92 protein-coding genes, 1 tRNA gene and 1 pseudogene are annotated in these 103,123 nt (G+C 73.2%); 34 read left to right on the top strand and 60 right to left on the bottom strand.

Features of this window, described 5'->3' with window-relative positions; translation table 11 throughout:
* The first annotated feature begins 225 nt into the window (after positions 1-225).
* Together AB0G13_RS04475 and mug are read left to right on the top strand one after the other, a co-directional pair.
* Positions 226-993 (top strand): SDR family oxidoreductase, encoded by a 768-nt coding sequence (locus tag AB0G13_RS04475; RefSeq protein WP_357868766.1) that lies wholly within the window; start codon positions 226-228, stop codon positions 991-993.
* Positions 993-1,619, top strand: coding sequence for a G/U mismatch-specific DNA glycosylase (gene mug / locus AB0G13_RS04470; RefSeq protein ID WP_357868764.1), 627 nt, complete (start codon positions 993-995; stop codon positions 1,617-1,619). The genes AB0G13_RS04475 and mug overlap by 1 nt, the downstream gene beginning before the upstream one ends.
* A 113-nt stretch (positions 1,620-1,732) precedes the next feature.
* Here the strand turns inward: mug and AB0G13_RS04465 are convergent, their stop codons facing one another.
* The 3 genes from AB0G13_RS04465 to AB0G13_RS04455 form a co-directional block, all read right to left on the bottom strand.
* Positions 1,733-3,712, bottom strand: coding sequence for an ABC transporter ATP-binding protein (locus AB0G13_RS04465; protein ID WP_357868780.1), 1,980 nt, complete (start codon positions 3,710-3,712; stop codon positions 1,733-1,735).
* 112 nt (positions 3,713-3,824) lie between these two features.
* A complete protein-coding gene (locus tag AB0G13_RS04460) occupies positions 3,825-4,592 on the bottom strand; it encodes an enoyl-CoA hydratase/isomerase family protein (RefSeq protein WP_357868762.1) in 768 nt (255 codons plus the stop codon).
* A gap of 46 nt (positions 4,593-4,638) precedes the next feature.
* Positions 4,639-4,866 (bottom strand): helix-turn-helix domain-containing protein, encoded by a 228-nt coding sequence (locus AB0G13_RS04455; RefSeq protein ID WP_007462679.1) that lies wholly within the window; start codon positions 4,864-4,866, stop codon positions 4,639-4,641.
* 209 nt (positions 4,867-5,075) lie between these two features.
* Between AB0G13_RS04455 and AB0G13_RS04450 the strand changes: the two genes are divergently transcribed.
* On the top strand, positions 5,076-5,675 hold the full coding sequence (locus tag AB0G13_RS04450; protein WP_357868759.1) for a cadmium resistance transporter: 600 nt from the start codon (positions 5,076-5,078) through the stop codon (positions 5,673-5,675).
* A gap of 45 nt (positions 5,676-5,720) precedes the next feature.
* Here AB0G13_RS04450 and AB0G13_RS04445 read toward each other — a convergent pair whose 3' ends face one another.
* Complete coding sequence (locus tag AB0G13_RS04445) at positions 5,721-7,325, bottom strand: ABC-F family ATP-binding cassette domain-containing protein (protein ID WP_121400702.1); 1,605 nt, start codon at positions 7,323-7,325, stop codon at positions 5,721-5,723.
* 245 nt (positions 7,326-7,570) lie between these two features.
* Between AB0G13_RS04445 and AB0G13_RS04440 the strand changes: the two genes are divergently transcribed.
* On the top strand, positions 7,571-8,488 hold the full coding sequence (locus tag AB0G13_RS04440; RefSeq protein WP_357868778.1) for a neutral zinc metallopeptidase: 918 nt from the start codon (positions 7,571-7,573) through the stop codon (positions 8,486-8,488).
* Positions 8,489-8,687: 199 nt separating this feature from the next.
* On the opposite strand, the gene AB0G13_RS04435 is transcribed toward AB0G13_RS04440, so the two are convergent.
* From AB0G13_RS04435 to AB0G13_RS04390, 10 genes are all read right to left on the bottom strand, one after another.
* Positions 8,688-9,335: an acVLRF1 family peptidyl-tRNA hydrolase gene (locus AB0G13_RS04435; RefSeq protein WP_357868757.1), complete on the bottom strand. Its 648-nt coding sequence runs from the start codon at positions 9,333-9,335 to the stop codon at positions 8,688-8,690.
* A 34-nt stretch (positions 9,336-9,369) separates the two neighbouring features.
* Positions 9,370-9,996: a LysE family transporter gene (locus AB0G13_RS04430; protein ID WP_357868754.1), complete on the bottom strand. Its 627-nt coding sequence runs from the start codon at positions 9,994-9,996 to the stop codon at positions 9,370-9,372.
* Between the two features lie 217 nt (positions 9,997-10,213).
* Positions 10,214-10,651 (bottom strand): metal-sulfur cluster assembly factor, encoded by a 438-nt coding sequence (locus AB0G13_RS04425; RefSeq protein WP_357868752.1) that lies wholly within the window; start codon positions 10,649-10,651, stop codon positions 10,214-10,216.
* Positions 10,648-11,124, bottom strand: coding sequence for a Fe-S cluster assembly sulfur transfer protein SufU (gene sufU, locus AB0G13_RS04420; protein ID WP_357868749.1), 477 nt, complete (start codon positions 11,122-11,124; stop codon positions 10,648-10,650). Before sufU ends, AB0G13_RS04425 begins: the two co-directional genes overlap by 4 nt.
* A 42-nt stretch (positions 11,125-11,166) precedes the next feature.
* Positions 11,167-12,471, bottom strand: a complete 1,305-nt coding sequence (locus AB0G13_RS04415) for a cysteine desulfurase (RefSeq protein WP_357868747.1) — start codon at positions 12,469-12,471, stop codon at positions 11,167-11,169.
* Between the two features lie 32 nt (positions 12,472-12,503).
* The gene (sufC, locus tag AB0G13_RS04410; RefSeq protein WP_121400692.1) at positions 12,504-13,277 is read right to left on the bottom strand and encodes a Fe-S cluster assembly ATPase SufC; all 774 of its coding nucleotides are present in this window, start codon (positions 13,275-13,277) and stop codon (positions 12,504-12,506) included.
* Positions 13,277-13,603, bottom strand: a complete 327-nt coding sequence (locus tag AB0G13_RS04405) for a non-heme iron oxygenase ferredoxin subunit (RefSeq protein WP_121400691.1) — start codon at positions 13,601-13,603, stop codon at positions 13,277-13,279. The genes sufC and AB0G13_RS04405 overlap by 1 nt, the downstream gene beginning before the upstream one ends.
* Complete coding sequence (gene sufD / locus AB0G13_RS04400; protein WP_357868744.1) at positions 13,603-14,745, bottom strand: Fe-S cluster assembly protein SufD; 1,143 nt, start codon at positions 14,743-14,745, stop codon at positions 13,603-13,605. The genes AB0G13_RS04405 and sufD overlap by 1 nt, the downstream gene beginning before the upstream one ends.
* A gap of 122 nt (positions 14,746-14,867) precedes the next feature.
* Positions 14,868-16,298 carry a Fe-S cluster assembly protein SufB gene (sufB, locus tag AB0G13_RS04395; RefSeq protein ID WP_357868742.1) on the bottom strand — a complete coding sequence of 477 codons (1,431 nt, stop codon included), beginning with the start codon at positions 16,296-16,298 and terminating at the stop codon, positions 14,868-14,870.
* Positions 16,295-17,053: an HTH domain-containing protein gene (locus AB0G13_RS04390; RefSeq protein WP_357868739.1), complete on the bottom strand. Its 759-nt coding sequence runs from the start codon at positions 17,051-17,053 to the stop codon at positions 16,295-16,297. The genes sufB and AB0G13_RS04390 overlap by 4 nt, the downstream gene beginning before the upstream one ends.
* A gap of 98 nt (positions 17,054-17,151) precedes the next feature.
* On the opposite strand from AB0G13_RS04390, the gene AB0G13_RS04385 reads away from it, so the two are divergent.
* Positions 17,152-18,114, top strand: coding sequence for a COX15/CtaA family protein (locus AB0G13_RS04385; RefSeq protein WP_357868737.1), 963 nt, complete (start codon positions 17,152-17,154; stop codon positions 18,112-18,114).
* A gap of 135 nt (positions 18,115-18,249) precedes the next feature.
* Here the strand turns inward: AB0G13_RS04385 and AB0G13_RS04380 are convergent, their stop codons facing one another.
* The 3 genes from AB0G13_RS04380 to AB0G13_RS04370 form a co-directional block, all read right to left on the bottom strand.
* Positions 18,250-19,173 carry a hypothetical protein gene (locus tag AB0G13_RS04380; protein WP_357868735.1) on the bottom strand — a complete coding sequence of 308 codons (924 nt, stop codon included), beginning with the start codon at positions 19,171-19,173 and terminating at the stop codon, positions 18,250-18,252.
* A 6-nt stretch (positions 19,174-19,179) separates the two neighbouring features.
* The gene (locus tag AB0G13_RS04375; protein WP_132240329.1) at positions 19,180-19,512 is read right to left on the bottom strand and encodes a hypothetical protein; all 333 of its coding nucleotides are present in this window, start codon (positions 19,510-19,512) and stop codon (positions 19,180-19,182) included.
* 395 nt (positions 19,513-19,907) lie between these two features.
* Complete coding sequence (locus AB0G13_RS04370) at positions 19,908-20,867, bottom strand: heme o synthase (RefSeq protein WP_357868732.1); 960 nt, start codon at positions 20,865-20,867, stop codon at positions 19,908-19,910.
* Between the two features lie 265 nt (positions 20,868-21,132).
* On the opposite strand from AB0G13_RS04370, the gene tkt reads away from it, so the two are divergent.
* The 6 genes from tkt (at position 21,133) to pgl (ending at position 29,685) form a co-directional block, all read left to right on the top strand.
* Complete coding sequence (gene tkt / locus AB0G13_RS04365; protein WP_357868729.1) at positions 21,133-23,271, top strand: transketolase; 2,139 nt, start codon at positions 21,133-21,135, stop codon at positions 23,269-23,271.
* Positions 23,272-23,287: 16 nt separating this feature from the next.
* On the top strand, positions 23,288-24,466 hold the full coding sequence (gene tal / locus AB0G13_RS04360) for a transaldolase (protein ID WP_357868727.1): 1,179 nt from the start codon (positions 23,288-23,290) through the stop codon (positions 24,464-24,466).
* 70 nt (positions 24,467-24,536) lie between these two features.
* On the top strand, positions 24,537-26,186 hold the full coding sequence (locus AB0G13_RS04355; RefSeq protein ID WP_357868724.1) for a glucose-6-phosphate isomerase: 1,650 nt from the start codon (positions 24,537-24,539) through the stop codon (positions 26,184-26,186).
* A 2-nt stretch (positions 26,187-26,188) separates the two neighbouring features.
* Entirely contained in the window at positions 26,189-27,739 is a 1,551-nt protein-coding gene (gene zwf, locus AB0G13_RS04350; protein ID WP_357868775.1) for a glucose-6-phosphate dehydrogenase, read from the top strand.
* Between the two features lie 91 nt (positions 27,740-27,830).
* On the top strand, positions 27,831-28,847 hold the full coding sequence (locus AB0G13_RS04345) for a glucose-6-phosphate dehydrogenase assembly protein OpcA (protein WP_357868721.1): 1,017 nt from the start codon (positions 27,831-27,833) through the stop codon (positions 28,845-28,847).
* Between the two features lie 67 nt (positions 28,848-28,914).
* A complete protein-coding gene (gene pgl, locus AB0G13_RS04340; RefSeq protein ID WP_357868719.1) occupies positions 28,915-29,685 on the top strand; it encodes a 6-phosphogluconolactonase in 771 nt (256 codons plus the stop codon).
* Positions 29,686-29,759: 74 nt separating this feature from the next.
* Here the strand turns inward: pgl and AB0G13_RS04335 are convergent, their stop codons facing one another.
* From AB0G13_RS04335 to rapZ, 8 genes are all read right to left on the bottom strand, one after another.
* Positions 29,760-30,110: an RNA polymerase-binding protein RbpA gene (locus AB0G13_RS04335; RefSeq protein ID WP_357868716.1), complete on the bottom strand. Its 351-nt coding sequence runs from the start codon at positions 30,108-30,110 to the stop codon at positions 29,760-29,762.
* A 128-nt stretch (positions 30,111-30,238) separates the two neighbouring features.
* Positions 30,239-30,502 carry a preprotein translocase subunit SecG gene (secG, locus tag AB0G13_RS04330; RefSeq protein ID WP_121400676.1) on the bottom strand — a complete coding sequence of 88 codons (264 nt, stop codon included), beginning with the start codon at positions 30,500-30,502 and terminating at the stop codon, positions 30,239-30,241.
* Positions 30,503-30,597: 95 nt separating this feature from the next.
* Positions 30,598-31,389, bottom strand: a complete 792-nt coding sequence (gene tpiA, locus AB0G13_RS04325; RefSeq protein ID WP_357868713.1) for a triose-phosphate isomerase — start codon at positions 31,387-31,389, stop codon at positions 30,598-30,600.
* The gene (locus AB0G13_RS04320) at positions 31,389-32,588 is read right to left on the bottom strand and encodes a phosphoglycerate kinase (protein WP_357868710.1); all 1,200 of its coding nucleotides are present in this window, start codon (positions 32,586-32,588) and stop codon (positions 31,389-31,391) included. Before AB0G13_RS04320 ends, tpiA begins: the two co-directional genes overlap by 1 nt.
* Positions 32,585-33,589 carry a type I glyceraldehyde-3-phosphate dehydrogenase gene (gap, locus tag AB0G13_RS04315; protein WP_357868707.1) on the bottom strand — a complete coding sequence of 335 codons (1,005 nt, stop codon included), beginning with the start codon at positions 33,587-33,589 and terminating at the stop codon, positions 32,585-32,587. The genes AB0G13_RS04320 and gap overlap by 4 nt, the downstream gene beginning before the upstream one ends.
* 263 nt (positions 33,590-33,852) lie before the next feature.
* Positions 33,853-34,833 (bottom strand): DNA-binding protein WhiA, encoded by a 981-nt coding sequence (whiA, locus tag AB0G13_RS04310; protein WP_076467662.1) that lies wholly within the window; start codon positions 34,831-34,833, stop codon positions 33,853-33,855.
* A 54-nt stretch (positions 34,834-34,887) separates the two neighbouring features.
* Positions 34,888-36,006: a 2-phospho-L-lactate transferase CofD family protein gene (locus AB0G13_RS04305; RefSeq protein WP_357868703.1), complete on the bottom strand. Its 1,119-nt coding sequence runs from the start codon at positions 36,004-36,006 to the stop codon at positions 34,888-34,890.
* A complete protein-coding gene (gene rapZ, locus AB0G13_RS04300; protein WP_357868700.1) occupies positions 36,003-36,920 on the bottom strand; it encodes an RNase adapter RapZ in 918 nt (305 codons plus the stop codon). The genes AB0G13_RS04305 and rapZ overlap by 4 nt, the downstream gene beginning before the upstream one ends.
* 318 nt (positions 36,921-37,238) lie before the next feature.
* On the opposite strand from rapZ, the gene recQ reads away from it, so the two are divergent.
* Positions 37,239-39,077, top strand: coding sequence for a DNA helicase RecQ (recQ, locus tag AB0G13_RS04295; RefSeq protein ID WP_357868697.1), 1,839 nt, complete (start codon positions 37,239-37,241; stop codon positions 39,075-39,077).
* A gap of 50 nt (positions 39,078-39,127) precedes the next feature.
* Here the strand turns inward: recQ and uvrC are convergent, their stop codons facing one another.
* Positions 39,128-41,107 (bottom strand): excinuclease ABC subunit UvrC, encoded by a 1,980-nt coding sequence (gene uvrC, locus AB0G13_RS04290; protein ID WP_357868694.1) that lies wholly within the window; start codon positions 41,105-41,107, stop codon positions 39,128-39,130.
* Between the two features lie 162 nt (positions 41,108-41,269).
* On the opposite strand from uvrC, the gene AB0G13_RS04285 reads away from it, so the two are divergent.
* A complete protein-coding gene (locus AB0G13_RS04285; RefSeq protein WP_357868691.1) occupies positions 41,270-42,547 on the top strand; it encodes an MFS transporter in 1,278 nt (425 codons plus the stop codon).
* A 76-nt stretch (positions 42,548-42,623) separates the two neighbouring features.
* Here the strand turns inward: AB0G13_RS04285 and AB0G13_RS04280 are convergent, their stop codons facing one another.
* The 3 genes from AB0G13_RS04280 to rsgA form a co-directional block, all read right to left on the bottom strand.
* A complete protein-coding gene (locus tag AB0G13_RS04280; RefSeq protein ID WP_357868688.1) occupies positions 42,624-43,106 on the bottom strand; it encodes a Rieske (2Fe-2S) protein in 483 nt (160 codons plus the stop codon).
* Positions 43,107-43,290: 184 nt separating this feature from the next.
* Positions 43,291-46,230, bottom strand: a complete 2,940-nt coding sequence (gene uvrA / locus AB0G13_RS04275) for an excinuclease ABC subunit UvrA (protein ID WP_357868685.1) — start codon at positions 46,228-46,230, stop codon at positions 43,291-43,293.
* 228 nt (positions 46,231-46,458) lie between these two features.
* Positions 46,459-47,511 carry a ribosome small subunit-dependent GTPase A gene (rsgA, locus tag AB0G13_RS04270; RefSeq protein ID WP_357868682.1) on the bottom strand — a complete coding sequence of 351 codons (1,053 nt, stop codon included), beginning with the start codon at positions 47,509-47,511 and terminating at the stop codon, positions 46,459-46,461.
* Between the two features lie 172 nt (positions 47,512-47,683).
* Here rsgA and AB0G13_RS04265 point away from each other — a divergent pair, with 172 nt between their 5' ends.
* Together AB0G13_RS04265 and AB0G13_RS04260 are read left to right on the top strand one after the other, a co-directional pair.
* Positions 47,684-48,400 carry a maleylpyruvate isomerase family mycothiol-dependent enzyme gene (locus AB0G13_RS04265; protein ID WP_357868677.1) on the top strand — a complete coding sequence of 239 codons (717 nt, stop codon included), beginning with the start codon at positions 47,684-47,686 and terminating at the stop codon, positions 48,398-48,400.
* A gap of 8 nt (positions 48,401-48,408) precedes the next feature.
* Complete coding sequence (locus tag AB0G13_RS04260; RefSeq protein WP_357868674.1) at positions 48,409-49,062, top strand: MBL fold metallo-hydrolase; 654 nt, start codon at positions 48,409-48,411, stop codon at positions 49,060-49,062.
* 135 nt (positions 49,063-49,197) lie between these two features.
* On the opposite strand, the gene AB0G13_RS04255 is transcribed toward AB0G13_RS04260, so the two are convergent.
* Together AB0G13_RS04255 and AB0G13_RS04250 are read right to left on the bottom strand one after the other, a co-directional pair.
* Complete coding sequence (locus tag AB0G13_RS04255) at positions 49,198-49,809, bottom strand: VTT domain-containing protein (RefSeq protein ID WP_357868671.1); 612 nt, start codon at positions 49,807-49,809, stop codon at positions 49,198-49,200.
* Between the two features lie 98 nt (positions 49,810-49,907).
* A complete protein-coding gene (locus AB0G13_RS04250) occupies positions 49,908-50,591 on the bottom strand; it encodes a 50S ribosomal protein L11 methyltransferase (RefSeq protein WP_357868668.1) in 684 nt (227 codons plus the stop codon).
* Between the two features lie 163 nt (positions 50,592-50,754).
* Here AB0G13_RS04250 and AB0G13_RS04245 point away from each other — a divergent pair, with 163 nt between their 5' ends.
* On the top strand, positions 50,755-50,958 hold the full coding sequence (locus tag AB0G13_RS04245) for a cold-shock protein (protein WP_088961229.1): 204 nt from the start codon (positions 50,755-50,757) through the stop codon (positions 50,956-50,958).
* A gap of 52 nt (positions 50,959-51,010) precedes the next feature.
* Here AB0G13_RS04245 and AB0G13_RS04240 read toward each other — a convergent pair whose 3' ends face one another.
* The 5 genes from AB0G13_RS04240 to AB0G13_RS04220 all read right to left on the bottom strand — a co-directional run bounded on the left by AB0G13_RS04240 (position 51,011) and on the right by AB0G13_RS04220 (position 56,363).
* Positions 51,011-52,390 (bottom strand): MFS transporter, encoded by a 1,380-nt coding sequence (locus tag AB0G13_RS04240; protein WP_357868665.1) that lies wholly within the window; start codon positions 52,388-52,390, stop codon positions 51,011-51,013.
* Positions 52,387-52,962 (bottom strand): metalloregulator ArsR/SmtB family transcription factor, encoded by a 576-nt coding sequence (locus AB0G13_RS04235; RefSeq protein WP_357868662.1) that lies wholly within the window; start codon positions 52,960-52,962, stop codon positions 52,387-52,389. Before AB0G13_RS04235 ends, AB0G13_RS04240 begins: the two co-directional genes overlap by 4 nt.
* Before the next feature lie 130 nt (positions 52,963-53,092).
* Positions 53,093-54,001 (bottom strand): hypothetical protein, encoded by a 909-nt coding sequence (locus tag AB0G13_RS04230; RefSeq protein ID WP_357868659.1) that lies wholly within the window; start codon positions 53,999-54,001, stop codon positions 53,093-53,095.
* A 147-nt stretch (positions 54,002-54,148) separates the two neighbouring features.
* Positions 54,149-55,843, bottom strand: a complete 1,695-nt coding sequence (locus AB0G13_RS04225; protein ID WP_357868655.1) for a CocE/NonD family hydrolase — start codon at positions 55,841-55,843, stop codon at positions 54,149-54,151.
* A 4-nt stretch (positions 55,844-55,847) separates the two neighbouring features.
* Positions 55,848-56,363 carry a MarR family transcriptional regulator gene (locus AB0G13_RS04220; RefSeq protein ID WP_357868772.1) on the bottom strand — a complete coding sequence of 172 codons (516 nt, stop codon included), beginning with the start codon at positions 56,361-56,363 and terminating at the stop codon, positions 55,848-55,850.
* 170 nt (positions 56,364-56,533) lie between these two features.
* Here AB0G13_RS04220 and AB0G13_RS04215 point away from each other — a divergent pair, with 170 nt between their 5' ends.
* Positions 56,534-58,669 carry an efflux RND transporter permease subunit gene (locus tag AB0G13_RS04215; protein ID WP_357868651.1) on the top strand — a complete coding sequence of 712 codons (2,136 nt, stop codon included), beginning with the start codon at positions 56,534-56,536 and terminating at the stop codon, positions 58,667-58,669.
* A gap of 159 nt (positions 58,670-58,828) precedes the next feature.
* Here AB0G13_RS04215 and AB0G13_RS04210 read toward each other — a convergent pair whose 3' ends face one another.
* Positions 58,829-60,226, bottom strand: a complete 1,398-nt coding sequence (locus AB0G13_RS04210; RefSeq protein WP_357868648.1) for a DedA family protein — start codon at positions 60,224-60,226, stop codon at positions 58,829-58,831.
* A gap of 136 nt (positions 60,227-60,362) precedes the next feature.
* Between AB0G13_RS04210 and typA the strand changes: the two genes are divergently transcribed.
* The gene (typA, locus tag AB0G13_RS04205; protein ID WP_357868645.1) at positions 60,363-62,231 is read left to right on the top strand and encodes a translational GTPase TypA; all 1,869 of its coding nucleotides are present in this window, start codon (positions 60,363-60,365) and stop codon (positions 62,229-62,231) included.
* A 74-nt stretch (positions 62,232-62,305) separates the two neighbouring features.
* Here the strand turns inward: typA and AB0G13_RS04200 are convergent, their stop codons facing one another.
* On the bottom strand, positions 62,306-62,971 hold the full coding sequence (locus AB0G13_RS04200) for a methyltransferase domain-containing protein (protein ID WP_357868642.1): 666 nt from the start codon (positions 62,969-62,971) through the stop codon (positions 62,306-62,308).
* Positions 62,972-63,036: 65 nt separating this feature from the next.
* Here AB0G13_RS04200 and AB0G13_RS04195 point away from each other — a divergent pair, with 65 nt between their 5' ends.
* Positions 63,037-63,894, top strand: coding sequence for a serine hydrolase (locus AB0G13_RS04195; protein WP_357868639.1), 858 nt, complete (start codon positions 63,037-63,039; stop codon positions 63,892-63,894).
* Positions 63,895-63,903: 9 nt separating this feature from the next.
* Here AB0G13_RS04195 and AB0G13_RS04190 read toward each other — a convergent pair whose 3' ends face one another.
* Positions 63,904-64,701 carry a tyrosine-protein phosphatase gene (locus AB0G13_RS04190; protein WP_357868636.1) on the bottom strand — a complete coding sequence of 266 codons (798 nt, stop codon included), beginning with the start codon at positions 64,699-64,701 and terminating at the stop codon, positions 63,904-63,906.
* Positions 64,702-64,907: 206 nt separating this feature from the next.
* Between AB0G13_RS04190 and AB0G13_RS04185 the strand changes: the two genes are divergently transcribed.
* Complete coding sequence (locus AB0G13_RS04185) at positions 64,908-66,005, top strand: dipeptide epimerase (protein ID WP_357868633.1); 1,098 nt, start codon at positions 64,908-64,910, stop codon at positions 66,003-66,005.
* Positions 66,006-66,057: 52 nt separating this feature from the next.
* Entirely contained in the window at positions 66,058-66,981 is a 924-nt protein-coding gene (locus AB0G13_RS04180; protein WP_357868630.1) for an NlpC/P60 family protein, read from the top strand.
* Positions 66,982-67,048: 67 nt separating this feature from the next.
* Here the strand turns inward: AB0G13_RS04180 and AB0G13_RS04175 are convergent, their stop codons facing one another.
* From AB0G13_RS04175 to pnuC, 3 genes are all read right to left on the bottom strand, one after another.
* Positions 67,049-68,050 (bottom strand): TerC family protein, encoded by a 1,002-nt coding sequence (locus tag AB0G13_RS04175; protein WP_357868627.1) that lies wholly within the window; start codon positions 68,048-68,050, stop codon positions 67,049-67,051.
* Positions 68,051-68,388: 338 nt separating this feature from the next.
* Positions 68,389-69,552, bottom strand: a complete 1,164-nt coding sequence (locus AB0G13_RS04170) for an AAA family ATPase (protein WP_357868624.1) — start codon at positions 69,550-69,552, stop codon at positions 68,389-68,391.
* Positions 69,549-70,202 carry a nicotinamide riboside transporter PnuC gene (gene pnuC / locus AB0G13_RS04165; protein WP_357868620.1) on the bottom strand — a complete coding sequence of 218 codons (654 nt, stop codon included), beginning with the start codon at positions 70,200-70,202 and terminating at the stop codon, positions 69,549-69,551. Before pnuC ends, AB0G13_RS04170 begins: the two co-directional genes overlap by 4 nt.
* Positions 70,203-70,301: 99 nt before the next feature.
* On the opposite strand from pnuC, the gene AB0G13_RS04160 reads away from it, so the two are divergent.
* Both AB0G13_RS04160 and AB0G13_RS04155 read left to right on the top strand, forming a co-directional pair.
* The gene (locus tag AB0G13_RS04160) at positions 70,302-70,595 is read left to right on the top strand and encodes an antibiotic biosynthesis monooxygenase (RefSeq protein ID WP_121400645.1); all 294 of its coding nucleotides are present in this window, start codon (positions 70,302-70,304) and stop codon (positions 70,593-70,595) included.
* 136 nt (positions 70,596-70,731) lie between these two features.
* Complete coding sequence (locus AB0G13_RS04155) at positions 70,732-71,490, top strand: SDR family oxidoreductase (RefSeq protein ID WP_357868616.1); 759 nt, start codon at positions 70,732-70,734, stop codon at positions 71,488-71,490.
* A gap of 7 nt (positions 71,491-71,497) precedes the next feature.
* On the opposite strand, the gene AB0G13_RS04150 is transcribed toward AB0G13_RS04155, so the two are convergent.
* Together AB0G13_RS04150 and uvrB are read right to left on the bottom strand one after the other, a co-directional pair.
* Entirely contained in the window at positions 71,498-72,358 is an 861-nt protein-coding gene (locus AB0G13_RS04150; protein ID WP_357868613.1) for a helix-turn-helix transcriptional regulator, read from the bottom strand.
* A gap of 139 nt (positions 72,359-72,497) precedes the next feature.
* Positions 72,498-74,606, bottom strand: a complete 2,109-nt coding sequence (gene uvrB / locus AB0G13_RS04145) for an excinuclease ABC subunit UvrB (RefSeq protein WP_357868610.1) — start codon at positions 74,604-74,606, stop codon at positions 72,498-72,500.
* Positions 74,607-74,905: 299 nt separating this feature from the next.
* Here uvrB and AB0G13_RS04140 point away from each other — a divergent pair, with 299 nt between their 5' ends.
* A complete protein-coding gene (locus AB0G13_RS04140; RefSeq protein WP_357868607.1) occupies positions 74,906-76,369 on the top strand; it encodes a hypothetical protein in 1,464 nt (487 codons plus the stop codon).
* A 4-nt stretch (positions 76,370-76,373) separates the two neighbouring features.
* On the opposite strand, the gene coaE is transcribed toward AB0G13_RS04140, so the two are convergent.
* A complete protein-coding gene (gene coaE / locus AB0G13_RS04135; protein ID WP_357868604.1) occupies positions 76,374-77,555 on the bottom strand; it encodes a dephospho-CoA kinase in 1,182 nt (393 codons plus the stop codon).
* Positions 77,556-77,686: 131 nt separating this feature from the next.
* Here coaE and AB0G13_RS04130 point away from each other — a divergent pair, with 131 nt between their 5' ends.
* Together AB0G13_RS04130 and AB0G13_RS04125 are read left to right on the top strand one after the other, a co-directional pair.
* Entirely contained in the window at positions 77,687-78,220 is a 534-nt protein-coding gene (locus tag AB0G13_RS04130; protein ID WP_357868601.1) for a PadR family transcriptional regulator, read from the top strand.
* A complete protein-coding gene (locus AB0G13_RS04125; protein ID WP_357868598.1) occupies positions 78,204-78,836 on the top strand; it encodes a GyrI-like domain-containing protein in 633 nt (210 codons plus the stop codon). Before AB0G13_RS04130 ends, AB0G13_RS04125 begins: the two co-directional genes overlap by 17 nt.
* 193 nt (positions 78,837-79,029) lie before the next feature.
* Here AB0G13_RS04125 and rpsA read toward each other — a convergent pair whose 3' ends face one another.
* Positions 79,030-80,625: a 30S ribosomal protein S1 gene (rpsA, locus tag AB0G13_RS04120; protein ID WP_088999324.1), complete on the bottom strand. Its 1,596-nt coding sequence runs from the start codon at positions 80,623-80,625 to the stop codon at positions 79,030-79,032.
* A 297-nt stretch (positions 80,626-80,922) separates the two neighbouring features.
* Here rpsA and AB0G13_RS04115 point away from each other — a divergent pair, with 297 nt between their 5' ends.
* From AB0G13_RS04115 to AB0G13_RS04105, 3 genes are all read left to right on the top strand, one after another.
* Positions 80,923-81,729, top strand: a complete 807-nt coding sequence (locus tag AB0G13_RS04115; protein WP_357868595.1) for a class I SAM-dependent methyltransferase — start codon at positions 80,923-80,925, stop codon at positions 81,727-81,729.
* Positions 81,730-81,801: 72 nt separating this feature from the next.
* Entirely contained in the window at positions 81,802-82,023 is a 222-nt protein-coding gene (locus tag AB0G13_RS04110; protein ID WP_357868591.1) for a DUF2945 domain-containing protein, read from the top strand.
* A complete protein-coding gene (locus AB0G13_RS04105) occupies positions 82,010-82,438 on the top strand; it encodes a DUF3140 domain-containing protein (RefSeq protein ID WP_357868589.1) in 429 nt (142 codons plus the stop codon). Before AB0G13_RS04110 ends, AB0G13_RS04105 begins: the two co-directional genes overlap by 14 nt.
* A 99-nt stretch (positions 82,439-82,537) precedes the next feature.
* On the opposite strand, the gene polA is transcribed toward AB0G13_RS04105, so the two are convergent.
* From polA to AB0G13_RS04050, 11 genes are all read right to left on the bottom strand, one after another.
* On the bottom strand, positions 82,538-85,237 hold the full coding sequence (gene polA, locus AB0G13_RS04100) for a DNA polymerase I (protein ID WP_357868586.1): 2,700 nt from the start codon (positions 85,235-85,237) through the stop codon (positions 82,538-82,540).
* An 86-nt stretch (positions 85,238-85,323) separates the two neighbouring features.
* On the bottom strand, positions 85,324-86,133 hold the full coding sequence (locus tag AB0G13_RS04095; RefSeq protein ID WP_357868583.1) for an amino acid ABC transporter ATP-binding protein: 810 nt from the start codon (positions 86,131-86,133) through the stop codon (positions 85,324-85,326).
* On the bottom strand, positions 86,130-87,110 hold the full coding sequence (locus tag AB0G13_RS04090; RefSeq protein WP_357868580.1) for an amino acid ABC transporter permease: 981 nt from the start codon (positions 87,108-87,110) through the stop codon (positions 86,130-86,132). The genes AB0G13_RS04095 and AB0G13_RS04090 overlap by 4 nt, the downstream gene beginning before the upstream one ends.
* A gap of 2 nt (positions 87,111-87,112) precedes the next feature.
* Positions 87,113-88,027 (bottom strand): ABC transporter substrate-binding protein, encoded by a 915-nt coding sequence (locus AB0G13_RS04085; protein ID WP_357868577.1) that lies wholly within the window; start codon positions 88,025-88,027, stop codon positions 87,113-87,115.
* Between the two features lie 33 nt (positions 88,028-88,060).
* Positions 88,061-88,771 (bottom strand): ABC transporter ATP-binding protein, encoded by a 711-nt coding sequence (locus AB0G13_RS04080; protein WP_357868574.1) that lies wholly within the window; start codon positions 88,769-88,771, stop codon positions 88,061-88,063.
* Positions 88,761-89,552, bottom strand: a complete 792-nt coding sequence (locus AB0G13_RS04075) for an ABC transporter ATP-binding protein (protein ID WP_357868769.1) — start codon at positions 89,550-89,552, stop codon at positions 88,761-88,763. The genes AB0G13_RS04080 and AB0G13_RS04075 overlap by 11 nt, the downstream gene beginning before the upstream one ends.
* A gap of 46 nt (positions 89,553-89,598) precedes the next feature.
* Positions 89,599-90,708, bottom strand: a complete 1,110-nt coding sequence (locus tag AB0G13_RS04070) for a branched-chain amino acid ABC transporter permease (RefSeq protein WP_357868571.1) — start codon at positions 90,706-90,708, stop codon at positions 89,599-89,601.
* A complete protein-coding gene (locus AB0G13_RS04065; RefSeq protein ID WP_357868568.1) occupies positions 90,705-91,655 on the bottom strand; it encodes a branched-chain amino acid ABC transporter permease in 951 nt (316 codons plus the stop codon). Before AB0G13_RS04065 ends, AB0G13_RS04070 begins: the two co-directional genes overlap by 4 nt.
* 107 nt (positions 91,656-91,762) lie before the next feature.
* Positions 91,763-92,923: a branched-chain amino acid ABC transporter substrate-binding protein gene (locus AB0G13_RS04060; RefSeq protein ID WP_357868565.1), complete on the bottom strand. Its 1,161-nt coding sequence runs from the start codon at positions 92,921-92,923 to the stop codon at positions 91,763-91,765.
* A gap of 260 nt (positions 92,924-93,183) precedes the next feature.
* Positions 93,184-94,350, bottom strand: a complete 1,167-nt coding sequence (locus AB0G13_RS04055) for a hypothetical protein (protein ID WP_357868563.1) — start codon at positions 94,348-94,350, stop codon at positions 93,184-93,186.
* A 70-nt stretch (positions 94,351-94,420) separates the two neighbouring features.
* A complete protein-coding gene (locus tag AB0G13_RS04050) occupies positions 94,421-95,041 on the bottom strand; it encodes a response regulator (RefSeq protein ID WP_357868559.1) in 621 nt (206 codons plus the stop codon).
* Positions 95,042-95,136: 95 nt separating this feature from the next.
* Between AB0G13_RS04050 and AB0G13_RS04045 the strand changes: the two genes are divergently transcribed.
* Together AB0G13_RS04045 and AB0G13_RS04040 are read left to right on the top strand one after the other, a co-directional pair.
* Positions 95,137-95,220 (top strand) — tRNA-Leu (locus tag AB0G13_RS04045).
* Positions 95,221-95,271: 51 nt separating this feature from the next.
* A complete protein-coding gene (locus tag AB0G13_RS04040; protein WP_357868556.1) occupies positions 95,272-95,574 on the top strand; it encodes a hypothetical protein in 303 nt (100 codons plus the stop codon).
* A gap of 178 nt (positions 95,575-95,752) precedes the next feature.
* Here AB0G13_RS04040 and AB0G13_RS04035 read toward each other — a convergent pair whose 3' ends face one another.
* On the bottom strand, positions 95,753-96,931 hold the full coding sequence (locus AB0G13_RS04035; protein ID WP_357868553.1) for a PLP-dependent transferase: 1,179 nt from the start codon (positions 96,929-96,931) through the stop codon (positions 95,753-95,755).
* Positions 96,932-97,014: 83 nt separating this feature from the next.
* On the opposite strand from AB0G13_RS04035, the gene AB0G13_RS04030 reads away from it, so the two are divergent.
* Entirely contained in the window at positions 97,015-97,494 is a 480-nt protein-coding gene (locus AB0G13_RS04030; RefSeq protein ID WP_357868549.1) for an Lrp/AsnC family transcriptional regulator, read from the top strand.
* A gap of 70 nt (positions 97,495-97,564) precedes the next feature.
* Entirely contained in the window at positions 97,565-98,587 is a 1,023-nt protein-coding gene (locus AB0G13_RS04025; RefSeq protein ID WP_357868546.1) for an LLM class flavin-dependent oxidoreductase, read from the top strand.
* 224 nt (positions 98,588-98,811) lie between these two features.
* Here AB0G13_RS04025 and AB0G13_RS04020 read toward each other — a convergent pair whose 3' ends face one another.
* Positions 98,812-101,055, bottom strand: a complete 2,244-nt coding sequence (locus tag AB0G13_RS04020) for a cellulose binding domain-containing protein (RefSeq protein ID WP_357868543.1) — start codon at positions 101,053-101,055, stop codon at positions 98,812-98,814.
* 334 nt (positions 101,056-101,389) lie between these two features.
* On the opposite strand from AB0G13_RS04020, the gene AB0G13_RS04015 reads away from it, so the two are divergent.
* Entirely contained in the window at positions 101,390-102,823 is a 1,434-nt protein-coding gene (locus tag AB0G13_RS04015) for a pyridoxal-dependent decarboxylase (protein WP_357868540.1), read from the top strand.
* Between the two features lie 87 nt (positions 102,824-102,910).
* Here the strand turns inward: AB0G13_RS04015 and AB0G13_RS04010 are convergent.
* Positions 102,911-103,123: pseudogene (locus tag AB0G13_RS04010) on the bottom strand (hypothetical protein); the annotation flags it as partial.

Here is a 103,123-nt window from a genome sequence, read left to right as displayed (position 1 = left end):
CGCCGCTGGGCGCGGAGGAGCTGGCCGCGCGCGAGGCCGCCGACCGCTACGACGGGCACGGGCCGCCGCGCCCGCGCCGGCTGCCGGCATGGGGGCGCGCCGGCGGGGCCGTCGCCGTCCAGGTCGCCGGTCGGGTACGCCTGCTGCGTCCCGCCCACCGCTGACCGCCCACCGCCCACGAGGGCCCCGCTGGCGGATCCGGCCGGGTGCGGCAGGATCGACGGCATGGATCTCGGACTGACCGATCGGGTGTACGTACTCACCGGCGCCTCCCGGGGGCTGGGCTACGCCACCGCGGAGTGCCTCGTCGCCGACGGTGCCCGCGTCCTGCTCTCCGCCCGCGACGCCGACGCGGTGGCCGCCGCCGCGCAGCGCCTCGGCGGGCCGGAGCGGGCGGTCGGGCTGACCGCCGACCTGGCCGACGTCGACACGCCGGAGCGCCTCGTGGCGGCAGCCCGGGAGCACTTCGGACGGCTGGACGGGGCGCTGGTCTCGGTCGGCGGGCCACCGCCGGGCAGCGCCGCCTCGGTCACCGACGAGCAGTGGCGCCGGTCCTTCGAGACGGTCTTCCTCGGCACCGTCCGCATGGTCCGTACCGTCGCGGAGGAGCTGGCCGGGGGCGCAGGCGGCGCGGTCGGGCTGGTCCTGTCGACCTCGGCGCGCGGGCCGGTGCCCGGCCTGGGCATCTCCAACGGCCTGCGGCCCGGCCTGGCGGGCATGGCCAAGGACGTCGCCGACGAGTACGGGCCCCGGGGCGTGCGGGTGGTCGGTCTGCTGCCCGGACGGATCATGACCGACCGCAACGTGGAGCTCTTCGCCGCCACCGGCGACCCCGAGCGGGCACGCGCGGAGGCCGAGGCCGCCATTCCGCTGCGCCGCATCGGCGCGCCGGCCGAGTTCGGCCGGGTGGCCGCGTTCGTGCTCTCCCCCGCCGCGAGCTACCTGACCGGCGTCACCGTGCCGGTCGACGGCGGCGTGCTGCGGGGCCTGTAATGGTCACGCCCGCCGACCGGCCGGGCCGCGGCTCCCCCGCCCGACGGCGGGCACGGGCGGCGGATGCGGCCGGACGGTACCCGCGGCCCACGCGGGAGGAACTCGCGGCGGCGGCGGAGCGGACCATCCCCGACGTCATCGCCCCCGGCCTGGGCGTGCTCTTCGTGGGGATCAACCCGGGCCTGTGGTCGGCCGCGACCGGGTGGCACTTCGCCCGGCCGGGCAACCGGTTCTGGCCGGCGCTGCACCGGGGCGGGTTCACGCCCCGGCTGCTGCATCCCAGCGAGCAGAACGAGCTGCCGGCGTACGGCCTGGGCATCAGCAACATGGTCGCGCGGGCCAGTGCCCGCGCCGACGAGCTGACCCCGGCCGAGCTGGTCGAGGGGGCGGGGATCCTCACCGGCAAGGTCGAGCGCCATCGCCCCCGGTGGGTGGCCGTGGTCGGGGTGACCGCGTACCGGATCGGGTTCGCCCGGCCGAAGGCCGCCTTCGGGCCGCAGCCGGAGCGGCTGGCCGGCGCCCGGCTCTGGGTGCTGCCCAACCCCAGCGGCCTGAACGCGCACTTCACCCCAGAGACGCTGGGCGCCGCGTTCGGGGAGTTGCGGGTGGCGGTCACCGCCGGCTGAGGCGTCGGCGGGCCGTGGCCCGCTGAATCGCGCCGGTCACGGCCGGCCGAGTCGCGCGCCGGGCGCAAGCTGGGCACCGGTGCGCCGGTGTTCGCTGGAGCGTCGGCCGGGCGTCAGTTGGCCGCGGCCGGCGGCAGCGCCTCGTCGGCGAGGTAGGGCCGCAGCGGCGGCACGGCCACCGGCTCGGGCCCGGTCGCGTCGGCGTACGGGGTGGGCGAGTCGGCGACCGCGAACTGGGTGCGGTAGAGCTCGGCGTAGAGCCCGCCCACGGCCACCAGTTCCTCGTGCCGGCCCCGCTCGACGATCCGCCCGTCGTCGAGCACCAGGATCTGGTCGGCGTCGCGGACGGTCGAGAGCCGGTGTGCGATCACCAGCGCGGTACGCCCGGTCAGCGCCACCGACAGCGCCCGCTGCACGGCGGCCTCGCTCTCCGAGTCGAGGTGCGCGGTCGCCTCGTCGAGGATCACGATCGACGGGGCCTTGAGCAGCAGCCGGGCGATGGCGATGCGCTGCTTCTCGCCGCCGGAGAAGCGGTAGCCGCGCTCGCCGACGAGGGTCTCCAGCCCCTCCGGCAGCGACCGGACCAGGTCGGCGACCTGCGCCCCGGCCAGGGCCGCCCAGATCTCGTCGTCGGTGGCGTCCGGCTTGGCGTAGCGCAGGTTCTCGGCGATGGTCTCGTGGAACAGGTGCGAATCCTGGGTGACCACGCCGATCTCGTCGCGCAGCGAGTCGAGGGTCGCGTCGCGGACGTCGACCCCGCCGACCAGCACCTGCCCGTCGGTGACGTCGTAGATGCGGGAGATCAGCATCGACAGCGTCGACTTGCCGGCGCCGGAGGGGCCGACCAGCGCCACCATCTGCCCCGGCTCGACCGCGAACGAGACGCCCTTGAGCACGGGCTCGTTGACCGTACGGTCGAGGGCGGCGACCTCCTCCAGGGAGGCGAGCGAGATCTCGGCGGCGCTGGGGTAGCGGAACCGGACGTCGCGGAACTCGACCCGGCCGCTGGCCCGGGGCACCGGCACCGCGTCGGGCTTCTCCTCGATCGTCGGCTTCAGGTCGAGCACCTCGAAGACCCGGTCGAAGGAGACGAGCGCGCTCATCACGTCGACCCGGACGTTGGACAGCGCGGTCAGCGGGCCATAGAGGCGGGTGAGCAGCAGGGCGAGGGTCACCACGGTGCCGGCGCTGACGTTGCCGGTGACCGCCAGCCAGCCGCCGAGACCGTAGGTGAGCGCCTGGGCCAGCGAGGCGACCAGCAGCATCGCCACGAAGAACGTCCGCGAGTACATCGCGGACTGGATGCCGATGTCGCGGACCCGCTCGGCCCGCCCGGCGAACCGGCGGGCCTCCACCTCGGGCCGGCCGAAGAGCTTCACCAGCAACGCGCCCGAGACGCCGAACCGCTCGGTCATCGTCGCGTTCATCTTCGCGTCGAGGTTGTAGGACTCCCGGGTGATCTCGGCGAGCCGCTTGCCGACCCGGCGGGCCGGGATGATGAAGACCGGCAGCAGCACCAGCGAGAGCGCGGTGATCTGCCAGGAGAGGGTGAACATCACCGCGGCGGTGAGCACGAGCTGGATGACGTTGCTGACCACCCCGGACAGCGTCGAGGTGAACGCCCGCTGCGCGCCGAGCACGTCGTTGTTGAGCCGGCTGACCAGCGCGCCGGTCTGGGTGCGGGTGAAGAACTGCAGCGGCATCCGCTGGACGTGGTCGTAGACCCGGGTGCGCAGGTCGAGGATGATGCCCTCGCCGATGCGGGCCGAATACCACCGCTGGGCGAGGGAGAGCAGCGCGTCGGCCACCGCGAGCCCGGCGATGACGAACGCCAGCCGGACCACCGCGCTGCCGGCGTCGGCGCCGCCCCGGGTGATCGTGTCGATCACGTCGCCGGCGAGCACCGGGGTGGCGACCCCGATGACCGCGGCCAGCACCACGGTGACCAGGAAGACGACGATGTCCCGGCGGTAGGGCCCGGCGAAGGCCACGATCCGGCGGGCCACGCCGCGCTTGAGCCGGTGGGTGGAGATCTCGTCGCGGTTTCGCATCGACCGGAGCATGCTCCAACCGGCCATGCCGCCGCCGGACATCGAGTTGGACACGTTCACCTCCGGGTCGTCGGGCTGACCGCACCGTCAGGTCAATTCTCCCGACGACTCTGACAACCTCGGCCGTAACCCTGATCTTCCCGAACGGTCCTTACTATTCTCCCCGCCCGGCGAGATCGCGCAGCCGGCGGGTCTGCGCCTCCCGCTCGGCCCGCTGCTGGTCGGCGGCGGACCGGCCGGTCGCGCCGGCCAGCAGGGCCTTGATCTCCACCACCGCGTTGCGGTCGTTGGTCAGCAGCCCGGCGGTCAGGTCACGCACCGCGGCGTCCAGCTCGGCGTTCGGCACGACCAGGGTGGCCAGGCCGATCCGGTCCGCCTCGGCGGCGTCCATCCGCCGGCCGGTCGCGCAGATCTCCAGCGCGCGGCTGTAGCCGACCAGGTCGACCAGGCGCCCGGTGCCGGCGAGGTCCGGGACCAGGCCGAGCGTCACCTCGGCCATGGAGAGCTTCGCGTCCTCGGCGAGCACGCGCAGGTCGCAGGCGAGCGCCAGTTGGAAGCCGGCGCCGATCGCGTGCCCCTGCACGGCGGCGACGGAGACGACGTCGGGGCGGTGCAGCCAGGTGAAGCCGCCCTGGTATTCCGCGATCCGGTCGGCGCACTCCTGCTCGGGCAGGGTGGCCAGCTCGGCGAACGACCCCGGGCCGGAGGCACCGGCCACCGACAGGTCGAGGCCGGCGGAGAACGCCCGCCCCTCGCCGCGCACGACGACGACGCGTACGTCGCCGGGGAGATCCCGGGAGAAGTCGCTCATCGCGCGCCACATCGCCGGGGTCTGCGCGTTGAGCACGTCGGGCCGGCACAACGTGACCGTCGCGACCGGCCCGTCGCATTCCAGCCGGACCCCGGTCGCCTCGGCGGTCACCGAGCGACCTGGGGAGCGGCGCTGACGGACGACGCTGGTGGGCGGGTCACGCCTTCTTACGGCGACGGGCGCCGCCACGCTGCCGCAGCTGAACCCCGGACTCGGTGAGCACCCGGTGGATGAACCCGTAGGAACGGCCGGTCGAGGCCGCGAGCGCGCGGATGCTCTCACCCGAGGTGTACCGCTTTACCAGGTCCTTGGCGAGCGTCTGACGCTCGGCTCCGACGATCCGGCGACCCTTCTCAGTGCTGGTGGCTGTGCCAGTGGCTGCCATGCTGTGTCCTCACGTCCCAGACTGTGCGGTTCGGATACGGTCCCACCTATTAGACCGCCTCGAACGATCATGCGCCAGATATCAACTCTTCGCCAACCGACACGCTATGCAATGTCAGCTTCCCGATAGAGTGATCCTCCCGACGCGAGCGGGGGCCACCCGACCCTCCGCGCCGGGCGGGGTGGGCGGTCACGCCGTACCCTGCTGGCGTGATCGACCTGTTGGGCACCGCGGCCGGCGCCGCCGTGGTGTTCGCCGCCACCGACATCGACGACATCGTCGTCCTGACGCTGTTCTTCGTCGCCGCCCGCACCACCGGCCGGCCCCGCACCTGGCAGATCGTCGCCGGGCAGTACCTGGGCATCGGCGCGCTCGCGCTGGCCAGCGCGGTGGTCGCGGCCGGGCTGCTGGTGGTGCCCGAGCCGTGGACCGGGCTGCTCGGCCTGCTGCCGGTCGCCCTCGGCGTACGCGCGCTGCTCCGCCACGACGCCGACGACGCCCCGGCGGTGGTCGGCACGGCGCTCGGGGTGGCCGGGGTGACGATCGCCAACGGCGCCGACAACATCGCCGTCTACGTGCCGGTGTTCCGGGCGCTCGGCCCGGCCGACAGCGCGGTGTTCCTGCTGGTCTTCGTGGTGCTCATCGCGCTGTGGTGCGCCGCGGGGGCCTGGCTGGGCGGCCACCCCCGGGTGGTCCGGCTGGTCGGACGCGTCGGTCACCGGCTCGTCCCGGCCGTCTTCATCGCCATCGGCGTGGTCATCCTGGCCACCTCGGGCGTCCTCCCCCACGCGCTCGGCCTGCTGCGCTGACTACGCCGACGCGCGCCGCCACGCCGGGGTGGCGCCGCGGTCCGCTCAGGCCAGCTCGACCAGTTCGAGCAGGTCGTCGCTCCAGGCGTCCTCGTCGCCGTCGGGCAGCAGGATGGCGCGGTCCGGCTTCAGCGCCATGACCGCGCCGGGGTCGTGGGTGACCAGCACGATCGCACCCGGGTAGCGGGCGATGGCGTCGAGCACCTGCTCCCGGCTGACCGGGTCGAGGTTGTTCGTCGGCTCGTCGAGCAGCAGCACGTTCGCCCCGGAGCAGACCAGGGTGGCCAGCGCGAGCCGGGTCTTCTCGCCGCCGGAGAGCACCCCGGCCGGCTTGTCCACGTCGTCGCCGGAGAACAGGAACGCCCCGAGGATCTTGCGCAGGTCGGTGTCGGTCTGCTCGATGGCGGCGCTGCGCATGTGCTCCAGCACCGTCCGGTCCACGTCGAGCGTCTCGTGCTCCTGCGCGTAGTAGCCGAGGCGCAGGCCGTGCCCGGCGTGCACCTCGCCGGTGTCCGGCTCCAGCAGGCCGCCGAGCATCCGCAGCAGGGTGGTCTTGCCGGCGCCGTTGAGCCCCAGGATGGCCACCCGGGAGCCCCGGTCGACCGCCACGTTCACGTCGGTGAAGATCTCCAGCGAGCCGTACGACTTCGACAGGCCGGTCGCGGTGAGCGGGGTCTTGCCGCACGGGGCCGGGCTCGGGAAGCGCACCTTCGCCACCTTGTCGGCGACGCGCACCTCCTCCAGGCCGGAGATCAGCTTCTCGGCCCGCCGGGCCATGTTCTGCGCGGCGACGGTCTTGGTGGCCTTGGCCCGCATCTTGTCGGCCTGCGCCATCAGCGCGCCGGCCTTCTTCTCGGCGTTGGCCCGCTCCCGGCGGCGGCGCCGCTCGTCGGTCTCGCGGGCCTCCAGGTACGCCTTCCAGCCCAGGTTGTAGACGTCGACCACGGAGCGGGTGGCGTCGAGGAACCACACCTTGTTGACCACCGACTCCAGCAGCGAGCCGTCGTGGGAGATCACGATCAGGCCGCCCTTGTGGTTGGCGAGGAAGCTGCGCAGCCAGGTGATCGAGTCGGCGTCGAGGTGGTTGGTCGGCTCGTCGAGCAGCAGGATGCCGCCGCCGTTCTCGCCCGCGTCGCGGAACAGGATCCGGGCCAGCTCGATGCGGCGGCGCTGGCCGCCGGAGAGCGTGCCGATGGTCTGGGCCAGCGCCCGGTCCGGCAGGCCGAGGTTGGCGCAGATCCGGGCGGCCTCGGCCTCGGCCGCGTACCCGCCGAGGGAGGCGAACTGGTCCTCCAGCGCGCCGTAGCGACGGACCAGCTTGTCGTCGGCGCCGTCGGCGAGCCTGGTCTCGATCTCCTTCATCTGGGCCATCAGCACGTCCAGGCCGCGGGCGGAGAGCACCCGGTCGCGGCCGGTGACCTCCAGGTCGCCGGTCCGGGGGTCCTGCGGGAGGTAGCCGATGGCGCTGCGCCGGTCGATCTGGCCGGCGTACGGCTGACCCTCGCCGGCGAGCACCTTCAGCGTGGTGGTCTTGCCGGCGCCGTTGCGGCCGACCAGACCGATCCGGTCACCCGGCTGCACCCGCAGCGTGGTGTCGGACAGCAGGATGCGGGCGCCGGCGCGCAGCTCCAGGCCGGTGGCAGTGATCATGTCGGAGGACTCGCTCTCGGGGTCTGGAAGGGCTGACTCAGGGCACGCGAAAGCGCCGGCGAGCACGAGGCCCGTCGGCGCGGGGCGGTTCAGCCTTCGCAGAGCAGCACGGGACCAAGTGTACCGGGCGCCGCGCGGCCGGCCCGCCGGATTACCAACCAAGATCATCGGGTACCGAAACGCCGTCCGGACCCGGTCCGGTACCGCAACCACCAAAACGGATCAAATCGGTGATCGGGGTAGACATGGAGCTGAACGAGAACGCGCGGATCGACACCAGCCAGGTGGACGACCGGCGAGGATCCGGCGGGGGCGGCGGGCTGGGCGGCATCCCCATCCCGATCGGCGGCGGCCGGGGCGGCATCGTCGGCCTCGTCATCGCCGTGCTCGTCGCGCTCGTCGGCGGCGGCTTCGGCCTGAACGCGGCCACCAACGGCGGCGACGAGCCGCAGGGCGACAACGCGTCGCTGGAGCAGAAGTGCTCGGCCGAGGACGCGCTCCAGCAGTTGGACTGCCGCAACGCGCTCTACGTCAACTCGATCCAGGCGTACTGGCAGAAGGCCCTGCCCGAGGCGTTCGGCGAGCAGTACCGCCCGTCCCGGACGGTGTTCTTCAGCCAGGGCGTCAACACCGCCTGTGGGCAGGCCGACTCCGGCGTCGGCCCGTTCTACTGCCCCGCCGACGACCTCGTCTACATCGACCTCACCTTCTACCAGGTGCTCGCCCAGCAGCTCGGCGCCTCCGGCGAGTTCGCCCAGCCCTACGTGCTCGCCCACGAGTACGGCCACCACGTGCAGGACCTCCTCGGCACCGAGGCCCAGATGCGCCGCCAGCAGCAGCGCGACCCGGACAGCGCCAACGAGCTCTCGGTCAAGCTGGAGTTGCAGGCCGACTGCTACGCCGGCGCGTGGGCGAAGAACGCCACCGGCACCGCCGACGCGAGCGGCCAGAAGATCTTCACGAGCATCAGCGAGCAGGACATCCAGCAGGCCATCGACGCCGCCGAGAAGATCGGTGACGACGCCATCTCCGAGCGGGCCAACCGGCCCGTGAACCCGGACGAGTTCACCCACGGCTCCTCCGCCCAGCGCAAGGAGTGGTTCACCCGGGGCTACTCCACCGGCGACCCGAAGTCCTGCGACACCTTCCGCGGCAGCCTCTGACCAGCACGGGAACCGTCCCTCGGCGACCGGTGGGCGAGGGCCCGCCGGCCGCCGTCGTGTCCCCGGGGCACGGGCCACGACCCGCCGCGGGCACGGAGGCCACGGGCCACGCCCCGACGGGCAGGATCGCCGAGCAGAGCGTGACGGGTCCGCGGAGGTCGCGGAGGTCGCGGGCCAGGATCCGGACCGCCCGGTAGGGTCAGGCCGGGTCGCGGACCAGGATCCGGACCGCCCGGGCCGCCGCGATCGCGCCGACGAGCACGGCGTGCCGGGGCTCGGGCACGTCCAGCAGCCTCTCGGCGCGCAGCGCCACCAGCGGGGCGAGCCGCCGGTCGGCCAGCACGCTGTCCACCGCCCGCCGGTCCCCGCCGCAGACCAGCGCGCCCAACGACGACGCCTCCGGCAGCAGCAGCCGTACGGCCAGCTCGGCCGCGTCGCCCAGCGCCGCCTTCGCCTGGTTGTCGCGCCGCCGGGCGAAGCGCTGCTGGGACCAGCCACCGGCGGCGGTGCGGCCCTGCACGTAGCGGGTGTCCACCTTGGAGACCACCAGCTCCTCCCCCGCCGCGACGCCCACCGCCACCGCGCCCTTGCGGGCGAGCAGCAGGCCGAGCCGGCGGGGTGTGGTCGCCGCGGCCACGAAGCCGGGCACGTCCGAAGCGGCCGGCGCGCCGGGCGGGGTGTGCAGCTCGGCGGTGGCGCCGTCCGCGGCGGCGAGCAGCAGCCCGTACGCCTGGACGGTGGTGGCGGGCGGGCCGTGCCGGTCGGCGAAGCCCTCGACCCAGCGGGCGACCCGGGCCGGGTCCACCTCGACCCAACGGCCGCCTCCGGCTGCGGGTCGGCTGCTCATACGCCCGAACCTACGGCACCGGCCCGCCGGCGGGTCAGTCGGGCAGCAGCATCGCCACGGCCAGGGCGGCGATGATCGCGCTGGAGAGCAGCGCGGTCACGAGCCGACCGCGCGGGCCGGTCAGCACCCGGCCGACCAGGGTCCCCCCGCCGGCGATCAACAGCTGCCAGCTCGCCGAGGCGACGAACGCGCCGAGCACGAAGAGGCCGGCGGCGAGCGGACCCGGCTCGGCGCGGTCCGTGCGGCCCAGCACGAGCGCGGCGAAGTAGACCACGGTCGCGGGGTTCAGCAGGGTCAGCGCGAGCACGCCGGTGAAGGCGCGGACCGGGGTGTCCAGCCCCCGGCGGACGCCGGCGGCCCCGGTCGCGGCGCGGGGGCGCAGCGCGCGCCAGGTGCCGTGGGCGGCGAGGACGAGCAGCACCAGTGCGGCGGCCAGCCGCAGCGGCCCGGCGACCGGGGCGATCAGCCCGGCGACGGCGGCGCCGCCGAGGGCCGCCACGGCGGCGTAGAGCCCGTCGGCGGTGGCCACCCCGAACGCGGCGGCGGCGCCGACGCGGAACGACGTGCGGGCGCTGAGCCCGAGGATGAGGATCGCGATCGCGCCGACCGGGATGGCGACGCCGTAGCCGGCGACCAGACCGGCCAGGAACGCGCCGGTCACGACGGTCGGCGGCGGGTCGGGACGCGACCGGGTTCCGCCCGCTGTCGCCACGCGGCGGCGGCCGCGGCGACGGGGGCGGTCTTCGTCGGGTACGTCTCGATCACCCGCTCATCCTCGGCTCCACCGCGCCGCCCCGCCACCGGATTTCTCCACCAACGCCGCGAGCGCGCCGCCCCGGCAGGGGCGACGCGCTCGACGGGTACCGGCGGCGGGCCGGTCAGACGTTGAAGCCGAGGGAGCGGAGCTGGTCGCGCCCCTCGTCGGTGATCTTGTCCGGCCCCCACGGCGGGAGCCACACCCAGTTGATCCGGATGTCGTCGACCAGGCCGCCGCCCGGGCCGGTGGTCAGCGCCTGCCGGGCCTGGTCCTCGATCACGTCGGTCAGCGGGCACGCCGCCGAGGTCAGCGTCATGTCCAGGGTGGCGACGTTGTCGTCGCCGACGTGCACGCCGTACACCAGGCCGAGGTCGACCACGTTGATGCCCAGCTCGGGGTCGACGACGTCCTTCATCGCCTCCTCGATGTCGGCGACGGCGGCCCTCTTCCCCCCGGCGGCTGGCGCACTCTCCGTGGCCGGCGCGGCGGTGTCCGCGCCCGGGGCGGTCCCGCCCTCGGTCGCCGGGTTCGCCGCGGTGGCGGTGTCCTCGCTGCTCATGCCTCAACCTCCGTCGGGCTCACGCCCACGCCGGCGCGTGCCGCGGCGTCCTTGAACGCCATCCACGGCAACAGCGCGCACTTGACCCGGGCGGGGTAGCGGGCGACGCCCGCGAACGCGACCCCGTCACCGAGCACGTCCTCGTCCGGCGTGACCTGGCCACGGCCGGACATCAACTCGACGAACGCCTCGTGCACCCGGAACGCGTCGCCCGCGCCCCGGCCCACCAGCAGTTCGTGCAGCACGCTCGCCGACGCCTGGCTGATCGAACAGCCCATGCCGTCGTACGAGACGTCGTGCAGCACGTCGCCGTCGGTCGCCACCCGGACGGTCACCTCGTCACCGCAGGTCGGGTTGACGTGGTGCGCCTCGGCGATCCGGGCGCCCGTGGCGTCCGCGTCGCGCAGGCCGCGGCCGTGCGGGTGCTTGTAGTGGTCCAGGATGATCTCCTGGTATAGAGATTCAAGCTGCATCAGGCTGAACTCCCGTCGATCCGCGGGCTCCTGCGTCGCCGCTCACTCGAACACCTTCCGCACCTGCTCCAGGCCCGCCACCAGGGCGTCGATCTCCCCGGTGGTGGTGTAGAGGTAGAACGAGGCCCGCGTCATGGCCGGCACGCCGAACCGGGTGCACACCGGCTTGGCGCAGTGGTGGCCGACGCGCACCTGCACGCCGAGCGAGTCGAGCACCTGCCCGACGTCGTGCGGGTGGATGTCGCCGAGGGCGAACGAGACGGTGCCGCCCCGGCCCACCGGCACGGCCGGCCCGAAGATCCGCAGGCCGGGCACCGTGGCGAGGGCGTCCAGCGCGTACGCCGTCAGCTCCTTCTCGTGCCACTGGATGGCCCGCATCCCGATGCCGGTGAGGTAGTCGACGGCCGCGCCGAGCGCGACCGCCTCGGCGATCGGCGGGGTGCCCGCCTCGAACCGGGCCGGCGGCGCGGCGAACGTCGACCGGGCCATGCTGACCGTCTCGATCATCGACCCGCCGCCCAGCACCGGCGGCATCGCCGCCAGCAGCTCGGACCGGCCCCAGAGCACGCCGATGCCGGTCGGGCCGCACATCTTGTGCCCGGTGAAGACGATGAAGTCGGCGTCGTAGTCGACCACGTCCATCGGCATGTGCGGCACCGACTGGGAGCAGTCGAGCAGCAGCAGCGCGCCCACCTCGCGGACCCGCGCGGTGATCCGCGAGGTGGCGTTGACCGTGCCGAGGATGTTGGACATGTGTACCAGCGAGACGATCTTCGTCCGCTCGGTGACCAGGTCCGCCAGCCCCGACTCGTCCAGGCGCCCCTGGTCGGTGACCGGGAACCAGCGCAGGGTCGCGCCGGTGCGCTCGCAGAGCAGCTGCCACGGGACGATGTTCGAGTGGTGCTCCATCTCGGAGATGACCACCTCGTCACCGGGGCCGAGCCGGAACCGGGGGTCGGCGTCGGGCCGCAGCGAGGCGTTGGAGAACGCGTACGCCACGATGTTGATCGCCTCGGTGGAGTTCTTGGTGAACACCACCTCGTCCACGCTCGGCGCGTTGATGAACGCGGCGATCTTCGCCCGCGCGCCCTCGTACGCCTCGGTGGCCTCGGTGCCCAGGGTGTGCACCGAGCGGGAGACGTTCGCGTTGTGCATCGCGTAGTGCTCGCCGAGCACGTCGAGCACCTGCCGCGGCTTGTGCGAGGTGTTGGCGCTGTCGAGGTAGACCAGCCGGTGCCCGTTGACCTCCCGGTCGAGGATCGGGAAGTCGGCGCGCACCTTCGCCACGTCGTAACGCGGCACGTCGTCGTACTGCGGCATCCCCGACGGGATCGCGATGGAAGTCATGTCGACCGGCCCACCCATTCTTCAGAGAGGACTCAGGCCCGCGCCGCGCCGGCCCCGGCGGCGTACCGCTCGTAGCCCTCTTCCTCGAGCTTGTCGGCGAGCTCCGGGCCGCCCTGCTCGACGATCCGGCCGGCGACGAAGACGTGCACGAAGTCCGGCTTGATGTAGCGCAGGATCCGGGTGTAGTGGGTGATCAGCAGCATCCCGGTGTCGCCGGTGTCGCGGACCCGGTTCACGCCCTCGCTGACCACGCGCAGCGCGTCCACGTCGAGGCCGGAGTCGGTCTCGTCGAGGATGGCGATCTTCGGCTTGAGCAGCTCCAGCTGCACGATCTCGTGCCGCTTCTTCTCGCCGCCGGAGAAGCCCTCGTTGACGTTGCGCTGGGCGAACGCCGGGTCCATCTGGAGGCGCTCCATGGCCCCGCGCAGTTCGCCGCCCCAGGTGCGCAGCTTGGGCGCCTGGCCGTCGATGGCGGTCTTGGCGGTACGCAGGAAGTTCGCCACCGAGACGCCGGGGACCTCGACCGGGTACTGCATGGCCAGGAAGAGGCCGGCGCGGGCCCGCTCGTCCACGGACAGGGCCAGCACGTCCTCGCCGTCGAGGGTCACCGAGCCGCCGGTGATCTCGTACTTGGGGTGGCCGGCGATCGAGTAGGCCAGGGTGGACTTGCCGGAGCCGTTCGGGCCCATGATCGCGTGGGTCTCGCCCGAGCGGACGGTCAGGTCGACACCGGCCAGGATCGGCTTGAGCTCACCCTCGGGCAGCTTGACCGACACCTTCAGGTCGCGGATCTCCAGGGTGCTCATTATCGGGTCACTCCATTGCTCGGCGTGAGACTGACGTAGATGTCGCCGTCTCGGACTTCGACGGGATAGACGGGAACGGGTTCGGTGGCGGGCAGCCCGGTCGGCTCGCCGGTCCTCAGGTCGAAACGGGATCCGTGCAGCCAGCATTCCAGCGTGCAGCCGGAGACCTCCCCCTCGGAGAGGGCGACCGCGGCGTGCGAGCACTCGTCGTAGGCGGCGTAGAAGGCGCCGTCCTCGCCGTGCACCAGCGCGATCGGGGTGCCGTCGACGTCCGCGCTGACCACGGTGCCCTTCGGCACGTCCTCGGTGGAGCAGAGGCGGATCATCAGGCGCTGGCCTTGGTGAGCCGGGCCTCGATGGCGTCCCCCAGGCGCTCGCGCAGCGACTCGACCGGGATCTTGTTGATCAGCTCGGCGAAGAAGCCGCGGACCACCAGGCGCCGCGCCTCGGACTCCGGGATGCCCCGGGCCATCAGGTAGAACAGCTGCTCGTCGTCGAAGCGGCCGGTCGCGCTCGCGTGCCCGGCGCCGGCGATCTCGCCGGTCTCGATCTCCAGGTTGGGTACGGAGTCCGCCCGCGCGCCGTCGGTCAGCAGCAGGTTCCGGTTGATCTCGTACGTGTCGGTGCCGGTCGCCTCGGCGCGGATCAGCACGTCGCCCACCCAGACGGTGCGCGCGCTCTCGCCCTGCAGGGCGCCCCGGTAGCCGACGTAGCTGCGGCAGTCCGGCACGGTGTGGTCGACCAGCTGGCGGTGCTCCAGGTGCTGCCCGGAGTCGGCGAAGTAGAGGCCGTACAGCTCGGCCTCGCCGCCCCGGTCGGTGTACTCCACCGAGGTGTGCTGCCGGACCAGGTCGCCGCCGAGGGAGACCTGGACGTGCACCACCTTGGCGTCGCGGCCCAGCCTGACCCTCAGGTGCTGGGCCTGGACGGCGTCGTCGGCCCAGTCGGCGACGGTGACCAGGGTCAGCTTCGCCCCGTCGGCCACCGCCACCTCGACGTTGTCGGCCAGCGTGGCCGAACCGACGTGCTCCAGCACCAGGGTCACCTCGGCGAACCGGCCCACCTCGACGAAGGTGTGCCCGAAGGCCACGCCCTCGGCGCCCTCGCCGACCACCCGCAGGCTCACCGGCTCGGCCACCACCGCGTCGCGGGCGACCTGGACCAGCAGTGCCTGCCCGGCCCCGCCGTAGGCGAGCGCGCTGACCCGGTCGACCGGGGTGAGCACGCTGCCCACCCGCGGGTCGTCAAAGCCGATCCGCCCGACGGTGACGCCCTCGGGCAGGTCGCCGTGCTCGTGGCGGACCGTGCCGGTGGCGGCCTGCGCCCCGGCGGTGAGCCCGCGCAGCCGCTTGAGCGGGGTGAAGCGCCACTCCTCCTCCAGGCCGGTCAGGGCCGGGAAGTCGGCGACGTCGTACGAGCGGAGCGCCTGCGACTTGGTGCTGGGTGGCGCGGAAGCCTGGGTAGTCATCTCTTCCTTGGTCTGTTCTACGACGACGGTGTCATCAACTGGAGGGCCGGTCGGTGTTCGCGCGGCCCGGCCCGGCGGGTCGGCGTTCGTGCGGGCCCGCGGTGGGTCCGGGCCGGGCGGGGTCAGCCGACCGCGCCCTCCATCTGGAGCTCGATCAGGCGGTTGAGTTCCAGGGCGTACTCCATCGGGAGCTCCTTGGCGATCGGCTCGATGAAGCCGCGCACGATCATCGCCATCGCCTCGTCCTCGCTCAGGCCCCGGCTCATCAGGTAGAAGAGCTGGTCGTCGCTGATCTTGGAGACGGTCGCCTCGTGCCCCATCGACACGTCGTCCTCGCGGATGTCGACGTACGGGTAGGTGTCCGAGCGGGAGATGGTGTCGACCAGCAGCGCGTCGCACTTGACCGTGCTGCGGCTGCTGTGCGAGCCCTCCAGCACCTGGACCAGGCCGCGGTACGACGTACGGCCGCCGCCCCGGGCGATCGACTTGGAGACGATGGTCGAGGAGGTGTGCGGCGCGGCGTGCACCATCTTGGCGCCCGCGTCCTGGTGCTGCCCCTCGCCTGCCATGGCCACCGAGAGCACCTCGCCCTTGGCGTGCTCGCCGGTCATGTAGACCGCCGGGTACTTCATGGTGACCTTGGAGCCGATGTTGCCGTCGACCCACTCCATGGTCGCGCCCTCGTGGCAGACGGCGCGCTTGGTGACCAGGTTGTAGACGTTGTTCGACCAGTTCTGGATGGTCGTGTAGCGGCACCGGGCGTTCTTCTTGACGATGATCTCCACGACCGCGCTGTGCAGCGAGTCGGAGGAGTACAGCGGCGCGGTGCAGCCCTCGACGTAGTGCACGTACGCGCCCTCGTCGACGATGATCAGCGTCCGCTCGAACTGGCCCATGTTCTCCGTGTTGATCCGGAAGTAGGCCTGCAGCGGGATCTCCACGTGCACGCCCTTCGGCACGTAGATGAACGAGCCACCGGACCACACGGAGGTGTTCAGCGCGGCGAACTTGTTGTCGCCGACCGGGATCACCGTGCCGAAGTACTCCTTGAAGACGTCCTCGTGCTCGCGCAGCGCGGTGTCGGTGTCCAGGAAGATGACACCCTGCTCCTCGAGGTCCTCGCGGATCTTGTGGTAGACGACCTCGGACTCGTACTGCGCCGCGACGCCGGCGACCAGCCGCTGCTTCTCCGCCTCGGGGATGCCCAGCCGGTCGTAGGTGTTCTTGATGTCCTCGGGCAGGTCCTCCCAGCTGGTGGCCTGCTTCTCGGTGGACCGGACGAAGTACTTGATGTTGTCGAAGTCGATCCCGGTGAGGTCGGCGCCCCAGGCCGGCATCGGCTTGCGACCGAACAGCCGCAGGCCCTTCAGCCGCAGGTCGAGCATCCAGGCCGGCTCGTTCTTCTTGGCCGAGATGTCCCGCACCACCGCCTCGTTGAGGCCACGCTGGGCGACCGCCCCGGCGACGTCGGGGTCGGCCCAGCCGTACTCGTAGCGACCCAGCGCGGCGAGCTGCTCTTCCTGGGTCAGGGGCTGGACGATCTGCTCGGTCATCTATCTGTCCTCACAGTGGTGACGGTCTTACCGGACTGGGCACGCCCCGGCTGGGTGGGAATGTGCGTGGTGCACACCCCGTCGCCGTGCGCGATGGTGGCCAGGCGCTGCACGTGGGTGCCGACCAGGCGGGAGATCACCGCGGTCTCGGCCTCGCACAGCTGGGGGAACTCGGCGGCCACGTGCGCCACCGGGCAGTGGTGCTGACAGAGCTGGCCGCCGGAGGCGATCGTGGACGCGTTCGCAGCGTAACCCTCGGCGGTGAGCGCTCCGGCGAGTGCCTCGGCCCGCGCGATCGGGTCGTCGCCGGCGTCCTCCATGGCGGCCCGGCAGCGGGCCTCCAGCGCGGCGACCTGGTCGGTGGCGAACGCCTCGACCGCCTCGGCGCCGCCGTTGCGCGAGATCCAGCGCAGCGCTGCGGTGGCCATGTTGTCGTAGTGGTGGGTGCCGCAGCGGACCCGGGCCGCGTCGGTCAGCACGAACACCTTCGCCGGCCGGCCCCGGCCGCGGTGGCCCCGGACGGTCTGGTCGCGGGCGACCACGTCACCGTCGGCGAGCATCGCGTCGAGGTGCCGGCGGATCGCGGCCGGGCTGAGCCCGAGGGCCGAGCCGAGCTGCGCGGCGGTGGTCGCGCCCCGCTCCAGCAGCAGCTGGGTGACCCGGTCACGGGTGGAGAGATCCGCGACGGACGCGGACTGACCGGCGGCCGGGGCGGCCGCCGGCTGGTGCTCGGAGAGCGCCGCCACGTTTTTCACAACGCCAACGTTACGTAATTCGCCCGGGGCCCGCAAACCCGGGGCCCGGTGATCCGAACCACCGCACGGGCGGAGTCACCCGATCGGGCTCCACTACGGTGCGTAGGATTTGCGCCGTGAAGCGATCCGTCCGGTTCCCGGTCTCCACCGCCCTGCTGCGCCGTCTCGCGCTCGCCTCGATCATCGCGAACGTGGGCATCGTCGTCACCGGCGGGGCCGTCCGGCTCACGGCGTCCGGTCTCGGCTGCCCCACCTGGCCCAGGTGCACCGACGACTCGTACGTCACGACCTCGGAGATGGGCATCCACGGGGTGATCGAGTTCGGCAACCGCCTGCTCACGTTCGCGGTCGGCGTCATCGCGCTGGCGGTGCTGGTGGCCGTGCTGCTGCACCGCCCCCGGCGCCGGGAGTTGATCCCCCTCGCGGTCGCCGTGCTCCTCGGCATCCCGGCCCAGGCGGTCGTCGGCGGCATCACCGTGCTGACCAACCTCAACCCGTGGGTGGTCGGCCTGCACTTCCTCGCCTCGATGCTGGTGATCGCGGCCGCGTACGCGCTCTGGCGGCGGATCAAGGACCCGGCGGGCCCGGCGGTGGCCGTCGTGCCGGCCCCGCTGCGGATCCTGGCCGCGCTCACCACCGTGGTCAGCGCGGCCGTGCTGGTGATCGGCACCTGGGTGACCGGCAGCGGCCCGCACGCGGGTGACCAGGGCGCCGCCCGCAACGGGCTCGACCCGGAGACGATCTCCCAGGTGCACGCCGACGGCGTCTTCCTGCTGGTCGGCCTGTCCGTGGCGCTGGTCTTCGCCTTCCGCGCGGTCGGTGCGCAGCGGGCCGCGCGGGCCGCGGTGGTGCTGGTCGCGGTCGAGCTGGGCCAGGGCGTGATCGGCTTCGTGCAGTACTTCACGAACCTGCCGGCGCTGCTGGTGGGCGCGCACATGCTTGGTTCCTGCCTGGTGCTGCTGGCCACCCTCTCGGTGCAGTGGTCCACCCGCCAGCGTCGCCCGGTCGGGTCGACCCCGGCCCCGGAGGCCACCGGGCGGCCCGTCCCGGTCGCCGCCTGAGCACGCTCCCTCCCGCGCCGCACCGGGGGCACCCGGAAAGAACCCACTCACGTCGTGAGCTCGGAGGAACGCGCCCCCCGTCTCGCAGACCCGGCGGGCACGGCCCCTGGCCGCCCCTGGTGCCGGTGGCGCTGGTCAGCCGGCGGCGCGGCCCAGCAGGGTCAGGATCGCGTCGGCCAGGCGGTCGGCGGCGCCGTCGGCGTGGGCGAGGAACAGCGACGGCTCGGTGAGCTCCAGCTCCACCAGGAGCGGCGCGCCGTCCGGGCCGGGGATGAGGTCCACCCGGGCGTAGAGCAGCCGCCCCGGCCCGCCGGGCACCGCCGAAAGGGCCCGCTCCGCCACCGCCAGCTGCTCCGGGGTGGCGGTGCGGGCGGTGATCTCCTCGGGCCGGTACAACCCGGTGACCCCGAGGTCCGGGCCGGTCAGCATCGGGCCCTTGCGGATCGCGTGGCTGAACGTCGGGCCGTCCGGCCCGGCCAGGAAGAGCAGCGCCGTCTCACCGGCCGTGTCGACCGCGTCGAGGTACGGCTGCACCATGGTCAGCCGCCCCGCGTCCGACAGCCGTCGCACGTGCGCCACGGCCAGTTCCTGGTGTCGGGGATCGGCCAGGTCGTAGCGGCCGGTGTCCCGGCTGCCCGCGCTGACGGCCGGCTTGACGACGTACTCGCCGCGGGCGGCGGGCGGTCGCCAGCTCTCCCCCGGCGCGACCCAGGACGTCGGCACGGTGGGCACCCCGGCCGTGGACAGCTCGGCCAGGTACCGCTTGTCGGTGTTCCAGCGCACCACGTCGGCCGGGTTGGCCAGGGCGGGGACCCGCGACGCCCAGGCGACGAACTCGTCGCGCCGCAGCGCGTAGTCCCACGGCGAGCGGAGCACCGCCAGGTCGTACGCCGGCCAGTCGGCGGTCGGGTCGGCCCAGTCCAGCGCCTCGGCGCTCACGCCGCGGCGCGCCAGCGGGTCGAGTAGCAGCCGGTCGTCGGGGTCGAGGTCGGGCAGTTCGGCACAGGTGACGAAAGCGACCCGGGGTTCCCCCCGGGTCGACTGGTGGTGATCGGTCAATTTATGTCAACGGGCCATCGTGCGCCGGGCCATCGACCGCCAGAGGTCGTTGCTCGGACGCATCTGGTCCATCAGTTCACGCTCCCAGGCGTTCTCGACGGTGACTCCCGCCTTCGCGCAGGCCTGCCGCGCCACGACGGTGTCGTCGGCGAACTGGTCGCCCCACACCCCGTCCTCGCCCACGAGGACGATGCGCGCGCCACGCTTGCCGACGTACTCGATGACCGCCTTCGCCCCACCGTGACCGGCGGCGAACGACTTGATGCCGGCGACCAGGCCCTGCGGGGCCTGCCCGGGGGTCTGTTCGGCCGTCAGCGTCGTATCGGAACCATCTGCCATGAGGGGAAGCGTAAGCAGACTTCCACCCGGGCGGGCGAGAACCATGAACCTTTTGTGATGCCAATTACCCGCAGGTTTAAGGAGAACCACAGGCGATATGCCCGGCCTTATCCGGACTTGTCACTCCAAAGCGCCACCACGAACCGGGCCGGCTCGGGGCATCCGAGCGGTTCCGGACCGATGCCGACGGTATCGCCGATGTAACAAGAAACCGGACATGGCATACACGATGATGATTTGCCGCACGACGGCCGGCCGCGGCGGGAACAGGCGACGGGTCGGGGCCGGTCAGGCCAGCGGGCCGGGCTCGGGCGCGCGCGGCGCGGTTGGACCAGCGCGGCGAGGGCCGTCAGATCAGCGCGTCGAGGGCGGTCGGACCAGCGCAGCGAGCGCCGTCAGATCAGCGCGTCGAGGGCGACCGCGGCGAAGAGGATGGTCAGGTAGGTGGTCGACCAGTGGAACAGCCGCATGGGCTTGACGGCCTGCCCCCGCGCCACCCGCCGGGCGAGCTTGTGCGCCTCCACCACGAAGATGGCGCCGACCACCACGGCGGGCACGCCGTAGATCAGGCTCATCCCCAGCGGCCACACGGCCAGCGAGGACGCCACGGTCAGCCAGGCGAAGCCGATGATCTCGGCGTTCACCCGCCGGGTGGAGGCCACCACCGGCAGCATCGGGATGCCGGCCCGGGCGTAGTCGTCCTTGTACTTCATGGCCAGCGGATAGAAGTGCGGCATCTGCCAGAAGAAGACCACCGCGAACAGCGCCCACGCGGCCGGGGCGAGCGTCCCGGTCACCGCCGCCCAGCCGATCAGCACCGGCGCGGCCCCGCAGGCCCCGCCCCAGAACGTGTTCGCCGTCGTGGTGCGCTTGAGCCAGAGGGTGTAGACGACGTCGTAGTAGACGATCGCGGCCAGCGTGAGGGCGGCGGCCAGCAGGTTGGTGAACGCCGCCATCATCGCGACCGACACCGTCGCCAGCACCAGCCCGAAGATCAGGGCGTTGCGCGGCGACACGGTGTGCGCCGGCAGCGGGCGGCGTTTGGTGCGCCGCATCAGCTGGTCGATGTCCCGGTCGATGTAGCAGTTGATGACGCTGGCCGCGCCGGCGGCGAGCGAGCCGCCGACCAGCACCACGGCCACCAGCCAGAGCGACGGCAGACCGCCGTCCGCGAGCATCATCGCCGGCACCGTGGTGACGAGGAGCAGCTCCACGATCCGCGGCTTGGTCAGCGTCACGTAGGCCGCGACCACCGCACGGACGTCCCGGCGGGCCACCGCCGACGTCTCCGCCGCAGTTCGCACCGGCGGCTGCCCGGCAGAGTTGCTGACGGGGCGCTCGGTGATCATGCTCACGGATTGCCACCTTCCGGCGTCGGCAGGGGAGGTCGGATCGGCCGGACCCGACTGGGGCCACACACCGCACCACAGACTACGCGTCGTCGTTTTGGCTGCCCGGGCGACCCGACAACGGTGCGGGCCGTCACACCGTCGAGGCGGGACCACGGACCGGCGCCGACCAGTACAGACCGGCATGCAGAGATCCCTGGGCGGACGTTTAGGACCGCTCGATAGGGTCATCACTGAGGGTTCCGCCCATCTGCCGAGGAGCACAACCATCGTGGCTGCCAACCGACCCGAGCACCCCGCACTCAACTGGTCCGACCTCGACCGCCGGGCCGTCGACACCGTCCGCGTGCTGGCCATGGATGCCGTGGAGAAATCCGGCAACGGCCACCCGGGCACCGCGATGAGCCTCGCGCCCGCGGCCTACCTGCTCTTCAACCGGGTCATGCGGCACAACCCCGCCGACCCGAACTGGCCCGGCCGGGACCGCTTCGTGCTCTCCGCGGGCCACTCCAGCCTCACCCTCTACATCCAGCTCTTCCTCTCCGGCTACCCGTTGGCCCTGCAGGACCTGGAGTCGCTGCGGCAGTGGGGCTCGCTGACCCCGGGCCACCCCGAGCACGGGCACACCCCCGGCGTGGAGACCACCACCGGGCCGCTCGGGCAGGGCCTCGGCAACGCGGTCGGCATGGCGATGGCCGCCCGCCGCGAGCGCGGCCTGTTCGACCCGGAGGCCGAGCCCGGCCGGTCGGTCTTCGACCACGACATCTGGTGCATCGTCTCCGACGGCGACATCGAGGAGGGCATCAGCCACGAGGCCAGCGCGCTCGCCGGGCACCAGCAGCTCGGCAACCTCACGGTGATCTACGACGACAACGAGATCTCGATCGAGGACGACACCCGGATCGCCAAGAGCGAGGACGTCGCCGCCCGCTACGAGGCGTACGGCTGGCACGTGCAGACCGTCGACTGGCGCACCGGCGACGCCGACCAGGGCGACTACCACGAGGACGTCGAGGCCCTCCACCGGGCGCTGCTGGCGGCGAAGGCCGAGACCGGCCGCCCCTCCTTCATCGCGCTGCGCACCATCATCGGCTGGCCCGCGCCCAACAAGAAGAACACCGGCAAGATCCACGGCTCGGCGCTGGGCGGCGACGAGGTGGCCGCCACCAAGCAGCTTCTCGGCTTCGACCCGGCGCGGACCTTCGAGGTCGACGAGGAGGTGCTCGGGCATGCCCGCCAGGTGATGGAGCGCGGCGCCCGGGCCCAGCAGGAGTGGACCACGGCGTTCGACGGCTGGGCGAAGGCCAACCCGGAGCGCCACGCGCTCTACGACCGGATGGCCGGGCGGATCCTGCCGAGCGGCTGGACCGAGGCGCTGCCGGAGTTCCCGGCCGACGCCAAGGGCATCGCCACCCGGGCCGCCTCCGGCAAGGTCCTGGAGGCGCTCGCCCCGGTGCTGCCGGAGCTGTGGGGCGGCTCGGCCGACCTGGCGGAGAGCAACAACACCACCATGAAGGGCGAGCCGTCCTTCGTCCCCGCCGTCCACGCCACCAAGGACTTCCCGGGCCACGAGTACGGCCGGACGCTGCACTTCGGCATCCGCGAGCACGCCATGGGCGCGATCCTCAACGGCATCGCGCTGCACGGCGGCACCCGCCCGTACGGCGGCACCTTCCTGGTGTTCAGCGACTACATGCGCCCGTCGGTGCGGCTCGCCGCGCTGATGAAGCTGCCGGTGGTCTACGTCTGGACGCACGACTCGATCGGTCTCGGCGAGGACGGCCCCACGCACCAGCCGGTGGAGCACCTGAGCGCGCTGCGCGCCATCCCCGGCCTGGACGTGGTCCGGCCGGCCGACGCCAACGAGACGGCCTGGGCCTGGCGGCAGGCGCTGGAGCACACCGACCGGCCGACCGCGCTGGCGCTGAGCCGGCAGGCGCTGCCGACGCTGGACCGGTCGACCCTGGCCGGCGCCGAGGGCGTGGCGAAGGGCGGCTACGTGCTGGCCGAGGCGTCCAACGCCAAGCCGCAGGTGATCCTCATCGGCACCGGCTCCGAGGTGCAGCTCTGCCTGACCGCCCGGGACCGGCTGGAGGCCGACGGCACCCCGACCCGGGTCGTCTCGATGCCCTGCCAGGAGTGGTTCTTCGAGCAGGACGAGGCGTACCGGGAGTCGGTGCTGCCGCGCGGGGTAAAGGTACGGGTGAGCGTGGAGGCGGGCATCAGCATGTCCTGGCACGGCATCGTCGGCGACTGCGGCGAGAGCGTCAGCCTGGAGCACTACGGCGCGAGCGCCCCGCACTCCGTGCTCTTCGAGCAGTTCGGATTCACTCCCGACCGGATCGTGGCCGCCGCGCACGCGGCGCTGACCCGGATGGGCGACATCACCGGTTTCACCACCGGCAACTGAGGGGAGCGTGGACGGCATGACGGACAGGCTGAGTGAACTCACCGCCGCAGGCGTGGCGGTCTGGCTCGACGACCTTTCCCGGGTACGGCTGTCCTCCGGCGGGCTGGACCAGCTCCGCCGGGAGAAGCACGTGGCCGGGGTGACCACCAACCCGACGATCTTCGCGAAGGCGCTGAGCGACGCCGACGAGTACGACTGGCAGCTGCGCGACCTCGCCACCCGTGGGGTGGAGGTCGAGGAGGCCGTGCGGATGCTCACCACCTACGACGTGCGGTGGGCGTGCGACGTGATGCACCCGTCGTACGAGCGCAGCGCCGGGGTCGACGGCCGGGTCTCCATCGAGGTGGACCCGCGACTGGCCCACGAGACCGACAAGACCGTCGCCGAGGCCAAGGCGCTGTGGTGGCTGGTCGACCGGCCGAACCTCTTCATCAAGATCCCGGCCACCGAGGCCGGCCTGCCGGCGATCACCGCCACCCTGGCGGAGGGGATCAGCGTCAACGTCACGCTGATCTTCGGGCTGGACCGCTACTCGCAGGTGATGGAGGCGTTCCTGGCCGGGCTGGAGCAGGCGAAGGCCAACGGGCACGACCTGTCGAAGATCGGGTCGGTCGCGTCGTTCTTCGTCTCCCGCGTGGACAGCGAGGTCGACAAGCGGCTGGAGAAGCTCGGCTCCGCCGAGGCCAAGGCGCTGCGCGGCAAGGCCGCCGTCGCCAACGCCAAGCTGGCGTACGAGCGCTACGGCGAGGTGTTCTCCTCCGACCGCTGGCAGGCCCTCGCCGACGCCGGCGCCCACCCGCAGCGGCCGCTGTGGGCCTCCACCTCGACCAAGAACCCGGACTACCGGGACGTCATCTACGTCGAGGAGCTGATCGCCCCCGGCACGGTCAACACCATGCCGGAGCCGGTCGTGCACGCGTACGCCGACCACGGCGAGACCCGCGGCGACACCATCACCGGCTCCTACGACGAGGCCCGCAAGGTCTTCGCGGACCTGGAGTCGGTCGGGATCGACATGGCCGACGTCATCGAGACCCTGGAGCGCGAGGGCGTGGAGAAGTTCGAGACGAGCTGGCAGGAACTGCTCGACGGCGTCCGCAAGTCGCTGTCGGCCGCGGGCCGGGGCGCCGGCCACCCGGGCGACGCCGCGAAGGGCAACGCGCAGGCCGCGCAGCAGGCAGGGGGCAACGCGTGAGCGAGCGTAGCGAGCGAACCATCAGCGGCGCGGCGTCTCGCGCCGCCGCCGGGCGAAGCGAGGTGGCGGCGTGAGTGACCTGCTCGCCGGGGCGGTCGAGGCCGCCGCCGGGCTCTCCGTGCACGGGGCCGACACGGTCGACAAGTCGGCCCCCGCCTCCACCCGGGACGCGCTGGTGAACGCTGGCGTGCCGGGCAAGCTGGCCGCGAAGGACGCCACCCTGTGGGGTCCGGACGCGCAGGCCGAGGCGAAGATCCGCCTCGGCTGGGTGGACACCCACCTGCGCAGCCGGCAACTGCTCCCCCAGCTCGCCGAGCTGAAGGCGGAGCTGGCCGACCTGGACCACGTGGTGCTCGCCGGGATGGGCGGCTCGTCGCTGGCCCCCGAGGTCATCGCCCGCACCCTCGGCAAGCAGCTGACGGTGCTCGACACCACCGACCCGGGGCAGGTCCGGGCGGCGCTGGCCGACCGGCTGGAGCGCACCGTGGTCGTGGTGGCCAGCAAGTCCGGCTCGACGGTCGAGACCGACAGCCACCGCCGGGCCTACTGGCAGGCGTTCCTCGACGCGGGGATGACCGAGGCGGAGGCCGGCCGGCACTTCGTCGTCGTCACCGACCCGGGCTCGCCGCTGGAGGCCACCGCCGCCGAGATGGGCGCCTTCACCGTGCTCGCCGACCCGAACGTGGGTGGCCGCTACTCCGCGCTGACCGCGTTCGGGCTGGTCCCGTCCGCGCTGGCCGGCGTCGAGGTGGCCGAACTGCTCGACGAGGCCGACGCGCTGGCGCGGTCGCTGGGCGGGGACCGCGACAACCCGGGCCTGGCGCTCGGCGCGGCCCTCGGGGCGGCGGCCACCATGGGCCGGGACAAGGTCGCCCTGGTCTCCGACGGCACCGGCATCGAGGGCCTCGGCGACTGGGCCGAGCAGCTGATCGCCGAGTCCACCGGCAAGGCCGGGGTCGGCATCCTGCCGGTCGTCGTCGAGTCGCCGCAGAGTCCCGGCGCCGCCGGCGACGACGTGCTCACCGTGACCTACGGCGGCGCGCTGCCCGCCGGCGCCGTCCCCGGCGGCGGCGTCGACGCCGACGTGGCGGTCAACGGCCCGCTCGGCGCGCAGTTCCTGGCCTGGGAGTACGCCACCGCGATCGCCGGCGTGGTGCTCGGCATCGACCCGTTCAACCAGCCCAACGTCACCGAGTCCAAGGAGAACACCAACCGGATCCTCGCCTCGGGTCCGCCGGCGGAGACGCCGTCGTTCACCGAGGGCGCGATCGAGGTGTACGCGCCGCAGGGCGCCCCGGGCGACCTGGCCGGCGTGCTCCGTCAGCTGGTCGACGGGGCGGGCGACGACGGCTACCTCGCGGTGATGGCGTACCTCGACCGGTTCGCCGACGCCGACGCGGCCCGGCTGCGGCCGTTGCTGGCCGGTGCTTCCGGGCGGCCGGTCACCTTCGGTTGGGGGCCGCGGTTCCTGCACTCGACCGGCCAGTACCACAAGGGCGGTCCGCAGGTCGGCAGCTACCTCCAGCTCACCGGCGCGGTCGTCGACGACCTGCCGGTGCCGGGCCGGCCGTACACCTTCGGGGAGTTGCAGGCGGCGCAGGCCGCCGGCGACCGGCAGGCCCTGGCCGAGCGGAAGCGCCCGGTGGTGCGGCTGCACCTGACCGACCGGTCGGCGGGCGTGGCCCAGCTGCTCGATGCGGTCGAGGCGCTGCGGGCGTGACGATGAGGACCATGGACGACGCGGAGCGAGGAGGCGGAGTGAACCCGCTGCGCGACCCGCAGGACCGCCGGCTGCCGAGGATCCCGGAGTCGTGCGCTCTGGTGATCTTCGGCGTCACCGGTGACCTGGCCCGCAAGAAGCTCCTGCCCGCCGTGTACGACCTGGCGAACCGGGGGCTGCTGCCCCCGGGCTTCGCCGTGCTCGGCTTCGCCCGCCGGGACTGGGGCGACGGGGACTTCGAGTCGCTCGCCCACGAGGCGGCCAAGAAGCACGCCCGCACCCCCTGGCGGGAGGAGGTGTGGGCGCGGCTGGCGGGCAACATCAAGTTCGTCGGCGGCTCGTTCGACGACGACGCCGCGTTCGACCACCTCTCGGAGATGCTGGACGAGCTGCGCCAGACGCACGGCATCCCGGGCAACGCCGCCTTCTACTTCTCCATCCCCCCGGCGGCGTTCCCCGTGGTCCTCAAGCAGCTGGCCCGCACCGGGATGGCCGACAACGCCAAGTCCGGCGGCTGGCGCCGGGTGGTGGTGGAGAAGCCCTTCGGGCACGACCTGCCCTCGGCGAAGGCGCTCAACGACCTGGTCGACGACGTCTTCACCCGCAAGGACGTCTTCCGCATCGACCACTACCTGGGCAAGGAGACCGTCCAGAACATCCTCGCCCTGCGGTTCGCCAACAACCTGTTCGAGCCGCTGTGGAACTCCAAGTACGTCGACTCGGTGCAGATCACCATGGCCGAGGACGTCGGCATCGGCACCCGCGCCGGTTTCTACGACTCGGCCGGCGCGGCCCGCGACGTGCTCCAGAACCACCTGCTCCAGCTGCTGGCGCTGGTGGCGATGGAGGAGCCGACGAGCTTCGACGCCGACGAGATCCGCACGGAGAAGCTCAAGGTGCTCCGGGCGATCACCCTGCCGAAGGACGTCGCCGAGGGCACCGTGCGCGGCCAGTACCTGCCCGGCTGGGTGGGCGGCGAGCGGGCCGTCGGCTACCTGGAGGAGGAGGGCGTCCCGGCGGACTCGACCACCGAGACCTACGTGGCCGTCCGGCTCGGCATCCAGAACCGCCGCTGGGCGGAGGTGCCGTTCTACATCCGGGCCGGCAAGCGGCTGCCGCGCCGCGTCACCGAGGTCGCCATCATGTTCAAGAGGGCACCGCACCTGCCGTTCAACGAAGCCGACATGGAGTCGCTGGGCAACAACCAGCTCGTGATCCGGGTGCAGCCGGACGAGGGCGTCGTGCTCAAGTTCGGCTCCAAGGTGCCCGGCACCACGATGGAGGTCCGCGACATCGCGATGGACTTCCAGTACGGCGAGGCGTTCACCGAGTCCAGCCCCGAGGCGTACGAGCGGCTCGTGCTGGACGTGCTGATCGGTGACCGCACCCTCTTCCCGGACGCCGCCGAGGTCGAGCAGAGCTGGCAGGTGGTGGACCCGCTGGAGCACGCGTGGGCGGGCACCAAGCCGGAGCCGTACCGGGCCGGCGAGTGGGGCCCCCGGGCCGCCGACGAGATGCTGGCCCGCGAGGGCCGGGCGTGGCGGCGGGCGTGAGCGCGAGGAGTGAGCCGGTTCTGCGAGCCTCGCAGTCGCGAACGAAGGCAGGTGCCGTGAGCAGGCGCAGCGAGCAAACCAGGAGGCTCCATTGATCGGCCTGTGGGACACCACCGGCAACGAGGTGGTCAAGGCGCTGGCCGCCGAGCGGCGCAGCGCCGGCGGGGTGGCCAGCGGCATGGCGCTGACCCTCATCGTGGTGGTGGACGAGAAGCGGGTCCGCGAGGCGGAGGCGGCGGCGACCATAGCGGCCGCCGCCCACCCCTGCCGGCTGGTGGTGGTGGTCCGCACCGACGTGGAGCGCGAGCGCAACCGGCTGGACGCGGAGATCGTCGTCGGCGGCCGGCTCGGCCCGTGCGAGGCGGTGGTCACCCGGATGTACGGGCGGCTCGCCCTGCACGCCGAGTCGGTGGTGATGCCGCTGCTGGTGCCGGACGTGCCGGTGGTGACGTGGTGGCACGGCGAGCCGCCGGCCGAGATCGCCACGGACTTCCTCGGCGTGGTGGCCGACCGGCGGATCACCGACTCCGCGCAGGCCGCCGACCCGATCGAGGCGCTGCACCAGCGGGCCCGGGACTACGCGCCCGGCGACACCGACCTGGCGTGGACCCGGATCACCCCGTGGCGCACGCTCGTGGCGGGGGCGTTCGACACCACCCAGGCCAGGGTGACCGAGGCGACCGTGGTGGCCCCGCCCACCGACCCGACCGCCGCGCTGATGCAGGGCTGGCTGGCCGCGCGGCTCGGCATCGAGCCGGTGTGGGAGCCTAGCGACGCGTCCCCCCGGATGCGGGAGGTGCAGCTGCGCTGCGCCAACGGCGACACGCTGACGCTGACCCGGGACGACAGCGTGGCGACGTTCCGGCGTACCGGCCAGGAGGACCGGCAGCTGCCGCTCGTCCGCCGGCCCCTCGGCGACGAACTGGCCGAGGAACTGCGCCGGCTCGACGCCGACCAGGTGTACGCGGAGGCGCTGGGCACGGCGGCCGGGCTGGCCGACCTCGACCAGCGCCCGCCGCAGCGGGTGCACGTCTGGAAGGACCCGGCAACGGCCCAGCGGGCCGAGGCGGGGGTCACCGCGCACGCGGGAACGAGCGCCGCGCACTGAGCGCCCGACTGCGGGGGCACCACGGAAGACCGGCCGCGCGACGGCCGGAGAAACGAAGGCACATCAGATGAGTGAGGCGAGTGTCGCCGTCCACGCCGACGCCGACCTGCTGGCCCAGGCGGTGGCCGCCCGGTTGGTGGTCAAGCTGCTCGACGCACAGGCCGAACGGGGCCAGGCGTCGGTGGTGCTGACCGGCGGGCGGATCGCCGCCGCGGTGCACCGGGCGGTGGCGGCGCTGCCGGCCCGCGACGCCGTGGACTGGTCCCGGGTGGACGTGTGGTGGGGCGACGAGCGGTTCCTGCCCGCCGGCGACCCCGAGCGCAACGAGACCCAGGCCCGCGCCACGCTGCTGGACGCGGTGCCACTGGACCCGGCCCGGGTCCACCCGATGCCGGCGTCCGACGGCCCGGCCGGGCCCGACCCGGAGGAGGCGGCGGCACGGTACGCCGAGGAACTGGCCCGCGCGGCGCGTCCGGGGCACGCCGCGCTCCCCCACTTCGACGTGCTGATGCTGGGCGTCGGCGAGGACGGGCACGTCGCCTCGGTCTTCCCCGAGCACCCGGTGCACCACGACAGCCGGCCGGTCAGCGCGGTGCGGGGCAGCCCGAAACCCCCGCCGGTGCGGACCACGCTGACCCTCCCGGCCATCAACACGGCCGAGGAGGTCTGGCTGGTGGCCAGCGGGGCCGACAAGGCACAGGCGGTCGGCATGGCGCTGGCCGGGGCCGGGCCGGTGCAACTGCCGGCGGCCGGCGTGCAGGGCACGGGCCGGACCCTCTGGCTGCTGGACCGGGCGGCGGCGGCCGACGTGCCGGCCCGCCTGCGCAGCCTGCGCTGACAGGTAAGTGAGGGCCCCCTGCCGACGCGCCTGGCGTCGACGGGGGCCCTCACCCGTCGTGGACGGGACGCCGCCTAGCTGACGGGACGGCCACGGCGGCGGCGCAGGTCGGCGAGGGCCTCGGCCAGGATGGCCGCCCCCTCCTCCGCGGTGCGCCGCTCCTTCACGTACGCCAGGTGGGTCTTGTAGGGCTCGGGCCGGGTGCGGCCTGGCGGGTTCTGCGCATCCTGGCCGGCGGGGAGGCCGCACCGCGGGCAGTCCCACACCTCCGGCGCCTCGACCTCGGCGGCGAGCCGGATCTGGATGTGGTGGTCGTTACGGCACCAGTAGGCCACCGTCCGGCACGGGGCCGGCTGGTGGCGCTCGGCGCGGTGGCCGGGCGCGGATCCGACCCGGGTGCCCCGGATGACGTTGCCAATGGGCACGGCTGCTCGCTCCTGTCGTCGGAGGGGAACCGCCGCGGAGAGGGCGGCGGGCGACGCGGTGCAGCGGGTGAAACGAACTGCGCGCGGCCCGTCGGTGACGGACCGCGCGCAGATTGTACTCGGCGGGCTCAAACGGTGCCGCTGGCCATCTGGAGGCGGAGCCAGAGCCCCAGCCCGACGATGCAGGCGAACCAGACGATGCCCACCAGGACGGTGTAGCGGTCCAGGTTCTTCTCCGCCACCGAGGAACCGGCGAGGCTGGAGCTGACGCCACCGCCGAACATGCTCGACAACCCGCCGCCCTTACCGCGGTGCAGCAGGATCAGCATCGTCAGCAGGATGCTCGTGATGACCAGCAACACGATCAACGTGTATGCGAACCAGATCGGCATGGCTGGGGTCAGTCCTCTCGTTACGATCCTCGCCCGGGCAGATCGGGCACGGTGGCACCGACCGACGGACGGGCGGAGTCAAGGATAGCGAGCGATCAGCGGGAGATGTGCTCCGGGAACCGGCAGATCTTCGCGAACTCCTCGGCGTCCAGGCTCGCGCCGCCCACGAGCGCCCCGTCGACGTCCGGCTGGGCCATGATCGCCGCGACGTTCGAGGACTTGACCGAGCCGCCGTAGAGGACCCGGACCTTGTCGGCGGTGTCCTGGCCGAAGGACTCGGCCAGGCGCTGACGGACCGCGCCGCAGACCTCCTGGGCGTCCTCCGGGGTGGCCGTCTTGCCCGTGCCGATCGCCCAGACCGGCTCGTACGCCACCACGACCTTCTCCACCTGCTCGGCGGTGAGCCCCTTCAGGGCGCCGTCGAGCTGGTCGCTGCAGTGCGCCACGTGGGTGCCCTTGTCCCGGACGTCGAGCCCCTCCCCCACGCAGAGGATCGGGGTGAGCCCGTGGGTCAGCGCGGCCTGCACCTTGGCGTTGACGATCGCGTCGTCCTCGTGGTGGTAGGCGCGCCGCTCCGAGTGCCCGATCACCACGTAGGTGCAGCCCAGCTTCGCCAGCATCGGGCCGGAGATGTCCCCGGTGTAGGCCCCCGACGCGTGCGGCGAGAGGTCCTGCGCGCCGTAGCCGATGAGCAGCTTGTCGCCGTCGACGGCGGTCTGCACCGTACGCAGGTCGGTGAACGGCGGCAGGACCACCGTCTCAACGTCGATGAGCTGCTTCTCGGTGAGGCTGGCCGCCAGCTTCTGCACCAGCAGGTTGGCCTCGAGGTGGTTGCAGTTCATCTTCCAGTTGCCGGCCATCAGGGGCCGGCGGGTGACGCTCGCCATCAGTTCTCCAGGGCCGCGATGCCGGGGAGGGTCTTGCCCTCCAGGTATTCCAGGGAGGCGCCACCGCCGGTGGAGATGTGCCCGAAGGACGACTCGTCCAGCCCGAGCGCCCGTACGGCGGCGGCGGAGTCACCGCCACCGACGACGGTGAACGCGTCGGTCTTCGCGATCGTCTCGGCGATCCCGCGGGTGCCGTGGGCGAACGCCGGCATCTCGAACACGCCCATCGGGCCGTTCCAGAAGATCGTCCGCGCGCCCTTGAGGGCGGCGGCGAACCCGGCGACCGTCTCCGGCCCGATGTCGAGCCCGACCCGCTTGCTGGGGATGCCGTCGGCCGGCACGGTGTCGTGCGCGGCGTCCGGGGCGAACGCGTCTGCGGCCACCACGTCGACCGGGAGCATGATCTTGCCCTCGGAGCGCTCCAGCAGGTTGCGGCAGGTCTCGACCATCTCCTCCTCCAGCAGCGAGGAGCCCACCTCGTGGCCCTGCGCCTTGAGGAAGGTGAAGCACATGCCGCCGCCGATAAGCAGCCGGTCGACCGTCGGCAGCAGCGCCTCGATCACCGCCAGCTTGTCGGAGACCTTCGAGCCGCCGAGCACCACGACGTACGGGCGCTCCGGCTCACCGGTCAGCCGGGACAGGACCTCCACCTCGCGCAGCACCAGCCGGCCGGCGACGTGCGGCAGCCGGGCCGGCACGTCGTGGACGCTGGCGTGCTTGCGGTGCACCGCGCCGAACGCGTCGTCGACGTAGGCGTCGCCGAACGCGGCGAGCTGGTCGGCGAAGGCGCCCCGCTCGGCGTCGTCCTTGCTGGTCTCGCCGGAGTTGAAGCGCAGGTTCTCCAACAGCGCGACCTCGCCGTCGGCGAGCGCGTCCACGGTGGAACGGGCCGACTCGCCGACGGTGTCGGTGGCGAAGTGCACGGGCGCGCCGAGCAGCTCGCCGAGGCGCCCGGCGACCGGGCGCAGGCTGAACTGCGGGTCCGGGGCGCCCTTCGGGCGACCCAGGTGCGAGCAGACGACCACCCTGGCGCCGGCTCCGGTGAGGGCGCTCAGCGTGGGCAGCACGGCGCGGATGCGGCCGTCGTCCGTGATGTCACCGGACTGCTTGTCGAGCGGGACGTTCAGGTCGGCGCGCACCAGCACGCGCCGACCCGACACCCCCTCGGCGAGCAGGTCGTCGAGGGTACGGATGCTCACAGCGACTGACCGACCAGCTTGACCAGGTCGACCAGGCGGTTCGAGTAGCCCCACTCGTTGTCGTACCAGCCGACGACCTTGACCTGGTTGCCGACGACCTTGGTCAGCGGCGCGTCGAAGATGCACGACGCCGGGTCGGTGACGATGTCCGAGGAGACGATCGGGTCCTCGTTGTAGACCAGGATGCCCTTGAGCGGGCCCTCGGCGGCGGCCTTCAGCGCGGCGTTGACCTCGTCCACCGTGGTCTCACGGTTGACGTTGACGGTGAGGTCGGTGGTCGAGCCGGTCGGGATCGGCACCCGCAGGGCGTAGCCGTCCAGCTTGCCCTTCAGCTCCGGCAGCACCAGGCCGATCGCCTTCGCCGCGCCGGTCGAGGTCGGCACGATGTTCAGCGCGGCGGCGCGGGCCCGACGCAGGTCGGAGTGCGGCGCGTCCTGCAGGTTCTGGTCCTGCGTGTACGCGTGGATCGTCGTCATCAGGCCGTGCTGGATGCCGAACGTGTCGTGCAGGACCTTCGCCATCGGCGCGAGGCAGTTGGTGGTGCAGGAGGCGTTCGAGATGATGGTGTGCTTGGCCGGGTCGTACTGGTCGTGGTTCACGCCCATGACGACCGTGACGTCCTCGTTCTTCGCCGGGGCGGAGATGATGACCTTCTTGGCCCCGCCGTCGACGTGCGCCTTCGCCTTGGTGGCGTCGGTGAAGAAGCCGGTGGACTCGATGACCACGTCCGCGCCGACCTCGCCCCACGGCAGCTTCGCCGGGTCCTTCTCGGCGTACGCCTTGATGGTCTTGCCGCCCACGGTGATCTCGTCGGCGGTGGCCTTCACCTCGTGCGGGAGGCGACCCAGGATGCTGTCGTACTTGAGCAGGTGGGCGAGCGTCGCGTTGTCGGTCAGGTCGTTGACCGCCACGACCTCGATGTCAGCGCCGGACGCCAGCACTGCCCGGAAGAAGTTGCGGCCGATCCGGCCGAAGCCGTTGATGCCAACCCGGATGGTCACAGGTCCCATCTCCTTGCGTTCTGGTCCGCCGGCATAAGACCCGGGCCGGCGGAGGTGTGTGCGCCGACCGTTGGAGCCGGCCGTTGACGGTTCATCTCGGCCACCCCGCCGCGGTCTCGAAGGACCTGACCGCCCGAGGCGGTGTGCACGGCGAGGAGTGCCTGTGCCGGCCCCCTTGCCGCACGCAGCGACCTTATCCGAGCGTGCGGCGCAGTGCAGCGCCGGGTGGTGATCCACCGGCACCGCCGACCCGCACCGTCCTATCAGACCACGAGCATGTCGGGCGTGACGGCCGCTTCCGTATCCGGGATGCCCAGGTCCCGGGCCCGCTTGTCGGCCAGCGCCAGCAACCGGCGGATCCGGCCGGCGATCGCGTCCTTGGTCAACGGCGGATCCGCCAGCGCGCCCAGCTCCTCCAGCGAGGCCTGCCGGTGCTCCAGGCGCAGCCGACCGGCCGAGGTGAGGTGGTTGGGCGCGTCGTCGGCGAGGATCTCCAGCGCCCGGGTCACCCGGGCCGCGGCGGCGACCGCGGCGCGCGCCGAGCGGCGCAGGTTGGCGTCGTCGAAGTTCGCCAGCCGGTTCGCCGTGGCCCGCACCTCGCGGCGCACCCGGCGCTCCTCCCAGGCCAGCACGCTGGAGTGGGCGCCGATGCGGGTGAGCAGCGCGGCGATCGCGTCGCCGTCCTTGACGACCACCCGGTCCACGCCGCGCACCTCGCGGTTCTTGGCGGTGATGCCGATGCGGCGGGCCGCACCCACCAGGGCCAGCGCGGACTCCGGGCCGGGGCAGGTGATCTCCAGCGCGCTGGAGCGGCCCGGCTCGGTCAGCGAGCCGTGCGCCATGAACGCGCCGCGCCAGGCCGACACCGCGCAACAGACGTTCGCGGCGACGACGTGCGGCGGCAGGCCCCGCACGGGGCGTCCCCGGACGTCGAGCAGCCCGGTCTGCCGCGCCAGTGCCTCGCCGTCCTTGACCACCCGGACGATGAAGTGGCTGCCCTTGCGCAGGCCACCGGACGCGAGCACGTGGATCTCGCTCGGATAGCCGTAGACCTCGGCGATCTCCCGCCGCAGCCGTCGGGCCACCGCCCCGGTGTCGAGTTCGGCCTCCACCACGACCCGACCGGAGACGATGTGCAGCCCGCCGGCGAAGCGCAGCAGCGCCGCCATCTCCGCCCGCCGGCAGCAGGGCTTGGGCACGTCGACCCGACTCAGCTCGTCCTTGACCGCAGCCGTCATCGCCATTGTGCGTCCCCTCACGGACCTGTTCCGGCGTGTCGCCGGAGATTACGTACGTGTCTAACGATCGGCGCCCAGGACAGGCACCAGTGCGGCGCCCAGGGCGGCCGGATCATGACGGGGAGTGCCGTCGGTGACCGCGACGGGAGCGAGGACCAGGCGGGCACCCAGCGATTCTGCCGCACGTTCGACCGGTTCGGGGTCACCCGCCGCCTTGGAATCGGCGACCACATGGTCGATCCTCAGCTCCGGCAGGTACCAGCGCAGCGCGGCCAGATGGTCGGCCTGGGAGAGCCCGGAGGTCTCCTTCTCGGCGGCGAGGTTCAGTGTGACGAGCCGCCGCGCCGGGCTGGCGACGATCGCGGCGGCGAGCTGCGGCACCAGCAGGTGCGGCAGCACGCTGGTGTACCAACTGCCCGGCCCGAAGATCAGCCAGTCGGCCGCGCCGATCGCGGCGACCGCCTGCGGACAGGCCTCCGGCGCGGCCGGGGTGAGCCGCAACGACTCCACCCGGCCGGTGGTCACCGCGACCTGGTGCTGGCCCGTGACCGTACGCACCTCGTCCGGTCGGCGCGGGTCGGCGCCGCGCACCCGCGCCTCGATCCCCACCGGCTCGCACGACATCGGCAGCACCCGGCCCACCGCGCCGAGCATCGCGCCGGCGTGCTCCAGGGCGGCCACCGGGTCGCCCAGCAGCTCCATCAGCCCGCAGAGCACCAGGTTGCCCACCGCGTGCCCGGCCAGCCCGTCGACCCGGCCGGCCGAGCCGGCACCCGCCCGCCCGCCGGCCGCTGCTCCGGCGACCCCGGCCGGCTCCGGGCCGGAGGCAGGCCCTTCGCCGCCGGAGACGGCAGAGCGGTGCTGCTCCGGTCCGCCGCCGGCGGGAGCCGCAGCGCCGACGCGCGGCGCCGGCACCTCGGCGAAGCGGTGCTGGAAGAGCCCGGCACTGCGCCGGGTGGCGGGGTGGTCCCCCGCCAGCGCGACCAGCGCCTGCCGCAGGTCGCCCGGGGGCAGACCGCCCCGCTCGGCCCGCAGCCGCCCGCTGGAGCCGCCGTCGTCGCCGACGGTGACCACCGCCGTGATGTCGAGGTCCAGCTCGGGGGCGCAGCGGCGCAGGGCGCGCAGCGAGGCGGACAGGCCGTGCCCGCCGCCGAAGGCGACCACCCGCGTCGCCGTCACTCGCGCCCCAGGTCGCGGTGCTGGGCGTTGGCGGCCAGGCCGGAGTGGCGCAGCCGGGCCGCCAGCTCCTCGGCGATGGCCACGCTGCGGTGCTTGCCGCCGGTGCAGCCGACCGCCACCGTCAGGTAGCGCTTGCCCTCCCGCTCGAAGCCGACGGTGGTGGCGTTGACCAGGTCGGCGTACGACCCGACGAAGGCGTCCGCGCCCTCCTGCCCCAGCACGTACGAGCTGACCGCCTCGTCGCGGCCGGTGTGCTCGCGCAGCTCCGGCACCCAGTACGGATTCGGCAGGAACCGGGCGTCGAGCACGAAGTCGGCGTCCGGCGGCAGGCCGTACTTGAAGCCGAAGGAGAGCACGGTGACGCGCAGCCGGCGGGCATCCTCGCCGCCGAAGAGCTCCTCGACGCGGCGGCGCAGCTGGTTGACGTTCAGGTGGCTGGTGTCGATGATCACGTCGGCCTGGTCGCGGGCCTCCTCCAGCAGGCCGCGCTCGACCGCGATGCCGTCGGCGAGCCGCCCGTCGCCCTGCAACGGGTGCGAGCGCCGGACGCTCTCGAACCGCCGGATCAGCACCTCGTCGTCGGCGTCGACGAAGACCACCCGGGGCGAGAAGCCACGTTCCTTCAGCTCCCGGATCGCCCCCGCCAGGTCGGTGGAGAAGGCGCGCGAGCGCACGTCCAGCACCATCGCCGTGCGCCGGGCCGCCCCGCCCGCCTTGAACGCCAGCTCGGCCATGTCGAGCATGAGCGCCTGGGGCAGGTTGTCCACCACGTAGAAACCGACGTTCTCCAGCGCCCGGGCCACCGTGCTGCGGCCACCGCCGGAGAGGCCGGTGACCACCACCAGGGTGGTGTCCGACTCCGTCGGTGTCGGGTCCTGGCCGACCCGCGCCTCGGGCGTCCGCGCCTCGCTCACTGCCTGCTCCCCACGGGTGGTGCGGTCGGGTGACCGCGGCTGGTCGATCTGCGACTCTATCGCTCCTGACACGGATCGACCGCCAGGGCCACGGTCCGTCGGCGGAGCGTGGCCACGCGTGCCGGTCGGGTGCCCGGGCGCCGCGGGGGTGCAGGATCGGCGACGCGCAGGCGTCCGAGGGCGGCGCCGCGTGCGCGCAGCGCCGGGGCCGGGCGTCGGCGGGTTCCGCTGGCGGCCGGGGACGGCCCGGCCGACGGGTGACGCCACCGGGCCGGGCGCGTCCCGCCCGGTGTCGGGGAGGGTTCGTAGAATTCCCGGATGGCTTCCCCCACCGACCTGCGCTCCTCCGACGCCCTGGAGGTGCTGCGCCGGGTGTTCGGCTACGACACCTTCCGCGGCTTCCAGCAGGAGGTGATCGACCACGTGGTGGCCGGCGGCGACGCGCTGGTCCTGATGCCCACCGGCGGTGGCAAGTCGCTGTGCTACCAGATCCCGGCCCTGGTCCGCGACGGCGTGGCGGTGGTGGTCTCCCCGCTGATCGCGCTGATGCAGGACCAGGTCGACGCGCTGACGGCGGTCGGCGTCCGGGCGGGCTTCCTCAACTCGACCCAGGATCTCGACGCCCGCCGCGTGGTGGAGCGGGCGTTCGTCGGCGGCGAGCTGGATTTGCTCTACCTCGCCCCGGAGGCGCTGGGCACCCGCGGCGTGCAGCAGCTGCTCGACCGGGGCCGGATCGCCCTGTTCGCCATCGACGAGGCGCACTGCGTGTCGCAGTGGGGCCACGACTTCCGCCCCGACTACCTCGCCCTGTCGATGCTGCACGAGCGCTGGCCCGACGTGCCCCGCATCGCGCTCACCGCCACCGCGACCAGCGCGACCCGCGACGAGATCGCCACCCGGCTCAAGCTCACCGACGCCCGGCACTTCGTGGCCAGCTTCGACCGGCCCAACATCCAGTACCGGATCGTGCCCAAGCGCGAGCCGCGCAAGCAGCTGCTGAGCCTGCTGCGCGACGAGCATCCCGGCGACGCCGGCATCGTCTACTGCCTGTCGCGCGCCTCGGTGGAGAAGACGGCCGAGTTCCTCACCGCCAACGGCGTCGCCGCGCTGCCCTACCACGCCGGCCTCGACGCGGCGACCCGCGCCCGCAACCAGCAGCGCTTCCTGCGCGAGGACGGCCTGGTGATGGTGGCGACCATCGCCTTCGGCATGGGCATCGACAAGCCCGACGTCCGCTTCGTCGCCCACCTCGACCTGCCCAAGTCGGTCGAGGGCTACTACCAGGAGACCGGCCGCGCCGGGCGCGACGGGCTGCCGTCGACCGCCTGGCTGGCGTACGGGCTCCAGGACGTGGTGCAGCAGCGCAAGATGATCGAGACCTCCGACGGCGACCTCGCCCACCGGCGCAACCTCGCCGCCCACCTCGACGCGATGCTCGCCCTCTGCGAGACGGTCCGCTGCCGGCGCGGCCAGTTGCTCGACTACTTCGGCGAGAAGGCCACCGCCGCGTGCGGCAACTGCGACACCTGCCTCAGCCCGCCGGAGTCCTGGGACGGCACCGTCGCGGCGCAGAAGCTGCTCTCCACGGTCTTCCGGCTCGACCGTGAGCGCAACCAGCGCTTCGGCGCGGGGCACTGTGTCGACATCCTGCTCGGCCGCGCGACCGACAAGGTCACCCAGTACGGCCACGACTCGCTGACCGTCTTCGGCATCGGCGGCGAGCTGCGCGAGGCCGAGTGGCGCGGCGTGGTGCGGCAGTTGCTCGCCGAGGGGCTGCTGGCCGTCGAGGGCGACTACGGCACGCTGGCCCTCACCGAGGCCAGCGCGGAGGTGCTGGGCCGCCGCCGCACGGTGATGATGCGCCGCGAGCCGGAGAAGGTCACCTCGACCCGGTCGGCCAAGCCGCGCGGGGCGGCCACCGTCGTCGCCGAGCTGTCCCCGACCGCCGCCGGGGTCTTCGAGCGGCTGCGCGCCTGGCGGGGGGCCACCGCCAAGGAGCAGGGCGTCCCGGCCTACGTGATCTTCCACGACGCCACGCTGCGGCAGATCGCCACCGACGCGCCCACGTCGCTGGCCGAGCTGTCGGCCGTCAGCGGCGTCGGTGAGAACAAGCTCGCGAAGTACGGCGAGCAGATCCTGGCCGTCCTGACCGAGTGACGGCCGGCCGGCCGCCCACGCGAGCCGGCGCGCCGCCGACGGCGGCGCGGTCAGTCCGCCGCCGGGGCCTTCGCCTCGCCGCCCAGCGCGGCGAGGATCGCCTCGGCGGTGCGTCGGCCCACACCGGGCACCTCCGTGATCTCCTCCACGGTGGCCGCGGAGAGCCGCTTGAGCGAGCCGAAGTGCCGCAGCAGCGCCTTGCGCCGCACCTCCCCCAGGCCGGGCACCCTGTCCAGCGCCGACTCGGTCATCCGCTTGGAGCGCCGCTGCCGGTGGAAGGTGATGGCGAAGCGGTGCGCCTCGTCGCGTACCCGTTGCAGCAGGTAGAGCCCCTCCGAGGTGCGCGGCAGGATGACCGGGAACTCGTCGTCGGGCAGCCAGACCTCCTCCAGCCGCTTGGCCAGGCCGCACAGCGCCACGTCGTCGACGCCCAGCTCCGCCAAAGCCTGGGCCGCCGCCGCGACCTGCGGCGCACCCCCGTCGACCACCACCAGCTGCGGCGGGTACGCGAACTTGCGCGGGCGCCCGGTGGTCGGGTCGATCAGGGCGCCGACCCGGGGCTCGTCGGGCTCGGCCTGCCCGCCCGGGGCGGCGGGGTCGTCGGCCGGCTCGACGCCCGCCTCGCCGGTCTCGGCGCGGGCGTCGAGGTAGCGGGCGAAGCGGCGACGCAGCACCTCGGACATCGCGGAGAGGTCGTCGGTGGCGCCACGGATGATGAAGCGCCGGTATTCGCTCTTGCGGGGCAGCCCGTCCTCGAAGACGACCATGCTCGCCACCACGTCGGTGCCCTGCATCTGGGAGATGTCGAAACACTCGATGCGCAGCGGCGAGGTGCGCATGTCGAGCGCCTCGCTGATCTCGTCGAGCGCCTTGCTCCGGGTGGTCAGGTCGCCGGCCCGGCGCAGCCGGTGCCGGGCGAGGGCGTCCTTGGCGTTGCGCTCGACCGTCTCCAGCAGGGAGCGCTTGTCGCCGCGCTGCGGCACCCGCAGGCTCACCCGGCTGCCCCGGTGACCGGAGAGCCAGTCGGCCAGCGCGTCGGCGTCGGCGGGCAGTGCCGGCACGAGCAGCTCGCGGGGCACGTCGGCCTCGCCCTGCTCGCCGCCGTAGACCTGGGTGCAGAAGTGGTGCACCAGGTCGCCCGTGCTCAACTCCTCGGTCTTCTCCACCACCCAGCCGCGCTGGCCACGGACCCGGCCGTCGCGGACGTGGAAGACCTGGACGGCCGCTTCGAGGGGGTCGTCGGCGAACGCGACCACGTCGGCGTCGGTGCCGTCGCCGAGCACGACGGTCTGCTTCTCCATCGCCCGACGCAGCGCGGCCACGTCGTCGCGCAGCCGCGCCGCCCGCTCGAACTCCAACTGCTCGCTGGCCTCGGTCATCTCCCGTTCCAGCCGGCGCACCATCGTGTCGGTGCGGCCGCCCATGAAGTCGCAGAAACCGTCGACGATCTCCCGGTGCCGCTCGGGGGTGACGCTGCCGACGCAGGGGGCCGAACACTTGCCGATGTAGCCCAGCAGGCAGGGGCGGCCGACCTGGCCGGCCCGCTTGAAGACCCCGGCCGAGCAGGTGCGCGCCGGGAAGACCCGCAGCAGCAGGTCGAGCGTCTCGCGGATCGCCCAGGCGTGCGAGTAGGGCCCGAAGTAGCGCACCCCCTTGCGCTTGGCGCCCCGCATCACCTGCAACCGGGGGAACTCCTCGTCGAGGGTGACGGCGAGGTAGGGGTAGGACTTGTCGTCGCGGTAGCGGACGTTGAAACGCGGGTCGTACTGCTTGATCCAGGTGTATTCGAGCTGGAGCGCCTCGACCTCGGTGCCGACGGTGACCCAGTCGACCGACTCGGCGGTGGTGACCATCTGCTGGGTGCGCTGGTGCAGGCCCCACAGGTCGGCGAAGTAGGAGTTGAGCCGGCTGCGCAGGTTCTTCGCCTTGCCGACGTAGATCACCCGGCCGGTGCCGTCGCGGAACCGGTAGACCCCCGGTGACTCCGGGATGGTGCCGGGGGCGGGACGGTAGGTCGAGGGGTCAGCCACGGCAGCAAGCCTAGTCCGCGCCCCCGACAGCCCCCGGAACGCCGCGTCCCCGCCCCGAGCGCACGCGGCCCCGGCCGCCCGGGTTATTCCGGTGCCGCCGGAAACGCTCCCGGCTAGCATCCGCCCCTGGCGGGCCGGGCGACGGGGAGGGAAGCACGGGACATGGGCGCACACCCCGCGGGACGCAGCCGAGGGGGCGCCGCCCTCGTGGCGGCGCTCACCGTCGACTCGGTTGGCAACGGGCTGTTCCTGCCCCTGTCGCTGGTCTACTTCCTGCGGCTGACCGACGTGCCCCTGGCGCTGCTCGGGGTGCTGCTCAGCGCGGCGACGGTGCTCACCCTGCCGGTGCCGCTGTGGGCGGGGTCGCTGGCGGACCGGCTGGGGGCGCTGCCGGTGGTCGTCGCCTCCCAAATGCTCCAGGCGGCCGGCTATCTGGCGTACGCCTGGGTGCGGGGGCCGGTCGGCGTCTTCGTGGCGGCGGCGCTGGTCGCCGTCGGCGTGCGGTTCTTCTGGTCCACCGTCTTCACGGCGGTCGCCGACTACGCCGACGGCAGCCCGGGCGGCTGGACCCGGGACACCTGGTACGCGATCAGCAACGGCGCCCGTACCGCCGGGCTGGCGGTGGGGGGCCTGACCACCGGGGTGGTGGTGGCCGACGGGCGGGCGGGCACCTACCGCGCGGTGGCGTACGCGGCGGCGGCCTGCTTCGCCCTCGCCGCGGTGCTCATCGCCGCGGGCGTGCGGATCCCGCCGCCCGCCGTCCGCCCGGCGGGCTCCGGCCGGGGCGGGTACGCGACGCTGCTCCGGGACCGCCCGTTCCTCGCCCTCATCGGCCTGAACACCGTCTTCGCGCTGAGCAGCATGATGCTCGGCCTGGCCCTGCCCACGGTGATGCTCACGGACCTGCGCGGCCCCGCCTGGCTGACCTCGGGCATCCTGGCCGGCAACGCGTTCCTCGTCGCCCTGCTCTCCGCGCCCGTCGGCGCCCGCCTGCCGCACCACCGCCGCACCCGCGTGATCGCCCTGGCGGCGGTCCTCTGGACGGCCTGGGGCCTCGCCATGGCCACCCTCGGCCCGGGGCGTCTCGGCGTGGTGGCCGCGCTGCTGATCGCGGCGACGCTGCTGTTCACCGTCGCGGAACTGGTGCACGCGCCGGCCTCCGCCGCGCTGGCCGCGGCCGCCGCACCGGTCGCCGCCCGGGGCCGCTACCTGGCGGCCTTCCAGTACTCCTTCGCCCTCGCCTCGATGCTCGCGCCGGCCTTCTTCGGCACCCTGTACGAGGTCGACACCGCCGCGCCCTGGCTGGCGCTGGCGCTGCTCAACGCCCTCGGCGTCGCCGGTGTCCTGCTGCTGGAACGGGGCCTGCCGCCGACCGCCCTGCGGGAGCCGCCGGCGGCGGACCAGCGGCCGAGGAGCGGCGCGGGCGCCACGGCGCGGTGAGTGCGGCCGGCGGCCGGCGCGGGCGCCACGGCGCAGTCGGCGGACCGCGTCCGGGTCGCCGGCCCCGCCGGACCGGTCAGGCCAGCGAGATCTGGTCGCCGGTGACCTTCACGTTCTTCGGCGGAAGCGGCTTGGTGGCCGGGCCGCCCTTAACCGAGCCGTCCTCGATCGAGAACTTGCTGAAGTGGCAGGTGCAGTTGATGGTGCCGCCGTCGACGTTCGTCACCGGGCAGCCCTGGTGGGTGCAGATGGAGTCGAACCCCTTGAACTCGCCCTCGCGGGGCTGGGTGATCACTACGCCCTGGGCGGGATAGACGGCGCCGCCGCCGACCGGGATGTCCGCCGTGCGGGCCAGCGACTGGGCGCCCTCGCGGTCGCCGCCGCCGGCGTCACCGGTGCTGGGCACCGCCGGGCCGCCGCTGGTCGGGGCCGCTCCGTCGCCGGAGTCGTCGCTGCCGCACGCGGCCAGGACCACCGCCGCGCCGACGGCGCCCGCGCCCGTGAGGAGTGCGCGTCGCGTCCGCGTCGCCGGCCCGGTCAGCCCCTGATCGTCACTCATGCCTCGCCCTTCTCTCGGCTGCCGCCGCCTGGTCATGATCCGCGGCCACACTCGGTTACACGGATCACTCTGCCCGACGGTTCACCCGATCGGCGACCGCGGGCCGGCCAGGCGGGCCCCACGGCCCGCCCGGCCGGCCCCGCGTCGGCGGTTCGCCCCCGTGCCGGCGTCGGGAGGCGCGCGGTCAGCGCGCCCCGGCCGGCACCTTCCGGGCGCGGGACTTCGTGCCGTTGGCCTTGGCCGCCCGGGAGGTGGCCGCCGCCGCGCCCTTCGCCTCGCCGTCGAGCTTGAGCACCTGCCGCAGGAACTGGCCGGTGTGGCTGTCGGGCACCTCGGCGACCTCCTCGGGGGTGCCGGTGGCGAGCACCGTGCCGCCCCGGTGACCGCCCTCGGGGCCCATGTCGATCAGCCAGTCGGCGGTCTTGATCACGTCGAGGTTGTGCTCGATGGTGATGACCGTGTTGCCCTTGTCGACCAGCCCCTCGAGCACCATCAGCAGCTTGCGGATGTCCTCGAAGTGCAGGCCGGTGGTCGGCTCGTCGAGGACGTAGACCGTCCGCCCGGTCGAGCGCTTCTGCAACTCGGAGGCGAGCTTGACCCGCTGCGCCTCGCCGCCGGAGAGCGTGGGCGCGGGCTGGCCGAGCCGGACGTAGCCGAGGCCGACGTCGACCAGCGTCTTGAGGTGCCGGTGGATGGCCGGGATGGCGGAGAAGAACTCGGCCGCCTCCTCGATCGGCATCTCCAGCACGTCGGAGACGGTCTTGCCCTTGTAGTGCACCTCCAGGGTCTCCCGGTTGTAGCGGGCGCCCTTGCAGACCTCGCACGGGACGTACACGTCGGGCAGGAAGTTCATCTCGATCTTGATCGTGCCGTCGCCGGAGCACGCCTCGCAGCGGCCGCCCTTGACGTTGAACGAGAACCGGCCGGGGCCGTACCCCCGGACCTTGGCCTCGGTCGTCTCGGCGAAGAGCTTGCGGACGTGGTCCCAGACCCCGGTGTAGGTGGCCGGGTTGGACCGCGGGGTGCGGCCGATCGGCGACTGGTCGACGCCGACCACCTTGTCGACGTGCTCCAGCCCGGAGACCCGGGTGTGCCGGCCGGGGACCAGCCGGGCCCCGTTGATCTGGTTGGCCAGCACCGCGTAGAGGATGTCGTTGACCAGCGTCGACTTGCCGGAGCCGCTGACCCCGGTGACGGCGATGAGCTGGCCGAGCGGGAACGAGACGGTCAGGTTGCGCAGGTTGTGCTCGCGCGCGCCGTGCACCACCAACTCCCGGCCCGGGGTCTGCGCCCGGCGCCCCTGCGGCGTCGGGATCGACCGGCGGCCCGACAGGTAGGCCCCGGTCACCGACTCCGGGTTCTCCAGCAGCGCCGACACGGAGCCGCTGTGCACGATCTCGCCGCCGTGCTCGCCCGCGCCCGGGCCGATGTCGACGATCCAGTCCGCGGTGCGGATCGTGTCCTCGTCGTGCTCGACCACGATCAGCGTGTTGCCCAGGCCGCGCAGCCGGACCAGGGTCTCGATCAGCCGGTGGTTGTCCCGCTGGTGCAGCCCGATCGACGGCTCGTCGAGGACGTAGAGCACGCCGACCAGGCCGGAGCCGATCTGGGTGGCCAGCCGGATGCGCTGCGCCTCGCCGCCGGAGAGGGTGCCGGCCGGGCGGTCCAGGGAGAGGTAGTCGAGACCGACGTCGAGCAGGAACTTGAGCCGGGCGTTGATCTCCTTCAGCACCCGCTCGGCGATCATCTTCTGCCGGTCGGTCAGCTCGATGCCGGCGAGCAGGTCCGCGGCCTCGCCGACGGACAGGTTGCAGACCTCGGCGATGCTCCGGCCGGCCAGGGTGACCGCGAGCACCTCGGGCTTGAGCCGGGCGCCCCCGCAGGCCGCGCAGGGCACGTCGCGCATGTAGCCCTCGTACTTCTCGCGCGACCACTCCGACTCGGTGTCGGTGTGCCGGCGCTCGATCCACTGCACCACGCCCTCGAAGCCGGTGTAGTAGGAGCGCTCGCGGCCGAACTTGTTGCGGTAGCGCACGTGCACCTGGTCGTCGGAGCCGTGCAGGATCGTCTTCTGCGCCCGCGACGGCAGGGCCCGCCAGGGCGTGTCGACGTCGAAGTGCTCGGCCGCGCCGAGGGCCTCCAGCAGGCGCAGGAAGTATTCCAGGTTGTGCCCGGTCGACCAGGGCTGGATCGCGCCCTCGCGCAGGGTGCGCTCCGGGTCGGGGACGAGCAGCTCGGGGTCGACCTCCTTCTTGGTGCCGAGGCCGGTGCACTCGGGGCACGCGCCGTAGGGCGCGTTGAAGGAGAAGACCCGGGGCTCCAGGTCCTCGATCGCGAGCGGGTGGTCGTTGGGGCAGGCCAGGTGCTCGGAGTAGCGCCGCTCGCGCTCCGGATCGTCCTCGGGCAGGTCGACGAAGTCGAGCAGGACCAGGCCGTTGGACAGGCCCAGGGCGGCCTCGACCGAGTCGGTCAGCCGCTGCTTGGCGCTCGGCTTGACCGTGAGGCGGTCGATCACCACCTCGATGGTGTGCTTCTCCTGCTTCTTCAGCTTCGGCGGCTCGGTCAGCGGGTGCACCACGCCGTCGACCCGGGCCCGCGCGTAGCCCTTGGCCTGGAGCTCGGCGAAGAGGTCGACGTACTCGCCCTTGCGGCCCCGCACCACCGGCGAGAGCACCATGAACCGGGTGCCCTCGGCCATCGCGAGGACCCGGTCGACGATCTGCTGCGGGGTCTGCCGGGAGATCCGTTCCCCGCAGACCGGGCAGTGCGGCTCGCCGATGCGGGCGAAGAGCAGCCGGAGGTAGTCGTAGACCTCGGTGATGGTGCCCACCGTCGAGCGCGGGTTGCGCGAGGTGGACTTCTGGTCGATGGAGACCGCCGGACTCAGGCCCTCGATGAAGTCGACGTCCGGCTTGTCCATCTGGCCGAGGAACTGCCGCGCGTACGACGACAGCGACTCCACGTAGCGGCGCTGCCCCTCAGCGAAGATCGTGTCGAAGGCCAGGCTCGACTTGCCCGACCCGGAGAGCCCCGTGAACACGATCAGGGCGTCCCGGGGCAGGTCGAGACTGACGTCACGCAGGTTGTGCTCGCGCGCGCCACGGATGATCAGTCGGTCGGCCACTGTCCGTGTACTCCCGGGTGAAGAAGATGAGGAGGAAATGTCCGCTCCGAGGCTGGTCTGAGCGGTTGTCTGAGTGGTGGTGGGCGCGCAGAAAGGCGCCTCGGCAACTCTAGCCCCGAGGTACGACAACTTCCCTCGCCGGCACGTTCCCCCAGCTCAGCCCGGTCCGCCGCGCCCGAAGGAGACGGGCGGGGCCGGTCGTCGACCGGCCCCGCCCGCGTACGTCGGTCACGGGCGGGCGGCCCGCCGCCGCCCGGAGCGCCAGCCGCCGCGCCGCTCCGCGGCCAGCCGCGTCTCCCGCCGCCGGCTCTCGTACGCCACCTCCCGCTGCAACCGGCGCCAACTCTCCCAGCGTCGCGTCGGCAGCTCGCCGCTCTCCAGCGCCTCGCGCACCGCGCAGGCGGGCTCCCCGTCGTGCCCGCAGTCGGCGTACCGGCAGCCCGTGGCCAGCTCGGCGATGTCGGCGAACGCCCGGTCCAGCCCCGCCGAGCCGTCCAGCAGGCCGACCGCCCGTACCCCCGGGGTGTCCAGCACGGCGCCGCCGCCGGGCACCGGGAGCAGCGCCCGCCAGGTGGTGGTGTGCCGACCCTTGCCGTCGACGCGCCGGATCGCCTGGGTGGGCATCAGCGCCGCCCCGGCCAGCGCGTTGACCAGGCTCGACTTGCCGGCGCCGGACGGGCCGAGCAGGCCGAGCGTGCGGCCGGGCGCCACCTCGGCGCGCAGCGGTTCGAGCCCGGTGCCGTGCTCGGCGCTGACGGCCAGCACCGGCACCCCCGGGGCGACCCCGGCGAGCTGGCGCGCGACGGCCTGCGGGTCGGCCGCCAGGTCGGCCTTGGTGAGCACGACCAGCGGCCGGGCGCCGGACTCGTGCGCCAGGGAGAGCAACCGTTCGATCCGGCCGACGTCCGGCTCGGGGTGCACCGGCTCCACCACGGCGGCGGCGTCGAGGTTGGCGGCCAGCACCTGGCCGCTGGCGTCCTTGCCGGCGGTCCGCCGGACGAGGGCGGTGCGCCTGGGCAGCACCGCCTCCACGGTGACGTTGCGGTCGGGCCAGGTGCCCAGCAGCACCCAGTCCCCCGCGCAGGGCAGGTGGGTCAGGTCGCGGGCGGCGGCGGCCAGGACCGCCCCGCCCAGGGTGGCGCGGACCGGGCCGTCCGCGCAGAGCACGGTGCAGACGCCGCGGTCCACCCGGGCCACCCGGCCCGGTCGGTGGCCGCCGCGTCGTGGTACGTGTGCCGCCCGGTCGGCGTCCCAGCCGAGGGCGGTCAAATCGATGGTCATGGCATCCTCATCGGTGTCGGAGCGGGTTGACGCACGCGTGCTGCTACCGGCATGGTCACCACCTCCCCCGCCGTTCCGGTGCCGCGTTCGACGCCGACGGTAGGTCGCGCCGCGACGCGCCGAAAGCGATTTCCCCGGCGACGGGGGGCCCACCGGCGGATAGGGTCGGTGGGTGACCATGGATCCGCTTCTGCTGACGGGCGAGGTGGACGCGGCCACGGACCGTCTGCTGCGGACCGCGGCCACCTTCGACGACACGGGCCTCGCCGGCGCGTCGCTGCTGCCGGGCTGGAGCCGGGGGCACGTCCTGGCTCATCTGGCCCGCAACGCCGACGGCTTCGTCAACCTGCTCACCGCGGCCCGCACCGGCGAGCCGATCCCGATGTACGCCTCCGCGGCGGCCCGGGACGCCGACATCGAGGCCGGCGCGCCCCGCCCGCCCGCCGCCCACCTGGACGACCTGCGCCGCTCCGCCGTCCGGTTCGCCGAGGCGGTCGCCGCGATGCCGGTCGAGGGGTGGGCGGCCACCGTCCGGACGCCGCGCGGTCCCTGGCCGGCGGCCATGCTGGTCTGGGGCCGGCTGCGCGAGATCGAGGTGCACCACGTGGACCTCGACGCCGGCTACCGGCCGGCCGACTGGCCCGAGTCGTTCGGCCACCGGCTGCTGCACGAGGTGGCCGGCGACCTCGCCGGCCGCGCCGACGTCCCGCCGATGGTGCTGCGCTTCGACGGCAGCCGGCACGAACTGGTCGTCGGCGAGCGTGCCGCCGCGCCCACGCTCACCGGCGCCGCCCCCGAACTCGCCGCCTGGCTGATCGGCCGCAGCCCGGGCACCGTGCTGACCGTCACCCCCGACGGCCCCCTGCCGCAACCACCGGAATGGATATAGACGACCTAATGACCTACAGCGGAGACGTCACGCCCGGCGGCGCGCCGGCCGTACGCGAGCTCGACCGGCTCACCATCACGAAGGTGTCGGTGGGCCCGATGGACAACAACGCCTACCTGCTGCGCTGCCGGGCCACCGGCGAGCAGGTGCTGATCGACGCCGCCAACGAGGCGCCCCGGCTGCTGGAGCTGGTGGGCGACGCGGGGCTGGCCACGGTGGTCACCACCCACCAGCACATGGACCACTGGGTGGCGCTGGAGGAGGTGGTCGCCAAGACGGGCGCCCGCCCGCTGGTGCACGCCGACGACGCGGCCGGGCTGCCGATCGAGGCCGAGACGCTCGCCGACGGCGACAGCGTGCCGGTGGGCGAGTGCGCGCTGGAGGTGATCCACGTCAAGGGCCACACCCCCGGCTCGATCGCGCTGCTCTACCGCGACCCGGCGGGGTCGCCACACCTGTTCACCGGCGACAGCCTGTTCCCCGGCGGGGTCGGCAACACCGACAAGGACCCGGAGCGGTTCTCCGCGCTCATCGACGACGTCGAGCACAAGCTCTTCGACCGGCTGCCCGACGAGACCTGGTTCTACCCGGGGCACGGCAAGGACAGCACGCTCGGCGCGGAACGTCCCGCGCTGCCCCAGTGGCGCGCCCGCGGCTGGTGAACCTCAGCGGGGCCGGGCGCGATCCGCGCCCGGCCCCGCTCCCCCCGTCGGTCCCCCGCTCCCCCCGTGGGTCCCCCCGCTCCCCCGTGGGTCTCCCCGGTCTCCCTGGCGGCTTCCGCTCCCCGTCGGGCGGGGTCAGGCCCCGGTGACCGCGCGCAGTCGGCGTCGCGTGCCCATCAGCACCGCACCCGCCAGCAGCAGGCCGACCGCCATGGTCACCAGCATGGGGCTGGACTCCCCCGGCAGCAGCCCGGCGAGCGACCGCGAGGCGGTGCCCAGCGCCAGGTAGAGACCGGCCCAGGCCGCCGCGCCGAGCGTCGCGCAGCCGAGGAAGCGCGGGTACGACATCCGCAGCCCGCCCGCCGCCAGCGGCAGCAGCGCGTTAAACACCGGCAGGAAGGGCGCGACCAGCACCATCCGGCCGCCGCCGCGCTGGAGGATCCCCTCCGCCGCCGCCCAGCGCGCCTCCCCGATCCAGTCGCCGAGGCGGCTGCGCCGCAGGCGGTCGCCGTACCGGCGGCCGGCGAGGAAGCTCAGCGACCAACCGGCGAGGCAGCCGGCCACCACGACGCCGAAGGTGGCGGCGCCGGTGGTCGGGCCGCCCACCCCCATCGCGGCCAGGATCGCCACGTCGCCGGGGACCAGCACCCCGAGCAGCGGTACGGCGTCGAAGAGCATCACCACCCCGAGCACCCCCATGAGCAGGGTGGTGGGGAGCTCTCCGATCTGGGTCAGCCAATCCGCCATGCCCCGTACGCTATTGCCGCCCGACCACCCGGGACATCGGGTCCGATCCCCCACCGCCCCCTGGTATCGGGCTCGGGGTCGACCCTGAGGCCCCGGGCTCACCGGGGGCGCAGCACCTGCACCCGGCGCACGGGCGAGTCCACGGCGGGCTCGGTGGTCGGCACGGGGTAGCTGGCCACCGTCGCCAGCGCGCCCGCCGGCAGGTGGCCCCGCCCGGGGTCGCCGACCAGCACGTCGGCGCCCGTGGCGGCGGCCCGGCGCAGGAAGGGCAGCACCCGCGCCGCCATCGCCGCATCGTAGAGCACGTCCCCGGCCACCAGCAGGTCCACCCCGTCGAGGTCGGAGTCGAGCAGGTCGCCGCCGGTGGCCGCGACCGTCACGTGGTTGGCCCGGGCGTTGACGGTGACCGCCGCGACCGCGTAGGGGTCGATGTCGTTCGCGACCACCCGCTCGGCGCCGGCGAGCGCGGCGGCGATCGCCACCAGGCCGGACCCGGCCGCGAGGTCGAGCACCCGGCGGCCGGCCACGAGGTCGGGGTGGTCCAGCAGGTGGCGGGCGAGCGCCTGCCCTCCGGCCCAGACCGAGGCCCAGTACGGCGGGGGCAGGGCGTGCCCGGCCTGCGCCTCCATCCGGGCCCACCAGACGATGGCGTCCTCGGCCAGGTGCAGCCGGACCTCGGGGACGAACGGGACCCGCACCAGCCGGAGCCGGTCCAGCCCGCCGCCGGGAGCGTCGATCTCCCGCTCGATCTCGGTCAGCGCGTCGGCTGTGGCACCCCTCATCGGGGCAAGCATGCCCCAACCGACCTCGCACCGCCCGGCTTTCGCGCCGCCGCGCCGAGAGTTCGGCCAGCGGATCGGGGTTCGGGCGGTTACTCTCGGGGTAGCACCGGGCGATCATCGGTCGACGACCGAGGTTCACCCGCTTTGGAACAGGGAGAGATGCATGGCAACCGGCACGGTTAAGTGGTTCAACTCGGAAAAGGGCTTCGGCTTCATCGAGCAGGATGGCGGAGGGCCGGACGTGTTCGTCCACTACTCGGCCATCGCGTCGAGCGGTTACCGGGAGCTGAACGAGGGCCAGAAGGTCGAGTTCGAGGTGACCCAGGGTCAGAAGGGTCCGCAGGCGGACAACGTCCGTCCGCTGTAGATCCCGTGCCGGTGGCGGCGGCCGACTGACGGCCGCCGCCGCAGCGCGTTTTTCAGGGCCGCTTCGGCGCGACGGGCAGGTCCCGTCGCCGCCGTAGCGGCCCGATCAGCAGGATCGCCGGGGTGAGCGCGAGCCAGCCCGTCATCACCGCGATCGCGGTGCCGGCCCCGTGGGCCGCGCCGACCGCCCCGGCCAGCACCGCGGCCAGCGGGATCGTGCCGTAGTTGAGCATGTGCATGCTCACCGTGACGCGGCCCAGCAGGTGGTGCGGCGTGTATGTCTGCCGGAAGCTGCCCTTGAGCACGTTGCCCACGGCTACCCCGAGGCTGACCAGCATTCCGCCGATCGCCGGCAGGGCGAGTCGGCCGCCGGGCCCGGCGAGCGGGATCAGCAACGCCGGTGGCCCGGTGAACGCCGCCGCCAGGAGCATGGCCCGGGCGGTGCCGAGCCGACGGCCGAGTCTGGTGGCCGACAGCGCGCCGACGATGCCGCCGAGACTCATCGCCGCGACCAGCAGGCCCACCGGGGCCGGTGCGAGTCGCGCCTCCCGGACCAGGAAGACCACCAGGACCGCCTGGTAGCCGACCAGGCCGACGTTGCTGGCCGCCCCGAAGGCGGTGAGCACCCGCAGGTACGGGTCCCGGGCGACGAACCGGATCCCCTCGCCGATCTCCCGCCGCAGCGACCGCGAGGGCCCGACGCGCTCGGGGCGCGGCTCGACGGTGCGGATGCGCAGCAGGCAGGCGGCGGAGAACAGGAAGCTCAGCGCGTCGAGCAGCAGCGCGGTGACGGCGCCGGCGACCTGTGCGACCACGCCGGCGAGACCGGGGCCGAGCACGTAGCTCGCGGTCTGGGTGGCCTGGAGCTTGGCGTTGCCCTCCGGCACCTGCTCGGGGCGCAGCAGCACGGGCAGGTAGACCTGGTCGGCGGTCTCGAAGAAGACCCGGGCCAGGCCGGCGCCCAACGCCACCACCAGCAACTGCGGCACGGTCAGCACGCCGAGCGCGGCGGCGACGGGGACGCTGAGGAACAGCAGCGCGGAGACCAGGTCGCAGGCGATCATCACGGGCCGGCGCGGCAGCCGGTCCACCCAGGCGCCGGCCGGCAGGCCGACGAGCAGCCACGGCAGCCAGGCGGCGGCGGTGAGCGCCGCGACGCCGAAGGTGCTGGCGTCGAGCACGGTCACCGCGACCAGGGGCAGCGCCACGGCGGTGACGTTGCTGCCGACGGCGCTGGCCGTCTGCCCGGCCCAGAGCAGCCGGAAGTCCCGGTGCCGCAGCAGTCCTCCACGGGGCGACGCGGCCGTTGCCCCCGGCTGACCGGCGGGCCGGTCGTTCGCGGGCCCGGCGGCCGGACGGCGCGCGGTCGCGGGCGACGGGGCCGTGCCGCCGATGGCACGGGTCGGCGGGGTGGCGCTGGCCGGCGGCGTCACGGCGCGGCCGGGATCCCGTAGGCGAAGAGGAAGACCGGCTCGCGTCTCTGCCCGTCGTCGGGCACGTCCCGGTCGCCCCACCGGGCGAGCAGTTCGTTCAGCTCGCCGGCCAGCTGGGCGAGTTCGGCGTCGGTCAGGTGCAGCCAGCGGTCGGTGGAGAACGGCCCCTCCGGCCAGGCGGCCTGACTGGCCTCGTCGGTGGCGTGCCAGGCGCGGGCGAGGGCGACGTGCCGGTCCAGGTTGAGCGAGGTGGCGGCGTCGGCGACGGCCCGGGCGGCGGGGTCGGCGTCGAAGTCCGACTGGGACCAGCGCACGCTCCGGGTGACCAGGCGCCACCAGCGCTCCCGCCGGTCGCGGGCCAGCTCGGGGGCCTCCTCGACCAGTTCGGCGCCGGCCAGCACCTTGAGGTGGTGGCTGACGTTGGCCGGCGCCTGAGCGGTCCGCTCGGCGAGCAGGCCGACGGTGGCCGGGCCGTGCACCTTGAGCACGTCCATCAACCGGCGGCGCAGCGGATGGGACAACGCGGCGAGCACCCGCGAGTCGGTCACGTGGCGCACGTCTGGGTTCGTCATGCCGCCAGCCTGACATCGGCAACGACGGTTGCGCAACAGCTGTTACGCAACCGTCGTTGCCGAATTCACCCGCTGCCGGTCGCTCCCGGCGTGGCCGCGTCCGCCGGGCAGCCGGCGGACGCGGCGGGGGTCAGGCCGCCAGGCGGCGGGCCAGCTCGTCGGTGACCTGCTGAGCGATGGTGGGCGGGATCGCCTCCGCGATCTGCTCCGGCGAGAGACCGGCGAGCACACCGGCGACGATCGCCTGCTCGTCGCTGAAGTCACCCCCGGACAGGGCCTTGACCTGGGCGACCAGGGCCGGATAAGCCCGCGCCATCGCGAGCAGGAGCATCAACGGCGACTCCGCCAGTGGCGGGGACAGCAGACCCGTCGTCCCGACGGGCGAGATCAGCCAGTTGCGCAGGTTCTCCGAATCGGCGAGGACCTGGCCGACCGTACGGGTGGGCACTCCGGTGTTGTAGGCGAGCTTGTCGGTCTGTTCCATATCGGACTCCTCTGCTGGCGGTGCGATCAATCCGATGGTCGTCAGGTAGCGGCGGAACAGCGGGGTCTGGTCCCGGTTCGCCCTGATCGAGTCGCGGAAGAAGCTGAAGTGGGTGTGCCACAGGTGGGAGCTGTCCCCGCTGGTTCGTTTGCGCAGGCGGTCCCAGCGTCGGACGACCTTGCCGTCCGGGGAGTAGATGATCTCGCGGATGTCCCGGCTGTCCGGGGTGCCGTCGGCGCACTGCGCGACGCACCAGGTGGAGAAGCTGCGCAGGTTGTGCGTACGGCCGCCGGCGCGGACCTCGAAGAGGCCGACGTCGAGCGCCGCCGCGTCGAGGGTCAGGCCGGCGGAGTCCCGGGGCGATTCGACGACGGAGTAGTCCCTGGTCACCACCCGGTCGGAGCCGCAGTGGTAGCCGCCCCGGTGGGCGGGGTCGCCGACGATGCCGACCTCGGCGGGTTCGAGGTCCTGGCCGCGGACGGTGTCGGGGTCGACGTTGAGGTGATCGAGCAGCAGGCGGCGGACGGCCAACAGGTTTTGCGGTGCCCGCGTCATGGGTTCCCCCTCGGGGATGGGTGGAGGCCGGGCACCAAAGTGACACCGCGTAGGCGATGTCGGAGCCTGACGCGCGGGCCCGACCGATTGATGCGCATCGTCGGGCATTGACCCAACCATAGCCCCATCGATTGATGAATGCCCAGCTCAGGACGGGTTTTTTCCGCTGGGAAGAAGCTGTGGGGCTGGCGGCAAGATCGGCAGGACCACTGCGGACGGGCACTGTGGATCGTGCAGGACCTCCCGCCATCCGGCACGCAGTGTGACTGCCGTGCCGAGGGGCTCGCCGGTGCCGGGGTTGCGCGCGTAGCGGGGATGGGCACCGCCGGAGACCTGCACCCGCAGCCGGTGTCCCGGGGCGAACCGGTGCGCCGTGGGCCAGAGCTCCACCGGCACCCGCACCACGCCCGCCGCGTCGGCGGGGAACCGGTCGGGCGCGACCCGGACCAGCCCGTCGCAGACGTTCCAGGACCGGCCGCGCCGGTCCACGTCGCACAGTCGCACGAAGACGTCCAGGTGGGACAGCTCGCTGCGCAGGTGGATCTCGGCGCGGACCGGGCCGATCACCTCGACGGGCGCGTCGAGCGGGGCGCTGGTGAAGGTGAGCACGTCGGGCCGGGCCTCGACCCGGCGGTTGTCCACCGGCCCGGCCCGCTGCGCGACGAGCAGCGGCCCGCCGAGCGAGGGCGTCGGGTCGGCCGGGTCGTAGTGGAAGCCGTCCGGCGCCGACGGGACCGGCGCGGCGGTGCTCAGCCCGCCCGCCGGGTGCAGGTGCCACCGCGTCGGCACCGCCGGGGGCGGCCAGTCGGGCAGGTCCCGCCACCCGCCACCGGCGCCGCCGACGTGCACCCGCACGGGGGCGGTCGCACCGGCACCGGTCGACGCCTTCGGCAGCCGCCCGGCGAGGTGGGCGTCGAGGTGGTCCAGCCCGTCGCGCAGCGCGGCGAGGAAGAGCCCGGGGCTGCCGTGGGTCCACGGCCCGACGGTCAGCCGGGGACGGGCGCCGGCCGCGCGCAGCGCCGCGAAGTCGCGCAGTTGGGCCGGCAGGAAGATGTCGTGCCAGCCGCTCACCATCGCCACCGGCGCGTCGACCTCGGCGATCCGGTCGCCGAAGACGCGCGCCCGCCAGTAGTCGGCGTCCGGGGTGTGGTGGCGCAGCCACTCCTGGAAGAACGGCACGGTGACGCCGGTGGCCACCCGGTCCGCCTCGGCCAGTGGCAGGTGGGCCAGCGCCGCGACCAGCCGGGGCTGGCCGCGCTTGAGTTCCCACTGCCGGGCCAGCCACGGCACGGTCTGCGCCTGGAGCAGCTCGGCCCAGGTGAGGACGGTGTCCAGGGCGAAGGACTCCCCGGCGTACGTCGAGTCGCGGGTGCCCGAGGCGGTCACCACCGCGACCATCGCGCGCAGTTCCTCCCCGGCGTCGGCGGCGAGGGCCCACTGCACGAAGCCCTGGTAACTGGCGCCGAACATGCCGAACGCGCCGGACCACCAGGGCTGGCGGCGCAGCCAGTCGAGGGTGTCGAGGCCGTCCTCGCGCTCGTGCACGAGCGGGGCGAAGGTGCCACCGGAGCCGAACGTGCCGCGGCAGGACTGGATCACCACGTGGAAACCGCGTTCGGCGGCGAGCCGGCCGAGCAGCCGCATGGGGCCGCCCCGCCCGTACGGGGTGCGGATCAGCACGGTCGGCGCGCCGGGCAGGGCCGGGGCGTAGTGGTCGGTGCGCAGCGGCACCCCGTCGCGGACCCGCACCGGGATGCCCCGGGTGAGGGTGACCCGACGGGTGCGCGCGGGCGGCAACCGCAGCGCGGCGGTGGCGAGGCGGGTTGCCAGCCGGTCGAGCACGACGTCAGCCGTTCGCGCGCCGGGCCGGCTCGTCGCGGGCGGCGCGCACCGCGTCACGGTGCTCCCCCATCGAGGTGGTCATCGCGGTCATGAACCGGTGCACCACCTCCAGCTCGTCGTCGCTGAAGCCGGCCATCACGTCGTCGGTGCGCCGGCCCAGGGGGCGGAAGAAGTCCATGGCCAGCGCGGCGCCCCGCTCCGCGTAGTGCAGGAAGACCTTGCGCCGGTCGGCGGTGTCGCGGTCGCGGCGGATGTGCCCGGCGCGCTCCAGCCGGTCGATCAGGGCGGTGACCGAGCCGGACGAGAGGTTGAGGTGCTCGCCGAGGCGGCCGGGGGTGATCGGCCGGCCGGTCAGCTCGGCGTCCATCACCGCGATCAGCGCCTGCAGGTCGGTGGCGTTGAGCCCGTGCAGGCCGGCGAAGGCGTGCCCGATGTGCTGCGCGTCGACGGAGTAGCGCCGCAGCTCGGCCGAGATCTCGGCGACCAGCCGTTCGCGGCGCGTGTCGCGCCGCCGGTACATGCCGTGCCCTGCCACGTCGGTCGCCGCCTCCTGCCGTCCGTTCCGGTTGCAGCATAGCTCAGGAGTCGATAATCTCGTTTATCAAGATACTCGACTCTCGGCATTTTGCGTCGTCCGCGAGGTCCTGAGCATCGAAGGAAGTTCCGTCGAGAGACCGTGAGGGCAGCCGAATGTCAGTGTTCACCCGCGTGGCGCGCGGACGCCTCGCCGCGTGGCTCACCGTGGTCGCCGCGATCGTCTTCGGGGCGGCGATCTTCGGGCTGCCCAAGCCCGACAACCCGGCGCCCGCCTCGTCCACCGGCCTGTCCGTGCAGTGGCAGTCGACCCAGGTGGAGCGCCTCCAGGACCAACTGCCGTCCCGCGACGTCCAGGCCGCGATCGTCGTCGTCAGCCGCACCGACGGCGGCCCGCTGACCGACGCCGACCGCGGAGCCCTCACCGGCCAGTCCGGTGACCTCGGCCGGTTCGCCGTCGACGGTCGCGTCAGCCCGCCGCAGGTCTCCCCCGACGGCACCGTCGCGCTCGTCGCCGTGCCGCTGTCCACCGCCGGCGGGCAGGAGGAGATCGCGGGCCGGATCGACCAGCTCCGCGCGTCCCTGGACGACGTGCCCGACGCGCTCAGCGTCGAGGTGACCGGCGGCCCCGCGTTCACCACCGACCTGACGAAGGTCTTCGAGGGCGCCGACACCACGCTGCTCGCCGTCACCGCCGCCGTCGTGGCGCTGCTGCTGCTCATCACCTACCGCAGCCCGTTCCTGTGGATCGTGCCGCTCGTCGTCGTCGCGGCGACGGAGCAGCTCACGCTGCGCGCCCTCGACACCGTCGTCCCGGCCTTCGGCCTCAACCTGCCCGGCGGCGCCGTCACGGGCATCGCCAGCGTCCTCGTCTTCGGCGCCGCCACCGACTACGCGCTGCTGCTCATCGCCCGCTACCGCGAGGAACTGCGCCGCGAGGAGGACCGCTTCGTGGCGATGCGCGCCGCGCTGCGCCGCACCGCCGAGCCCATCCTCGCCAGCGGCTCCACCGTCGTCCTCGGCGTGCTCACCCTGCTGCTGTCCGAGCAGGAGCTCAACCGCGCCCTCGCCGTGGCCTGCGCGACGGGCGTCGTCCTCGCCATGCTCTCGGCGCTGTTCGTCCTCCCGGCGGCACTGGTGATCTTCGGCCGGGGCCTGTTCTGGCCGTTCGTGCCCCGCGTCGGCGGGGAGGTCCGCGAGGGCCGGCTCTGGGGCCGGCTCGGCGCCGCCGTCGAGCGCCGTCCCGCACCGGTCGCGCTGCTCGCGACGCTGCTGCTCGCCGGACTCGCCCTCGGCGGGCTCGGCATCCGCACCGGCCTGTCGGAGACCGAGCAGTTCCGGGTCAAGCCGGAGGCGGTCGCCGGCGCGGAGACCCTCGCGCGGTCCTTTCCCGCCGGGACGACCCAGCCGGTCGCCGTGCTCACCACGCCCGCCGCCGTGCGGGCCGTCACGGACGCCGCCGCGGGGACCCCCGGCGTCGCCTCCGCGCGCCCCGGCGAGGCCGGCGCCCAGGTCGCCCAGGTCGACGTCGTGCTGGAGGCCGAACCCGGCACCGCCGCCGCGAGCCGGGCCGTCGAGGCGCTACGGGACGCGGTCGCGGCGGTTCCCGGTTCCGCCCCGCCCGCGGTCGAGGGCGCATCCGCCTTCGACGGCGCGGTGGTGGGTGGCGCCGTCGCGGCCACCTACGACGAGAACGAGGCCAACGGCAAGGACCTGCGGCTGATCCTGCCGATCATCCTGCTGCTCGTCGGCGCGGTGCTGGTGCTGCTCCTGCGCGGCCTGATCGCCCCGCTGCTGCTGGTGCTCACCGTGATCGCGTCGTTCTTCGCCAGCATCGGCGCGTCGTGGCTGCTCTTCGACCACGTGCTCGACATGCCGGCGCTCGACAGCGGTGTCCTGCTGCTCGCCTTCGTGTTCCTGGTGGCGCTCGGCGTGGACTACAACATCTTCCTCGTCACCCGGGCCCGCGAGGACGCCCGGCGCACCGGCACCCGCGACGGCATGCTCTCGGCCCTGCGGGTCACCGGCGGCGTCATCACGAGCGCCGGCGTCCTGCTCGCCGCGGTCTTCGCCGTCCTCGGCGTCCTGCCGCTGATCCTGCTGACCCAGATCGGGATCATCGTCTGCATCGGCGTCCTGCTGGACACCCTGCTCGTGCGGACGGTCCTGGTGCCGGCGCTGGCGTTCACGCTCGGCGACCGCTTCTGGTGGCCGGGGCGGGTCGCGCGCGAGCCCGTCGAGGACGAGGCCGACGCGTCGGCGGAACGTGGGTCGGTGCCCACCCGGAGCTGACCGGTCCGCCGGAACGCGGGGGCCGTGGCGTGACGCGCCACGGCCCCCCGCCGCTTCCGGCGGGGTTGGCGCCGGCGGCCCCGGGGGCGCGGCGGACCCGGGGCACGGCGGTCTGCCCCGGAGGCGTGGCGGTTCGGCGCTCCGGTCGCCCGGGCCGGCTCACGCGTCGGTGCGCACCGCCACCGGTTCGGGCTCCGCCGCGTCGTCGCCCACCGTCCTGTCGCGGGTGGCCCAGGCGACCACGAACAACGCCGTCCAGGCCACCCCGAGCAGCACCGCCGTGGCGCTGCCGCTGGCCGTGCTCAACCCCAGGTAGAGGCGGGCGCCGACGATGCCGACCACCCCGGCCGCCGCGGCGGTCCACGCGGCCACCGCCACCGGCCAGCGCGCCCCCCGCGACAGCAGCCAGGCGAGGGTGCAGAGGCTGGCCGCCACCACGGCGTTCTGGGTCGGGAACAGGGCGGCGTCCCGGCCGTCCGGCCCGCCCGCCGCCGGCCCGGCCAGGTCGACCACCACGGCCAGCACCACCAGCGGCACGAACGCCCCGACCGTGCCGACCACGCTGAGCAGGTCCGCCCGCCAGGGCCGGTTCCGCCAGGCCAGCACCGCCGCGACGACGGCCACCAGCACGATCAGCGACGATCCGCGCAGCGCCGAGACGACCGCGAGCGTGACGTCGACCGCCCCGGGCGTACGCCGGTCGGCGAACCAGTCGGCGATCGCGCCGTCGAGCACCGCCAGGCCGCTGTGCCGGACCACGGCCCCGAGCACCCAGGCGATGGCGAGCCCCGCCACGAAGAGCAGCAGCAGGCCGGCGACCAGGTTGATCAGCAGCGTCCAGGCCGGCCCGACGTGCATGGCGAGCAGGAAGAACAGCACCCCGTACCGGCCGCTGAGCCAGCGCACCGGCCGCAGCCCCGCGGCCCGCGACGCCAGCGCCCGGGCCGGGTCCGGGTTGCGGCCCAGCCACCGCCCCGCCAGCACCACCGCGACCAGCGCGGCCACCAGCACCAGCACCACGCCGGTGGCCCGCCCGAGCAGCCGGGAGACCGTCTCGTACGACTCCCCCGCCAGGTTGCCGACGAGCACCGAGCCGCCCACCCAGGTCACCGCCCCGGCCAGGTTCCACGGCGCGAACCGCCGGTACGGCATCCCGGCCGCCCCGGCCAGCCGGGGCACCAGGGTGCGGGCGAAGGCCACCCAGCGGGCGGTGAGCACCCCGCGCCCGCCCAGCCGACCGAGCATCGCGTCCGCCCGGCTCCACCGTTCGTGACCCACCCGGGCGCCCAGCCGGCCGGCGCGCAGCCGGGGCCCGTGCCGCCGGCCCGCCCGGTACGCGAGTGTGTCGCCGATCACGGCTGCAAGGATCATCACCAGCAGTGCCGGTACGAGTCGCAGCGTCCCCGCGTACGCTAGGAAGCCGACCAGCAACAGGGTCGCCTCGCCCGGCACCAGCAGACCGAAGATCACTGCGGTCTCCCCCGCGACGATCATCGCGGCGATCACATAGATCAGCAGGGGCGGCAGGCCCTGCAGCGAGGTCAGCAGGTCGTGCATCGGGCCCCCATTCCCACGGGGGTCAGCATGCCAGGCGCTGAAACGGTCGGAACATCAGTTTCGGCAGAGATCCGGGCCATCTGGGGGGGAGACCCCGACGCGTGCCCCGGCAACCGCAGACAGGAGTATGGAGGGTATGCAGCTTCGCACCGACCTCCGCAACGTCGCCATCATCGCCCACGTCGACCACGGCAAGACGACCCTGGTCGACGCCATGTTGCGGCAGGCCGGCGCCTACGGCGCCCGCGGCGAGGTAACCGAGCGGGTCATGGACTCGATGGACCTCGAACGGGAAAAGGGCATCACCATCCTGGCCAAGAACACCGGCGTGCGGTACATGCCGGCCGACGGCTCCGCCCCGGTGACCATCAACATCATCGACACCCCCGGCCACGCCGACTTCGGCGGCGAGGTCGAACGCGGCCTGACCATGGTCGACGGCGTGGTGCTGCTGGTGGACGCCAGCGAGGGCCCCCTGCCGCAGACCCGGTTCGTGCTCCGCAAGGCGCTCAAGGCCCGCATGCCGATCATCCTGGTGATCAACAAGGTGGACCGTCCCGACGCCCGGATCAAGGAGGTCGTGGACGACACCTACGAGCTCTTCCTCGACCTGGACGCCGACGAGGAGCAGATCGACTTCCCGATCGTCTACGCCTGCGCCCGCGACGGCATCGCCTCGCTGACCCAGCCCGCCGACGGCGCGGTACCCGACGACAGCACCAGCCTGGAGCCCCTGTTCCGCACCCTGCTGGACACCATCCCGCCGCCCGCGTACGAGGAGGAGGCGCCGCTTCAGGCGCACGTCACCAACCTCGACGCCTCCCCGTTCCTCGGCCGGCTGGCGCTGTGCCGGGTGCGGCAGGGCACCATCAGCAAGGGTCAGACGGTGGCCTGGTGCCGCACCGACGGCAGCACCCAGCGGGTCCGCATCTCCGAGCTGCTGATGACCGAGGGCCTGGAGCGCAAGCCGGCCGACTCGGCGGGCCCGGGCGACATCATCGCGGTCGCCGGCATCCCCGAGATCATGATCGGTGAGACCCTGGCCGACGCGGAGGACCCGCGCCCGCTGCCGCTGATCACCGTCGACGAGCCGGCCATCTCGATGACCATCGGCACCAACACCTCGCCGCTGGTCGGCCGGGTCAAGGGCGCCAAGGTCACCGCGCGGATGGTCAAGGACCGGCTCGACAAGGAGCTGGTCGGCAACGTGTCGTTGCGGGTGCTGCCCACCGAGCGCCCCGACGCGTGGGAGGTGCAGGGCCGCGGCGAGCTGGCGCTGGCCATCCTGGTCGAGCAGATGCGCCGCGAGTCGTTCGAGCTGACCGTCGGCAAGCCGCAGGTCGTCACCAAGGAGATCGACGGCAAGACCTGCGAGCCGGTCGAGCGGCTCACCATCGACGCCCCCGAGGAGTACCTGGGCGCGATCACCCAGCTGCTGGCGACCCGCAAGGGCCGGATGGAGCAGCTGGTCAACCACGGCACGGGCTGGATCCGGATGGAGTGGCTGGTCCCGGCCCGGGGCCTGATCGGCTTCCGCACCGAGTTCCTCACCGACACCCGGGGCACCGGCATCCTGCACCACGTCTTCGAGTCGTACGAGCCGTGGTTCGGCGAGCTGCGCACCCGCAACAACGGTTCCCTGGTCGCCGACCGGGCCGGCGCCGTCACGTCGTTCGCGATGATCAACCTTCAGGAGCGCGGCCAGCTCTTCGTCGAGCCGACCACCGAGGTGTACGAGGGCATGATCGTCGGGGAGAACTCCCGCTCCGACGACATGGACGTCAACATCACCAAGGAGAAGAAGCTCACCAACATGCGCGCGTCGACCTCCGACGAGACCGAGAAGCTGATCCCGCCGCGCAAGCTGTCGCTGGAGCAGGCCCTCGAGTTCTGCCGCGAGGACGAGTGCGTCGAGGTGACCCCGGCCGCCATCCGGATCCGCAAGGTGGTGCTCGACCAGACCGCCCGCGGCCGGGCCGCCGCCCGCCGCAAGCACGCCGGCTGACGTACGACGGCAGCCACCGGTGGAGCCCGGACCGCCCGCGCGGTCCGGGCTCCGCCCGTTCCGGCCCTGGAAGCTCAGGCGGGACGGGTGGCGAGGAAGGCGAACAGGTCGGGCACCGGGCCCGAGCCGGCCTCGGCCGTGCGGACCAGGGTCAGGCCGGCGTCGGTGACCGCGTTGAGCAGGTCGGCCAGCGGGACGTGCCACGCGCCGACGCGCACCCGCACCCCGTGCGGCGTCCAGGCCCGGAAGCTGCGCTCCCGCTCGGCGTAGCCGCCGTCGATCACGATCCGCTGCGGGTCGGAGCGGTCGGCGAACGCCCCGGTGAAGCACGGGTGCACTCCGACGTGGACGAACCGCCCGCCGGGCGCCAGCACCCGCGCGACCTCGGCGATCACCGCCGCGTAGTCGGGCACGTCGGTGTGGGCCAGCACGCACGCCACCGCCGGCACCGAGGCGTCGGCCACCGGCAGCGCCGCCGCGTCGGCACGGGCCACCGGCAGGCGCGGCCGGGCGTGCCGCAGCTGCCCGGCGGACAGGTCGAGCCCGACCGGCTCCCAGCCCAGCCCGCGCAGCTCCGCCGCCTGGAGGCCGGTGCCGCAGCACAGGTCGAGGCAGCGGCCGGGGCCGGGGCCGAGCAGGTCGCGGAGCTGGCCGCGGACCCGGGTCATGTAGTCGCTGGACGTGTCGGTGGCGAACGCCTCGTACCAGTCGGCGTGCGCGTCGTAGGCGGCAACCGTCATCCCCGCACGGTACGACCGATCGCCCCGCCCCGCCGCCCCGTCGGCGATCCGTTACGGTCAGCCGCATGACCTGGGACGAGCTCGACACCCATCTGGACGGGGTGCCCGGCACCGTGTCGGCGTACGTGGGGCGGGTCGGCGCCGCCCCCGCCTGGACCCGGCACGCCGACGCGACCCACTACGCGGCCAGCACGATGAAGGCGGCGGTGCTCGTCGCGCTGCACCGCGCCGCCGAGGCCGGCACCCTCGACCTGGACGCCCCGGTGCCGGTGCGCAACGAGTTCGACTCGGCGCTGCCCGGCGTGCCCCGGTTCTCCTGCGCCCGGCACTACGACAACGACGAGGCCGTGTGGGAGCGGGTGGGCGCAAGCGCGCCGCTGCGCTGGCTCGCCCACCGGATGATCGTCCGCTCCAGCAACCTCGCCACCAACCTGGTCATCGGCCACGTCGGACTGCCGGCCGTGGCCCGGGTATGGGACCTCGCCGGGGCCCGGTACAGCGTCACCGGCCGGGGCATCGAGGACTTCGCGGCCCGCGAGGCGGGCGTCACCAACCTGGTCACCGCCGCCGACCTGGCCGCGCTGCTCGGTGCGCTGGCCGCCGGCGCGGACACCCCGGGTCCGCTCGCCTCGCCGGCCGGCTGCGCGGCCATGCTCGACGTGCTGTTCGCCCAGGAACACCGTGAGGACCTGGCCGCCGGGCTGCCCGAGGGCACCCGCATCGCGCACAAGAACGGCTGGGTGCGCGGCGTGCGGCACGGCGCGGGGGTGGTCTTCCCCGACGACGCGCCGCCGTACGCCATCGTCGTCTGCACCACCACCGACCTCGCCGACGGCGGCCCCACGGGCGAGGACGAGGACGACGCCTGCCGGCTCATCGCGCGGGTGTCCGCCGCCGCCTGGGACGCCCGGCGCGACCTGTGACCTGACGCCTCACTCCAGCAGGTGCGCCCGCAGCGCCGCCACGACGTCGTCGGTCACCCCGAGGCCGTCGCGCAGGTATGCCCCGAACGACCCGTGCGCCCGGCGCACCTCCGCGTACGCGGCGTCCAGGTACTCCTCGCGCACCTCCAGCACCGGCCGCACCGCCTCGACGTCGAGCCCCGGCAGCCGGCGGCGCATCGCCTCCAGGAGAACCTCCCGCAGGCTCTCGGTCAGCCGGTTGTTCGCCAGGTAGTCCGCCCGGATCGCGGCCTCGTCCACACCGAGCGCGCTGAGCAGCAACACCGTCAACCAGCCGGTCCGGTCCTTCCCCGCCGAGCAGTGGTAGACCAACGGCAGGTTCTCCGCCTGGGCCGCCAGCCGCACCGCCGCACCGAAGTTCGCCCGTGCCGACTCCCCGCTGACGAACCAGCGGTAGATCGCCGCCATCGCCGCCGGGGTGCCCTGCTCCACCAGGGCCTCGTACGCGCCCAGGTCGTGCCCGAGCAGCACCGCCGAGACGTACGTGAAGACGGGGTGCTCGGCGTCGTGCACCGGCAGGTGCACCACCCGCGGCTCGCCGGGCAGCCGGTCCGGCGGGGCGACCGCCGTCTCCGAGTGGTCCCGCAGGTCGACCACGCAGGCCGGGCCGAGCTTGGCCAGCACCGGCAGGTCCTCGTCGGTCAGCCGACCCAGTGCCGGGGTGCGGATCAGCACCCCCGGACGCACCTTCCGGCCGTCGGCGCCGACCAGGCCGCCGAGGTCCCGCGCGTTCGGCGCGCCCACCAGATCCCAGTCCCGCTCGCTCATGCCGGCACTCCGCTCCGCTCCGTGCCGCCATGAGGCACCACCGCCCTGCACCCGACGATTCGCTCGCTCCGCTCGCTCATGCCGGCACTCCGCTCCGCTCCGTGCCGCCATGAGGCACCACCGCCCTGCACCCGACGATTCGCTCGCTCCGCTCGCTCATGCTCGGCCTCCCCTTCGCCTGCCCGTGCCCGTATAGGGTGCCGCACATGACGATCGCCGCGGTACGCACCCATCGGCTCTCCGCCCCCTTACACACTCCGTTCGTCACCGCGCTGCGCCGCACCACGACCGTGGAGACCCTGGTGGTGGAGGTCGTCGACGCCGACGGCCGGTCCGGCTACGGCGAGGCGCCGCAGGTGTGGCAGGTGACCGGTGCGTCGGTCGCCGGTTCCGAGGCGTGCGTCCGCGAGCTGATCGGCCCGGCGCTCACCGGTCGCGACGCCGACGACCTGGTGGCCCGCTGCACCGAGGTGCAGCGGGCGGTCGTCGGCAACGAGGCGGCCAAGGCGGCCGTCGACGTCGCGCTGCACGACCTGGCCGCGCGGCGGCTCGGCGTACCGCTGGTGCGGCTGCTCGGGGGCACGGCCCTGCGGGTGCCCACGGACGTCACGCTCGCCGCGGGCGACGCGGTGGACCTGGCGGCGGCGGCCCGGCAGCGGCGGGCGGAGGGCTTCGGCGTGCTCAAGCTGAAGGTGGGCACCGACGCCGCCGGCGACCTGGAGCGGGTCCGCGCGGTGCGTTCCGCAGTCGGCGACGGCGTCCGCATCCGGCTCGACGCCAACCAGGGCTGGACCCCGCGCGAGGCGGTCCGGGTCATCCGTGGCGTCGAGGACGCCGGGCTGGACGTGGAGCTGGTCGAGCAGCCGGTCCCCCGTTGGGACCTGGACGGGCTGGCCTGGGTCAGCGACCGGGTGGACGTGCCGATCCTCGCCGACGAGTCGGTCTTCGGGGTCCGCGACCTCGTCGAGGTGATCCGCCGCCGGGCCGCCGACATGGTCAACGTCAAGCTCGCCAAGTGCGGCGGCCTGCACCCGGCCCGGACCCTGCTCGACCTGGCCGCCGCGCACGGCCTCGGCACCGTCGTCGGATCGATGATGGAGAGCCAGGTGGGCATCGGCGCCGCCGCGAGCCTGGTCGGCGCCTACGGCACCACCGCTGTGGCCGACCTGGACGCCGCCTGGTGGCTGGCCTGGTCCCCGGTGCGCGGCGGCCTGCGGTACGACGGCGCGACCGTCGTGCTGCCGGACGCCCCGGGTCTCGGCATCAGCTCCGTTACTGAAGCAAAGATGCAGACTAGTAGTTGATGCCCGTCGGAAACTTTCATATGGTCGCGGGGACATTCGGTGGGAGCTGGGGGTGGACGTGGAGCTGCAACCGGGCCGCGAGGCCGTGGTCCGGGTCGCGGTCGCGACCCTCTGGAGCTGCCCCGAGGCGGTACGACCCGTCGACGGTCCCGCCCTGGCCCCGCGTACCGACATCGCGGCCTGGATCTCGGGCATGGACAGTGACCAGCAGGTCGGCGACTGCGTGCTGAGCCAGCTGCTGCTCGGCGAGCGGGTGCTGGTCACCGAGCTGCGCCCGGACGGCTGGGCCCACGTGGTGGCGGTCGAGCAGCCGGCCCCCCGGCTGCACCCGCGCGGCTACCCCGGCTGGCTGCCCACCGAGCAGCTCGCCCCGGCCGCCGGCACCGCCGACGCCGACCCGCTCGTGGTGGACGCCACCGTCACCGCGCTGCGCGACGCGCCGGACGGTGCCGAGGTGCTCCCCGGGATCGTCCTCGGCACCCGGCTGATCCCGGCCGGGCCGGCGGTCGACGGCTGGCAACCGGTGCACGCGCCGGGCCACGCCGCGCCGCTCTGGCTGCCCGGCGGCGACGCGGTGCCGGTGCCGACCACGCCCCCGTCGGCCGAGGAGGTGCTGGCCGTCGCCCAGCGACTGGTCGACGTCGTCTACATCTGGGGCGGGGTGTCGGCGTACGGCATCGACTGCTCCGGCCTGGTCCACCTGGCCTGGCGGCGGCTCGGCGTGCTGCTGCCGCGCGACGCCGACGACCAGGCGGCGGCGACGACGCCGGTGCCGATGGGCGCGGAACGTCCCGGCGACCTCTACTTCTTCGCCCGGCCGGGGCGCCGGATCCACCACATCGGCATCGTCACCGCCGACCCGCGCCCCGGCGACGACCGGCGGATGCTGCACGCCTGCTACGTGCAGCGGCGGGTGCTGGAGGAGCGGCTGCCCGACGAGCGCACCGCCACCCTGGTCGGCGTGCACCGGGTCTGACCGCGTACGACACGGAAAGGGGGCGCTCCCGGCCGGGAGCGCCCCCTTTCGTCGCGTCGGGTACGCCTCAGTGGCGGGCGTCGGTGAGCACCCGCCGCCGGTCCCGGGAGGACTTGACCAGGCTGGCCACGGTGGCCACCGCGAGGGTGCCCAGGATGATCGTCAGCGAGAGCCAGATCGGGATGTGCGGGGCCCAGGAGACGTGCTCGCCGCCGTTGATGAACGGCAGCTTGTTGTCGGCGAGGGCCTCCAGCACCAGCTTGACGCCGATGAAGCCGAGCACCACGGCCAGGCCGTAGCTGAGGTAGATCAGGCGGTTGAGCAGGCCACCGAGCAGGAAGTAGAGCTGCCGCAGGCCCATCAGCGCGAAGACGTTGGCGGTGAAGACCAGGTACGGCTCCTGGGTGATGCCGAAGATCGCCGGAATCGAGTCGAGGGCGAAGATCAGATCCGTGGTGCCGATGGCGATCATGACGATCAGCATCGGGGTGAAGATCCGCTTGCCCTTCATCGTGTGGGTGGTCAGCTTGGCGCCGTCGTAGTCCCGGGAGATCGGCAGCGCCTTGCGGCTCCACCGGATCAGCAGGTTCTCGGAGAACTCGTCCTCGTCGGGCTCGCCCTGCCGGGCGAGGTTGATCGCGGTGTAGATCAGGAACGCGCCGAAGACGTAGAACACGAAGGAGAACTGGGAGATCAGCGCCGCGCCGGCCGCGATGAAACCGCCCCGCATGACCAGCGCCAGCACGATGCCGATGAGCAGCACCTTCTGCTGGTACTGCCGGGGCACCCCGAACCGGGCCATGATGATCACGAAGACGAACAGGTTGTCGACCGAGAGGCTGTACTCGGTCAGCCAGCCGGTGTAGAACTGCCCGGCCGCGCTGGCCCCGGAGGTCAGCCAGAGGCCGGCGCCGAAGATGAGGGCCAGGGCGACGTAGAAGCCGACCCAGAGGCTCGACTCACGCACGCTGGGCTCGTGCGGTCGCCGACCGACGATCAGCAGATCCACGAGCAGGATCCCGGTCAGGGCGACGAGCGTCCCCGCCCAGACCAGTCCGGACACGTCCAAGATTCATTCCTCCGGCAGACACGCAACGACGGGCACACCGTACGCCCTCGGTGGGCGCGGTGTGCCGGCGACGCTGACACTGGTGGCTGTCGGAGGTCTCTTCCGTCGCCGCCCGCGAGGGCGGCGACCGACGGGGCCGGGTCGCGCATCCAGGATCGGCGCTCGACCGTGCTGACGACTCCGTCGCGGGGGAATACTCCCCTCCTTCGCCCGTCATTGTTGCCCATGGCGGCGAGTGACCGCAGCCCGGGCGGTCGGTGTCCTTTCCCACTCGCGAGCATCTATCGCGAACGGCGTGACGGGGTACACCCCCCGTGAGCATCCTAGGAGGCTAGGTACTAGGCGGCGTCGCTCCTCGGCCCGCGCGCCGGCTCCTGGCCCGGCGCCACCAACGGGTCGGCCAGCGGCCAGCCCGCCGCGAGGACCCCGTCGCAGGCGGCCACCGCCCGGGCGAGCCGCCGCCGGTGCGGGCCGGTCAGCTCCACCACCGGCACGCCGCAGCCGGCCAGTTCCGCCCGGAACCGTCCCGTCATCCACGCCCGCAGGTGCTCGCCGTCGCGCAGCCCGTCGTCGTCGAAGGGCACCCCGACGTGGTCGGTCAGCAGGTACAGCGCGGGGCGCCGGGCCGCCGCGCGCACCCGTGCCGACGTCGACCCCAGGTACCGCTCCTCCCAGACGGCGGTGGCCCGCGCGTCCGTGTCGCAGAACAGCAGCGGGCCGCACGATCGCGCCGCGGCGTCCTCCGCCGCCTGCTGCTCCCGGACCACCTCGGCGAAGTCGTCGCGGTCCCAGGCCACGTCGAAGACCGTGGCCGCCGGATCCCGCTCGCGCAGCCGGGTCAGCTTCCGCGCGGTCAGCTCCCGGCCGTACTCCGGGACCCAGCGGGTGCCGTAGTGCGCGGCGAGGGCGGCGGCCATCGTGGTGGTGCCCGTCGACTCCGCGCCGAGGACCACCACCCGCCGGACGAACCACGCCCGCACCGGCGCGCTGAGCCGGCCCCAGTGGCCCGCCGGGTCCGCGCGCACCGCCGTGCCCGACACGGGCACGCCGCGCCGCCCCGGATCCACGCAGACCGACGCCGCGCCGAACCGCCGGGCCAACTCCTCGCCGTACGCCTCGGAGGAGAAGACGGCGTCCACCGGTGCCCCGCCCAGCGCCTCCCGGAACACCGCGCAGTGCAGGTCCCAGACCTCCGGGTCGGCGTAGTCCACCGGGTGGTCGTCGTACCGCCCGACGAAGCGGACCCACGGCGTGCCCGCGTGCACCTCGCGCAGCCAGTCCAGCCGCAGCCCGAGCGGTATCGACTCCCGGCGGGACGGCGCGACCACCACGGTGACGGCCGCGCAGCGGGCGGCGGCGGCCTCGATCAGCGCGTGGTGGCCCGCGTGCGGCGGATAGAACTTGCCCACCACCATCGCGTGCCGGAACTCCGGCGACCGCGGCGGGCCGCCGCCGGCACCCGCCGCCGGGCACCCGTCGGTCGGCGCCGGCCCGGCGCTCACGCCGCCGCCGGGGCCGGACCGGGATGCACCGGAGCCGGGGCGGCGCCGCGCCGCAGGTCCGCCCGCCACTCGCGCAGCCCGAGCACGCACAGCCCGAGGAAGATCACGTAGAGGGCCGCAGTGAGGTACAGCCCCTTGTACGCGTACAGCGGGATGTAGACCAGATCAGCGGCGATCCACAGCCACCAGCTCTCCACCCGCTTGCGGGTCTGCCCGTACGTGGCCAGCAGCGACAGCGCGGTGGTCAGCGCGTCCGGCAGCGGCACGGTGGAGTCGGTGGCCCGGTCCAGCAACGCCCAGAGCCCGCCCGTCAGCACCACGCCCGCCGCCGCCAGCGCCCACCACTCCCCGCGACCCGTCCGGCCGACGGTGAGCCGGGTGCGCCGCTCGCCGCCGTACAGCCACGCCCACCACCCGTACAGGCCCAGGCCGACGTAGACGACCTGGAGGCCGGCGTCGGCGTAGAGGCCGGCCGTCCAGAACAGCAGCATCAGCAGCAGCACGTTGGCGATGCCGACCGGCCAGTTGGCGATCCGCTGCCGGGCCACCAGCCAGACGTTGAGCACCCCCGTGGCGAAGCCCAGCAGCTCCGCCCAGGTGGTGCCGGTGCCCGCCACGGTGAACGCCGTGCCGGTGAGCCAGTCGACCATCCGCCTCCCCTTTCCGCGCGCCACCCTAGATCCGCCCAGCCTGCGGGAACAGGCCCCCACGGCGTCCGGCCCGCGCGGCGGCGTGAAAGGCTTCCGGTCATGGTGCTTGAGGTCGCGCTCATCGACGTACTGCCGGGACACGAGGACGAGTTCGCCGCCGCGTACGCCAAGGGGCATCCGGTGCTCGCCGGCACGCCCGGCTGCCGGTCGGTGCGGATGACCCGGGGCGTCGAGTCCCCGAGCCGGTTCGTGCTGCTGGTCGAGTGGGACTCGGTCGAGGCGCACACCGACAACTTCCGCGCCACCGAGCGCTTCGCGCAGTGGCGGGCGCTGATCGGCCCGCACTTCGCCAACCCGCCGCTGGTCGAGCACTTCGTGGACGTGCCGGCCTGAGCTGTCGTACCCCTGCCCTAGGCTGCGCCGTGCACGCGCCGGCCGCCGGTCCCGACGGGCTCGGGGGCGCCGGGCCCGGTTGCCGCGCGGCGATAACCGCTGGCCCCCGGGCACCAGGCCCGGTTGACTGGCCCCCATGACGCAACGGGTGGCCCTCGTGACGGGCGTGAGTCGGCGCATCGGCATCGGCGCGGCAGTCGCCCGCACCCTCGCGGCGGACGGCTGGCGGCTGCTGCTCACCGGCCTGCCGGAGTTCGACGACGCCCAGCCCTACGGCGGTGATCCCGAGGGCGTGCCGGCCCTGCTGGGCGAGCTGGGCGACGCCGCACACGTCCGCGCCGACCTGATCGACCCGGCGGCGCCCGCCGACCTGGTCGGCGAGGCGCTGCGCCGGCACGGCCGGCTCGACGCGGTGGTCGCCGTGCACGCGTACTGCACCGACACCCCGTTCGGCGCGCTGGACCCGGCCGAGATCGACCGGCACCTGCTGGTCAACGTGCGGGCCACGCTGCTGCTCGCCGAGGCGTTCGCCGAGGCCTTCACCGCCGGCGGGGGCGGCCGGCTGGTGCTCTTCTCCAGCGGCCAGCGCCTCGGCCCGATGCCGCAGACCCTCGCCTACGCGGTCAGCAAGGCGGCGGTGGAGAACGCGACCTTCCAGCTCTCGCCGCTGCTCATGCCGCGGGGCATCACCGTCAACTGCGTCCACCCCGGCCCGACGGACACCGGGTACGCCTCCCCTGAGGCGTACGCCGAGGTCGCGAAGCTCTTCCCGGGCGGGCGCTGGGGCACCCCGCAGGACGCCGCCCGGCTGGTGCGGTTCCTCTGCTCGCCCGACGCCGACTGGATCACCGGCCAGGTGATCGACTCGGAGGGCGGTTTCCGCCGCCACGGGTGACGCGGGCTCAGTCGGCGGCGAGCCGGTCCAGCGCCGCGACCGTCTCCTCCGGGCCGAGGGCCACGTCCAGCAGCCAACCGGTGAGCTGCTCGTAGCGGTCTACGTCGGCCGCCGTCACCAGGCGCACGTCGGTGGTCAGCGCCTCCAGCATCACCGTGCGCGGGTCGGCCGGGTCGGGAAACGAGTAGCAGGAGTACGGCGTCAGCGGCTGCGCCCCGCCCCGCGCGGCGACGCCCCGGGGCAGCAGCCGGATCGTCACGTGCGGCAGGGCCGCCAGGTCAACCAGGTGCCGCAACTGCTCCCGCCACACCTGCGGCGGGGTGTCGCCGGCCTCGCAGGCGGCCTCGGCGAGCAGCGCCGTGTAACGGGGCGGGTCCGCCCGTCGCAGCACCTCGTGCCGCAGCGCCCGGGCGCGCACGTCGGCGTCCACGTCGAGGGCGGGGTCGAGCAGCTGGCCGGCGGCGAGCCGCAGCCGGGCGTACGCCGGGGTCTGGAGCAGCCCCGGCACGATCGCGGGCTGCCAGTCCACGATGCTCGCCGCGCCGGCCTCCAGCTCGGCGTAGGTGCGCTGCCGCTCGCCCATCTCCCCCAGCGCCTTCCACCAGCCCCGGCTCGTGGCGGCGTCGCGGGCGATGACGATGAGCGCGTCGCGCTGCGGCGGCGGCACCTCGTAGACGTCGAGCAGGTCGAGCACGTCGGCCAGGTCCGGCCGGCTCTGCCCCAGCTCGATGCGGGACAGCTTGGAGGTGGAGGCCCAACCCAGCCGGTCGCAGACCTGTTCCAGGGTCAGCGCCTCCCGTCGTCGCAGCTGACGCAGCTCGGCGCCCAGCCGGGCGCGACGAATGACCGGACTCGTTGACAACGGCATCCCCAGCCTCCCCATCGAGGGAGAGTACGCAGGACGATCACTGAGCGCAATAGTCCGCTCGCGTACCGCAATCAGAGACCGGTCGCCGCGTGTGCCGGCCAGCCCTCGTCGCCCCGGGCGGGGCGCGGGCTCGGGCAGTTCACTTCACGCCCGTGGCGTCCATGCCGCGCAGCTCCTTCTTGAGGTCGGCGACCTCGTCGCGGATCCGGGCGGCCAGCTCGAACTGGAGCTCCCGGGCCGCGGCCAGCATCTGGTCGTTGAGCTCCTGGATGAGCTGGGCCAGCTCGGCCCGGGCCATGCCCTCCCGCGCGGGCCCCGCGCCGCCGGACCGGCTCCGGCTGCGGGTCTCCTTGACCGGCGCCTTGCCCCGGGAGAGCTGCCGCACGGCTCCGCCGACGCGGCTGTTCTCGGTGTCCTCCGCCTCGCGGTAGATGTCGTCGAGAATGTCGTGGATCTTCTTGCGCAGCGGTTCGGGACTGATGCCGTGCGCCTCGTTGTGCGCGATCTGCTTGTCCCGCCGCCGGTTGGTCTCCCCGATCGCCTCGGCCATCGACGGGGTGATCTTGTCGGCGTACATGTGCACCTGACCGGAGACGTTCCGGGCCGCCCGGCCGATGGTCTGGATCAGCGACCGGCCGCTGCGCAGGAAGCCCTCCTTGTCGGCGTCGAGGATGGCGACCAGCGACACCTCCGGCAGGTCGAGACCCTCCCGGAGCAGGTTGATGCCGACCAGCACGTCGTAGTCGCCCTTGCGCAGCTCGCGCAGCAGCTCCACCCGGCGCAGCGTGTCGACCTCGGAGTGCAGGTAGCGCACCCGGATGCCGTTCTCCAGGAGGTAGTCGGACAGATCCTCGGCCATCTTCTTGGTCAGCGTGGTGACCAGCACCCGCTCGTCGCGCTCGGTGCGCAGCTTGATCTCGTGCATCAGGTCGTCGATCTGGCCCTTGGTCGGCTTGACCACGACCTCCGGGTCGATCAGACCGGTGGGCCGGATCACCTGCTCGACGAACTCGCCCTGGGCCTGCTCCAGCTCCCACGGGCCGGGCGTGGCGGAGAGGAAGACCATCTGGCCCACCCGCTCCAGGAACTCGTCGAAGCGCAGCGGCCGGTTGTCGGCGGCGCTGGGCAGCCGGAAGCCGTGGTCGATCAGCATCCGCTTGCGGGACGCGTCGCCCTCGTACATGCCGCCGATCTGCGGGATGGTCACGTGCGACTCGTCGACGACCGTGAGGAAGTCGTCGGGGAAGTAGTCGAGCAGGCAGTGCGGCGGGCTGCCCGGCAGCCGGCCGTCCATGTGCATCGAGTAGTTCTCGATGCCGGAGCAGAACCCGACCTGCCGCATCATCTCGATGTCGTAGGTGGTGCGCATCCGCAGCCGCTGCGCCTCCAGCAGCTTGCCCTGCCGCTCCAGCTCGGCCAGCCGCTCGGCCAGCTCGGCCTCGATGTCGCGGATCGCCCGCTCCATCCGCTCCGGCCCGGCCGCGTAGTGGGTGGCCGGGAAGATCACCAGCCCGTCGACCTCCTTGACCACGTCGCCGGTGAGCGGGTTGAGGTAGTAGAGCTTCTCCACCTCGTCGCCGAAGAGCTCGATCCGGACGGCCAGCTCCTCGTAGGCCGGGATGATCTCCAGCGTGTCGCCGCGGACCCGGAAGGTGCCCCGGTTGAAGGCCATGTCGTTGCGCGTGTACTGGATGTCGACCAGCCGGCGCAGCAGCTGGTCGCGGTCGAGTTCCTGCCCGACCGCGACCCGCACCGCGCGGTCGAGGTATTCCTCCGGGGTGCCCAGCCCGTAGATCGCCGAGACGGTCGCCACCACGATCACGTCGCGGCGGGTGAGCAGCGACATGGTCGCCGAGTGCCGCAGCCGCTCGACCTCCTCGTTGATCGAGGAGTCCTTCTCGATGTAGGTGTCGGTCTGCGGGATGTAGGCCTCGGGCTGGTAGTAGTCGTAGTAGGAGACGAAGTATTCGACCGCGTTGTGCGGCAGCAGCTCGCTGAACTCCTTGGCCAGCTGCGCGCAGAGCGTCTTGTTGGGCGCCAGCACCAGCGTCGGCCGTTGCACCCGCTCGATCAGCCACGCGGTGGTGGCGCTCTTGCCGGTGCCGGTCGCGCCGAGCAGCACGGTGTTGCGGTCGCCGCGTCGGACCCGACGCTCCAGCTCGTCGATGGCCGCCGGCTGGTCGCCGGCCGGCTGGAACTCGCTGATGACCTGGAAACGGCCGTCGAGCCGGGGAATGTCGAGCGCCATGCCCACCACGGTACGCCGGGGGTCCGACACCGCGACGCGACTACGCCCGGTCCGTGATCGGCTTCAATATTCGCATTGTGTGGCGCATCTCACCGGACTACGCTCTCCGTGTAGGCCGCTCGCGGCGGCCGACCGGGCAGGTGGCCAGGCCGTCACGGCCGGCCCGCCCCCGGCACCGGGGTCGCAGCACCCGGCATGCCCGGCGTGCGCACCCGACGTGGTCGCGCGTGAGGCGCTGACCGGCCGCCGCGAGCGCCCCTGCTCGTCACCCCACGGGGGCGAATCCCGTTCAACCTCCCGTGGAGACCTCCGCCGCCCGTCCCGGCCCGACACCGCCGCCGCAGGGCCCCCCGCCGCACGACGACGCCCACACCGGGGGCATCCCCCGGGTGGTGACCGGCCGGCGACGCACCGTCCTGCTGGTGCTCGCGGCCGTGGCCGTGCTCTCCGCCGCCGCGCTGGTCGTGGGGCTGCTGAGCTGGGCGCCCGACCGCTCGGAGCAGCCGCGGGCGCTGACCGGCGCCGAGCGTGAGCGGCTGGCCGCGATGCGGGTCACCAACTACCGCGACCTGCGCGTCGGGGTGCGCCTGACGGCGGGCACCGGCGCGGCGCGCACCGAACTGGTCGGCTGGGTCGACTGGTCCCGGCCGCTGGTCTACCTCGACGTCGGCGGGCCCGGCGCGGGCGCCGAGCGGGGGCTGCTCCAGGCCACCCCGACGATGGTCCTGCTGCGTCCCGACCCGACGGCGGTGCCGACCCCCGCGCCGCCCCCGCTGGTGCCGCCGGCGGACCGCTGGCGGCTGCACGACCCGCCCGCCGGGCGGGGGCTGGCCGCCGTGCTCGACCTGCTCTTCCGCCTCGCCGCGGACCGCCCGGAGCCGCCGGCCGACGCCGCGCGCCGGGTCGGCGGCGCCACGGTCGGGGCGACACCGGTCGACATCCTCCAGGCGCCGCCGCCCGGTCCGGGCGCGTCGGCCCCACCCTCGCCGCCGGACGGGCAGCCGCGCTACTGGCTCGACCACGACGCCCGGCTGCACCGGCTGGAGACCGCGCTGGCCGGCGTCGGACCGGTGACCGTACTGCTGAACCGGACCGACCGGCCCACGCTGCGGCCGGTCGACGCCCTCGGCGGCCGTCCCGGGCAGCCCCGCGCCCTGACCACCGCCGAGCGGGGTCGGCTGGACCGGTTGCCCGCCCGGCTCCGCGCCCGCGGCGGCGCCGCCGTGACCCTGACCGCGCCCGTCGACGCCGCCACGAACCTGCGCGGGTCCGGTTGGGTGAGCTGGAGCGGGCGGGCCGCGTACGTGACCGTCGCCGACCTCGACGTGCCGGACCGCCGGACGCTGCTGCGCGCCGACGGCACCGGCGTACGCCGGGCGGAGGTGCCGGCCGCGACGGTTCCGGGCGCCGTGGAGTCGCCGGGCCGGCCGCCGCTGCCGCCGCCCGCCCGGGGCTGGCGCGCCGACCCGCAGCGCGCGGGCGAGCTGGGCGTGCTGCTCGACGCGACGCTGCGGGCCGCCGGATCGCCCGGCGGGCGGGGCACGGCCCTGCGGGTGCGCGGCGACACCGTCGCCGGGAAGACCGTCGACGTGGTGGAGCTGCGCACGCCCCGGGGGCTGCTGCGCTACTGGATCGACCGGGCCGGCGCGCTGCGCCGCCTGGAGCTGCGCACCCGCGCCGGCGCCTGGGCCCAGCTCGACCTGACGCCCGCCACGGTGCCCCGGCTCGCCCCGGCGCCGCGCACCCCGATGGAGGGCCGCTGACCGGTCAGGGACGCCAGCCCGTCTGCGCCGCCCACTGCTCGGCGCGCAGGTGCTCCTCGTCGAACCACGGGTCCTTCGCCGTGGTCCAGGTGACGCTGTCCGGGGCGGAGGCTGCCAGCTCCCGCTTCAGCACCAGGTAGGCCGCCCGCTGGTCCGGGTCGGCACGCAGGTGGTCGCGCATCAGCAGCGCGTACCGCCAGCCGGGCGAGTCGGCCGGGCGGACGTGCAGGTGCACGGGGCGGCCCGGGTCGGCGCTGCCGTGCAGGCGCTTCTCCCACCGGCCGCTGCCGTGCGGACGGGGGTTGTCCCACCACTCGCCGGGCAGGCGCGGGAATCCCGCCGCCGCGAGCCGTTCGGCCAGCGGCCCGTCCGCGTCGGCGAGGGTCGGGACGGTGAGCTGGATGTCGATCACGTCCTTGGCGGCGAGCCCCGGGACCGCGGTCGAGCCGATGTGGTCGATGCGCAGGTCGGCGGGGGCGACCGCGTGCCGGATCCGGGCGGCCAGCCGCGCGTACTGCTGCGGCCAGGTCGGGTCGGCCTCCGCCAGCGCGACGCGGTCCGACCGGGCCGGCCGCCGCTCGCGCAGGTTCGCCTCGTAGGGCCGCAGCCGCTCGCGCCACAGCGCGTCGACCGCCGCGTGCAGGTCGGCGAGGCTGCCGTCGTTGGTCAGCAGCACGTCCGCCGCGGCCCGGCGCCGGGCGTCGTCGGCCTGCGCGGCGATCCGCCGCTCGGCCTCCGCCCGGTCCATCCCCCGGTCGCGGGCCAGCCGCGCCAACCGGGTGGCCACCTCCGTCTGCACGACGACCACCAGGTGGTACGTGGGCGCGAGCCCGACCTCCACCAGCAGCGGCACGTCGTTGACGACGATCGCGTCGGGTTCCGCCGCGGCGACGAGTTCGGCGGAGCGGGCCCGTACGCGGGGGTGGGTGATCGCCTCCAGCCGGCAGCGCGCCGTCTCGTCGGCGAAGACCAGCGCGCCCAGCGCGGCCCGGTCCAGGGCGCCGTCGGCGTCGAGGACCCGGTCGGAGAAGGCCGCGACGATCTCGGCCAGCCCCTCCGTGCCCGGCGCGACCACCTCCCGGGCCACCCGGTCGGAGTCGATCACCACCGCGCCGCACTCGGCCAGTCGCCTCGCCACGGCGCTCTTGCCGGACCCGATTCCCCCGGTCAGTCCCACCTTCAGCACGACACCAGTCAACCGGATCACCGCCGCGCCGCCGGCACCGGGGCACCTCGTCCGGGCACCCGCCGCGGCCCGACCGAACCCCTGGCGGAACCCGCCCGCCGGAGCCCCTATCCTAGTAATAGGATATGCCCGTGGAGCTGACCCCCGCCGAGCTGACCGTGCTGGGCCTGATCATCGAACGCGCCCGGCACGGCTACGACCTGGAGCAGGTGATCGAGCGACGCGGCATCCGGCAGTGGTCCGACGTCGGGTTCTCCTCCATCTACTACCTGCTCGCCAAGCTGGAGAAGCGCGGCCTCGTCCACGTGCCCGAGGCCCCCGCCGCCCCGAAGTCCCGCCGGGTGTTCCACGCCACCGTCGAGGGCCGGGAGGTCGCGGCGCGCACCGCGCTGGCCCTCATCGAGGAACCGCAGCCGGCCCGGCACCCGCTTCTCGTCGGGATCGCCAACCTGCCCCTGCTCTCCGACCGGGAGTACGCACGGGCGCTGCGCACCCGGTTGGCGCGGGTCGAGGCCCGCATCGGGGCGGTCCAGGTGGCGCAGCAGGCGCAGGCCCCCCTCCCGCGACCGGCGCGCGAGGTGTTCTCGTACTCACTGAGCCTCCTGGAGGCAGAAAGGCAGTGGCTCGCCACCCGAGCCCAGGTGCCGCATGACGGAGAAGACTGACTTCAAGAAGGCCGTCGACGCCTACCAGGCCAGACGAGGCGAGTTCCGGTTCGTGGACGTGCCCGACATGCAGTACCTCATGGTCGACGGCCACGGCGACCCGAACACCTCACCGGCGTTCACCGCCGCCGTCGAAGCCCTCTACCCGGTGGCCTACAAGCTGAAGTTCGCCAGCAGAGGAGACCTCGGACGCGACTACGTCGTGCCGCCCCTAGAGGGCCTGTGGTGGGCCGAGGACATGGCCTCCTTCACCGTGGAACGCGACAAGTCGCGGTGGGACTGGACGCTGATGATCATGGTCCCGGACTGGGTCGGCCGGGACATGTTCACCGCCGCCGTGGAGCAGGCCGGGGCCCGCAACCGCCCGTCGCGGCTCGACGACATCCGTCTGGAGACGCTGTCCGAGGGGCGGTGCGTGCAGACGCTGCACGTCGGTTCGTTCGACCACGAAGCCGAGGTGCTGGCGCGGCTGCACGGTGAGTTCGTGCCGGGCAACGGGTTGCGGATGGTGGGCAGACACCACGAGATCTACCTCAGCGACTTCCGCCGGGTCGCACCCGAGCGGCAGCGCACCATCCTGAGGCAACCAGTCGCCATCGCCGCCGCGATCGCGTAGGTGCGACGGCGGCCAACCCTCACCCGCGCGCTCCTCCCCGCCGCCCCGGCCGGCGCGGCGGGCCACCCGCCACGACCGCGAGCGCCCTGAAGGCCGGCGACGCGGGGCGGGCGGGCAGGTCAGGGAACGGCGAAGGGCCCCGCCCCCGGCGATCTCGCGATCGCGGGGACGGGGCCCGTCGTCGTTCAGCGGGTCACTTGCCGCCGGCGAGCTTCTCCCGCAGAGCGGCGAGCGCCTCGTCGGTGGCCAGGGTGCCGGCCGGCTCCTCGGCCTGGCGGCTCGGGGCCGCGCTCGTCGAGGTGGTGGTGCCACCACCGGTGACGGCCGGAGCCGGGTTGGCAGCGGCCTCGGCGTCGGCGGCCCGGGAGGTCTGCACCTGCTTGGTGTGGGCCTCCCAGCGCTGACGCGCCTCGGCGTACTGGTTCTCCCAGGTCTCGCGCTGCTTGTCGTACCCCTCGAGCCACTCGCCCGTCTCCGGGTCGAAGCCCTCCGGGTAGATGTAGTTGCCCTCGGCGTCGTAGGTCGCGGCCATGCCGTAGAGGGTCGGGTCGAAGTGCTCCTCGCCCTCGACGAAGCCCTCGTTGGCCTGCTTGAGCGACAGCGAGATCCGGCGGCGCTCCAGGTCGATGTCGATGACCTTGACCATGACCTCGGAGCCGACCTGGACGACCTGCTCCGGGATCTCCACGTGGCGCTCGGCCAGCTCGGAGATGTGGACCAGGCCCTCGATGCCGTCGTCCACCCGGACGAAGGCGCCGAACGGCACCAGCTTGGTGACCTTACCCGGCACGATCTGCTGGATCGCGTGGGTGCGGGCGAACTGACGCCACGGGTCCTCCTGCGTCGCCTTCAGCGACAGCGAGACCCGCTCGCGGTCCAGGTCGACGTCCAGGACCTCGACCTCGACCTCCTGGCCCACCTCGACGACCTCGGACGGGTGGTCGATGTGCTTCCAGGACAGCTCGGAGACGTGCACCAGGCCGTCCACGCCGCCCAGGTCGACGAACGCGCCGAAGTTGACGATCGAGGACACGACGCCCTTGCGGACCTGGCCCTTCTGCAGCTTGTTGAGGAACTCGGTGCGCACCTCGGACTGCGTCTGCTCCAGCCAGGCCCGGCGGGACAGGACCACGTTGTTGCGGTTCTTGTCCAGCTCGATGATCTTGGCCTCGAGCTCACGGCCGACGTACGGCTGCAGGTCACGCACCCGACGCATCTCGACCAGGGAGGCGGGCAGGAAGCCACGCAGCCCGATGTCGAGGATGAGGCCACCCTTGACCACCTCGATGACCGAGCCGCGGACGACGCCGTCCTCGTCCTTGATCTTCTCGATGGTGCCCCAGGCCCGCTCGTACTGCGCCCGCTTCTTGGAGAGGATCAGACGACCCTCCTTGTCCTCCTTCTGGAGGACCAGGGCCTCGATGTGGTCACCAACCGAAACGACCTCGGCCGGGTCCACGTCGTGCTTGATCGACAACTCCCGAGAGGGGATGACACCCTCGGTCTTGTAGCCGATGTCGAGCAGGACCTCGTCCCGATCGACCTTGACGACGGTGCCTTCGACAATGTCGCCGTCGTTGAAGTACTTGATGGTCTCGTCGATCGCGGCGAGGAAAGCCTCCTCGGAACCGAGATCGTCGTGGGTGACCCGGGTGGCGCTCGAGGGGGCCTCGATGCTGCTCGTCATGTGGGCGGTTGCTCCGGTCGGATGGTGTGTCACAGCAGGCTGGTGTGTCGCGGTGACCTGTTCGCGCCAGCGGATCCGTCGCCGGGCACACCGAAAGATCATCGCGTGAGATCATGGATGTGGCTCCGCCAGTGGTCCCGGAGACCGCGCACCTGCTCCCTGCCGAGGCACACGATCCGCGAGCGCATCGTCTAGCCTACCCGCTGCATTACCACAGCGTGCAAGGCCTCCCGTCCTCTCGCCGCCTCGTCAGCTGCGAAAGCGGAGATATCGGGAGGAAGGCGTCGCACGTGTCGCGTCCGTCACAGGGGCATCACCCGTGAACGGTAACGCCGGACGCCGCGCCACGCGCTGCGGGGGTCGGCCGGCCCCCGGCGCCGCCGGGACTAGCGTGAGCGGGTGGATGACGACAGCCGGGTGACCCGGCGCCGGGTCGGCGACGCCGAGGCCCGCCGGGCGAACCGCCGCTGGTGGGACGCCGACGCCGACGACTACCAGGCCGAGCACGGCCGCTTCCTCGGCGACCTGGACTTCGTCTGGTGCCCCGAGGGCGTGCGCGAGGCCGACGTACGGCTGCTGGGTGAGCTGGCCGGGCGGCGGGTGCTGGAGCTCGGCTGCGGGGCCGCCGCCGCCGCGCGGTGGCTCGCCACCCGGGGTGCCCGGCCGGTCGCCCTGGACCTGTCCGCCGGCATGCTGCGGCACGCCGCGCTGGCGGCCGCGCGCACCGGCGTACGCGTGCCGCTGGTGCAGGCCGACGCCCTGGCGCTGCCCTTCGCCGACGCCGCGTTCGACACGGCCTGCACGGCCTTCGGGGCGGTCCCGTTCGTGGCCGACTCGGCGGCGGTCATGCGCGAGGTGTTCCGGGTGCTGCGTCCCGGCGGCCGGTGGGTGTTCTCGGTGACCCACCCGATGCGGTGGATCTTCCTCGACGACCCCGGCGAGGGCGGGCTGACGGCGGTGCACTCGTACTTCGACCGCTCCCCCTACGTGGAGCAGGACGAGGCCGGCGACGCCACCTACGTCGAGCAGCACCGCACGCTCGGCGACCGGGTCCGCGAGATCGTGGGTGCCGGGTTCCGCCTGGTCGACCTGGTGGAGCCGGAGTGGCCCGAGGGACACGAGGGCGTCTGGGGGCAGTGGAGCCCGCTGCGCGGCCGCCTCTTCCCCGGCACCGCCATCTTCGTCGCCGAGAAGCCCGCCGGCTGACCCGCCGCATCCGGAGCGACGGCCCCGACCGGGCCGTCGTTTCCGGGCATCGACGCCGGGTACCCGCGTCGCATGGCCGAGCAGAGCGAGTTCCGCAGAGGCGACCACGTCTCCTGGGCCAGCCACAGCGGCCGGGCGTACGGCGTGGTCAAGGAGAAGATCACCGAACGGACGCACGTCCGCGGGCACACCGTGAACGCGTCCCCGGACGAGCCCCAGTACCGGATCCGCAACGACGACTCCGGGCGCGACGTCGCGCACCGGCCGGAGGTGCTGCGCCATGAGCAGGGGTGATGAGGACCGGGACACCTACCGGGAGTTCACCGAGGCGGTGAACATGAAGCCGGCCGAGCTGTCGACGTGGCTGGAGACCGACGAGTCGAAGCATGTCGGCTGGCGGAAGGGCACCAAGGGCGGCGAGTCGGTGGGGCACGAGTCCGGCCGCAGGATCATCGGCTTGCTGCGCCGCAAGCGCGACCAGCTCTCCGAGGCCGACTACCGGCACATGCGCAAGGTCGTCGGGTACGTCCGGCGGCACATGGCGCAGCGGCCCAGCGGCGACGTGCGCCAGACCCGGTGGCGGTACTCCCTGATGAACTGGGGTCACGATCCCGTCAAGGCCCCGCTTCCGCCGCCCGGCGGCCCGTCCCGGAAGGCCCTGGAACGGCACGGCGAACCTCCGAAGGCCCGCCGGGGACCGGGACGCTGACCGCTGCTTCGAACGTGCTGGTGAGGTGTCCCGGGACTCGGACTCTCACCATCAGCGAAGTGGGGGCCGATCATCGCCGCCGGGGTGGGACGGTGCCGGTCAGTGGTCGGCGCTGTTCCAGTCGCGCCCCTCGCCGACCGAGACCTCCAGCGGCACCGAGAGCGGGTGCGCCGCGCCCATCTCCCGCCGCACCAGCGCCTCCAGGGTCTCCCGCTCGCCCGGGGCGACCTCGAAGACCAGCTCGTCGTGCACCTGGAGCAGCATCCGGGAGCGCAGGCCCGCCTCGCGCAGCGCGGTGTCGACGTGCAGCATGGCGACCTTGATGATGTCGGCCGCCGAGCCCTGGATGGGGGCGTTGAGCGCCATCCGCTCGGCCATCTCCCGACGCTGCCGGTTGTCGCTGACCAGGTCGGGCAGGTAGCGGCGGCGGCCCAGGATGGTGGAGGTGTAGCCGTCGTGCCGGGCGCGGGCGACGACCTCCTGGAGGTAGTCGCGCACCCCGCCGAACCCGGCGAAGTAGTTCTCCATCAGCCCGCGCGCCTCCTCGGCGGTGATCCCGAGCTGCTGGGAGAGGCCGAACGCGCTCAGCCCGTACGCCAGGCCGTAGTTCATCGCCTTGATCTTGCGCCGCTGGTCGGCGGTGACCTCGTCGACCGGCACCCCGAAGACCGACGAGGCGGTGGCGGCGTGGAAGTCGGCGCCGGAGTTGAACGCGTCGATGAGCGCGTCGTCCGACGACAGGTGCGCCATGATCCGCATCTCGATCTGGCTGTAGTCGGCGGTGAGCAGGCACTCGTAGCCCTCCCCCACCACGAAGGCGCGGCGGATCCGGCGCCCCTCCTCCGTGCGGATCGGGATGTTCTGCAGGTTGGGCTCGGTCGAGGAGAGCCGGCCGGTGGCGGCCACCGTCTGGTTGAAGGTGGTGTGGATGCGGCCGTCGTCGGAGACCGACTTGAGCAGCCCGTCGACGGTCGTCTTGAGCTTCGCCACGTCCCGGTGGCGCAGCAGGTGGGCCAGCACCGGGTGCGGGTTCTGCGCGTAGAGCCACTGGAGGGCGTCGGCGTCGGTGGTGTAGCCGGTCTTGATCTTCTTGGTCTTGGGCAGGCCCAGCTCGCCGAAGAGGATCTCCTGCAACTGCTTCGGCGAGCCGAGGTTGAACTCCCGGCCGACCGCCTCGTACGCCCCCTGGGCGGCGGCCTTCACCTCGGCCGCGAAGTGCGTCTCCAGCTCGGAGAGGTAGTGCGTGTCGGCGGCGATGCCGGTGCGTTCCATGGCCGCGAGCACCCGCATCAGCGGCAGCTCCACCCCGGCCATCAGCCGCGCCGACTGCTCGCCGTCGCGGGACAGCTCGGCGTCGATCGCGTCGGCCAGGTCGAGGGTGGCGCGGGCCTGGAGCATGAGGTTCTGCTCCGCCTCGCCGTCGTTGCCGAGCCCCTCCAGGGTGAGCTGGCCGGTCTCCGGCGCGTCGACCCGCAGCTCGCGGTGCAGGTAGCGCAGGGCCAGGTCGGTCAGGTCGTAGGAGCGCTGGTCGGGGCGGGCCAGGTAGGCGGCGATCTGGGTGTCGCGGAGGATGCCCTCCAGGCTCCAGCCGTGCGCGGCGAACGCCAGCACCGCCGGCTTGCTGTCGTGCAGCACCTTGGGCCGCCCGGTGTCGGCCAGCCAGGCCGCCAGGGCCGCCTCGTCGGCCGGCTCCAGCGTGGCGGGGTCGAACCAGGCCGCCGCGCCGCCGGCGGTGGCCAGCGCCATCCCGGTGACGGAGGCGGTGTGCCGGCGGCTGGGGCCCGTGTCGAGCTTCGCCGCCACGCCCACCGGGGTGCCGGCCGGCGCGTGCGTCTCCAGCCAGCCGGCGAGCGACCCGGGCGCGGTGAGCACCTCGCCGGTCAGGTCGAACCCGGACTCGGCCTCCGGCTCCACCGCCTCCAGGTACTGGTAGAGCCGGTCGCGCAGGATGCGGAACTCGAGGGTGTCGAAGACCTGGTGGACGGCCTCGCGGTCCCAGCCCTCCCAGCGCGCGTCCTCGGGGCGCAGCGGCAGCTCCAGGTCGGAGACGAGACAGTTGATCTCGTAGTTGCGGATCACGTCGGCGAGCCGCTCGCGCAGGCTGTCGCCGGCCTTGCCCTTGATCTCGTCGGCCCGCGCGACGACCCCGTCGACCCCGCCGTACAGATTGATCCACTTCGCGGCGGTCTTCGGGCCGACGCCCGGGACGCCGGGCAGGTTGTCGCTGGTCTCGCCCACCAGGGCGGCCAGGTCGCGGTAGCGCTCCGGGGCCACGCCGTACTTCGCCTCGATCGCCGCCGGGTCCATCCGGGCCAGGTCGGAGACGCCCTTGCGCGGGTAGAGCACGGTGATCCGGTCGCCGACGAGCTGGAAGGCGTCCCGGTCGCCCGTGCTGATCAGCACCGACATGCCCTGGTCGCGGGCCTGGCAGGCGAGGGTGGCGATGATGTCGTCGGCCTCGTAGCCCTCCTTCTCCACCACCGGGATGCGCAGCGCCGCGAGGACCTCCTTGACCAGGCTGACCTGGCCCTTGAAGTCGGTCGGGGTCTCGCTGCGGCCGGCCTTGTACTCCGCGTACTTCTCGGTGCGGAAGGAGCGGCGGGAGACGTCGAAGGTGACGACGATGTGCGTGGGCTGCTCGTCGCGCAGCACGTTGATCAGCATGGACGTGAAGCCGTAGACGGCGTTGGTCGGCTGCCCCGTCGTGGTGGAGAAGTTTTCCACCGGCAGGGCGAAGAAGGCCCGGTATGCCAGGGAATGTCCGTCGACGAGGAGCAGGCGCGGCGTCGTAGCTGTCACGGCAGCGACTCTAGCCGCCCGCTCCGACACTCCGGGACACCGGCACGGCCGCCGGCGCGGCCCGGTTGGCCGCGCCGGCGTACCGCTCAGAGCACCTTGGCCAGGAACGCCTTCGTCCGCTCGTGCCGGGGGTTGGCGATCACCTCGCGGGGCACGCCGGACTCGACCACGACGCCGCCGTCCATGAAGACCAGCGAGTCGCCGACCTCGCGGGCGAAGCCGATCTCGTGAGTGACCACGATCATCGTCATGCCGTCGCGCGCCAGGTCCTTCATCACGTCGAGCACCTCGCCGACCAGCTCCGGGTCGAGCGCGCTGGTGGGCTCGTCGAAGAGCATCAGCTTCGGCCGCATCGCCAGCGCCCGGGCGATCGCCACCCGCTGCTGCTGGCCGCCGGAGAGCTGGCCCGGGTAGTTGCCGAGCTTGTCGCCCAGCCCCACCCGTTCCAGCAGCGCGGCGGCCCGGTCCCGGGCGGCGGCCTTCTTCTCCCGGCCCAGCAGCACCGGCGCCTCGGCGACGTTCTGCAGGGCGGTCATGTGCGGAAAGAGGTTGAACCGCTGGAACACCATGCCGATCGCCCGGCGCTGGGCGGCGACCTCGGACTCCCGCATCTCGTGCAGCTTCCCGCCGCGCTCGCGGTAGCCGATCAGGTCGCCGTCCACCCAGATCCGACCGGCGTTGATCTTCTCCAGGTGGTTGATGCAGCGCAGGAACGTCGACTTGCCGGAGCCGGAGGGGCCCAGCAGGCAGCACACCTCGCCGCTGCGGACCTCCAGGTCGATGCCCTTGAGCACCTCGATCGACCCGAACGACTTGTGCACCTGCTCGGCCCGGACCATCGGCCCGGACTCCACCGCCGGCCCGCCGGCCTGCGCCGGCACCGTCAGCCCGGTCATGCGCCGTCCACCTTCCCCGTCGTGCCGCCGCTCTCCGCCGCGAGGCCCCGCAGCTTGGTCTTCGCCCGCCCGGTGCGCCCGACGCCCTTGGAGAAGTGCCGCTCCAGGTAGTACTGCCCGACCAGCAGCACGCTGGTCAGCAGCAGATACCAGATGGTCGCCGCGACCAGCATCGGGAAGACCTGGAAGGTCCGGCTACCGACGGCCCTGAGCTGGAAGAACAGCTCGGTGGAGACCGGCACGAAGGCCACCAGCGAGGTGTCCTTGAGCATCGCGATGGTCTCGTTGCCGGTCGGCGGGACGATCACCCGCATGGCCTGCGGCAGCACGATGCGGCGCAGGATCTGCCCGCGCCGCATGCCCAGCGCCTGGGCGGCCTCGGTCTGCCCCTCGTCCACCGACTGGATGCCGGCCCGGACGATCTCCGCCATGTAGGCGGCCTCGGACAGGCCCAGCGCCAGCATGCCGGCGACGAAGCCGGTCAGGATCTCCACCGCGGAGAAGCCGAACAGCCGCGCCTCGAAGTCGTCGACCCCGAACAGGGCGCCGATCTGCCGGTCGAAGGGCAGCCCGAACTCGATCCGCGCCCACAGGATGCCGAGGTTGCCGAAGAGGATCGCCAGCACCAGCCGGGGCACCGCCCGGAAGAACCAGGTGTACGCCCAGGCGACGCCGCGCAGGATCGGGTTCTCCGACAGCCGCATGATGGCGAGGACGACGCCGAGCCCGATGCCGATCAGCATGGAGGTCAGGAGCAGCGCGATGCTTCCGCGCACCCCCTCGATGATCGGCGGCCGGAACATCTCGTCGACCATGAACGACCAGTTGAACGCCTTGTTCGTCACCAGCAGGTGGACGAACATGGCCACCAGCACCCCGATCACGGCGACGGCGACCCACCGCCCGGGATGCCGCACGGGCACGGCCTGGATGGGTTCCGGCCGTGCCCGTTCGGGTGTGTCAGTCTCGACCGGCATGGTCAGCTGGTCGGGTTCAGCGCCGGGGTCGTGATGGCGCCGCCCTCGACGCCCCACTTCTTCAGCGCGGTCTCGTACGTGCCGTCGGCGATGACCGCCGCGACGGCCTCCTTCAGCACCTCGGCGAACGCGGCCTGGTCCTTCTTCACCGCGTAGCCGTACGGGGCCGACTCGTAGATGTCGCCGAGCAGCTGGAGCTGGCCGTTGCTCTGCTTCACCGCGTACGCGCCGACCGGGGAGTCCGCCAGCATGGCGTCGTCCTTGCCGCTGACCACCGCGGCGGTGGCGTCGCTCTGCGCCTGGTACTGGTCGATCGTGATCGCCGGCTTGCCGGCGTCGGTGCACTTCTTCGACCGGGCGGTGATGTCGTCGAGCTGCACGGTGCCGACCTGCACGGCGATCTTCTTGCCGCAGGCGTTCTCGCTGTCGACCTTGGCCGGGTTGCCGGCCTTGGTCGCCCACTGGGTGCCGGCGGAGAAGTAGCTGACCATGTTGACGGTCTTCATCCGCTCGGCGTTGATGGTGAACGAGGAGACGCCGACCTCGTACTTGCCCGAGTCCACGCCGGGCAGGATCGAGTCGAACGGGGCCGACTCGTACTCGGCCTTGAGGCCGAGCTTCTGCGCGACGGCGTTGAACAGCTCGATGTCGAAGCCGACGACCGTCTTGCCGTCGGCGTCGAGGAACTCCGCCGGGGCGTACGTCGAGTCGGTGCCGACCTTGAGCACGCCGTCGGCCTTGACGGCGTCGGGCACCTTCGCGGCCAGCGCCGAGTCGGCGGCGGCGGTGACGGTGGGGCCGGCGCCGGGCTGCTCGGTGCTGCTTTCCTTCTCGCCGCAGCCAGCCAGCGAGATGGCCAGCAGCGCGGCGCCGGTGACGCCGAGAACGGCCCGGCGGCCACCACTGATGAGGAACATGGGGTACTCCTTGCGATGAGGGGTGACGGCCGGTCAGGCCACGCCGAGGTATGCCTCTTTGACCGCCGGGTCGTGCAGCAGCTCGGCGCCGGTGCCGCTCTTGACGATCCGGCCGGTCTCCAGCACGTACGCCCGGTGGGCCCGGGCCAGCGCCTGCTGGGCGTTCTGCTCGACGAGCAGGACGGTGGTGCCCTGTTGGTTGATCTCGACGATGATGTCGAAGATCTGCTGGATCAGCATCGGCGCCAGGCCCATGGAGGGCTCGTCGAGCAGCAGCAGCTTCGGCCGGCTCATCAGCGCCCGCCCGACGGCCAGCATCTGCTGCTCGCCGCCGGAGAGGGTGCCGCCGTGCTGCTTGCGCCGCTCGGCCAGGCGGGGGAAGAGCCCCAGCACCCGGTCGAGGTCCTGGGCGATGCCGGCCCGGTCGCGCCGGGTGTACGCGCCCATGTCCAGGTTCTCCAGCACCGTCATGCCGGGGAAGATCCCGCGGCCCTCGGGGGCCTGGCACAGCCCCCGCCGGACCCGCAGGTCCGCCCGGAGCTTGGTGATGTCCTCACCGTCGAACCGGATGCTGCCGCTGGCGACCGGCCGGATCCCGGAGATCGCCCGCATCGTGGTCGACTTGCCGGCGCCGTTGGCGCCGATCAGGGCGACGATCTCGCCCTCGTCCACCGTCAGGCTGATGCCGTGCAGCGCCTGGATCCGCCCGTAGAGCAGGCTCACATCGTCGATCTCAAGCAGCATCGTCCGGCACCCCCAGGTACGCCGCGATCACCTTCGGGTTCTCCCGCACCTCGGCGGGCAGCCCCTCGGCGATCTTCTTTCCGAACTCCAGCACCACGATCCGGTCGGTGACCCCCATGACCAGGCGCATGTCGTGCTCGATGAGCAGCACGGTCACGCCGGTGTCCCGGATCTGCCGGATGAGCTGGAGCAGTTCCTCCTTCTCCGCCGGGTTGAAGCCGGCGGCCGGCTCGTCCAGGCAGAGCAGCACCGGGTCGGTGGCCAGCGCGCGGGCGATCTCCAGCCGCCGCTGCTCGCCGTAGGAGAGGTTGCGGGCGAACTCGTGCATCCGCTTGCGGATGCCGACGAACTCCAGCAGGCGCTCGGCCTTCTCCCGGCCCGCGCGCTCCTCCTTCCAGTACCGCGGCAGGCGGAACAGCGCGGAGATGACGCTGGTCTTGTGGTGCGCGTCGGCACCGACCAGGACGTTCTCCAGCGCGGTCATCTCCGGGAAGAGGCGGATGTTCTGGAACGTCCGCGCCATGCCCATCTTGGTGATCTGGTGCCGCTTCTTGCCGCTGATCCGCTGGCCGCGGAACCGGATCTGCCCCTCGGTGGGCTGGTAGATGCCGGTCATGGCGTTGAAGCAGGTGGTCTTGCCGGCGCCGTTCGGGCCGATCAGACCGAGGATCTCGCCCTTGTAGAGGGTGAAGTCCACCTCGTTCAACGCGACCACGCCGCCAAAGCGCAGCGTGACCTTGTCGACCTCCAGCAGCGGCTCCCGGGTGGAAACCGCCTCCACGGCCGGCGCGCCGGCCTGCGCCGGGACGGCCGGCGTCTGCTCGGTGTCACTCACCGACGGTCACCTCCTTGCGGCGATCCTTGAACTCCGCCGCACGTCGTCGGTTGGGGATCAGACCCTCCGGCCGGAAGATCATCATGACCACCAGCACCAGGCCGAAGAACAGGAACCGGTACTCGTACAGCTCGACGCCGAACAGCTCGATGCCGCGGAACCGCTCGATCATGTACGCCACCAGGCCACCGCCGACGATCGCGCCGACGATGTTGCCGGAGCCACCGAAGATGACCGCGGCCAGGATGATGATCGAGTTCAGCAGCTCGAAGTTCTGCGAGTTGACGAAGTTCTGCTTACCCGCGAACAACGCGCCGGCCAGGCCGGCGATCGCGGCGCCCGCGGCGAACGCCCAGAGCTTGAACTTGAACGTCGGCACGCCCATGAGCTGCGCGGCGTCCTCGTCCTCGCGGATGGAGATCCAGGCCCGCCCGACCCGGCTGTGGGTCAGGTTCCGCACCCCGATCACCACCAGGATGATCACCGTGAGCACCAGCCAGTAGTACGGCCGGGCGTCGAGCACGCCGAAGACCGGCTTGCCGTCGGCGTACTGGCCCGGGGGGTGCGGGATCTGGTTGAAGCCCCGCTGGCCCTTGAGGAACTCCGAGCTGACCGCCCCGATGCGGATCATCTCGGCGAAGCCGAGCGTCACCAGCGCCAGGTAGTCGCCGCGCAGCCGCAGGGTCGGCGTACCGAGCATCACGCCGGAGAGCATCGTCAGGGCGATCGCCACCGGCACCGCCAGCAGCCACGGCCACAGCGTCTTGATGTCGCTGCTCGGCGAGGTCAACACCGCCACGGTGTACGCGCCGACGGCGAAGAAGCCGAAGTAGCCGAGGTCGAGCAGGCCGGCGAAGCCGACCACGATGTTCAGACCGACGGCCAGCAGCACGTAGATCGAGACGGTGAACATCACCTGGGTGAAGTTCGCACCGGGGGTCGGGATCGGCCCGAGGTACTGGTAGAACTCCTTGTTCGGCAGCGCGTAGAAGAACACGATCACCGCGGCCAGCAGCGCCCAGCGCACCCAGCGCGGCGCGCCGCGCCACCGTTCGCCGGCCGCCTCGCGGCCGGTGCGCACCTTTTCCAAGACGGTCGTCATGCCCGCGCCCTCCCCAGCGACTCACCCAGCAGACCGGTCGGCCGGAACATCAGCAGCACCACCAGCAGCGCGAACGCGGCGAAGTCCTTCCACTCGCTGCCGAAGAGGCCGGAGGCGTAGTTCTCCACCACGCCCAGCAGCAGGCCGCCGAGCAGCGCGCCGCGCAGGTTGCCGATGCCGCCGAGCACCGCGGCGGTGAACGCCTTGAGGCCGAGCAGGAAGCCGACGCTGTAGGTGAGGGTCTGGATCCGTACGTCGTAGAGCAGGCCGGCGACGCCGGCCATCGCGCCACCGGCGATGAAGACCATCAGGATGATCCGGTCCTTGTTCACGCCCATCAGCGCGGCGGTGTTGGCGTCCTGGGCCACCGCCCGGATGCCGCGACCGACCCGGCTGCGGTTGATGAACAGGTCCAGCGCGATCATCATCGCCAACGCGGCGCCGAGGGTGAGCAGCTGTACCGCGTCGATCGGCACGCCGAAGACGTGGAACAGCGGGTCCTGGCTGACCAGGATCGGGGCGCCCTCGGGGCGGCGCCGGGTCCAGATGCCGAACGCCTCCGAGATGGCGATGGACGCGCCGATCGCGGTGATGAGGAAGGCCAGCGGCGGCGCGTTGCGCTTACGCAGCGGCCGGTACGCGACCCGCTCGATGACCGTCGCGGTGCCCGCCGAGGCGATCGCCGCGACGATCATGGCCACCAGCAGGTAGAACAGGATCGACCCGATCCCGCTCACCTGCGAGTTCTGGTCGAGCCCGAAGCCGTTCCAGGTCCAGATCGCCGCGAACGCGCCGGCGATGAAGACCTCGGAATGGGCGAAGTTGATCAGTCTCAGCACGCCGTAGACCAGCGTGTAGCCGAGCGCGACCAGGGCGTAGATCGCACCCTGCGTCAGGCCGGTCGTCGTGTATGTCCCGAAGTTGGAGAACAGGTCGTCGAAGTTCAATGAAGGGACACTCCATCAGGGTCTGGAGAGAAAAATGGGGTGCGGCCGGGAGCGAGCTCCCGGCCGCACCCGCGATCACCGATCAATCGCTGTAGCAGCGACCGGCGTCAGGACTTCGGGATCTCCTGGTCCGGGACGACCTTGCCGCCGACGACCTTGAAGGCCCAGACCTTCACCTGCGCCGGGTCGAGCTCGCCGCCCTCGACGAACTTGTAGCTCGCCGCGACGCCCTCGCCGCTGTAGCCCTTCACGAACTCCAGCAGGCCCGCACGGGTGGTCTTGCCCGCCTTGATGCCGGCGAGCAGGATGTTCGCCGCGTCGTAGGCCGTGTCGCTGTAGGTGCCCGGGTCGGTGCCGTTGAGCGCCTTGTACTCCTGGACGAAGGTGCCGCGCGCCTCGGCGGCCGGCTGGCACGGGCAGGTGAGGATGGTGCCCTCGGCCGCCGCCGCACCCGCGGAGGTGATGTACGCGGCGTCGTTCACGCCGTCGCCGGCGATCAGCGGAGCGGTGACCCCGGCAGCGGTGAGCTGCTTGCGGATCAGGCCGGCCTCCTGGTAGTAGCCGCCGTAGAAGATCGCCTTAACGTTGGCGGCCTTGACCTTGGTGACCACGGCGGAGAACTCGACCTGCTTGCCCTCGCCCTGGACCTTGTCCGAGCCGACGACCGCCGGGCCAAGCAGCTTCTTGACCTCGTCGGCCAGGCCGGCGCCGTACGCGGACTGGTCGTCGATGACGTAGACCTTGTCGGCCTTCAGCACGTTCTTGATGTAGTTGCCGGCCGCCGGGCCCTGGCTGAAGTCGTTGCCGACCGCGCGGAAGAAGGTCTTCCAGCCCTGCTCCGCCAGGCTCGGGCGGGTCGCGGAGGGGGTGATGGTCACCAGACCGGCCTCGCTGAAGAGCGGGCCAGCGGCCTCCGACTCACCGGAGTAGGCCGGGCCGATGATGCCGAGGATCTTCTCGTCGTCGATGGCCTTCTGGGCCAGCTGCGGCGCCTGGTCCGGGCTGCCCTGCGAGTCCAGGGGAACCAGCTCGACCTTGCAGTCGGCGTTCTCCTTGTTGTACTTGTCGACGGCCAGCTTGACGCCGTTGTTCTCGTTGATGCCGAGCGCCGCCGAGCTGCCGGTCAGCGCGCCGAAGAACGCGATCTTGTTGCCACAGGCGTCGCCACCGGACGCCGTGTCGTCGCTACCGCTGGAGCATGCGGTGCCGCCGGCGACGAGCGCCAGCATGGCGACCCCACCGATAACGCGCGCGAGCTTCTGCCTCAAGGCCCGAACCCCTCCTCCGTCCCATGGTCCGAACCACCCGCTGCCGATTGGCCCTTGCGGGGGCGGACGAACCAGACCGTCGTCGCCGGTCTGGGGCCGGACGCTATCCCACCTTTCAGCTGTGATGAAAGCCCCAGGGGAGGGGGTTGACCGAACCGTTACACGGCGTGGCGGATTCGAAACGATCGCTGTAAGAACCGTCTGCCGTGAAGGCCATTCGCCTTCGTTTCTTCGGTAACGGGTCGAACCTCGTCGACCCCCTACCGATCGATGGTCGGCAACCCGAGTGACCAGGCACGGGACGCCGCCCCGTCGTCGGCCACCAACAACAGTCGATCACTCTGCGAGGCCACCGCCACGGCGGTGTTCCCACCATCCGGCACCGCGGCCGGCATGGCCACCGCCCGCCACGAGTCCCCCGCATCGACGGAGAGCCACAGTCCGCGACCCCTGCCGTCCCCCGTCACCGCGACCAGTTCCCGCCCGGCCGGCACCAGGGCGCCGACCGAGGACACCCCGGGACCGGCCGCGCCGAAGCCGCCGACCCGACGCCACTCGCCGCCCGTCAGCCGCCAGGCCCCGAACCCGTCGCGCACCGGGCCGACCGTCACCACCGCACCGTCGACCGACGCCACCCGCTGGGCCTGGCCGCGGCCGTCCGGCACCGGCAGCGCCACCCGCCGCCAGGCCCGCCCGTCGGCCGAACTCCAGGCCAGGGGCGCCTGCGCCGTCGCGCCGGGCGGCAGCACCGCCCCCACCACCCACCACCCCGACGACACGGCCACCGCGTCGTACGCGACCGTCCGGCCACGCCCGTCACCGGCGAGTTCCGGCGCACCCTCCCGGATCGTGAACCGCTCGCCGTCCGGCGACGTCCAGACCGCCGCCCCGTCGACCCGCGCCCCCGCGATCAGCCAGCCGGCCGGGCCCGCCGCCAGCCGCGCCACGCTCACCGCACGCGGGCCGGCGTAGAGCTCGAAGGGCGCCGACGCCTCCCGCAGCTCCCCGCCCGGCGACTGCGACCAGGTGCCCGTGCGCGGGTTGCCGTGCGCGCCGCCGTTCTTCGCGCCGAGCGCCGCCAGCCGACCGTCCCGGCACGCGGCCGCGTAGAGCACGTGCTGGCGGCCGTAGTGGCTCGACGACGACAGCCGCAGCGCCGTCCACGACACGCCGTCGGTGCTGCTCCAGGCCGCCGGCCGGGTCTCCCCCGCCGCGTCGGCCACGCCGCCGACCACGTACCACCGGCCGGCGCAGGCCACGGCGTCGCGCAGCAGCGGCCGGCCGGGAACGCCCGGCGGCGCCGTGAGGGTCAGCGGCTGCCACTGCGGGCGCAGGGGCTCGTCGGCGGGCTCCGCCGGGGCCCGGTCGCAGCCCGCCGGCAGCACCGCGAGGACACCGAGCACCGCCACCAGCCGCCGGGTCCACATGGATCAGATGCTATCGATCAACTGCTCCCGCGAGGAGCCCCCGGAGCCCTCTCCGGCGTGTCGCGGCCCGTCAGGAGGCGGGCTGGGCGACCTCGCCGCCGGCGGTCTCGGCGAGGATCCGCTCGGCGACCTCCTTCATGGTCATCCGGTGGTCCATCGCCGTGCGCTGGATCCACTTGAACGCCTGCGGCTCGGTCATCCCGTAGGTCGTCATCAGCGCGCCCTTGGCGCGCTCGACCGTCTTGCGGATCTCCAGCCGGTCGGTCAGCCCCGCGACCTCCGCCTCCAGTGCGGCGACCTCCGAGTAGCGCGACAGGGCGATCTCCACCGCCGGCACCAGGTCGCTCTTCTGGAAGGGCTTCACCAGGTACGCCATCGCGCCGGCCGCCCGGGCCCGCTCCACCAGGTCGCGCTGGCTGAACGCGGTCAGGATGATCACCGGGGCGATCCGGGCACCCGCGATCCGCTCGGCGGCGGCCAGCCCGTCCATGATCGGCATCTTGATGTCGAGGATGACCAGGTCCGGCTTGAGCTCCTCGGCGAGCCGGACGGCGGTCTCCCCGTCACCGGCCTCCCCGACGACCTCGTACCCCTCCTCGACGAGCATCTCGGCGAGGTCCAGCCGGATGAGCGCCTCGTCCTCGGCGATCAGAACGCGCCTGCGCTCGACGTCCGTCTGCGTCTCGGCCACGGGCCACTCCCACCATCGTTCCCGGCACGGCTACCACCCATGCTCCCGCATGAGCCTAGTCGGGTACAGTGGGCCGGACCCCGCGCAGGGGTTAAGCCGGGATGGAGGAATCGGCAGACTCGGATGCCTCAAAAGCATCTGCCCGAGAGGGCGTGCGGGTTCAAGTCCCGCTCCCGGCACTTCTGTCATACATCTGTTCGGTAATTTCCGGGTGCACCCACCTGAGATGCGTGCCCGAGCACTTCGCGCCCTTGGCAACAACACTCGGTCAGTCGCCCGAGCCATGTCCCTGCCCTACAGCACCGTGTGGCACTGGTGCGTCGACCGGCCCGAGCCGGTCCTGGTCGGCACCGATCGTCCTCACCGACTGGCAGCGGGAGATCGTCACCGCGCACCCCGGCGACTTCCTGCGTGGCCTCTGGGCGTTGGACCTGCTCGGCGTCGCCTGGCGGATGAACCGCCGCAACTCCCTCTCCGTGGCCCGCCGGGAGGCCGTCGCCGCCCTCGACCGCCACGTCGGCCCGAAGCCCTGACCATGTCGCCCGGGCGGCTCCCACGGGTGGAACGCCACGGGTGTCACCCGGGCTCGTTGGCACCCCTGGTGTTCCGCCCGGGCGCCACGACACTTCCCGGCGCGACGACAGGTCGTGCAGCCGCGCCGCCTCCGGGCCACCAGGCGGCAGCGGCGCGGGCCGACGACGTCGGTTCGGGTCAGCCGAGTTCGGCGAGGGCCTGGGCCAGGTCCGCGCGCAGGTCCTCCGCGTCCTCCAGGCCGACGGAGATGCGCAGCAGACCCCCGCAGGGCCTGGCCTCCCCCTCGACGGGCCGGTGGGTCAGGGAGGCCGGGTGCTGGATGAGGGTGTCCACGCCGCCCAGCGACACCGCGTGGGTGATCAGCCGGCAGGCGTTCGCGACGGCCGCCGCGGCGGGCGCGCCGCCGCGTACCTCGAAGGCGAGGAGGCTGCCGGGGCCGCTCATCTGCCGTCCGACGAGCCCGGCGGGGTCGTGCAGCGACGGGTGGTGCGCCCGCGCGACAGCGGGGTGGCTGGCGAGCCAGGCGGCGAGCTTCTCGGCGCCGGCCTGCTGGGCGCGGACCCGCACGGGCAGGGTCTGCAGGCCGCGGTGCAGCAGGTACGCGCCGAGGGGATGCAGGACCGCGCCGGTGAGCGCGCGGACCTGGCGCAGCCGGGCGGCCCAGTCGCCGTCGCAGGCGACCACGCCGGCGAGGACGTCGCCGTGTCCGCCGATGCTCTTGGTGGCGCTGTGCAGCACGAGCGCGGCGCCGTGCCGGGTGGGTTGCTGGAGCACGGGGGTGGCGACGGTGTTGTCGACGAGCAGGGGCACGTCGCCGGCGGCCCGGTCGAGGGCGGCGATGTCGACCAGGTCGAGGGTGGGGTTGGCCGGGGTCTCGACGATCACCAGGGCGGTGTCGGGGCGGACGGCGGCGGCGACCTCGTCGGGGCGGGCCCAGGTGACGGTGGTGCCGAGCAGGCCGGTGGCGAGCACGTGGTCGGTGCCCCCGTAGAGGGGGCGGACGGCGACGAGGTGCCGCTTCCCGTCCCGGGTGGCGGCGAGCAGGGTGGCGGTGAGGGCGGCCATGCCGCTGGCGAAGGCGACGGCGTCGGTGGTGCCTTCGAGGTCGGCGAGGGCGGTCTCGAAGCGGGCCACGGTGGGGTTCCACAGGCGCTGGTAGACGGCGCTGCCGCCGGCGGGCAGGGTGCCTCCGGTGGCAAGGGCCTCGTACGCGTCGCCGCCGGCGTCGACCGACGGCAGCGGGTTGGTGGTGGAGAAGTCGATGGGCGGCACGTGGACGCCGAGGGCGGCGAGGTCGTCGCGGCCGGCGTGCACGGCTCTGGTGTCCACGGTCGTCATGCCGGAAGGATCGAACATAGCGCCAACTGGAGGCAATAGTTCCGAACATGATTCGGTAATTGCCCTTGGAAGGGCGGGAGGATTCGATGGATGATGTCTCCATGCCCCTTGCGACGAATGATGTGCGGCGGTTCGCCGACCTGGACGACACCGACCGGGCGATCCTGTCGGAGCTGGCCGCCGACGGCCGGCTGCCGAACAACGCCCTCGCCGAGCGGGTCGGGGTGGCCCCCTCCACGTGCCTGACCCGCACCCGTGCCCTGCGGGAGTGCGGGGCGATCCGCGGGTTCCACGCGGAGGTGGATCCGGCGGCGGTCGGGCTGCCGTTGCAGGCGCTGGTGTCGGTGCGGTTGACCGCGCACGAGCGGGCGGCGGTGGACGCGTTCCGGGCCCGGTCGGTGCGGCTGCCGGGGGTGGTGGCGGTGTTCCACGTGGCGGGCGCGGAGGACTACGTGCTGCACGTTCGCGCGGCCTCGGCGGACGCGCTGCGGGACTTCGTGCTGGACCACCTGGCCGTGGACCCGGCGGTGCTGCACACCCAGACGAGCCTGATCTTCGAGCAGGCGCGCGGCATGGGCTGAGCGCCGGCGGCGGGCGCGGCGGGCACCGTGAGCCTGGTTGCTGCGGGGAACAAACCCGAGGTGGGCGGGGTTGGCCAACCGTGTGATCAACGTACCGCTGTCTGTTCTCGATCTTGCCCCCGTCGCGGCCGGCGCCACCGCCGGCGCGGCGCTGCGGCACACCACCGAGCTGGCCCGGCGCACGGAGGAACTCGGGTACCGCCGGTTCTGGGTGGCCGAGCACCACAACATGCCGGCGATCGCGAGTTCCGCCCCGGCGGTGCTGCTGGCGCACCTGGCGGCGCACACGTCGACGATCCGGCTGGGCTCGGGCGGGGTGATGCTGCCCAACCACGCGCCGCTGGTGGTGGCCGAGCAGTTCGGCACGCTGGAGGCGCTGCACCCGGGCCGCATCGACCTGGGCATCGGCCGCGCCCCGGGCACCGACCAGGTGACCGCGCTGGCGCTGCGCCGGACGATGGAGGGGCTGTCGGCGGAGGGCTTCCCCCGGGAGCTGGCGGACCTGATGAACTACTTCAGCGGCGAGCGGCCGGGGCAGATCACGGCCACCCCCGGCCTCGGCGAGCAGCCGGCCGTCTGGCTGCTCGGCTCCAGCGGGTTCAGCGCCCAGCTGGCCGGGCTGCTGGGCCTGCCGTTCTCCTTCGCGCACCACTTCAGCGCGCAGAACACGGTGCCCGCGCTGGCGCTGTACCGGCAGAACTTCCGGCCGTCGAGGTGGCTGGCCGAGCCGTACGCGATGGTGGCCGTCAACGCGGTCTGCGCGGACACCGACGAGCGGGCGGAGTGGCTGGCGGGGCCGGCGGCGCTGTCGTTCCTGCGGTTGCGCTCGGGTCGGCCGGAGCCCCTGTCCACGCCGGACGAGGCGGCGGCGTACCCGTACACGGAGGCCGAGCGCGAGTTCGTCCGGCAGCGCCGGGAGGGACAGGCGACGGGCTCCCCGCAGACCGTACGGCGGCAGCTCGGCGAGCTGCTGGCGCGCACCGGCGCGGACGAGCTGATGCTGACCACGCTGGTCTACGACGTGGCCGACCGGGTGCGCTCGTACGAGCTGATCGCCGAGCAGGTGGCCGGTGGCCTGCGCCGCGAGGGCTGAAACACGATCTTCACGTCGGCGTCACCGGGGCGACGCGTGGCCCGCCTAGGTTTGTCCTCGGTGGTGGTACGGCATTCCCGGTCGGGACGGGTCGGGGATGCCGCGGTGTGGGGCACCGGGCCACAGCTGTGCGGATTCCGCGGCTGGGGCCCGGTGCCTGCTCCACCCCGCGACCGGCCGCCGGCCGACGGAGCGCCACGAGGCGCCGCCGGCCGGGCACCGGGTCAGCGGAGGTGGATGTCGGGCGTGGGCGGGGCGGCCATCTGGTCGCCGAGGAAGAAGCCCGGGTGCGGGGGCTGGTTGTAGGCGGTGTTCTGCCAGGCGACCGCGACCCGGTACTGCGGGTCGTGCATGAGCGTGTGGATCCGGGTGCCGGTGGGCGTGGGCGTGCTGTGGATCCGCAGGGCGCGGCTGTCGCTGGTGCGCCAGACGACCTCCTCCCGCCAGTCGCCGAACAGGTCGGCGGAGAGCGCCGGCGTGGACTTGGTGCCGTTGTTCGTCGCCACGCCGCTCGCGGTGAGCAGTCGGGTGTCGCCGCCGGTGCCGTACTTGTCGATCCGGGTGCCGTCGAGCAGCTCCCGGACGGGGTCGCCGTCCCACCAGACGAGGAAGTTCGCCGAGGACGGCCTGCGCCCGACGACGGCTCCGGTCGCGCTGTAGAGGTCGCCCATGTGGGTGCCGGCGCCCCAGAACTCGGCGCCGGGGCTGCCGGCGTGGACGTCGGCGGCGACGCCCCGGCCGGGGCCCTCGGCTCCCCCGTTGTTCGGCCGCTGCCAGACGACCTGGCCGGTGCGGGCGTCGTGCAGGTCGGCCGCCGGCTGGTTGCCGGACTCGTGGATCGTGAAGACCTCCAGGCCGGCGCGGCCGGGGACGAGGTCGCCGACGTGCAGGGCGTCGCCGTGGCCGAACCCGGTGGCGTACATCAGGCGGCCGTCGTCGTCGATGGTGGCCGATCCGTACACGATCTCCTGACGCCCGTCCGCGTCGACGTCGGCGACGGAGAGGTTGTGGTTGCCCTGACCGAAGGCGGCGCCGTTGCCCGAGGCGTTCGAGTCGAAGGTCCACCGCTTGCGCAGGGTGCCGTCGCGGAAGTCCCAGGCCGCCACGACCGCCCGGGTGTAGTAGCCGCGGGCCATCACCAGTGAGGGGCGCTGCCCGTCGAGGTAGGCGGTGGCGGCGAGGAAGCGGTCGACCCGGTTGCCGTAGCTGTCGCCCCAGGAGGAGACCGTGCCGCGCGGCGGGTCGTAGTTCACGGTGGAGAGGACCGCGCCGGTGCGGCCGTCGAACATGGTCAGGTACTCGGGGCCGGCGAGGACGTACCCGCTGGAGTTGCGGTGGTCGGCGGTGGCGGAGCCGATCACCTGGCCGGTGCCGGAGCGGGTGCCGTCGGCGGTCTTCATGGCCACCTCGGCGCGGCCGTCGCCGTCGTAGTCGTACACCTGGAACTGGGTGTAGTGGGCCCCGGCGCGGATGTTGCGGCCCAGGTCGACGCGCCACAGCCGGGTGCCGGTGAGGGTGTACGCGTCGACGTACACGTTGCCGGTGTAGCCGGACTGGGAGTTGTCCTTGGCGTTGGAGGGCTCCCACTTGACCACGAACTCGTAGTCGCCGTCGCCGTCGAGGTCGCCGACGGAGGCGTCGTTGGCGGAGTACGTGTAGCTCTCGCCGTTCGGCGTGCTCGCGCCCGGCGGCACCTGCAACGGCACGTCGAGATGGCCGGCGGGGAACTGGAGCGCGGCTGCGGAGGCGGCCTGTTCCGTGCCGCCGACCACGGCGCGCACGGTGTAGGTCGCGTCCGCCGCCGCGCCGCTGTCGAGGTAGTTGGTGGCCCCGGTGATCGGGCTGCCGTTGACCCTGGTCGCGCCGCGGTAGAGGTTGAAGGCCACCCCGGTGGTCTCGGTGCCGAGCAGCCGCCAGGAGACCAGGTTGCCGGTGCCGGAACGGACGCTGATCAACCCCCGGTCGAGATCCTCCATCTGCACCGCGCCGGCCGGCGGCGGCGTGGTGGGCGGCGGGGTGCTGGGCGGCGGGGTGGTCGGCGGCGGGGTGGTCGGGCCGCCGGTGCAGGCCGTCCCGTTGAGGGCGAAGCTGGTCGGCGACGGGTTGCTCCCGTCCCACGAGCCGGTGAAGCCGAAGGCGGCGCTGGCGCCGGTGGCGATCACCGCGTTGTGCTCGACGTTGCGGGCGGTCACCTGGGCGCCGGACTGGCTGACGACGGCGTTCCACGCCTGGGTGACCTGCTGGCCGGCGCTGTGCGACCAGGTGAGGGTCCAGCCGTTCACCGGGTCACCCAGGTTGGTGACGGTGACGTCGGCGCCGAAGCCGCCGGGCCACTGGCTGGTGATCCGGTGGTCGACGCGGCAGCCGGCGGCGGCCGCCGCGGCGGTGAGGGTCGCGAGCGTACCGGCGACGAGTGCGGCCGCGGCGGCCGCGGCGAGCAGCGCGAGGCGGCGGTGGGTGCGGGGCATGGGGGTGTCCTCCGGAGAGGTCGGGCGCGCGGCGACCGTCACCGCCGGCCTGCCCGGGCCGGCGGAGGTACGCGCCGCGCTGGCGGCGGTGGTCCGACGCCGCGATCCGGCGTCGGTGTCGACACCGCCGATCCGGCGCCGGCACTGCGGCGTCGGTGCTCCGGCGGGGCGGCGTCGAGGGGTGGCTCCGCGCACCTGTGATGCTAGGGCAAGCGCTTTCTGCGGACAATCCGCTCTTCCCTCCCGGGTCCCGACCCTCCCTGCCGGCCTCCCCCGCGCCGGGGTGCCCGGCGCTTCCCTTGCCCCCGGCCAGGATTCTTGATCGACTCAGGGCGTGGCTGAGCACATGACCCCGGACGAGTTCCGCCGCGCCGGGCACGCCGTGGTGGACTGGATCGCCGACTACTGGGCGACGCTGGAGCAGCGCCCGGTGACCTCGCAGGACCCGCCCGGGGCGGTGGCCGCCAGGCTGCCGGCCGGCCCGCCGGAGCACGGCGAGCCGGTGGAGGCCGTCCTCGCCGACCTGGACACCCTGATCACACCGGGGCTGACCCACTGGCAGCACCCCGGCTTCTTCGGCTACTTCCCGGCCAACACGTCCGGGCCCAGCGTGCTGGGCGACCTGGTCAGCGCCGGGCTGGGCGTGCAGGGGATGCTCTGGGCGACCGGGCCGGCGTGCACCGAACTGGAGACGGTGCTGCTGAACTGGCTCGCCGACCTGCTGGACCTGCCGAAGCGGTTCCGCTCCGGCTCCGGCGGCGGCGGGGTGATCCAGGACTCGGCGTCCTCGGCGACGCTGGTGGCGACCCTGGTCGCGCTGCACCGGGCCGGCGGCGGCCGGTGGCGCGAGGTCGGCGTCGACCGCCGCTACCGCGCCTACGCCTCGACCCAGGGCCACTCGTCCATCGAGAAGGCCGCGCGGATCGCCGGGCTGGGCGCCGACGGCGTACGGCCGGTCGAGGTCGACCCGGAGACGCAGGCGATGTCCCCGGCGGCGCTGCGCGCGGCGATCGAGGCGGACGTGGCCGCCGGCGTCGTCCCGGCGATCGTGGTGGCCACCGTCGGCACCACCTCCACGACCGCGATCGACCCGCTGCCGGAGATCGGCGCGATCTGCGCCGAGTACGGGGTCTTCCTGCACGTCGACGCCGCGTACGCGGGAGCGGCGGCGGTCTGCCCGGAGCTGCGGTTCGGGCACGCCGGCCTGGAGTACGCCGACTCGTACTGCTTCGACCCGCACAAGTGGCTGCTCACCGGCTTCGACTGCGACGCGTTCTGGGTGGCCGACACGGCCGAGCTGATCGAGGCGCTGAGCGTGCTGCCGGAGTACCTGCGCAACGCCGCCAGCGAGTCCGGCGCGGTGATCGACTACCGGGACTGGCAGGTGCCGCTGGGCCGCCGGTTCCGGGCGTTGAAGCTCTGGTTCGTGCTGCGCTGGTACGGCGCCGAGGGGCTGCGGGCGCACATCCGCTCCGGCGTGACGCTCGCCGCCCGGTTCGCCGACCGGGTCCGCGCCGACGACCGGTTCGCGCTGGTGGGGGCGCACCCGTACTCGCTGGTGTGCTTCCGGCTGGCGGCGGACGACGAGGTCAACGCGGAGCTGCTGGCCCGGGTGAACGCCACTTCCCGGGTGCATCTGACGCACACCCGGGTGAACGGCCGGTACACGCTGCGCCTGGCCGTCGGCTCCCCGCAGACCACCGAGGCCCACGTCGACGAGGCGTGGACCCTCCTCGCCGACGCTGCGACCGCCCTCCTCCCCCGCTGAGACCCCGACCCACCGGGCCACCCACGCCGGCCCACGCGGGCCCGCGCCGAGAGATCTTGGTCAGAAACGGCCCCTACGGGCACTTTCCTACCAAGATCTCCGCGAAGGGCCGGCGGTGGTTGCCGGCTCGGAGGCGACCAGGTGGTCCGGCGTCCGCAGTGGCGCCACCGTCGGCGCGGCCGTCGCGGTCGGGAAGCGGTCGGTGGCCGCGGTGGTCGCCGGCGAGGCGACGGCCGCTGGGGTCGGGGCGCCGGCCGCGAGGGCGGGGACCTCGGCTACGGCGCCAGCCCCGTGACCGCC

Source organism: Micromonospora sp. NPDC023633 (assembly GCF_040640035.1).
Taxonomy (GTDB): domain Bacteria; phylum Actinomycetota; class Actinomycetes; order Mycobacteriales; family Micromonosporaceae; genus Micromonospora.
The sequence above is the reverse complement of the archived record's forward strand: the minus strand, read 5'-3'. Positions and strand labels throughout refer to the sequence as shown.

Coding starts and splice junctions, on each gene's coding strand:
- AB0G13_RS04475 (WP_357868766.1), top strand. CDS start 226: ATGGATCTCGGACTGACCGATCGGGTGTACGTACTCACCGGCGCCTCC.
- mug (WP_357868764.1), top strand. CDS start 993: ATGGTCACGCCCGCCGACCGGCCGGGCCGCGGCTCCCCCGCCCGACGG.
- AB0G13_RS04465 (WP_357868780.1), bottom strand. CDS start 3,712: ATGTCCGGCGGCGGCATGGCCGGTTGGAGCATGCTCCGGTCGATGCGA.
- AB0G13_RS04455 (WP_007462679.1), bottom strand. CDS start 4,866: ATGGCAGCCACTGGCACAGCCACCAGCACTGAGAAGGGTCGCCGGATC.
- AB0G13_RS04445 (WP_121400702.1), bottom strand. CDS start 7,325: ATGATCACTGCCACCGGCCTGGAGCTGCGCGCCGGCGCCCGCATCCTG.
- AB0G13_RS04440 (WP_357868778.1), top strand. CDS start 7,571: ATGGAGCTGAACGAGAACGCGCGGATCGACACCAGCCAGGTGGACGAC.
- AB0G13_RS04435 (WP_357868757.1), bottom strand. CDS start 9,335: ATGAGCAGCCGACCCGCAGCCGGAGGCGGCCGTTGGGTCGAGGTGGAC.
- AB0G13_RS04425 (WP_357868752.1), bottom strand. CDS start 10,651: ATGAGCAGCGAGGACACCGCCACCGCGGCGAACCCGGCGACCGAGGGC.
- sufU (WP_357868749.1), bottom strand. CDS start 11,124: ATGCAGCTTGAATCTCTATACCAGGAGATCATCCTGGACCACTACAAG.
- AB0G13_RS04415 (WP_357868747.1), bottom strand. CDS start 12,471: ATGACTTCCATCGCGATCCCGTCGGGGATGCCGCAGTACGACGACGTG.
- sufC (WP_121400692.1), bottom strand. CDS start 13,277: ATGAGCACCCTGGAGATCCGCGACCTGAAGGTGTCGGTCAAGCTGCCC.
- AB0G13_RS04405 (WP_121400691.1), bottom strand. CDS start 13,603: ATGATCCGCCTCTGCTCCACCGAGGACGTGCCGAAGGGCACCGTGGTC.
- sufD (WP_357868744.1), bottom strand. CDS start 14,745: ATGACTACCCAGGCTTCCGCGCCACCCAGCACCAAGTCGCAGGCGCTC.
- sufB (WP_357868742.1), bottom strand. CDS start 16,298: ATGACCGAGCAGATCGTCCAGCCCCTGACCCAGGAAGAGCAGCTCGCC.
- AB0G13_RS04375 (WP_132240329.1), bottom strand. CDS start 19,512: ATGGCAGATGGTTCCGATACGACGCTGACGGCCGAACAGACCCCCGGG.
- tal (WP_357868727.1), top strand. CDS start 23,288: ATGACGGACAGGCTGAGTGAACTCACCGCCGCAGGCGTGGCGGTCTGG.
- zwf (WP_357868775.1), top strand. CDS start 26,189: ATGAGGACCATGGACGACGCGGAGCGAGGAGGCGGAGTGAACCCGCTG.
- pgl (WP_357868719.1), top strand. CDS start 28,915: ATGAGTGAGGCGAGTGTCGCCGTCCACGCCGACGCCGACCTGCTGGCC.
- secG (WP_121400676.1), bottom strand. CDS start 30,502: ATGCCGATCTGGTTCGCATACACGTTGATCGTGTTGCTGGTCATCACG.
- tpiA (WP_357868713.1), bottom strand. CDS start 31,389: ATGGCGAGCGTCACCCGCCGGCCCCTGATGGCCGGCAACTGGAAGATG.
- whiA (WP_076467662.1), bottom strand. CDS start 34,833: ATGGCGATGACGGCTGCGGTCAAGGACGAGCTGAGTCGGGTCGACGTG.
- recQ (WP_357868697.1), top strand. CDS start 37,239: ATGGCTTCCCCCACCGACCTGCGCTCCTCCGACGCCCTGGAGGTGCTG.
- AB0G13_RS04285 (WP_357868691.1), top strand. CDS start 41,270: ATGGGCGCACACCCCGCGGGACGCAGCCGAGGGGGCGCCGCCCTCGTG.
- AB0G13_RS04280 (WP_357868688.1), bottom strand. CDS start 43,106: ATGAGTGACGATCAGGGGCTGACCGGGCCGGCGACGCGGACGCGACGC.
- rsgA (WP_357868682.1), bottom strand. CDS start 47,511: ATGACCATCGATTTGACCGCCCTCGGCTGGGACGCCGACCGGGCGGCA.
- AB0G13_RS04260 (WP_357868674.1), top strand. CDS start 48,409: ATGACCTACAGCGGAGACGTCACGCCCGGCGGCGCGCCGGCCGTACGC.
- AB0G13_RS04255 (WP_357868671.1), bottom strand. CDS start 49,809: ATGGCGGATTGGCTGACCCAGATCGGAGAGCTCCCCACCACCCTGCTC.
- AB0G13_RS04250 (WP_357868668.1), bottom strand. CDS start 50,591: ATGAGGGGTGCCACAGCCGACGCGCTGACCGAGATCGAGCGGGAGATC.
- AB0G13_RS04245 (WP_088961229.1), top strand. CDS start 50,755: ATGGCAACCGGCACGGTTAAGTGGTTCAACTCGGAAAAGGGCTTCGGC.
- AB0G13_RS04235 (WP_357868662.1), bottom strand. CDS start 52,962: ATGACGAACCCAGACGTGCGCCACGTGACCGACTCGCGGGTGCTCGCC.
- AB0G13_RS04230 (WP_357868659.1), bottom strand. CDS start 54,001: ATGACGCGGGCACCGCAAAACCTGTTGGCCGTCCGCCGCCTGCTGCTC.
- AB0G13_RS04220 (WP_357868772.1), bottom strand. CDS start 56,363: ATGTACCGGCGGCGCGACACGCGCCGCGAACGGCTGGTCGCCGAGATC.
- AB0G13_RS04215 (WP_357868651.1), top strand. CDS start 56,534: ATGTCAGTGTTCACCCGCGTGGCGCGCGGACGCCTCGCCGCGTGGCTC.
- AB0G13_RS04210 (WP_357868648.1), bottom strand. CDS start 60,226: ATGCACGACCTGCTGACCTCGCTGCAGGGCCTGCCGCCCCTGCTGATC.
- typA (WP_357868645.1), top strand. CDS start 60,363: ATGCAGCTTCGCACCGACCTCCGCAACGTCGCCATCATCGCCCACGTC.
- AB0G13_RS04200 (WP_357868642.1), bottom strand. CDS start 62,971: ATGACGGTTGCCGCCTACGACGCGCACGCCGACTGGTACGAGGCGTTC.
- AB0G13_RS04195 (WP_357868639.1), top strand. CDS start 63,037: ATGACCTGGGACGAGCTCGACACCCATCTGGACGGGGTGCCCGGCACC.
- AB0G13_RS04190 (WP_357868636.1), bottom strand. CDS start 64,701: ATGAGCGAGCGGGACTGGGATCTGGTGGGCGCGCCGAACGCGCGGGAC.
- AB0G13_RS04185 (WP_357868633.1), top strand. CDS start 64,908: ATGACGATCGCCGCGGTACGCACCCATCGGCTCTCCGCCCCCTTACAC.
- pnuC (WP_357868620.1), bottom strand. CDS start 70,202: ATGGTCGACTGGCTCACCGGCACGGCGTTCACCGTGGCGGGCACCGGC.
- AB0G13_RS04160 (WP_121400645.1), top strand. CDS start 70,302: ATGGTGCTTGAGGTCGCGCTCATCGACGTACTGCCGGGACACGAGGAC.
- AB0G13_RS04155 (WP_357868616.1), top strand. CDS start 70,732: ATGACGCAACGGGTGGCCCTCGTGACGGGCGTGAGTCGGCGCATCGGC.
- AB0G13_RS04150 (WP_357868613.1), bottom strand. CDS start 72,358: ATGCCGTTGTCAACGAGTCCGGTCATTCGTCGCGCCCGGCTGGGCGCC.
- uvrB (WP_357868610.1), bottom strand. CDS start 74,606: ATGGCGCTCGACATTCCCCGGCTCGACGGCCGTTTCCAGGTCATCAGC.
- AB0G13_RS04125 (WP_357868598.1), top strand. CDS start 78,204: ATGACGGAGAAGACTGACTTCAAGAAGGCCGTCGACGCCTACCAGGCC.
- rpsA (WP_088999324.1), bottom strand. CDS start 80,625: ATGATCTTTCGGTGTGCCCGGCGACGGATCCGCTGGCGCGAACAGGTC.
- AB0G13_RS04110 (WP_357868591.1), top strand. CDS start 81,802: ATGGCCGAGCAGAGCGAGTTCCGCAGAGGCGACCACGTCTCCTGGGCC.
- AB0G13_RS04105 (WP_357868589.1), top strand. CDS start 82,010: ATGAGCAGGGGTGATGAGGACCGGGACACCTACCGGGAGTTCACCGAG.
- AB0G13_RS04095 (WP_357868583.1), bottom strand. CDS start 86,133: ATGACCGGGCTGACGGTGCCGGCGCAGGCCGGCGGGCCGGCGGTGGAG.
- AB0G13_RS04090 (WP_357868580.1), bottom strand. CDS start 87,110: ATGCCGGTCGAGACTGACACACCCGAACGGGCACGGCCGGAACCCATC.
- AB0G13_RS04085 (WP_357868577.1), bottom strand. CDS start 88,027: ATGTTCCTCATCAGTGGTGGCCGCCGGGCCGTTCTCGGCGTCACCGGC.
- AB0G13_RS04080 (WP_357868574.1), bottom strand. CDS start 88,771: ATGCTGCTTGAGATCGACGATGTGAGCCTGCTCTACGGGCGGATCCAG.
- AB0G13_RS04070 (WP_357868571.1), bottom strand. CDS start 90,708: ATGACGACCGTCTTGGAAAAGGTGCGCACCGGCCGCGAGGCGGCCGGC.
- AB0G13_RS04055 (WP_357868563.1), bottom strand. CDS start 94,350: ATGTGGACCCGGCGGCTGGTGGCGGTGCTCGGTGTCCTCGCGGTGCTG.
- AB0G13_RS04035 (WP_357868553.1), bottom strand. CDS start 96,931: ATGTTCGATCCTTCCGGCATGACGACCGTGGACACCAGAGCCGTGCAC.
- AB0G13_RS04030 (WP_357868549.1), top strand. CDS start 97,015: ATGCCCCTTGCGACGAATGATGTGCGGCGGTTCGCCGACCTGGACGAC.
- AB0G13_RS04020 (WP_357868543.1), bottom strand. CDS start 101,055: ATGCCCCGCACCCACCGCCGCCTCGCGCTGCTCGCCGCGGCCGCCGCG.